Annotated in this window: 75 protein-coding genes (1 of these 75 cut by a window edge); 20 read left to right on the top strand and 55 right to left on the bottom strand. The window is 48.0% G+C overall.

The annotated features are described in order from the left end of the window. The 8 genes from ACFQZT_RS06560 to ACFQZT_RS06595 form a co-directional block, all read right to left on the bottom strand. A protein-coding gene (locus tag ACFQZT_RS06560) for a solute symporter family protein (RefSeq protein WP_379297735.1) crosses the window boundary here: on the bottom strand, positions 1-271 show its 5' portion. 1,256 nt of this gene lie to the left of the window's left edge; 271 of the gene's 1,527 nt are visible here — the first part of the coding sequence; the start codon lies at positions 269-271; the stop codon falls past the left edge of the window. Positions 272-284: 13 nt separating this feature from the next. After that, entirely contained in the window at positions 285-608 is a 324-nt protein-coding gene (locus ACFQZT_RS06565) for a DUF485 domain-containing protein (RefSeq protein ID WP_379297737.1), read from the bottom strand. Positions 609-754: 146 nt separating this feature from the next. Beyond that, positions 755-2,032 carry an MFS transporter gene (locus ACFQZT_RS06570; protein WP_379297739.1) on the bottom strand — a complete coding sequence of 426 codons (1,278 nt, stop codon included), beginning with the start codon at positions 2,030-2,032 and terminating at the stop codon, positions 755-757. Next, positions 2,029-2,478, bottom strand: a complete 450-nt coding sequence (locus tag ACFQZT_RS06575) for a MarR family winged helix-turn-helix transcriptional regulator (RefSeq protein WP_379297741.1) — start codon at positions 2,476-2,478, stop codon at positions 2,029-2,031. Before ACFQZT_RS06575 ends, ACFQZT_RS06570 begins: the two co-directional genes overlap by 4 nt. A gap of 497 nt (positions 2,479-2,975) precedes the next feature. Continuing rightward, positions 2,976-10,526 carry a carbohydrate-binding protein gene (locus ACFQZT_RS06580; RefSeq protein ID WP_379297743.1) on the bottom strand — a complete coding sequence of 2,517 codons (7,551 nt, stop codon included), beginning with the start codon at positions 10,524-10,526 and terminating at the stop codon, positions 2,976-2,978. 36 nt (positions 10,527-10,562) lie between these two features. Further along, the gene (locus ACFQZT_RS06585; protein ID WP_379297745.1) at positions 10,563-11,393 is read right to left on the bottom strand and encodes a carbohydrate ABC transporter permease; all 831 of its coding nucleotides are present in this window, start codon (positions 11,391-11,393) and stop codon (positions 10,563-10,565) included. A 1-nt stretch (position 11,394) separates the two neighbouring features. Further along, positions 11,395-12,279, bottom strand: coding sequence for a carbohydrate ABC transporter permease (locus ACFQZT_RS06590; RefSeq protein ID WP_379297747.1), 885 nt, complete (start codon positions 12,277-12,279; stop codon positions 11,395-11,397). An 81-nt stretch (positions 12,280-12,360) separates the two neighbouring features. Further along, positions 12,361-13,758: an ABC transporter substrate-binding protein gene (locus ACFQZT_RS06595; protein WP_379297749.1), complete on the bottom strand. Its 1,398-nt coding sequence runs from the start codon at positions 13,756-13,758 to the stop codon at positions 12,361-12,363. 297 nt (positions 13,759-14,055) lie between these two features. Between ACFQZT_RS06595 and ACFQZT_RS06600 the strand changes: the two genes are divergently transcribed. The 5 genes from ACFQZT_RS06600 to ACFQZT_RS06620 all read left to right on the top strand — a co-directional run bounded on the left by ACFQZT_RS06600 (position 14,056) and on the right by ACFQZT_RS06620 (position 19,055). After that, complete coding sequence (locus ACFQZT_RS06600) at positions 14,056-15,870, top strand: sensor histidine kinase (protein WP_379297751.1); 1,815 nt, start codon at positions 14,056-14,058, stop codon at positions 15,868-15,870. 5 nt (positions 15,871-15,875) lie between these two features. Next, a complete protein-coding gene (locus tag ACFQZT_RS06605; RefSeq protein WP_379297753.1) occupies positions 15,876-17,522 on the top strand; it encodes a response regulator in 1,647 nt (548 codons plus the stop codon). Positions 17,523-17,530: 8 nt separating this feature from the next. After that, the gene (locus ACFQZT_RS06610) at positions 17,531-17,776 is read left to right on the top strand and encodes a hypothetical protein (protein ID WP_379297755.1); all 246 of its coding nucleotides are present in this window, start codon (positions 17,531-17,533) and stop codon (positions 17,774-17,776) included. Between the two features lie 108 nt (positions 17,777-17,884). Then, complete coding sequence (locus tag ACFQZT_RS06615) at positions 17,885-18,058, top strand: hypothetical protein (protein ID WP_379297757.1); 174 nt, start codon at positions 17,885-17,887, stop codon at positions 18,056-18,058. Positions 18,059-18,071: 13 nt separating this feature from the next. Further along, positions 18,072-19,055, top strand: a complete 984-nt coding sequence (locus ACFQZT_RS06620) for an aldo/keto reductase (RefSeq protein ID WP_379297759.1) — start codon at positions 18,072-18,074, stop codon at positions 19,053-19,055. 546 nt (positions 19,056-19,601) lie between these two features. On the opposite strand, the gene ACFQZT_RS06625 is transcribed toward ACFQZT_RS06620, so the two are convergent. The 10 genes from ACFQZT_RS06625 to ACFQZT_RS06670 form a co-directional block, all read right to left on the bottom strand. Beyond that, a complete protein-coding gene (locus ACFQZT_RS06625) occupies positions 19,602-20,681 on the bottom strand; it encodes a lactonase family protein (RefSeq protein ID WP_379297761.1) in 1,080 nt (359 codons plus the stop codon). A gap of 94 nt (positions 20,682-20,775) precedes the next feature. Next, on the bottom strand, positions 20,776-21,423 hold the full coding sequence (locus ACFQZT_RS06630) for a DUF2238 domain-containing protein (protein ID WP_379297763.1): 648 nt from the start codon (positions 21,421-21,423) through the stop codon (positions 20,776-20,778). A gap of 83 nt (positions 21,424-21,506) precedes the next feature. After that, positions 21,507-22,631 carry a Ger(x)C family spore germination protein gene (locus tag ACFQZT_RS06635; protein WP_379297765.1) on the bottom strand — a complete coding sequence of 375 codons (1,125 nt, stop codon included), beginning with the start codon at positions 22,629-22,631 and terminating at the stop codon, positions 21,507-21,509. Then, positions 22,628-23,728: a GerAB/ArcD/ProY family transporter gene (locus ACFQZT_RS06640; protein WP_379297767.1), complete on the bottom strand. Its 1,101-nt coding sequence runs from the start codon at positions 23,726-23,728 to the stop codon at positions 22,628-22,630. Before ACFQZT_RS06640 ends, ACFQZT_RS06635 begins: the two co-directional genes overlap by 4 nt. Before the next feature lie 21 nt (positions 23,729-23,749). Further along, on the bottom strand, positions 23,750-24,871 hold the full coding sequence (locus ACFQZT_RS06645; protein ID WP_379297769.1) for a Ger(x)C family spore germination protein: 1,122 nt from the start codon (positions 24,869-24,871) through the stop codon (positions 23,750-23,752). Continuing rightward, positions 24,868-25,968 carry a GerAB/ArcD/ProY family transporter gene (locus ACFQZT_RS06650; RefSeq protein WP_379297771.1) on the bottom strand — a complete coding sequence of 367 codons (1,101 nt, stop codon included), beginning with the start codon at positions 25,966-25,968 and terminating at the stop codon, positions 24,868-24,870. Before ACFQZT_RS06650 ends, ACFQZT_RS06645 begins: the two co-directional genes overlap by 4 nt. Continuing rightward, positions 25,965-27,503, bottom strand: a complete 1,539-nt coding sequence (locus ACFQZT_RS06655; RefSeq protein ID WP_379297773.1) for a spore germination protein — start codon at positions 27,501-27,503, stop codon at positions 25,965-25,967. Before ACFQZT_RS06655 ends, ACFQZT_RS06650 begins: the two co-directional genes overlap by 4 nt. Positions 27,504-27,615: 112 nt before the next feature. Continuing rightward, positions 27,616-28,428 (bottom strand): VanW family protein, encoded by an 813-nt coding sequence (locus ACFQZT_RS06660; RefSeq protein WP_379297775.1) that lies wholly within the window; start codon positions 28,426-28,428, stop codon positions 27,616-27,618. Positions 28,429-28,923: 495 nt separating this feature from the next. Further along, positions 28,924-29,787: an alpha/beta hydrolase family protein gene (locus tag ACFQZT_RS06665; protein WP_379297777.1), complete on the bottom strand. Its 864-nt coding sequence runs from the start codon at positions 29,785-29,787 to the stop codon at positions 28,924-28,926. Positions 29,788-29,818: 31 nt separating this feature from the next. Then, positions 29,819-32,209 (bottom strand): HAD family hydrolase, encoded by a 2,391-nt coding sequence (locus ACFQZT_RS06670; protein WP_379297779.1) that lies wholly within the window; start codon positions 32,207-32,209, stop codon positions 29,819-29,821. 84 nt (positions 32,210-32,293) lie between these two features. Here ACFQZT_RS06670 and ACFQZT_RS06675 point away from each other — a divergent pair, with 84 nt between their 5' ends. Then, positions 32,294-33,106 (top strand): glycosyltransferase family 2 protein, encoded by an 813-nt coding sequence (locus ACFQZT_RS06675; protein ID WP_379297781.1) that lies wholly within the window; start codon positions 32,294-32,296, stop codon positions 33,104-33,106. Here the strand turns inward: ACFQZT_RS06675 and ACFQZT_RS06680 are convergent. Continuing rightward, entirely contained in the window at positions 33,094-33,942 is an 849-nt protein-coding gene (locus tag ACFQZT_RS06680; protein WP_379297783.1) for an AraC family transcriptional regulator, read from the bottom strand. The two genes, ACFQZT_RS06675 and ACFQZT_RS06680, sit on opposite strands and share 13 nt — an antisense overlap. Positions 33,943-34,076: 134 nt before the next feature. On the opposite strand from ACFQZT_RS06680, the gene ACFQZT_RS06685 reads away from it, so the two are divergent. The 4 genes from ACFQZT_RS06685 to ACFQZT_RS06700 all read left to right on the top strand — a co-directional run bounded on the left by ACFQZT_RS06685 (position 34,077) and on the right by ACFQZT_RS06700 (position 38,563). Beyond that, positions 34,077-35,078 (top strand): Gfo/Idh/MocA family protein, encoded by a 1,002-nt coding sequence (locus ACFQZT_RS06685; protein ID WP_379297785.1) that lies wholly within the window; start codon positions 34,077-34,079, stop codon positions 35,076-35,078. A gap of 22 nt (positions 35,079-35,100) precedes the next feature. Continuing rightward, entirely contained in the window at positions 35,101-36,039 is a 939-nt protein-coding gene (locus ACFQZT_RS06690) for an aldo/keto reductase (protein ID WP_379297993.1), read from the top strand. Positions 36,040-36,437: 398 nt separating this feature from the next. Beyond that, positions 36,438-37,193 (top strand): DeoR/GlpR family DNA-binding transcription regulator, encoded by a 756-nt coding sequence (locus ACFQZT_RS06695; RefSeq protein ID WP_379297787.1) that lies wholly within the window; start codon positions 36,438-36,440, stop codon positions 37,191-37,193. Positions 37,194-37,333: 140 nt separating this feature from the next. After that, on the top strand, positions 37,334-38,563 hold the full coding sequence (locus ACFQZT_RS06700) for a DUF4309 domain-containing protein (RefSeq protein ID WP_379297789.1): 1,230 nt from the start codon (positions 37,334-37,336) through the stop codon (positions 38,561-38,563). Positions 38,564-39,088: 525 nt separating this feature from the next. On the opposite strand, the gene ACFQZT_RS06705 is transcribed toward ACFQZT_RS06700, so the two are convergent. The 26 genes from ACFQZT_RS06705 to ACFQZT_RS06830 form a co-directional block, all read right to left on the bottom strand. Then, positions 39,089-41,335 (bottom strand): glycoside hydrolase family 88/105 protein, encoded by a 2,247-nt coding sequence (locus ACFQZT_RS06705; protein ID WP_379297791.1) that lies wholly within the window; start codon positions 41,333-41,335, stop codon positions 39,089-39,091. A gap of 18 nt (positions 41,336-41,353) precedes the next feature. Continuing rightward, positions 41,354-43,081: a hypothetical protein gene (locus ACFQZT_RS06710; protein ID WP_379297793.1), complete on the bottom strand. Its 1,728-nt coding sequence runs from the start codon at positions 43,079-43,081 to the stop codon at positions 41,354-41,356. 20 nt (positions 43,082-43,101) lie between these two features. Next, positions 43,102-43,773: a hypothetical protein gene (locus ACFQZT_RS06715; RefSeq protein ID WP_379297795.1), complete on the bottom strand. Its 672-nt coding sequence runs from the start codon at positions 43,771-43,773 to the stop codon at positions 43,102-43,104. Continuing rightward, the gene (locus ACFQZT_RS06720; protein WP_379297797.1) at positions 43,766-44,719 is read right to left on the bottom strand and encodes a sugar phosphate isomerase/epimerase family protein; all 954 of its coding nucleotides are present in this window, start codon (positions 44,717-44,719) and stop codon (positions 43,766-43,768) included. Before ACFQZT_RS06720 ends, ACFQZT_RS06715 begins: the two co-directional genes overlap by 8 nt. Positions 44,720-44,729: 10 nt before the next feature. Beyond that, positions 44,730-45,602, bottom strand: coding sequence for a carbohydrate ABC transporter permease (locus ACFQZT_RS06725; protein ID WP_379297799.1), 873 nt, complete (start codon positions 45,600-45,602; stop codon positions 44,730-44,732). A 27-nt stretch (positions 45,603-45,629) separates the two neighbouring features. After that, positions 45,630-46,535 carry an ABC transporter permease gene (locus tag ACFQZT_RS06730; RefSeq protein ID WP_379297801.1) on the bottom strand — a complete coding sequence of 302 codons (906 nt, stop codon included), beginning with the start codon at positions 46,533-46,535 and terminating at the stop codon, positions 45,630-45,632. A 97-nt stretch (positions 46,536-46,632) separates the two neighbouring features. Further along, positions 46,633-48,249: an extracellular solute-binding protein gene (locus ACFQZT_RS06735; RefSeq protein ID WP_379297803.1), complete on the bottom strand. Its 1,617-nt coding sequence runs from the start codon at positions 48,247-48,249 to the stop codon at positions 46,633-46,635. Positions 48,250-48,517: 268 nt separating this feature from the next. Continuing rightward, entirely contained in the window at positions 48,518-50,755 is a 2,238-nt protein-coding gene (locus ACFQZT_RS06740) for an AraC family transcriptional regulator (RefSeq protein ID WP_379297806.1), read from the bottom strand. A 310-nt stretch (positions 50,756-51,065) separates the two neighbouring features. Further along, a complete protein-coding gene (locus ACFQZT_RS06745; RefSeq protein ID WP_379297808.1) occupies positions 51,066-52,307 on the bottom strand; it encodes an MFS transporter in 1,242 nt (413 codons plus the stop codon). Positions 52,308-52,505: 198 nt separating this feature from the next. Further along, complete coding sequence (gene nagZ, locus ACFQZT_RS06750; protein ID WP_379297810.1) at positions 52,506-54,128, bottom strand: beta-N-acetylhexosaminidase; 1,623 nt, start codon at positions 54,126-54,128, stop codon at positions 52,506-52,508. A 25-nt stretch (positions 54,129-54,153) separates the two neighbouring features. Further along, on the bottom strand, positions 54,154-54,984 hold the full coding sequence (locus ACFQZT_RS06755) for a carbohydrate ABC transporter permease (protein ID WP_379297812.1): 831 nt from the start codon (positions 54,982-54,984) through the stop codon (positions 54,154-54,156). Then, entirely contained in the window at positions 54,981-55,862 is an 882-nt protein-coding gene (locus ACFQZT_RS06760) for a carbohydrate ABC transporter permease (protein ID WP_379297814.1), read from the bottom strand. Before ACFQZT_RS06760 ends, ACFQZT_RS06755 begins: the two co-directional genes overlap by 4 nt. A 3-nt stretch (positions 55,863-55,865) precedes the next feature. Further along, complete coding sequence (locus ACFQZT_RS06765) at positions 55,866-57,224, bottom strand: extracellular solute-binding protein (RefSeq protein ID WP_379297816.1); 1,359 nt, start codon at positions 57,222-57,224, stop codon at positions 55,866-55,868. A 102-nt stretch (positions 57,225-57,326) separates the two neighbouring features. Continuing rightward, the gene (locus ACFQZT_RS06770) at positions 57,327-58,922 is read right to left on the bottom strand and encodes a response regulator (RefSeq protein ID WP_379297818.1); all 1,596 of its coding nucleotides are present in this window, start codon (positions 58,920-58,922) and stop codon (positions 57,327-57,329) included. Next, positions 58,894-60,732, bottom strand: a complete 1,839-nt coding sequence (locus tag ACFQZT_RS06775; protein WP_379297820.1) for a sensor histidine kinase — start codon at positions 60,730-60,732, stop codon at positions 58,894-58,896. Before ACFQZT_RS06775 ends, ACFQZT_RS06770 begins: the two co-directional genes overlap by 29 nt. Positions 60,733-61,691: 959 nt before the next feature. Then, positions 61,692-63,053 (bottom strand): ABC transporter substrate-binding protein, encoded by a 1,362-nt coding sequence (locus tag ACFQZT_RS06780; protein WP_379297822.1) that lies wholly within the window; start codon positions 63,051-63,053, stop codon positions 61,692-61,694. Positions 63,054-63,129: 76 nt separating this feature from the next. Further along, complete coding sequence (locus tag ACFQZT_RS06785) at positions 63,130-63,972, bottom strand: carbohydrate ABC transporter permease (protein ID WP_379297824.1); 843 nt, start codon at positions 63,970-63,972, stop codon at positions 63,130-63,132. Continuing rightward, on the bottom strand, positions 63,969-64,859 hold the full coding sequence (locus ACFQZT_RS06790; RefSeq protein WP_379297826.1) for a carbohydrate ABC transporter permease: 891 nt from the start codon (positions 64,857-64,859) through the stop codon (positions 63,969-63,971). The genes ACFQZT_RS06785 and ACFQZT_RS06790 overlap by 4 nt, the downstream gene beginning before the upstream one ends. 34 nt (positions 64,860-64,893) lie before the next feature. Continuing rightward, entirely contained in the window at positions 64,894-66,033 is a 1,140-nt protein-coding gene (locus tag ACFQZT_RS06795) for a Gfo/Idh/MocA family protein (RefSeq protein ID WP_379297828.1), read from the bottom strand. A gap of 40 nt (positions 66,034-66,073) precedes the next feature. Beyond that, complete coding sequence (locus ACFQZT_RS06800; protein WP_379297830.1) at positions 66,074-67,024, bottom strand: sugar phosphate isomerase family; 951 nt, start codon at positions 67,022-67,024, stop codon at positions 66,074-66,076. Between the two features lie 34 nt (positions 67,025-67,058). Beyond that, positions 67,059-67,793, bottom strand: a complete 735-nt coding sequence (locus ACFQZT_RS06805; RefSeq protein ID WP_379297832.1) for a PIG-L deacetylase family protein — start codon at positions 67,791-67,793, stop codon at positions 67,059-67,061. Positions 67,794-67,796: 3 nt separating this feature from the next. After that, the gene (locus ACFQZT_RS06810; RefSeq protein WP_379297834.1) at positions 67,797-68,804 is read right to left on the bottom strand and encodes a Gfo/Idh/MocA family protein; all 1,008 of its coding nucleotides are present in this window, start codon (positions 68,802-68,804) and stop codon (positions 67,797-67,799) included. A 4-nt stretch (positions 68,805-68,808) separates the two neighbouring features. After that, complete coding sequence (locus tag ACFQZT_RS06815; protein WP_379297995.1) at positions 68,809-69,642, bottom strand: sugar phosphate isomerase/epimerase family protein; 834 nt, start codon at positions 69,640-69,642, stop codon at positions 68,809-68,811. A 143-nt stretch (positions 69,643-69,785) separates the two neighbouring features. After that, a complete protein-coding gene (locus ACFQZT_RS06820) occupies positions 69,786-71,027 on the bottom strand; it encodes an ROK family transcriptional regulator (protein ID WP_379297836.1) in 1,242 nt (413 codons plus the stop codon). Positions 71,028-71,188: 161 nt separating this feature from the next. Continuing rightward, positions 71,189-74,488: an endo alpha-1,4 polygalactosaminidase gene (locus ACFQZT_RS06825; protein WP_379297838.1), complete on the bottom strand. Its 3,300-nt coding sequence runs from the start codon at positions 74,486-74,488 to the stop codon at positions 71,189-71,191. Positions 74,489-74,714: 226 nt separating this feature from the next. Then, entirely contained in the window at positions 74,715-76,493 is a 1,779-nt protein-coding gene (locus tag ACFQZT_RS06830; RefSeq protein ID WP_379297840.1) for a methyl-accepting chemotaxis protein, read from the bottom strand. 251 nt (positions 76,494-76,744) lie between these two features. On the opposite strand from ACFQZT_RS06830, the gene ACFQZT_RS06835 reads away from it, so the two are divergent. Then, positions 76,745-77,695, top strand: coding sequence for a diacylglycerol/lipid kinase family protein (locus tag ACFQZT_RS06835; RefSeq protein ID WP_379297842.1), 951 nt, complete (start codon positions 76,745-76,747; stop codon positions 77,693-77,695). Positions 77,696-78,039: 344 nt separating this feature from the next. Here ACFQZT_RS06835 and ACFQZT_RS06840 read toward each other — a convergent pair whose 3' ends face one another. Further along, a complete protein-coding gene (locus ACFQZT_RS06840; protein ID WP_379297844.1) occupies positions 78,040-78,768 on the bottom strand; it encodes a glycerophosphodiester phosphodiesterase in 729 nt (242 codons plus the stop codon). Between the two features lie 314 nt (positions 78,769-79,082). Between ACFQZT_RS06840 and ACFQZT_RS06845 the strand changes: the two genes are divergently transcribed. The 3 genes from ACFQZT_RS06845 to ACFQZT_RS06855 all read left to right on the top strand — a co-directional run bounded on the left by ACFQZT_RS06845 (position 79,083) and on the right by ACFQZT_RS06855 (position 82,235). After that, on the top strand, positions 79,083-79,934 hold the full coding sequence (locus ACFQZT_RS06845) for a carbohydrate ABC transporter permease (RefSeq protein WP_379297997.1): 852 nt from the start codon (positions 79,083-79,085) through the stop codon (positions 79,932-79,934). Next, positions 79,931-80,752: a carbohydrate ABC transporter permease gene (locus ACFQZT_RS06850; protein ID WP_379297846.1), complete on the top strand. Its 822-nt coding sequence runs from the start codon at positions 79,931-79,933 to the stop codon at positions 80,750-80,752. The genes ACFQZT_RS06845 and ACFQZT_RS06850 overlap by 4 nt, the downstream gene beginning before the upstream one ends. Positions 80,753-80,843: 91 nt before the next feature. Beyond that, positions 80,844-82,235, top strand: a complete 1,392-nt coding sequence (locus tag ACFQZT_RS06855; protein WP_379297849.1) for an ABC transporter substrate-binding protein — start codon at positions 80,844-80,846, stop codon at positions 82,233-82,235. Positions 82,236-82,375: 140 nt separating this feature from the next. Here the strand turns inward: ACFQZT_RS06855 and ACFQZT_RS06860 are convergent, their stop codons facing one another. The 5 genes from ACFQZT_RS06860 to ACFQZT_RS06880 form a co-directional block, all read right to left on the bottom strand. Then, positions 82,376-83,944 (bottom strand): response regulator, encoded by a 1,569-nt coding sequence (locus ACFQZT_RS06860; RefSeq protein ID WP_379297851.1) that lies wholly within the window; start codon positions 83,942-83,944, stop codon positions 82,376-82,378. 29 nt (positions 83,945-83,973) lie between these two features. Continuing rightward, on the bottom strand, positions 83,974-85,674 hold the full coding sequence (locus ACFQZT_RS06865; RefSeq protein WP_379297853.1) for a sensor histidine kinase: 1,701 nt from the start codon (positions 85,672-85,674) through the stop codon (positions 83,974-83,976). 111 nt (positions 85,675-85,785) lie between these two features. After that, positions 85,786-87,156: an ABC transporter substrate-binding protein gene (locus ACFQZT_RS06870; RefSeq protein WP_379297855.1), complete on the bottom strand. Its 1,371-nt coding sequence runs from the start codon at positions 87,154-87,156 to the stop codon at positions 85,786-85,788. 101 nt (positions 87,157-87,257) lie between these two features. Beyond that, positions 87,258-88,088, bottom strand: coding sequence for a carbohydrate ABC transporter permease (locus tag ACFQZT_RS06875; RefSeq protein WP_379297857.1), 831 nt, complete (start codon positions 88,086-88,088; stop codon positions 87,258-87,260). Between the two features lie 23 nt (positions 88,089-88,111). Next, positions 88,112-89,050, bottom strand: a complete 939-nt coding sequence (locus ACFQZT_RS06880) for a carbohydrate ABC transporter permease (protein ID WP_379297859.1) — start codon at positions 89,048-89,050, stop codon at positions 88,112-88,114. A 191-nt stretch (positions 89,051-89,241) separates the two neighbouring features. Between ACFQZT_RS06880 and ACFQZT_RS06885 the strand changes: the two genes are divergently transcribed. From ACFQZT_RS06885 to ACFQZT_RS06905, 5 genes are all read left to right on the top strand, one after another. After that, positions 89,242-89,412: a hypothetical protein gene (locus tag ACFQZT_RS06885; protein ID WP_379297861.1), complete on the top strand. Its 171-nt coding sequence runs from the start codon at positions 89,242-89,244 to the stop codon at positions 89,410-89,412. A 48-nt stretch (positions 89,413-89,460) separates the two neighbouring features. Next, entirely contained in the window at positions 89,461-90,549 is a 1,089-nt protein-coding gene (serC, locus tag ACFQZT_RS06890; protein WP_379297863.1) for a 3-phosphoserine/phosphohydroxythreonine transaminase, read from the top strand. A gap of 129 nt (positions 90,550-90,678) precedes the next feature. Further along, positions 90,679-91,596 carry an ArsR/SmtB family transcription factor gene (locus ACFQZT_RS06895; RefSeq protein WP_379297865.1) on the top strand — a complete coding sequence of 306 codons (918 nt, stop codon included), beginning with the start codon at positions 90,679-90,681 and terminating at the stop codon, positions 91,594-91,596. After that, on the top strand, positions 91,593-92,831 hold the full coding sequence (locus ACFQZT_RS06900) for an MFS transporter (protein ID WP_379297867.1): 1,239 nt from the start codon (positions 91,593-91,595) through the stop codon (positions 92,829-92,831). Before ACFQZT_RS06895 ends, ACFQZT_RS06900 begins: the two co-directional genes overlap by 4 nt. Positions 92,832-92,918: 87 nt before the next feature. Further along, entirely contained in the window at positions 92,919-93,593 is a 675-nt protein-coding gene (locus ACFQZT_RS06905) for a YdeI/OmpD-associated family protein (protein WP_379297869.1), read from the top strand. A gap of 335 nt (positions 93,594-93,928) precedes the next feature. On the opposite strand, the gene lpdA is transcribed toward ACFQZT_RS06905, so the two are convergent. Genes lpdA through pdhA form a run of 4 tightly spaced genes read right to left on the bottom strand, consistent with a single transcriptional unit; the run spans position 93,929 to position 98,812 of the window. Further along, on the bottom strand, positions 93,929-95,344 hold the full coding sequence (gene lpdA / locus ACFQZT_RS06910) for a dihydrolipoyl dehydrogenase (RefSeq protein WP_379297871.1): 1,416 nt from the start codon (positions 95,342-95,344) through the stop codon (positions 93,929-93,931). A 4-nt stretch (positions 95,345-95,348) separates the two neighbouring features. Next, positions 95,349-96,668: a dihydrolipoamide acetyltransferase family protein gene (locus tag ACFQZT_RS06915; protein WP_379297873.1), complete on the bottom strand. Its 1,320-nt coding sequence runs from the start codon at positions 96,666-96,668 to the stop codon at positions 95,349-95,351. A 25-nt stretch (positions 96,669-96,693) separates the two neighbouring features. Then, complete coding sequence (locus ACFQZT_RS06920; RefSeq protein ID WP_188175560.1) at positions 96,694-97,674, bottom strand: alpha-ketoacid dehydrogenase subunit beta; 981 nt, start codon at positions 97,672-97,674, stop codon at positions 96,694-96,696. 55 nt (positions 97,675-97,729) lie between these two features. Next, positions 97,730-98,812: a pyruvate dehydrogenase (acetyl-transferring) E1 component subunit alpha gene (gene pdhA / locus ACFQZT_RS06925; protein ID WP_379297876.1), complete on the bottom strand. Its 1,083-nt coding sequence runs from the start codon at positions 98,810-98,812 to the stop codon at positions 97,730-97,732. Between the two features lie 219 nt (positions 98,813-99,031). Here pdhA and ACFQZT_RS06930 point away from each other — a divergent pair, with 219 nt between their 5' ends. Continuing rightward, complete coding sequence (locus ACFQZT_RS06930; RefSeq protein WP_379297878.1) at positions 99,032-99,760, top strand: alpha/beta hydrolase; 729 nt, start codon at positions 99,032-99,034, stop codon at positions 99,758-99,760. The last annotated feature ends 364 nt before the right edge of the window (positions 99,761-100,124 follow it).

Below are 100,124 nucleotides of genomic sequence, written 5' to 3' on the forward strand. Positions count from 1 at the left end.
CCAGATAAAGAACGACAAGATAAGCTACAAGGAAACCGATGCTGTAGAAAAATCCATCAAAACCCGAAAGCGCAATCGTTCCGGCGATACCGAGAAAAGACGCCGCGGACATGTAGTCGCCTGCGATAGCAAGTCCATTTTGCCAGCCGGTCAATCCACCGCCAGCGGTGTAGAATTCATTCGTCGAATTCGTTTTCTTGGCCGCATAATACGTAATGATTAACGTAATCGCGACAATCCCCACGAATAGCCAAAAAGCGGTAGCATGCATAAATACTTCCCCCTCACAGTTTCATATTTTTGCGGATCGATGCTACGAGCTCATCGAACTTTTTCGCTTTCTTTTGATACAACGTACAGAGCACCCATGTCATAATGAACTGGGCAAAAGCAAAAACCCACGCCCACGAAACAGGTCCAATGGCAGCATGATTGAGAAATTTTGTGTACGAAGTCAAGATCGGCAACAAAAAGTAGAAGGCTAGAAAAAATACGGTCCACGGCACGATAAACTGCCGCTTTTTCTTCAAGAGCGTCTGAAACTGAGCAGACTTCACGATGTCTGAATAACTCTGGGATTTAGCTTTTTTGGCAAATCGAGGGTCCATGTGTTTCGCCTCCTGCGTGTTTGGTAGAAGCCTGCTTCGAAAACAAAACCTTTAAGGAAAACGCTTGCAATAATGAATTGTCATGCAAAGCATTACTAATACATATACAAAAAAAACCAAGCTTTATGCTTGATTTTTCTTCATTTCTATGAGGAGACGATCTCAATTTCATCCGTCGCTTGTTCCTTACCGCCAGAAGCCTTCCTATATTTCCAAATAATGAGCAAGCACAAAATAACCGTCAATACACCGCAGCTGACAAAAGCACCGTTCGCCCCAAACCTGTCAGCGACATAGCCTGCAAACAGGTTACCAATCGGCGTCGATCCGGCGAATACGAGCGAATACACGCTCATGACACGTGCCCTGTACTCCTCTTTGGCATTCATTTGAAGATTCGAATTACTGTTGGTTGCAAACATGATGTTAAAAAATCCGGTAAACGCCAGAATCAAGCCACATAGCCAAACGGAGCTGCTTAATCCATTAAAAATAAGACATATCGCAACAAGCAGGCTGGCTATGATACTAATCTGAATCCGTGGCCCTTGCTTGCTGCGGAAAGACATCGTTAAAGCGCCTGCAAAAGAACCGACGCCCAAGCATGACATGAGTGTGCCGTAGGTGGTCTCTCCCATATGCAGCACATTTTTAGTGAAGACAGGGATTAAAACATTAAAATTGAAAGCCAACGTGCCGATGACAGTCACAAGCAGTACAGTTTGCGCGAGCAGAGGATCACGGGCAATATAGATGATGCCATCCTTTATTTCTTTCATTACGCCTTCGCTGGAGCGCTGCTTCCGCACATAAGGCGCTGCTTGAATATGCAGCAACCCATAGAGAACGGCGATAAAGCTGATTCCATTCAAAAGAAAGCACCAACCGGCGCCCAGCATCGCCATCATGACAGCACCGATCGAAGGGCCAACGATTCTCGCCATGTTAAATGTGGTCGAATTCAAGGCGATCGCATTCATCAAGTCTTCTTTGCCTACGATCTCAATATTAAAAGCCTGCCGTGTCGGCATATCCAGCGTATTATTAAGCCCGAGCAGCAGCGCAAGGACCAGGATGTAGCTGTATTTCACCGTACCTGTGAGGACTAGCGCAGCCAAAGTAAAGGCGAGAATCATCGCTACCGTTTGGGTGACCAGCAGGATGTTTTTCTTGGGAAACTTATCGACAATGATGCCCGCGAATAAAGAAAAACAGAGAATCGGCAAAAACTGAAATGCACCGACCAATCCAAGCTTGAACGGTGATCCCGTAATTTGCAGCACGAGCCAGGATTGCCCGATATTTTGCATCCAGGTGCCGATCAGCGAAACGCACTGCCCTAACCATAAATAACGGTAATTGCGATGGGTTAATGCATGAAAATGCCGATCAATAAATGTCGATCCCGTATGTCGTATGTTCATGAGTCCCTCTGCTCCTCTGCGAATCGAGCCGCATTATTGCCCATTTTTTCCAAAATGGAATGCGCCAATCGTTTCTCTTCTTCCGTGAGTCCGAATGTCAATCGTTCCCGCCAATCCGTCAAGACCTTGCGCACATCTTCCTTGATGGTCAGCGCTTTTGCGGTTAGATGAACTTCGTTGCATCTTTTATCTTTCATACTTACTCGTCGCGTTATGTAGCCTTGCGCCTCCAGCTTTTTCAGTGCTTTGGCCGTGGTGCCTTTATCGATTTTCAAATAGTCGCTCAATTCTTCTTGCGTGAGGCCGTCTTCCTTATAGAGCGCGTTCAGGAAAATATGTTGGCCTCTGCCGATATCGAGCGATTGCAAGCGCTCGCCGATATACATCTGGCCATAACGATAGAGCAGAGACACCCAGCGTGGAATTGAATTCTTGGCATCTATCATGTACTTCCCCCCGTTTTGACATGTACAATCCGTTAGTTGCATCGTACCACTATCCCATCATACGCCCATTCAGTTGCAAGTGCAACTGTTTTCAAGGCGGGGTTCGAGGTCTATCTTACAGGCATGTCATCCTCTCTTGCCAGTCTTGGAGACTTGCAATCTGGAGTCTTGGCGAAGATCTACTTCTCCTGAAAGAGCCTTTTTGGGCGTTACAAGTGCTGGCAGGCGCAAATTCTCGTCTGTAACGCCCGAAAAGGGCCTTAGAGCGGCCGCGACTCGCTCCACGGCGGAAAAAGCGAGCTGTTGCGCCCGTTTTGGGCGTTACAGACGCTGCCAAGCGCAAGTTCCCACCGGTAACGGCCAAAAAGGGCGTTACCGGTGCTCTTACTGGCTTCAGCGACGGTCTACTTCACCTGTAACGCTGCGTCTGACCGATGAAAAGAAAAAAACTGTCCCCAGCACACACCAATAGCTGCGCTAGGGACAGTTTCATTCAACTACTTTTTGTAAATGCGGTACATCATGACCGCTGTTTCCGCTCTAGTTGCCGTACTCAGCGGGTGGATCTGACTGCCATCACCCGTAATGATGCCATTTTTGGTGAGTGTGGCCGCACTGTCGACCGCGTAACCCGCGATCTCCGCCCGGTCTGCATATTTATCCAGATCCGATGCAGAGCCTTTTTGCAGTGTTTTCCCTGCAATTTGCATGGCTCTTGCGGTTAATGTCATCATATCTTGGCGGGTGACCGGAGCATTCGGCTCAAATCGGTTACCATCCGCTCCTTCAGTTACGCCCAATTTCTTAGCGATACCTACAGCACCGTAATAATAATCCGTAGAAGATACGTCTGCGAAAGATTCATTTGATTTTACCTCTGCTTTTAAGCCTAAAGCTTTGACCAGCAGGAGAACATAGTCCGCTCTCTTCACAGGCGCTCCGGGGGTGTACGTGCTTTCGCCCGTGCCTTCGATAATGCCTTCCGCAGCCAGTGCATCGATCGCCTCTTTGGCCCAATCATAGCTGCCAATATCCTTGAAAGTCTTGCCGGCATAAGCAACGGCATACCGGCTAAAGTGGTTCGTTGTGAAGGTCACATACCCCGTTGCAGCATCATACTTGCTGCCTGAAACAGGTGTGATATGCCCTTGATCGTCAATGTACCACACGGTGATTCTTTCCGGATGAGCCAATTCCTCGGCGGTTGGCGTGTACGGTATGGATACCTGAACTGGCGCGTCCGCGTGATTCCAAGGAACGGCTGCCCCGTTAACTCGCAGTTGTAAATCTATGACCGGCTTATTGCCGATTTGCGTTTGCAGCGCCGCACTGATACCTGTTTTATCCGCAGAGCTGATTCTAAGCTCGACTTGATCTGAGGTTGTATCCGTTCCTTGCAGCATATTGCTTGGAATCAATATTTTTCCCAGCTCCGTAACAATCTCCATCTTCTTAGTGCCGTCTTGCTGCATCAGTTGGCTGGATGGGAGGGTAATGCCATATCCTTGTTGACCGTCCAGCTTCGGAACTTCGATGCGGATTGTTTTCACGCCGGCGGAATTCGCTGATGCTTTGGAAAATGCTTCGGTTAGTGATGCCGCTTCAATCGTTGTGATTGCTGCTCCGCTTGCGTCAACGCTAGGTTGCGGTGCTTTAATCGTAGGTATGGAGTCCTCTTGTACAGGAGGCGTTACAGGAGAAGTACTATCTCCGCTTCCGCCATTACCGCCAGAGTCACCGCCACCTTGACTGCTTTCTTGAATCAAGTAAGTATAAGGCGCTACAAAACTTTCTTTCAGGCCATCTCCAACGGCTATCGCTCGAATAACAGCTTGATCTGTAACTTTAATTGCATCCGTGTACAGTGTGCTTGCCGAAGTCGGCATTGATCCGTCGATAGTGTAGTAAATCTTAGCTCCTGGTGTTGCCGTTGTTAGTGTAACCACTTGAGCTGAAGAATAAGTTCCCGCCTTCAATGAGGCTCTCGGAAGCAGGGTTCGCTCCTGCGGCACCGCCACAACGTCAGTCGGCTCCAGCGCGAACCAATCCAGATTGAAACCATCGCCTAAATCTAACAACTTCAAAGTTTGCTCGCCCTGAGGCATGACAACTACATCGCTAACCGTGGAGTAGCTTCCCCAGCCGCCTGTTCCCGGCATTTTCGTCGTCGCCAGTTTAACGGCGCCTGAGCTTACCTCTACGGATACGCCGCTTTGCGGTGTAGCGTAGCGATAAGTGATTTTATAGGTGCCAGCTTGCTTAATATTTACCGAATAATTCAAGAATTTATTGGCGGCCAGGTAACCGACATTTTGGAAAGCCGGTGTGCCGCTATTATCCTGAATGATTCCCTGATCGTCCGCCACATAGCTCTCTGCTTCCACTTTCAGCTCGCCGCTATCGGACGTCGGCTGTGCGGTCAGCTTATCCAGTTGGATCCAGTTGAGCTCGAAGCCGCCTGCCCCCGCAAATACCCGCAGCTTTTGCGAACCTGCGTGAAGCTGTACCGTTCCACGAATCGTGAACCAGTTGGTGTTACCGACACTTGGAATGTTAAAATCAGTCAGCTTAGTTCCATCTTCCGCTTTCAGCACAATGCCTTTGGCGGCTCCGCTGCTGAAGTTAATTCGAAGGGTGGCGACATAAGCCCCATCTTCCGGTACTTGTATCGGGTAGTCGATCCAATCGCCAGCATCAAAACCGGTCACCTTCTTGCTGTTGTTCGGACCGCCAGCGAGACTAACACCCTGCATTTTATAGAACTTTTCTGCGGAAATAGTGCCCGGCACATTCACAGGCGCCACCGGATTCGCAGTACCCAAACAAATGATATCTGCCGTTAAAGCTAATCCGCCCGTAGAATCCGTATAAGCGGTAACCGGCACATTGAACGTGAGCTTCAAATCCCCGTAATAAGGCGTATTGTTCCAACCTAATTGGACATTTACTTGTGTAGGACTCACATAAGTAACGCTCGTCACACTAATGTGACCATCAACAGCTCCAGTTCCGGATACGGTAATGTTCTGCACTTGATCCTGGACGAATTGTCCGCCATTCAAAGTAAGCGGAATCACAACATTATTGACCCCATAAGGAAGCGGTGTCTGCGGCGCAGATAAGCTTTCGCTATCATTTATCTCAGTAAACCTGATGCTTCCACTTACTGGAAGTGTAGGTCCATAAACGCTTCCGATTACGGTTTCCGTAGAAGCCGCCTCGAGAACTGCCGTCTGATCTGTGTCATAATCCACGCTGCTATTACCGCTGAGCTCGAGCAAGGCATGCTGATCGTCGATTTTATTCATACTGCCGACTTTTACGCCAGGCAAACCATTCAACTTCCAGTTGGCTGAATGGAGCGGTCCGCTCCAAGTATCGTTCAGCAGTTGAACGGCAATCTGAGCGCCGGATTCCGAGCCCTCTGCTATGGAATGGTTTTGCTTAGCCAGCAATGTCGGGCCGAATGCCACCCAATCCAGGTTGAAGCCTGCGTTATGGACATTCAACTTAAGCGTATGGCTTCCTGCCGTTAAATCCAATGCCCCGGTTACCGTCACCCAATCGATCCAGCCGGTAGAACCGGATAAATAGGTGGAGCCGATTACGGTGTTATTTTCGCTCCAGTCCGCATGAGGAATCGTGCCGGCCGGTGCTGCATAACGGTAAGTTAAATTGTAAGTACCTGCTACCGGAACTTCGACGTTATAGGTCATCCAGTCGTTGACGTCGGCATATCCGACAGCCGCTCCGTCTGCCGTATCCTGTACGAGCACACCGGATGCCGCTGCGAAGTTTTCCGCTTCAAGCAAGCCTGGCAGCTTGATGGCTGCTGCTGCTTTCGTAAAGCTGAGCTTAGACAGATTAAAGTCTTTACCCTGCGTGGTAAGTGTCAATTTGTGAACGCCTGCACTTAGCGTCACCCGGGTGCGAATGGAGCTGAAATTGTCCCATCCATACGTCTTTTGCGGCAGGGCGATGTTCGCCAGCGTTATTCCATCTTGCTTTAACGTAACCGAAGCATTCTCTTGATTTCCCGCATAGCTAAGATCGAAATCATAAGCGCCGCTCTCTTTGACATTGACCATATAATCAAATGAAGCCTGTTCTGTTGCACTGGCCGCACCTTGATTCAGGTGTCCGATATACGTGCCGGATTCAATTTGGAAGCTGCCTCGCGAGCTGTCCATATCCTTGGCGTTGAGCGACCCGGGTACCGATCTGGTTGCCTGCAAACGATCCCAACGGTAAGTTGCCACCGATTTAGCAGGAACGGTCGCCAGGATTTGCGTGCCGTCCACTAACAGTTTGACAGCCTGATCTTTGGACGTCTGATTGATCACGACCGTGACTATTTTTTTCCCGTCCGGACTTTTAAATGAGACGTTCGTAACGGTATCGGCCGAACCGTAATTGCTATCGATTCTCACATAACCGGGCTCTACGAACTTGGAGAATTGCCCCATCAAATAGAATTCTGGTGCTGCCCAGTAATTGTCGACATTGCCGGAATCGAGAATCAAAGGCGTCGGATCAGGCGTCCCCACCCATTGATGGGTATGGATATCGCTATCGAGCATAGCCACCCATGAATTATAGCTGCGCGCCCAGTTGCGGAAATATTTCGCCATCGTATCGGCGCCTTTCGTGCCCCATACAGCGCGTTCCGTCAAATAAACGTTTTTCTCTGGATACATATCATGGAGCTTGGACATGAGACCCAGATCGCCGCCATAGTCATGGAAGGCGGTTCCGTCAACAGCATCATAGGCCCCCTCCACATTATCCTTCAGGATTTGTGCCGGATACGCCATCGTATCCCCGGGATTATGGTCGAAGGTCCAAATTTTCACGTCTTGCAAACCATTCGCATCGAGCTCTGCCCGAAGCAGCTTGGCGAGTCGCGCTTCCTGCTCCCAAGGCATGCTGGTGCTTGGATAATCGATCTCTAAGAGCGGTTCGTTTTGCATCGTCATTGCTGAAATCGGAATGCCTTCAGCCTTATAGGCTTGAATGTACTTCACATAGTATTTGGCGAGCACAGGCAAGTACTCATCCTTCACTTGACCGCGAATCATGCTATCCGTCGTTTTCATCCAGCCCGGAGGACTCCACGGTGAAGCGAAAAATTTCATATCCGGATTGAGCTGCTTGATTTGCTTTAATGTGTCAATGATGTGGTAATCCCTATCTTTCTGGATGGAGAAATGGTCCAGCCCCACATCTGTCTGTCCAGCCGGCATATCGTCGTAGGTGTAAAAGGTTTGCGCCGTGAAGTCCGGCGTACCGATGGTCACCCGCGTCATGCTCATGCCGATGCCGTCTGTACGGCTGACCATGCTTTTCAGCACTTCGGTCCTTTTTGCCGGGGACATTTTCCACAGATTGTACACCGTCGACTCTTCCATCGACGTACCCATACCGATCATCGACTGGTACGTTTTATCCGGATCGATGTGAATTTCCGTTCCCGCATTGGCATCCGGCATCGCGATATCCAGCTTCGGCTGGGCCTCCAGCTTTTTATCTCCCGCTTGATATCGTGGCGCATAATACCAGAGCGTATTAGAAGGGTCTCTCTCGTTTGTGATCCAAGATTCAACCGCACTTGGCTGAATAACCGTTTGCGGCGTCTGCGGAATCGTTCCACCGCCGCCATTGTCACCATTGTTACCATTTCCTTCGTCTATAGGCGGTACGTCACCGACGCGTTTAAACTCGATCCAGTTCAAGTTGATAGAGCCGCCTGTATAAACAAGGCGAATCTTCTGGGTGCCCGCTTGGCGCAGAACCACGTTATTGACCGTCTTCGTTTGCCAATTTTGCCAACCGCCCGTGCTTCCCACGGAAAGGGTGCCCAGCGTATTGCCGGCGGCACTCGTAATTTTCATACCTGTGGCACCGTCCAAATTTGCTGCGTAACGGAAGTCGACCGCATAGGTACCGGGACTGCTTACGTTGATTTTGTACTCCAGCCAATCGTTCGGGTCAGACCAGCCGACGTCTTTGGTGCCTTCACTGGAATCCTCCAGCTGTAGTCCGCTCTGTGCGGTGAAGCTCTCTGCTTCGATCTTCCCGGGAACCGCTTGCGCTGGGATACTAGGATCATCATCCGGCTTCGCAGGTTTTGGTGGAAGCGCTGGTGTCACGGTATTCTTGGTTAAGCCATAACCATAATCGAACAAGACATAAGGATTCGGCGAAGTACGATCCCACATCGGGTACGATTCCACATAAAAAGGCCAACGGATCGGCAGTTTGCCGGTAAAATCGTAGTTACCGAATAATACATCGGCAACGCCTTGACCTTCTGTACCAGGCAGCCAAGCTGCAATAAGCCCTGCCCAGTCGCTCATTTGATCGCTAATCGTGAGCGGTCTTCCGGAAACAAGAACAACCACAATTGGAATGTTCGGATTCGTAGAACGAATATTTTGCAACGTCGCCAAATCTTCCTGATCCAAGTTCAGATTATTCGTATCGCCGCTAGTTTCCGCGTAAGGCTTCTCGCCCACAACAGCTATCGCCACATCGTAGCCCTCTGAACCACGCCCATGCAGGTTGTATTTGACTGTTTTCGTCGTTCCGACCGCATCTTGAATTCCTTTCAGAATCGAGGTTCCTTTGGTAATGGCTCCGGATTTCCCCTGCCAAGTAATCGACCAGCCACCGGCTTGGTTGCCGATATCGTCCGCATTCTTTCCGGCAACGAAAATTTTGCTCATCGATTTCAGCTTCGAGAGAATCGGTTGTCCGCCGACTTGATCGTTCTTGAGCAGCACCAGCGATTCTCGCACCGCTTGGCGTGCAATTTCCCGATGTGCCGCAGAACCGAACAAGCCCGCCAGATCCGGATCCGTCTTCGGATGTTCGAATAAACCGGCCTCGAATTTCACTTTGAGGATGCGGGAGGCTGCATCATCAATTCGAGCCGAAGTGATAGAACCTTCATCGACCAACGCTTTAATATCCGTAATGCAAGCTTTCCAATTCGCCGGCTCCATGAACATATCTACGCCTGCATCTATGGCTACGCGCAGCTGATCCTTCAAACCGCTTACCGCTTTGCCGTCCCAGTCTTTTGAGATTTGCTCGATGCCGTTCCAGTCGGAAACGACAAAGCCGTCAAAACCAAGCTGCCCCTTCAATACATCTGTCAGCAGCCGCTTGTTCGCATGCATCTTGATGCCTTGAATGCTGCTGTAGGACGCCATCACAACCTTCGCCCCGGCTTTTATCGCTTCCTGGTAAGCGAGCAAATCTTTATCAATCATTTGCTGCTCCGTAAAGTCAGCGACATCCCCTTGATTAGTGCCATTCTTCGTGTAGCCTTCGCCAAAAAAGTGCTTGGCCGTGGCGACCACTTTCGTCGGTAGCTTAAGCTGACTGGCCGTATCCCCTTGCAGCCCCTGAATGTAAGCGGCTCCCATTTGCGCGACAAGGCGAACATCATCGCCAAAGCCCTCGTAAGTCCGTCCCCACCGCGGATTTTGCGGGTCCGCGATCGTTGGAGCGAACGTCCAGTTCGTTCCGGCCGATTTGATCTCCTCCGCAGCAGCAGTGCCAATTTGCTTGACCAAAGCAGGGTTGCGTGTCGCTCCCAAACCGATGTTATGAGGAAACAGCGTCGCATCGATTACGTTATTATGACCATGCAGCGCATCGACCCCGTATAACAACGGAATGCCTAATCTAGTGGATAACGCCCCATCCTGAAATTGATCCACCATTTCGGACCATTTTTCACGCGTGCTTGCGCTTTGTTTGCCATCCGGGAAAGAACCGCCTCCACTCAGGACAGAACCAAGAAAATTGTCCTTCACCTCTTCAGGCGTAACGGAAGCGCGCTCGGCTTGTATCATTTGGCCAATCTTCTCATCGAGCGTCATTCTTCCCAGCAAATCGCTGACTCTGGCCGCCGCGGGCTGAGTAGGATCCAGGTATGGCGGCAAACTTCCGGTTGAACCGGCAGCCTGCGCCGGGACTACTCCTGCCAAATACGAACAGAGGAGAACTCCCACCGAAAATAAAGAAATTTTCTTTTTCAAAGCTGATTACCTCCTATGAATAAAGTTCACCTCAGGCTATCCTTTAACTGCTCCAGCTGTAATGCCTCTTGTAATTTGATCCGTAAAAATCAAGTAAATCAGGATAGAAGGAATCGCGATGATCGCAAGCACTGCAAATTGCGCGCCGTAATTGGATGAATACTGACCCATAAAATAGACGACGGCAAAAGGTAGCGTTCGCAGCGTGTCCTTATCAATGTAAGTCACCGCCATAATGAATTCATTCCAACAGCTCAAAAAGGCAAGCACCGCAACGGTTGCAATCGCCGGCTTCAGGATCGGCAAAATAATCCGGTAAATCAACCCCGGGACGTTCAATCCATCCAAGATGGCCGCTTCCTCCAGCGCCCGGGGAATTGTCTCCAGAAATCCGGTAATGATGAACATACTGACCGGAATCGAGAAAGTGACATACGGTAAAATCAAAGCCAAATACGAGTTCAAAATCCCCGCCTGCTGAAACAAAATAAAATTGGGGAGGAGCGTCGAGTAAATTGGAATGATCATACCGATCATGATGAGTCCGAAGACGGCATTTTTCAGCTTCCATTGCATCCTTGTGAGCGCATAGCCCATCGTGATGGAGAAAAACACAATGACCCCAATGGAAATCGTTGAAACAAGCAGACTATTCAGAAACAGGGTCGTGATATGCGCACCATTGAACGCATCTTTATAGTTTTTCCACATCGGCGGGTCCGGCCATTTCAATAAACTGGAGCCAAAGAAATCACCGCTTTTCAAAAGCGAATAATCAAACAGCCACACTAGCGGGAACAACTCGGCCAGAACAAGCAGCGCCATGAATACGACTAATAACTGCTTAGGAAGACCCGTAAGTTTCATCTTAATATTCACCTACGTCTTTCTTCATCGCCCGGTTGAGAATAACGGTAACAACGAGACATATCACAACAAATAGGATCGAGATCGCATTGCCGTAGCCATACAAACCTTCACGAAACGCTTTGGAATACAAGTAGGTCGACAAGAACTGTGTGCTGTTCGCCGGACCGCCCCCCGTCATCAGATATACCGTCTCCATCTGTTTAAATGCAGCAACCACGGCCAAAATGATGTTGACCCGGAGTACTGGGGCAAGCAGCGGAAAAATGATACGCCTATTCAGCTGATACTGGGACGCCCCATCCAGCATTGCTGCTTCATACAGGTCTTTCGGAACGCCTTTAATTCCGGCGTAATACAGAAGAAATGCGTAGCCGAAGCCTTGCCACATGCACACAAAAATAATACAGCCGATTGCTAGCGCCCCATCCCCCAACCAATCCTGCTTCCAAGCTTCGAGCCCTAATCCTTCCAGCATTCGGTTCAACAAGCCGAATTGCGTGTTGAAAACGCTTACCCATAGCTGTGTCGTAACGAAGGTGGAGATGATCGACGGGATGAATATACATACACGCAGCAGCTTTTCGAAGCGGCCGCAATACTGTACAAGCATGGCAATCAGGATCGCAAGCGGATGCTGCAGCAGCACTAGCCCTAAACCAAGCAGCACGCTGTTGAGCAGCGATTTCCAAAACACCTCATCCCTCATTACGATCTCGATGAAGTTCTTCGGCCCGATGAACCGGTAAGCGGCAACCCCGTCCCAATCCGTCAAACTGTAGTAAACACTTACCAGGATGGGAATAAAAATCATGGCCATAAACAAAAGCATGCCCGGCGCTACAAGCCAAAAAACCGTTTTTTTGTTGCTTATGATTGTATGCACGCTCATCACCTATCCGTTAGCACCGGGGCAAAGTCTACGAAAGATGCCCGCAAGTTCGCCCCATGCTTGATTGGACATTATCTATTTAGAAGCCTTTGCCGATTTATCGGCCGCTTCGTCAATCACCTTGGAGAATTCCTCCGGGGTCATTTTGTTGCTTTCCAGCTTTTGAAGCGAATCGTAGTACGTTTTTTGCGTATCCGGTGTGAACTTATCTTGCGAGGCGGTACCGCTGAACGTCTTCGAGCCGTTGAAAATCCTGGTCAAATCCTTCTGCACCTCAGTCTCTTTGCCCGTCATGAATTGGTCGTACTTCTGCGCAGGGAATGTAATTCCGTTCTGCCATACGCCTTTGGCCCAACCATCCGGACGGAACATCCATTTCAGGAACTCGATCGCTTCCTTTTTGTGTTTCGAATTGTTCGATACGGCGTATCCGCCGCCGAACCACGCGGTCAGATCCTCTATGCTGCCTTTGCCTTCTTCCATGCCGGGAATAGGGAACGCACCGATATTGTTGCGCACTTCCTCAGAGAAATTCGTGTCTGCAGCCATCCCCATTTCCCACTCGCCCATCATGAACATAGCCGCTTTGCCTTGTCCGAACATATTGCGCGCTGCGCCGTAATCCTGGTTCAGGAAACCGTCGCCGAATGCGCCGGCTTTGATCCATTTCTGCATGGCGCCAGCCGCCTGGGCCACGGCAGGATCTGCAAATGTGCCGCTGCGGTCCATCCCTTTTTTCGAAGTATCCCATGTACCGGAAGCTCTTTGCAGCAGCGTGTCGAACCAAAGCCCGGACGTCCAGGCTTCTCTGCCGTCCATCGCAATCGGCACAATTTTCTTCGCCTTGAGTTTCGTGACCACGTCAAGCAATTCGGCTTCTGTTTTCGGAACTTGCAGACCGTTGTCCGCAAACATTTTCTTGTTGTAGTAGAGGACCCAGAAGTCGGAATTTCTTGGGAGACCATATAATTTGCCATCAAAGCTGAACCCGTCCAGCGACGCCGGAATAAAGCCCATATCTTTCAGTTCGTCTTTGTTGATCTCAGCTAACGCGTTATTGTTCACAAGAGGCTTCAAATAGTTCGTATTTCCCCAAGCGCTTATAATATCCGGAAGCTGATTCGATGCATTATAGACTTTGATTTTATCCTGGAACTGAGGATCCGGAGACAGCGTCTCGACTTTGATCTGGATGTTCGGATTTTTTTGCATATACTCGTCGATCAACTGCTGCTCTAATTTGCCTTGTCCAACAGTCCGATCGGAGTTATTCGTAAAAAAGGTTAGCGAGATTTTCTCGGCTTTCGGCGCTTCGGTTGCTTTCGCAACTGCACTGGATGATGCCGCCGACGGGGCTGGCGTACTGCTGGTGCTGCCCGTGTCGCTCGTACCGCTTCCGCAACCGGCTAATCCGATCATGGAAGCTAGAACCGCCATACAGATACTTGTAGGTTTGAGGCGCAACGTTTTCATGGAACCCACCTTCTTGGGATTATTGGATGACTCCTGAGATTGACTTCATTGTAAAACAGTCGTTCAAGCATTGTTAGGCCGCATTTTTCAGGAATGGTTGTAAATTTTTTAAGTTCTTGCTTCATTTCTCACTGTTTAACCGGTAACGGTTCGCTCTAAGATCTATAAAATTTGTTCATTTTTACGTTTCTCTTGTACGTTTTTTAGGTTCTGGGCACCAAAGCCATTTTTTTGTTGCCAAGCTGCCCGACTCTTTTTATTATTAAATTGATCTCCGGCACAAAAAGGGGGACCGCGATGTTACGAAATCCGTTAGCCAAATGGTACCTGGATCTGCCGATTCAAAGAAAACTGCTGCTTTGGTTCGTTCCCTTAATTCTGGTCACAATCGCTATCACCGGCGTATATTCTTATAAAGTCGCCGAAAATGAAATCGTTTCCAAAATGAGTTCCGAGCAAGCAGGGACAGCAAGGCAAGCTATCGATCATCTGGATTATATCGCTCAGGATGCGCTCGATATTTCCGATTATTTATACCTATCTCCGGAAATTCAGTCCTTGCTGGCTACCGATTCTAATAAAAATGACGAAATCACAAACCAATTCATTTTCGATTCCATCAACCGGTTGATGGTGACCCGGCTCTATTTTCAATTTTTGACGATCTATTCACCCCATTTCCCGGCCATCCAATTCAATAACAAAGGCCTGTCCTCAGCCATTCCTTTCGAGGAATTTAAGGAAAAATTCGATTACGAAGGGCTGATCCGGCGTAAACTCATTGAATCCTGGAGCGTAGAGGTGCCCAACCGCAACAAGAGCATCTTCTACGGCGATAACAAAAACAAACTGCTGCTTACCAAGGTGTTAAAAAACGAGCTGACGCTGAAGCCCGAAGGGATCGTGATCCTGGGCATCGACGAAAACGATATTCGGCGTTCCTACTCCACCCCTGAAAATCGCACCAAAGTCATCGTCATTGGCGCAGACGGTAATGTGCTTTCGGATACCGATGGGAATTGGGTTGGCCGTCCGATCGGAGAGCTTCCCTTCTTCACAAGCCGCATCGAGCGGCCGGAGGAGATCGATGCGGCGATCGGTCGGAACGACTGGGTTTATTCCCACGCACAATCCGGCTTAACCGGTTGGCACGTGCTCGTCTTGCAGCCGCGAGCCGATTTATTGGCCCAACTAAACCGGATCAAAGGCATTACGCTGCTCATTTTATGCGTCACATTTATTATCAGCCTGATAGTCTCTTGGGCTGTGGCTAATGTCATCACCAAACCTATGAAACAGATTCTTGCCTCCATGAAAAAGTTTCAAAAAGGCGATTTTGCCCAACAAGTGCACATAACCAGCAAGGATGAAATCGGACAGCTTGGCAGTGGTTACAATGTCATGGTCCACCGAATTAAAAAATTGATTGATGATGTGTATGCGTTTGACAGCAAACAACGGCAGGCCGAGCTAAAGGTGCTGCAATCGCAGATTAATCCGCACTTTCTGTACAACACGCTGAATACCATTGCTTGGACCGCGCAAAAAAACGGCGAGCATCACGTGGCGGAGATGATCTACTCGCTCTCCGGCATTTTCCAAATCAGCCTGAGCGAGGGACGCGATACGATCCTACTAAAAGAAGAAATGAAGTTGGCCGAGCACTATTTATTCCTGCAAAAAATGCGCAATCCGGGCAAGCTCTCGTATGAATTGAGCGTAGAAGACGGGCTGGATGCTTTCAAAATTCCGAAACTGCTCATCCAACCGCTCGTCGAAAATGCGATCGTTCACGGCATTGAGCCGCTTTCCGAGGAGTCTGGCTGTATTCAAGTCAGCGCAGGCGCCAGCGAGGAGCGGATTGGTTTTATCGACATTGAGGTTACGGATAACGGAGTCGGAATACCTGCAGCCAGATTATCGGAAATCTGCCGGCTGATCCAAGCCGATGCGTCCGATCAAATACCGGTTGTGGCTGGAGAAAGCTTTGCTCTGCTGAATATTATGAATCGCATTCGCTTATTTTATGGGAACGACGCTTGTATGCATATTAGCAGCGTTGAAGGCTCCGGCACACGGATTCTCCTGCAGCTGCCTAATCCGAAGAGGTGATCACGATGCTGAATCTGCTCATTGTTGAAGATGAATGGACAACACGGGAAGGGCTTTTGACCATGGTAGATTGGAGTTCTCTCGGCATTCGCGTATGCGGACAAGCGAGCAATGGACTCGAAGCTTTGCCGATTCTGGAATCAGGGAACGTGGATCTCTTATTGTCGGACATCCGGATGCCGATGATGGATGGTTTGCAATTGATAACCGAAATGAAAAATAAACAGTACGATATCCCTTGTGTGCTGTTGACCGGTTACAGCGATTTTGATTATGCGCAAAAAGCGCTCCGCCTGGGGGCTGTAGATTATATGATTAAGCCCTGCCCGCCTAGGGAGATCGCTGCCGTGTTCCAGCAAGTCGTAAGCCGAATCATCGAGCAGCGTAAGCGTGACCGCGATTTAAGCGGTTTGCAGGATCAGCTTCGGGAAAATTTGCCGATCGTCAAATCCCAAATACTGCTGGAATGGCTTCGCACTCCTAAGCGGGCCAATGAAAACCGGATCGAACAACTGAGCAGGCTGAGCACTCAAATTTCTCCTCGGCACGTCATTGTCATCACGCTTCAGCCCGACGGCAAACCTTTGGAAGAGTTAAATTACAACCGTATGGATCTGCAACTCATCCAGTTTGCAACAACGAACATCGTGCAGGAAACACTTGAGCACAGCATTCGCCAGCCTGTTGAGGTCGTCAAAGATCAGGAACGAATCGTAGCTGTCAGCAACGGCACTTATGAACTGCTGATGGAAAAGCTGGGCTCCGGGCTGCGGCAGCTGCAGATGAACCTTGAGAAATATTTAAAAATAACCGTCACTATCGGCATCAGCCAAAGCAAAGCGAGCATTGACGATTTGGCTGATGCTTATCACGAAGCTGCGGAAGCTTTGCAAATGAGGTTTTACCGGGGACTTGGCGGTATTTATTTCTATCGTGATACAGCCGCTTCTTCCGGTTTTTTGGCTGACACAGCTCATGCTCATCCGGAGCCTGAACAAGCTCGGTTAGAATTACTCATTGTTGATCATCTACGTACAGGACTTTATGCCGAAACTCTGAATCTGACGGAGAAATGGCTGGACTATTTTCACGCTGAATACATGCATTCCCGCACGGAAATCAATCTCCAGACGCTCTCCCTGCTGGCCCGGTTGATGCAGCTCGGTAAGGAACAAGAAGTGCCGGACTCCGCTTGGTCGGATCATCTGGTCTCTATGGTTGATCAGGTCCATCGGGTTGAAACGCTCGAAGAGCTTTCAGGGCTCGTATACAAATCGATTCAGCAGCTGGTGGAACTGCTCAATCCGCACAAAACCCCTCGCCGCAAAGTGCAGCAGGCCGTCGATCTCATTGCCCGTGATTACAATGCTCCAGGTCTTTCACTGGCCGGCGTAGCCAAAGAATTGTTCGTCTCGAGCACCTATTTATCGACGTTGTTCAAGCAGGAGCTCGGCATCAACTTCCTTGATTATGTACATCAATACCGCATTGAACGGGCCAAAGCCATGCTGCAAAGCGGCATCCATAAGATCCAGACCATCGCCAAACATGTCGGCTACTTTGACGAAGCCCATTTCACCAAAACATTCAAAAAATGGACCGGCCTCTCTCCTTCTCAATACAAGAAGGAACTGCTGGAAAGCAAAAGTTAAGGCTACCCATGAGGGCAGCCTTTGCTGAAGCCGCCGTGCAGCAACGCGCATCGGGGTGTGGGGGTGGCGGAGGGACTGTGGCGGCGGCTGGTTGGGGGCAGCGTGGTGGAGGGACTGTGGGGATGATTGTTGGGGGCGGCTGTAACGGAGGGACTGTGGGGATGGGTGTTGGGGGCGGCTGTGGCGAAGGGACTTGGGGATGGGTGGTTGATGGCGGCTGTTGGGCTGGCGTGATTGGATTTTCTCCAATGTAGGAGCCTGATCTGGACTTTTAAGAGCATTTCATTGGAAATTCTCCAATGGACCTTCATCAAATGGAGGGTTAGTCCTCATCTTTAGTTGAAAAGGTTGGAGATTATCCAATGGCAGCACATCTATTCAGCGAAATTTCTACATTCTGCTGGATGGAATCCAATAAACGGCACTCTCAGGTTCGAACGGTTCTCCAGAAATCCGTAGAATGCTCAATATTGACGCATGAGGAAGAGAAGATTATGATCAGTATTAGCTATGGACGCGCGTTCACAACAACCTAAAGGAGGAGAAATAATGAAATACAGGCCGCTCGGCAGCACCGGACTTCACGTAAGTGAAATTAGCTTTGGTACATGGGCCATTGGGGGATCATGGGGCAATGTCAACGACTCAGATTCTCTGCAAGGGCTTCATCGCGCTATGGAGGAAGGCGTTAATTTCTTTGATACGGCCGATGTGTACGGCAACGGGCACAGCGAGGAATTGCTGGCGAAAGCAACCGCCGGGCGGGAGGACGAGATTCATATCGCCACCAAATTCTGTCGCAGCGCCGATATCCATGATCCTGCAACGTATTCGGAACAGGCCGTTCGCAAATTCTGCGAAGGGAGCTTGAAACGGCTGCAGCGCGAAGCGATCGATTTGTACCAGATCCACTGTCCGCCGCTGGAGATTTTGAAGCAGGGGGTTGTATTTGAAGTGCTCGACAAGCTGCAAGCCGAGGGCAAAATCCGCCACTACGGCGTCAGCGTGGAAACCGTGGAGGAAGGATTATTCTGCTTGGAGCAGCCGAATGTACGGGCGCTGCAAGTGATCTTGAATCTGTTCCGGCAAAAGCCGCTCGAAGCGCTCCTGCCTGCCGCCCACGCCCAAGGCGTCGGCATTCTGGCGCGGCTGCCGCTGGCGAGCGGGCTGCTCACCGGCAAGTTCAAGGAGCAGACGCAGTTCGAAGCCGACGACCATCGCCGCTTCAACGAGAACGGCGAGCACTTCAACGTCGGCGAAACGTTCGCCGGTCTCGGCTTCGCCAAAGGCCTCGAACTCAGCCGCCAGCTGGCGTGGATCGCCGAAGGCCGCGAAAGCATGACGCGCGCCTCGCTCCGCTGGCTGCTCGATCAAGAAGCCGTAAGCTGCGTCATCCCTGGCTTCAAGAACACCGCGCAGGTGCTGGACAACCTACAGGCGGCAAGCGTAGCATCATTTAGCGAAGATGAGCTTCGCAAGCTGCGCGGATGGTACCAAAGCGATGTACATGCACACATCCGCGGCGCATACTGAGCAAATGGGATAGTGGTCTGATAAAGTGGAGTCGTGTTGGGAGCAGTCATATGAGGATGTGCCAGTGCCACGTCAGTGAATTGGGATCATCTGCTTGAATAGCGTGCTGAGGTAACATCGAACCAAAATAGCATGCATGAAAGGTAATGGACTTGGACGCTAATCCACGTGTTCGAGAGTTATTGCTCGAAAGACGCGATTAAGCATGTTTTTCATCTTTAATCCCGATCTTCTTGAACAAGAGGCAACTTTAACGCTGAAAAACAGCGCTAACCACCCGATTTCCAGAGCTATAGCTCGAAAAATGCAACATTAAGCATGTTTTTCATCTTTAATCCCGATCTTCTTGAGCAGGAGGCAACTTTAACGCTGAAAAACAGCGCTAAGCCGCTTATACGCGAGCTACATCTCGTGAACGCAAGAATAAGCAAATTTATCAGCGTTAGTTAATAGAAACAACCGACGCATAGGCGCATCTTTAGCCAAAAATACTGCACGCCAGAGAGCCTAAGCTCCTCTGGCGTGCAGTATTTTTTCTGGCTGCGCCTACAGAAACTGGATGCAAACCGGCATCGACACCGCCGCCGTTTGCTCAGTCACTTCCAGCCTCCCGGTTTCGCGATCAACGCGAAACACCGTGATGCTGTTCGACGCCTGATTCGCAGCCAGCAGGTAATCTCCCTGCGGCGTCAAGGCAAAATTGCGCGGCGTCCGCCCGAGCGTCGCCTGCAGCTGAACCAGGGACAGCGTGCCGCGCTGTCCGTCCACGGCATAAACCGCGATGCTGTCGTGCCCGCGGTTCGATACATACACATAGCGGCCATCCCGAGAGAGATGGATGTCCGCGCATGTGTTCTCGCCGCTGAACCCTTCGGGCAGCGTCGAAATGCGCTGGAACGCGGTCAACGTTCCCGCGTCCGCATCATACTGCATCGCTGTCACGGTGCAGTCCAGCTCACCGACCGCGTACACGTACAGGCTGTCCGCGCTGTAAACAAAATGCCGCGGGCCTGCTCCCGGCTCCACTGCCGCTTCTCCGTGCGGCACAAGGTCGCCGTTCGCCGCGACCGTGTAAATGATCAGCCGATCGAGCCCCAGATCGGCGGAAACCGCAAACCGATTGTCCGGTGACGGGACAATCGAATGGGCATGCGGAGCCTCTTGGCGATCCGCATTCGGTCCTAACGAGCCCTCGTGTTTCAGCAACTGAGAGTGCTCACCAAGCTTTCCGTCAGCTTCAACCGGGAACACCGTAACGCTGCCGCTGGAATAATTCGCCACATACGCGCGGCGGCTTGTCTGCTCCAAGCTGACATAGCATGGCGCCGAGCCGTGCGTAGGCTGTTGGTTTAACTTCGTCAGCCTTCCTGTAACCGCCTCAATCGCGTATGCTGCCGCCGAGCCCCCCGCCAAACCATTGTACGTCTCAGTTTCACTAACCGCATAGAGATTCGTCCGCTCCGGATTAACAGCCAGGAAGGAAGCATTAGGAAGATCCGTGTACGCCTCCACCAGCTTAATCTCCCCATTGCTCCGGTTAAACGTATACAGCCCGATCCCCTGCTGATGGTCCACACTTGTATACGACCCGACATACATACGCAGAACATTTTGTTCTTCTGGCATCGATCTCACCAACCTCCATTTAGCACTTTCAGATTTTCATCCTCACTCTGCCCTTTATTTTACCACATGTTGGATGCACACAATATGAAATCAGTCACTCTTGGTACGTCTCCGAATGCGCTCCGGTTCCGGACTTTAACTTTTTAACCAATGCGGTAACAAGCATCGCAAGGATAGCCCCATACAGCGCAACCTCCATATCGTGCTGGGAATCCCAAGGATCACCTTGCGTCCCCAGGAACAACGTTCCGATTTCGGGAGCGACAATCATCGCCACCCACATTTCAATCAACTCATAGAACGCGCCCAGCGCTAGAACAACCGTACATGTAATGACATACAACCATCTGCTGCCCAGCCGCGTCCACGCGCCCAATGCTTCCCGAATCGGATAAGCGAGCAGCAAACCAAAGCTAAAATGAACCAACCGGTCATAATTATCACGCTCAGAGTGAAGAATCTGCTTCAGCCAGATGTCCACCACATTTTCATTATAAGAATAATGCGCCCCCACCGTATGCAGCACAAGAAACAAGGCGATAAGCGCATAAGACAAATTAGAAAAAGCAAATCGAAAATACATGCAGACTAACCCAATCAAAGCGGCCCAAATCAACAGATTTTCCAAGACCCAATCGAATCTGCTGTATGGAGATATGGCCATCCATATCCAAATACCTGTGTACGCAACAATCATGAATTGCAGCGGCCGATTCTTTTTCAAAGGCACTCTATGATTCATCTCTGGTCCCCCTTTTTTTCTCACAAGTTTAGATTAACTTGCTGTAGAGTTTTCCAGAAGTACTAACTTTTCATAGTACTAACTCACTTCATCGGCCCCATACTTCTAATCGTTACCTGAACGGACAGTTGAATATCGGCTTTTGACAGTGCTTCGCCCCATTGATCCTCCACTTTTTTGTATGCCTGGTATTCGTGCGCCCGTGCGTAGAGTCCTAGTCCGATCGGATCGATTTGATGTTCCTGAATAGTCTTGATAAGACTCGCGAATTTCTTTTGCAATTGTTCGGAAATCTTTTTCTCAAGCTCTTTTCCGTGCTTTCGCACATCGAAAGGGAATAAGCGCTCAGTTAGGCTTGCCGGTATATGGATATGAATATCGAATTTGAATTTGTTCTGGCTGTACGACGTCTTGACTTTCGTCTTCATTCCTTGAACCGTTATGCTTAAATGGTCAGTATGAAAGAGAGAGTTCTTCTTTTCACCGGGAATCGGAATGGTTAGGTTAACAGGTTTTTTGGCGTTTCCATTCAATATTTGAAGTAAAATGGTATCCTCCGCCTGAAGCGAAACGGTATATTTCCCTGTATGATCCAGCAGTGCTACACCCTTCAGCTTAACCTTTTTCGCCTTGTCCAACTTAATTTCAGGGATAAAGGGTGTCACCCCCTTCTCATAGATTTGCCAATGAAGCTTCTGCAGTGTGGTCTTCGTCGTTTCCGATCTTTCACTTTTCGTATCGACCATCCCACGTAGCATTAGAGGGAGCATCGGCTGGTCTTTCGGGTTTAGGTATATGATATCGGAGATAGGTCCATCAACAGCGATGACTCTAGGGGTTAATGGATTTTTCATATCTCGAAAGAAGACATCCATAACCTGAAACCAACCTTCATGTTCAAGGATACGTTTGCCGATAAGCACAATTTGAACTTTTCGCCCGGTAATTACGCCTGGTGTATATTCGTCCAATTTTGCTCTCGCGTCACGAACCGTTTTTGCCTTGACTTCAATCTCAGACGTGTGTTTTTTTATATTCATGCCGTACACCGGATTTTTCATGTAGAAGATCATGTTATTTTCTGGATCTAGATCCAGACCGATGGCGAGGTTATTCGTGGAATCTTCAAGATCCAACCTGTCCGTGCATCCCGGAAGGATACCTATGCACATGATGATGTACATTACATAGGGTAGCCTCTTGTTCATATTCGCTTCCTCCATCCGAAACGATCATGCATCCACAAATAGAGGAGCAAGCAAACAGGCATTGCATATTCAATGAAAAAGCCGATCTGCCCCAGTAAAGTATTCATTTTCTCGCTTTGAAAAAAGGTTGGCATGAAAAAAAACGTGGCGACAGCAAGGAACAACCAAAGCAGCCGCAAATGACCGCGGTGATCCTGTTTTCCGAATAGCCAGGTTGTGCAAAATAGGCTCATGTATATGGTGGGTATCCAAGACATTGAAAAGATTAGTAAATAAAAGGCGATAAATATGACTTCGACCCGTGCTATAAATTTAAACTCGATCGCTTGCAATACGTTGATCGTCGGTTCATTGAATTCCGTAATCTCATCCGGACTGAAATAAACGAAACAGATGAAGGTAATGAACAAGTACATCAGCATCGTCATCGTATATGAAATCATAATTCCATAAGGTGCCAATTTTTTATTTTTGATAAATGGGTACAAAATAAACGTCGTTGAAAAACCGACATGATAAAATATAGTGCTTGGTATCGCTGTGAATACAGGTTGCCACCCGTCCTTAAGCACAGGAAACAAACGCAGCAGATGAGCATCTTTAAGCGGAAGCAAATAAACAAATGGAATCCATATGGAAAGGAAAACAACGATTTCCCCATATCTGCCCAAGACGCGGAGTCCGTTCCTCACAATCACATAGGTGGGAATAAGCAGCAAAATCATAATGACAGCAGGCGAAGTTTGCTGCAAGAGATATTGTTTTATAATCAAAACCGTATAAACGAGTCCAATATATCCGTAATAAAAGAAATAAAGAGCAAAAAGAACCGCCCCGACCTTGCCCGCCCATTTCCCCAAATATACCGTCAACAGATCAAGCACGGTGCCGTCAGGAAACTTTTTCATTACCTGTATGATGACCAAACTGGCCGCAACGGTAATCATCCAAACGATGATGAGAGGGATCCAGCCGGCCGTGCCCGCTTGTTCGGCAAGGACTCGCGGCAGCGATAAGAAACCGAAGCTCAATACCATACCAAAGTTAAGACAGATATACTGCATGATGGTGATCTCATTCAATGCATATTTTTTCATAGGCTCCCCCTCAGCTTCGTTCTACTTCACTGTTCCCATGGCTCCAATGATCGTCTTCAAGGAAACATGAATATCTGCTTTAGCCAGTGCATCACCCCAATGATCTTCCACTTTCTTGAAATGGCTATATTCATGCGCACGCGCGTAGAGTCCAAGCCCCATCGGATCAATTCTTTCTGCTTGTAGTTTCTTTATGAGGTTTTCCAGCTGTTTTTGCACTTGGTCGGCGATCAAATGCTCCAGTTCTTTACTATGACTTCGCACGTCGTAAGGGAACATAAGCTCCGATAATCCGACATGCATGCTGAAATTCATATCGAACTGAAACTTATCTTGAAGGTAGGAAGTTCTTACTTTCATCTTAATTTTATCGACATTCAAAGATAACTTATCCGTATGGAAGGGACCGTTCTTCATTTCTCCGGGAATGGGAAGTGTTAAGCTGATCGCTTTTCTCGTGTCGTTTTGCAAGATATGCAATAATACGCTTTCCCCGATGCTCAGCGAATCGGCAAACTTCCCATTATGATCGAGTAATGTTGTGCCAGTAATCGAAATTTGCTCATCTCTCACCCGCACTTCGGAGATATAAGGAGTCACGGCCTTCTCACGCATTTGATTATGAAGATCCTGCAGCGTCGTTTTTACCGTTTCCGATCTCATGGATTTGGTATCCACCATCTCGCGGAGTAATAAGGGCAGCATCGGCTGGTCTTTGGGATTCAAATATATGATTTCGGACAAAGGTCCGTCGTAAGCAATGATCCTTGGTGTTAACGGATTTTTCGGATCGCGAAACCAGACATCCGTAAGCTGGAACCAATCCTTTTGCTGCAGTACGCGTTTGGAAACAAGAATGATCTGAATACTCCTGCCTTGAAAAACTCCCGATGTATAGCTGCCTTGATTTTCTGCTGATTGACGAGTCGTTTTGGGGTTCACCCTGATTTCATTCGTTTTCTTTTTGGCGCTTTTATTTAATACAGGTGATGAACTGTAGATCGTTAATTTGTTTTTTTTATCAAGATCAAGGCCCACAAGAAGGGGGAAAGCGGCATTTTCCATATCCAATCGATCACTGCACCCCGCAAAGATAACGACAATCAGAGCAATGAACAACACATGCGGCAGCCGCTTATTCATAAGTGCTTCCTCCACTGAAAATGATCATGCATCCATAAATAGATGAGCAAGCAGCAAGGAAATACGTATTCCAATCCAAAACCAATCCGGCTAAGTAATTCGTTCATGAAGTCGCTTTGATTAAAAGTCGGCATAAATACAAATGCCCCTGCTGCAATGAATAGCCATAATAACCGAAAATGACCGAGGTGGTCCTGCTTTCCGAGCAGCCAGCTTGTACAAAAAACACTAAAATAAATAGCAGGTATCCAAGCTAATGAAAAAGTCAGCAAGAAAGACGCGATAAACAACACTTCCATCCGTTCTATAAACCTGAACTCGATGGACTCCAATATATTGACCACGGGTTCGTTGTACTTTTGAATTTCATCCGGGCTGTAATAGACAAAACAAATGAGCGTTATGAACAAATACCCGAGCATCGTCAAGGAGTTAGAGATGATGATCGCGCTGGAAGCCTGCCCTTTGTTCTGCAAGAATGGATACAAAATAAACGTGGTCGCAAATCCTATATAAGAAAAGAATGTGGTTGGCACCGCTGAAAATATGGGTTTCCATCCTTCCTTTAAAATCGGAAACATATTTAGCCAATGAGCGTCCTTAAGCAGAAACAAATAGATGACTGGTATCCAACAAGAGAGATAAAAAACAAGCTCCGCATATCTCCCCAATATACGAATTCCGTTTCGAGTTATGACGTAGGTCGGAATCAGCAGCAACAGCGTAACGATCGATGGCCGAGTTTGAGGCAATAACCATGCTTTCGTAATCAGAACGGCCTCAACCAGCCCCGTGTATGCATAAAAAAAGAAATAAAGGGAAAAAAAGACGGCTGCTACCCTGCCTGTCCATTTGCCTAAATAGTGAGTTAATAGATCCAACAGGGTTCCTTCGGGGTATTTTTTCATTACTTGAATCACACTTAAACTTGCTATGACGGTGATCGCCCAGCCGATGATAAGTGCGATCCAGCCGTCCGTACTTGCATTTTCGGCTAATTTACGCGGTATCGCCAAAAAAAACACACTCACTTGAATACCGGAATTCAGAAAAATGTACTGCATGGAGGTGATCTCGTTGTAGGCATATTTCTTCATTTTCCATCACCTTTTGGACGATTTGATCCTTGTCTCTTCAATTGAACCGCTCTTGCGCTTAAAGGCCTTTTGACCATTTTCCATAGTGGTAAACGGAGAAAAGAGTCTTTCCAGTCGGCAAACCGGACCGGTGCGAATGGGGTTCCGTAAGGCGTGCCAAGCGATTCGAGAGCGATCAGATGACCAATCATGGTCATAAAACCAATGACGATGCCTACGATCCCGAACATGGATGCCGCAATCATCATAGCGAATCGGATGAGCCTGACGGCGGCAACCATATCATAATTGGGCAGGATGAAAGAAGAAATGGCTGTAAAGGCGACAACAATCACCATAACATTGCTGATAAGTCCCGCTTGTACGATAGCTTGTCCGATAACAATGCCCCCGACAATGCCAACGGTCTGTCCGACCGGGGCAGGAAGACGTACCCCTGCTTCCCGCATCATTTCTAGTGTTACTTCCATGAAGATGGCTTCGACGAAAGGTGGAAAGGGTACTCGTCCTCTGACTTCACCTATCGTTAGCAGCAATTTAACGGGAATGATTTCAAAATTGAAGGAAATGACGGCAATGTAGAAAGCCGGCAGAAAAACTGCGATAAAAAATGCAAAAATCCGCAGCAATCTGATAAAGGAAGCAATCGACCAACGCGTGCTGTAGTCGTCAACGTTCTGGAAAAAAGACATGAATCCCACTGGAGCAATCAGTACGCTCGGAGAACGGTCTACGACGACAACAAACCTGCCTTGTAATATTTGGGAGGCCGCTGCATCCGGTCTTTCCGTTGTAATAAATTGCGGAAAGGGAGAAAACGGATTATCTTCGATTAACTCCGCTAGTTCACCCGTGTTGATAATGACATCAACATCTAGTTTTTGAATGCGATCTTCCAGTTCAGTTAGTACCTCGGGGTGCGCGACATCCTCTAGATAGAGAATAGATAGTACGGTGTTTCCTCTACGTCCGACGATCATTTCTTTAATTTTCAGTTCGCGGTTCTGAATGTAACGACGAATCAAGGCGACATTTTGACCGCCCGATTCAGCAAAGCCTTGATGCGCTCCTTTTAAGGAAGCTTCCAGCTGCGGATCTTCCAGCGCCCGCTGCGGCCACCCTTGCGTACCTAAGGCAATGACTTCCGTCTGTCCTTGCACGAACAGTACGCTGTGGCCCTGCAAAATCGCGATTTCGATATGCGGCCATGTGTACAGTGTTTGAATTTGACCTACGTTTACGGTAATGTCGCCAATCGCATTACCGCTCCCCGCCTCAAACTGCAGCGGGCGAAGCACATTATTATTAATTGCGCTTTTATCAACCAACCCGTTCAAGTAGACTAATGCCGCTTGATTTCCGGATTGTTTAATAATAAAATGCCGCACAACAAGATCTGGGGTCTTACTGAACTGGCCGTTTAAATACGTTATATTTTGCGCCAATACGGCACTTATGGTGTCGCTAGACTGCTGATTACCTTTCTCTGGAACCGAATGGTACTTCTTCCTTCCGAACCAGCTTGAAAATAGCACCGATCGTCACCACACTCATCCATATACTTGCCTTTATTATCCATGGTTTTATGGAAATTTATGCATGACAAAGACCTTACCCGCCGGTTTGGTCTTAGGGTAAGGTCTCTAATTAATTCGTACGAAACAGGTCATATTTTACTTCCGAGAAATTATGGATCATCCGTTCCTCCGCAGCCGTTTGGCCGGTTCGCTTATCGATCACCCTCCGCCAGATTTCATTTTCCCGGTAAGAACGGCCATCCTTTTCGAGAAAGCGGTGATTCCTTTCTTCAATATGGTAGGCATGCGGCAGCAGCTCATCACAGTGAACGGAACCTTTCAGATGCTCATCCGTCAGCCACAAACGGAATTGAAACAGGTGCGTTGTCGGATTGTAAATTCGCAAGTCAATGTAATTATAGAAGACGCTTGCGCCGCTCCCAAAAGGAAGTACCCGATGATCGTCCGGGAACGGATCGAAGCTGTGATGGTGCCGTTCAACCACTTGAAGGGGCGTGTGCAAGGCCATCCAAAAGAGCAGATTGCCCAGCTGACAGATCCCTCCTCCAACTCCGCTTTTCACGCCTCCTTGTGAAAGCAGCATGCCCTCGATATACCCTTTCGCCGAAGTCGTCTTCCCGACTAACTTCCAAAAAGAGAACGTCTCGCCGGGTCTAATGATAATGCCATCCATTTGCCCCACACTGATGCGCAAGTTCGTTATTTTATTTTCTTGTAGTATGGGATCCGTTGAGCCCAGCTTTCTTCTTAGGAGTGACTGATGCTTTTTACAAGTGTACGGAAGTGAAGTGTCAGCCCTGTGGCGTGCGTAGCGGATGCTTGGATTGAGGTTAGCCACATGCCGCTGCAATCTTAATTGCGCAATGCGCAGTCGGTAAAGCGAGGGAAATAAGCTTAATAATTGTTGCTTCAATACACACATCCCCCTATTTTTCCAAATCATGGTTTATTCATTCAATGAAGATGACGTTTCATCCATCGATTCAGTTGCATTCACCGGAATGTATGAAGGGAGTATCTACCTGCGTTTTGTGCATGTTATTTCGCCCGGAATATTTGTATCCATCATTCCGATGGATATCCAAACCTAAATAGGCAAACTTCTTGCCGCTATCTCAACAGAGGGAGAGAGGAGAGAACATGAGGCGCTATTAGTGCACTAGTTTGACGCAAAATGAATGAAAAATGGTCAAAAACAGGCTCTATAGAACAAAAGTCTATAATTAAAGAACCATGTTCGTTAAACATGGAATTTTGTTCACTATGCGATATTTGCTGGTTGAATCACATATTTAGAGTCACTTGAGTGTCTTAATAAAGAACAAAGGGCTTTAGAATAGAGAGGAGAGTTAGTGGGCTTGAGACAGAAAACCGTCCCGACAAGAGGACTATATCTCTCAGTAAGGACGGTTATTTCTTATGTTCTGAAAAACTCAAGCGTAGCCCCGAAAGCAGCTTCCAAATAAGGCGTCGTACCTGCAAAAGGGTGCACCGCGCCGAATGTATGATTCCCGCCTTCGATCGTTATGAACCTATGCCGCGGGGCGGCTTCACGCAGCTTGGCGAAGCCTTCTTTCAGCCTCGGTGAATCCTGATCTCCTTGCACCAAAAGCGCTGGAACCGTAAGTGAAGCAAGGTGTTGAGCAATGTCAAATCGCTCTCCGTTCTGTTCCAAATCCTGGTAGAACGTCGCGTGAAGCGGCATCAATTGTCCGGTTCGCGCATTCGGAATGTAGGCAACGCCTTGCTCTGCGATCTGCGCTTTGAATGCTGCATCGAACAAATCCGGATTCGCGATTCCATTCCAGGTCGCGATTGAACGAATTTGCGGGTGCTCGCTTGCAAAAATAACACTGCTCCCTCCTCCACGGCTGTGCCCCAGCAAATGAATGCGATCCGTATCTGCGGACTCGGCAAGAGGGAGCTTTCCGGTGATCAGGCCTTGATAAATAAGCTCCAGATCAGCTTGCTCCCGGGAATAGGTATTGACCGCAAATTTATGCAGCTCATCAAAGTCTGTTTCATTCACACCGTTGCACGAGAAGTTAAACGTGATAACGTAGAAACCTTCTTCTGCAAACCTTGAGGCGACATAGGGAAAGAGACCCCAATCTTTGAATCCTTTAAAACCATGACTGATGATGATAACGGGTGCCGGAATCTCCGGTTCCTTCGCCTGAAAGCGAACTTCTCCGCGGATATAGAGCGGTTCGCCGGTTTCTAAATACCCTGCCTCCAAAATAAAATGCTCTTGGGTGACGGTAGTTGATTGTTCAGCCATTCTGAATCCCTCCTCCGATCATAAATAGAGTTTACAACTCGTACAAAGACGGCGTTATCTCGGTGTCCCGGTATGCAGATTCAATCTTGTTTCTGTACGATTCCATGTCAGAAAGCGTAGCAAGAAGATAAGCATGACTTCCAGCTTGCTTCACCGCCTGTTCCAGGGATGAATGCTCAAACTTGCCCCATGGTGACGCATCGGCAACCCCCTGCGGGTCGATCCAATATGCCGTTTCAAGCCCGTGAAACCAGACCGTTTTCATGACATGCTCAGCAAAGGATCCTGTTCCATAGATATTCACCGACCGTATGCTATCCTGCTTCAGGTGTTGAATCATTTCAAATAGCATAGACCCGCTGCCAAAGCCATCCCGCTGGCGCAAATAATATGTATATAAATAATACGGCATTTGGCGTGTCACCATGCCTTGCGGCCAATTTGCGTTCAGGATCGACGGTCCGTAGTTGCATATGTCGATGAAAGCATCTCCTCCTTGTGCGAACCAAGCGTCATCCACCTTCTCGCAGATTGGCGATATATATACCGTGCAAAAATTATCCTGATGCGTCAAATCGCCCAGCATACGGGCTTCCTCCGGCATCGGCATCTCGATGACCCGGTGAATCGGCTTGCTCCAAGCCTCAGGCTCCTCGGATGCACGCTTCAATCCACCCTTTTTTGCCGAAAGCAAGTAAGCATAATAGGTCTGGAAGGCCAGCGCGCCTTCCTGGCATGCCCTTTTGAACGCAAATTCCTCCACGGCATGCAGGAGTCCGGCCATAATCGGCCGCACCCGCCCTGTCACATCCCGTTCAAATCGAAGCGTAGAGCCGAATTCTCCCATCATCAGCTCTTCCACGAATGCGGGACTTCTCGCGATTCGTCGTCCAAGTTCGCTGCCCTCGCCCCCTGAACGCAGCAGACAGCGGATATCCATTCCGTTTAAGCTCAGTTCATTCAATTTATCGCTGCCTACTGCGAGCAAATGGGTCATTTGCGGCATATACCCCGCTAAGCGGACGATCGTTTCAAGCGCATGTTGGATCGTACCGTTAAACCCGATATCAACGGTAATCAGCTTTTCCGGAGAGCCGAATTCCTGCTTCAAATAGGCGATGAATAGCTGCCTGTTCCGTTCAATTGCTTCCAACACCTTAACACGAATGCGTTCGTCCAATAGAAAAACTCGCAGCCTTTCTGCAAGTTCTCCATCGATTCTTTTCTCTAGCTCGGCTGCAAAAGAACCCGCTTCGTCAGAGATGTCGAGAAGCTCAAAAATCTCACCAACCTTGACGCCTCGTATCCCCAAAAGTTTATCCAATTCCGTCGCGCCAAAGGTTTGAAGACTAGCCAGATACGTACCCTGTCTGGATACATAGACCGGCTTCACTTGCAGCTCTACGCCTCGCATCCGGGCTGTCGCTTCGAGCATGGGTGCAAGCAAATAGGCTTCCCTCATCAATGGATGAACTTCGTGCGCCCCCAGTTCCACACACGTATCGACAACCCAATCACAGAGCGATTGCAGGTAAGGTCCGAGCACACTGGCTCCAAATCGGTAGAACGGCTTTTCCCTTTCACCCAAACCCGCAATCGAATCTGTTGCTTCAACTAGCTTCCGTAACGATTTCCATGCAGGCAGAACATCGCCGTGCCGCACGTACTCCCAATGGTAGCGGCTCTCGAAATTTTCCGGAATCACGTTGTAGTGGATTGAAGGGATCCCTTCTCTAGCTGCTCCTTCTACATCTGCAGACACATTGTCGCCAATGTGAAGAATTGCACCGCTTGCTATGCCGGGATACGACTCTTTCAATCGCGCAAACAGACGACCCGAAGACTTGCCATCATGCTCCTCGGAAGAGACGAGCAATACATCAATGTTTGCCAGATCAAGTCCCGCTGACTGCAGCAAGTACCTGATTTGATCAGAGGATAAATACATATCCGAAAGCAGCGCCACTGGAACTTGCCTTTCTTTGCATGCATGCAGGAGAGAAGCAACATGGGGATTGAGGTAACACGTTTCCGCTTCGGCTTCCACTTCGATCTGTGCCAGCTTGATCGGATCACCGAGCAACGGCGGTAATTCAGCGTATATTTGCTGCAACATCACTTCGCCGAAACCATGCAGCGCGCGCTGCCGTTCGCGCGACTTGCGTTCAGCGAGAATCCGAATCTCTTTGAACGAGCTGGGTGTGATTGAAGATTGTAAGCACTTTGCGCGCAGCGCCTTTTCGGCAGCTTTCATAAAAACGTCTGACGGGCTAGCGCATGCCCGGAATAATAAGGTATCGAAAATATCCAGACTAAGCAGCTCAATCGAGTCCCATATTGCAGTTATTGGCGCTAAATAGCGATCCTTTTTCCATAAATGAGGGTCACTGGCGCTTACGCCTGATGTCGTCGCTTGCAGCATGTTGAACCTCCTTCGTCTTGAGGTATTTTTTGAAAATCCGTATGCTTGAACTATAATAGATTTCATGAGGAGGCGCTACCATTTATGTCCAATCCGCCATTGGTTTCTGTCATTATCCCTACGTATAATCGTCCGCTGGAACTGGCCGAGCTTGTAGAATCCTTATCCCGTCAAACGCACAAAAACTTGCAGATCATTATCGTCAATGACTTCGGGCCGTCTGTCGATTTCATTCAATCTTTATACCCGGAGCTGAACATTCGGATCGTGAACATGCCGCAAAATTTAAAGCACGTCCACGCCCGAAATCGCGGTCTGCAGGAGGTCGAAGGCGATTTTATCATGCTCTGCGACGACGACGATATGCTCCTGCCGATTCATGTCGAACGCATGCTTCAAGAGATTGAAGGCTATGATCTCGTCTATGCGGACGTTGAGATTTTCGATTACGTCATTGAACACGGCATGCGCAAACCTACCGACAGATTCGTCTTTGCTTATGAATTCGACGTTCCGGCGATGCGCAAGTTTTCCACTTTCCACGCATCCGGGTGCTTATTCCGTCCGGAGCTGCTTGACCGCTTAGGTCCATTTGATACTGAAGTGTTCCATTACTGGGACTGGGATTTTTTCCTGAGAGCGGCCGAGCAGTTTAAGGTCAAAAGAGCCGCCGTCGCGAGTGTACTCTACGCATTTTCACAAGGAGGCGGCAATATGTCCGGGCAATTGAACGATATGCGCCCCTATTTGGACAAGCTTTCGGCCAAACACCAGCTTGGCGAGCTGCCGACTAAGAACTTCTTCCTTTTGCTAGAGGAACCGGAGGTCAAAGGCCGCAGAGCGGCTACGGAATTAGTGTGGGACGGAGAGCCGATCCGTTCACGCTACTCCCAATAACCCTTCGACGCGTACAAGCTGCGAAACTCGCTAGGTGTCATCCCTTCATGCTCCTGAAAGCGCTGGTTGAAATAGCTGGCGCTTTCATACCCTGCTTCCTTGGCAATATCTTTCACATGCCAGTTCTCTTTTTCGATTAACCGCTGTTTGGCGAACTGCATACGGCAAAGCGTAACAAAGGAGAGCGGCGTCATCGACATCGCTTTGCGGAACAATTTGCAAAAGTAGTGCGGACTCACGCCCGCCAGCTCGGCCCACGCCTCCAGCACGAACGGCTCGCAAGCCTTTTGCTGCATGGAGGGGAGCAGGGCGAGAATCCGATCGACCGATTCCATCCCCCGGTTTCCCGTAAGCGGAGCCGCATAACTCATAAATTCACTCAAAATCATGTACGTCAGCGTCGTTAACTTCGTCGTACGGATAATATTATTCTCTTCGGCTTCCAGTAACAGTTCGTGATAAGCCGTCTCCAGCTCATTCCAACGCTTCAGCGTCCACAGATTGCGCAGGAACCCTTTTTCCAACAAAAACTCCTTTAATTGATCCCCATAAAAATGCACCCAACGTATATTCCAAGGATCTTCCTTACTGCTGTAATATTTCTGTTTCTGATATGGAAAATACAAGAAAGCATCGCCCTTTTGCAGTAAGTGCTGCGTGTCGTCGAGCTCGACGTATCCTTTGCCCGAGATGATAAAATGCAAACTAAAGGTCGTCCATAGCCCTTCCGCCCGATCTACGAAATGATTCGAGGCGTTGTTGTACCAGCCCACAGACTCAGGAAAAATAAAGTATGAATTTTGCTGCAGCGTAGGCAGCATCACATGTCTTTGCATGAAGCCCTCCCTCAACCTCTAATGACAATATTCCGATATCGGGTGCAATATATTATCATATTCATTTTAATAAATGAGTTTTATAATGACAATAAAGCGTTATAATTTCATTCGAAACAGGAGTGTTGATCGCTATGACAAAGCTTCGCTGGGGAATTCTAGGTTGTGCGGGAATTGCGATTCGGGCTTGTATCCCGGGTATTCAAAACTCTGAAACAGGCGTTGTGGCGGCCATCGCCAGCCGGGATTTGCAGAAATCGCAGGAAACCGCCGCAAAGCTGAATATTCCAACCGCTTACGGCAGCTACGAAGAGCTGATTGCCGATCCGAATATTGATGCCATTTATATCCCTCTGCCCAATCATCTACATAAAGAATGGACAATACGCGCCGCTCAGGCCGGCAAGCATGTGCTTTGCGAAAAACCCGCTGCACTTAACACCGCTGAAGTCGAAGAAATGGTTGCTGCTTGCGAGGCGGCCGGTGTGCTGTTCGCCGAAGCATTCATGTATCGCCACCACCCGCGTTATGAACGCATAAAAGAAATTATGGCGTCAGGGGAAATCGGCGACATTCGCGGTATTCACGGCACCTTTACATTTAATAATCCGGGTGATTCCAAAAATGTCCGCTTCGTCAAAGCATGGGGCGGCGGCTCCTTGTACGATGTCGGCTGTTATCCGCTCAGTGCAGCCCGCCTGCTGCTAGGCCGTGAACCTGAGGCCGTAACGACCCACGCCTTCTTCTCTCCGGAGCACGATGACGTCGACATGATGATGTCCGGTCTGGTTGAATTCAGCGGCAGCGTCTCGCTGACGTTCGACTGCGGCATGTGGGCAGATTTCCGCAATACGATTGAAGTTCTGGGGACACTTGGGCGGATTGAAGTTCCATCCGCATTTATTACGCCAACGGAAGAAAGCGGACATTTCATTGTCTCCACATCCGCGGGACGTCGCGAAGAAAAGGTTCCTTATTTGAATCAGTACTCCCTTCAAGCAGATGACATGGCTTACGCCGCATGGGGAGAGAAGCCGCTGCGCTTTGCCCCGAGCGATGCCGTCAACAATATGAAAGTCATTGATGCTTGCCTGCAATCGGCAAGAGAACACGCCAGAATCGTCATTAAATACTAATTAACGAAGGGCTGGGATGAATATGAAGCACATTCAAATCAAAGGATTAGATAAGCCTGTTTCCCAATTGATAATGGGTTCCGATTTCTTCAGATTGGATAACCCTGTGGAAGTCAGCGATATTCTAGGCCATTATTTATCGATTGGCGGGAATACGATCGATACGGCATTCATTTATTGCGGCGGCGAAAGCGAGCAAGCCATCGGCATCTGGCTGGATCAGCAGGGCAACCGGGAAACAATGAACATCTTTACCAAAGGCGCGCATCATGATCAGAACGGTCCGCGCGTCAACCGGGACGCGATTCACAGCGACCTGCTCACAAGTCTGGAGCGGCTGCGGACCGATTATGTCGATCTCTATGCTCTGCACCGCGATGATCCGTCCGTTCCAGTCGGTGCCATTGTGGAAGCGCTCAACGAGCAGGTGGAAGCCGGAAGAATCCGCACATTCGGCGCTTCCAACTGGACGCACCAGCGCCTTCAGGAAGCCGCCGACTATGCGAAGCAGCACGGGTTGATCGGTTTCAGCTTCAGCAGCCCCAACCTCAGCCTGGCCAAAGCGAACGAACCTTTCTGGCCTGGATGTGTTTCCGCTGACAGCGAAGCGCTTGAATGGTACGCAGCTTCCCAGCTTCCGCTGCTTTCCTGGTCCGCTCAAGCGAGAGGATTTTTCAGCGGCCGGTTCACGCCGGAGAATCGGGATAACGTGGATCTCGTCCGCGTCTTCTACAGCGACGCCAACTGGACGCGACTTCGCCGCGCCGAACAGCTGGCGCAAGAGAAAGGCGTCAGCACCATCCAGATTGCGCTGGCGTATGTTCTGAATCAGCCGTTTCCGACCGGCGCGCTAATCGGCCCCCGCAGCGAGGCTGAGATGAAGTCGTGCTATGAAGGCGCTCAGCTGAAGCTGACCCCGCAAGAGCTGGCATGGCTCGATTTGGCCGAAGCAGCAGTATAAATTTTAACGTCCCGGCGTTGCCGGGGCGTTTTTTCATGTTCGTTTGGTTCCTTCGCTTTAAATTTTCCCGCTAGTTCGGTTCCTCTACTTTACATGGAAATCCTCCCGCTAATTTGGCTTCAACACCGCTTGGATTACAAATAGCTGGAATAGCTCCAGCTAAATTATCCATTAATGGAACAAATGACCGGTCAATATCGAATTATCGGGAGGTTTTCCCGTTATTCGGACAGAAAACAAGCAATCTGTTAAATTAACATGACTTTTTCCAGTTAATTGCAATCCTGCGATTTCGTGATCCGATTTTTGGTCACGCCTCGCAGATAGACGATATCTCCATGGACATGATAAGATATAAGTAAGCGGTTATCCAAGCATTGGTAATCTTAGGAGGATCCATGGGAAAGACAGATGTGCGCAGAGATGCGATTATGCAGGTCATTAAAGATAAGGGCTCTATTGCCTTAACCGATATCGTACAGCAATTCGCTGTATCGGAAGCAACGGCTAGACGGGACTTGGAGATTCTCGAGCAGGAAAAGCGCTGTATCCGCACATTCGGCGGTGCCGTGCTGGAAAGCTTGAAGGTCGAGGTCCCCTTTTTCAACAAAATGGATCTCTACACGGACGAAAAGAAAGAAATTGCCGATAAGGCGCTGCACTACATTGAGGATGGCGACATTATCGGCTTAACCGGTGGCACGACGACAACATTCATCGCCAAGAAGCTGAACCAATTCAAAAACTTGACGGTCATTACGAATGCAGTCAACATTGCCTACGAATTGATCGGCACACCCGGACTACAGCTCATCGTGACTGGCGGGGTTATCCGTACCCAAACCTTCGAACTTTCGGGGCCGCTCGCCAACGCGACGCTTGAAAATCTGAGTATCCGCAAAACATTCATGGGTGTCGATGGCGTCTCCCTGTCACGCGGTATGATGATTTACAACGAGCTTGAAGCGGAAACGAACCGCTGCATGATGAAACGATCCATGGAAACGTACCTCGTGGCGGATCATTCGAAATTTAGCCGCAGCTCCCTGTTCGTCATTGGCGATGTGCAGGAAACGGCCGGAATCATCAGCGATTCATCGATTACGCCGGAAATGACGCTTGCTTTTAAAGAAGCTGGCGTGCCTTTCTTATAAGCTGAACCATAGACTCGATCTGAACAGGCGATTGCCGGTAGGATCGGGTTTTTATTTTTCAAATCATCCAATTCCTTAGAAACTTACTAAATGCACCTACGTCTAATGGATAATAATGGAATAACGGGAGTGGTGCTTTAATGAAAAGATTTATCCTTGGTCTCATTTGTGGAATCGTTCTGACTGCAACATCGGCTGTTTACGCATCGGATACGATTCAGGCCTATCTATTTCAGGCTACATACACGTTTAATGGTAAAAGCAAAGCACTGGACGATGAATATAAAACATTGAATGTGGACGGCCACGCCTATGTTCCCATCAGATGGTTAGCTGAAAGTTTGGGGAAAATTGTAAAATACGATGATGAGACACAAACGGTGGCCATTAACGATACAAACTTGAGTAACAAATTGATCATTGATAAAGATTTTCTTTCATTCGTATCCAAAGGAAAAATAAAAGATATTGATTTTGGGATCGGCGCCAGCAAAAAAGAGGTTCTTCAGAAGTGGGGAGAGCCTCAAAAAACAGGCACTTGGCAAACGGCTTATATGGCATGGTTCGATTATTATTATTTCTTCTCGAATCCGGATGAGAGTGTGGGTGCAATTCGTGTTGGCGGGAACACGCTCGCATATACGGTGGATGAAATCAAGAAAGCAATCGGTCAGCCGAAGGATGAGGGGATTAACGATGTTGAAAATGGCTGGTATCTCTATTATGAAGCCGGGGGTTATCAATTATTTTTTAATGCAGACAGTGAAACGGGCAAAGTCCGTTCGTTAACATTAAAGAAACGGGACTACGTCGATATCAGAAAATTGTATGCGGTCCCTGATCAGATAAAAGATCGCGTTGAAGCCCAGTTGAACGTCCAGGGAAGTGTGGAAACGTATTTTCATGACAATGGCAAAACGTACGTTTTACTGAAAAGCCCATTAGGAAAAAACGACATTACCGTGGTTGCGGTCAATCATGAAGGCCGGCAAATTACTCTCCAATACTACATCGGAAGCTCCAAAAAACTAGAGAACGAGCGCGTTCAATATTCGCTTTACGAGTTGAATCAAGAAGTCAACGTCGCTTTCAAATCCAAAGATTTTACACAACAAGCCGCTTCCCAGACCTATCTAAGTCAAAATCAAGCGTTTGAAATTGCCAAGCAATTTGAAAACAATCCGGCAGCCGAATGGAACGCGCGATTCGCTCCGAATATGGAATTTAATATAAATAACTTAAAAGAAATTTACAGTGTTTGGATCGTTGAAGCCGTCTATCCCGCTGGGAATAAAATGGCTGTATATCTAGATGCGGTGACCGGGTGGCAGATCATGATGTCGGAGCAGGAGGGGCCGGGTGGCTATTGAAGGGCAAAAGACCCACTCGTTTTCTCAAATGAGAACGAGTACCTTCGGGTCACCCGCTTGATAAAGAACAAAGGTCGTTAATAGCGAACAAGCTTGACGCTAAATTTCGGAGAAATAGCCATTTCGGGGGCTCGAAAGAACAAAAGTCCATAAACAACGAACAGTCTTCGCTAATTATGGAATTTTATTCGTTCGAAGCCCGATTGGCGGTCATTCACCCACCAAATGCGTCAAAATGTTCTCTATTTAGCGCCCTTGGTTCTTTCCGTTACGGGTAAGAGGAAATGTTGACATATAGACTGTTTAGGCATTTCACTCTTCTCTACTCGAGCTTTTGTGGTCATTCCGGATAAATAGCTTGATGATATTTATCCACAAATTGGAATCTTGCACAGTTTCCTTTGTTACCTATCCAATTACAACCCCCTCTATAGGGGAGGTAAGTCATTTTCTCCTATTATTTCATTTCATCTCCCTCACTGTCTACATAATCCGGTTCCATCATGAGCGCTCTGGTGACATGAATCAGGATAGATATGCGCCTTCACCCTGCCAGCGCTTAAGCTTCAGCACTTCAGTACCGGCTAGCATCATGATGCCGATACCATGATTATCGTTGAGGACCGTGAGCAGGTCCTCTTTGTAGTATTCGGCGGTGAACGAATAGCGCGAGCCGCTGCATACGCCGTGCACGTTGCCATGACGGTCGATCGCGTTCCGGGTGAGACCCTCCCAAGCCTTCAAAGCGGCATCCGCATAAAGCGATGGTTCGTTTAGCCAGCCGAAGCGGACGCCTCTGGCGAAGGCGAACGCAAACATGGCCGTGCACGAAGCCTCCTGATAAGCATCGGGATCGTTCAGCACTTGGTGCCACAAGCCGTTATCGCCCTGCAGCTTGATATAGCCTTCGCACAATGCATTGAAAAATGCAAGCAGTTCAGGGCGGTCAGGATGCTCCTCAGGGAGTACCTCCAGCACTTCCGATAAGGAAAAAATCGTCCATCCGTTCCCGCGTCCCCAAGGAATTCCCGTCGCTCTCTCATATTTAAAGTCAAAAACATGGGACATGATTTTCTGCTCAGGCATGAACAGGTATTTCTTAAAGAGCAGGAATTGCTTGGCCGCTTCGTCCAGAGCTCTTCTGCTTCCTGTACTATCGGCAAATCTGCGCAGAAACGGCGTACTCATGTAGAGATCATCCGCCCACATCGTATTCTCCGAATAGTCGCCTCGGCATTCTCTGAAGAATACGCCGTCCTTCTTTCTCTCCAGGCGGTTGATGATGAAATCCGCGATCTTACCAGCGATCGCCAGGAAGTTCGGATCCTCGCACTCCGCATAAGCTTCCAGCATGGCTGAGCCGAACGAGCCGCAATTATCCAGCATTTTCATCAGCACCAACTGCTGGTTCACTGCCGGGAACCCGTACTCTTTGCGGTCCCAAAGCGAATATTCATACATATCCGTACAAGCGCGAATATGAGCAATCGCGTACTTGATCAGATCCGGGCGTTCCAGCAATCTGCCGCTTTGCAGAAGTCCGTACATGGTGACGCCTAACGGATAATCCCAGCGGCCGAAATTCGTGACGCCGCTCGTGGTCCATTTGTTGCTGAGCATCGCATTCTCGTAGTACGGACGGACTCGTGCCGCTGGCGCATCGAGCTGCCAGTACACTTTGCCGGACATGCCCGGCCCGCCCATGGCGTCATCAAACAAATGCGACATGGACATGATCGCGGATGGATTCGTTTCATCCTTCGCATCAACGGGTCCGGCATAAAGCCACGGCTCCGCATAACCTTGGATCGGGTAGGGCTGCGCCAACGCGCACGGCACGTCACCTGCTAGGATACCGATCCGGAAGCCCCAGCGGTTTGCGCCGCAAATGCTTTTAACCAAAACATCGTGTTTGCCGGCAGGCAGCTCCACAGTCGTCGCAAATTCCCCGGCTTGCTTGCAATCCACTACCGGCTCGCCTTTGATCCATACGGTCAGCGGTCCTTCCGCACTTCCTTCCAGCTTGCAAACCTGTTTGCGTGTTCCTGATACGATTACCTTGGACCAAGCGTAAGCGGCGAGGCCCGGATGCATGCCGAATATCCGTTCGCACGGCAGCATGCCGCTTTCTTCAGGACTCCATTCTGTTACGGGAAGCCAGCTCAAACCGCTGTCTTTTTCCGATGCCAACAAGTCAGGGAATGCCCCGCCGGCATAGATATCTTCATTTGTTGGTTCTGAGAATACCCAACCGGCTTGGCCTTTGCGCTCCTGGAATGGCGAAAGCACATTCAGGATACGAACCTTAGCCTCTTCCGCACCAAAAAGACAGCCAAATCCTGCCGGCGTTTTGCGCATTTGAATGGCCAAGTAATTCCAGCCTTTACGGAAATCCACATTCAGCTTCACTTTGGCATCCGGCTTGATTTCGTCGATCACATTGGACCGGTAGGCCAATTGTCCGTTGAAATAAAAACGCAGCGGACCGAGGCAGCTGAGGCCGAGCTCCAGATTCCGCTCGCTTTCGCTCCAAACTAATGCGCACGCATACGCATACTGGCCGACCCGCGCGTGAGGAAGCTTTTCGGCTAAATTAATGTTAAACAATCCCTCCGCCGTCTGCATAATACCGGACTTATGAAAAGCCCGATAAGTGAATGGCGCAGCCGGGTTCGCCCCCATGTAACGATCGGCCAGCAGGGTCAGAATGCCATGATCGTCATCTCCGAAACGGTAGTAGGAGCTATCTAATTCTTCAATATACGTCGTCAATTTGAACATCCTCTCCGCTTAAAGCAATCGAATCCTGAAGGTCTGATCGAAAGGCGTCAACAAATTCACATGCACATACTTGCATCCGCCGGGGTGCTGATCTTCTCGGATCATCGGCAGCCGGTGATCATAAGCGCCGCCTTCGATCTGAATGACATCGGTCCCCATTTTATAGGTAAACGATCCGCCTTTATGGAAATAGCGGTCACCTCCCGCCTCAAGCAAGCTGTCTCCCTCAACAGTTCCTTCTTCTCCAAGAACGAAGGTAAGCTGCGCAAACACATCCTCCCGCTCATCCGATTTGACATGGATCATCCACTCGTTTGCATGCTGGGACAGCTCAACTTGAAGTCTATGCTCCTGCACGTGCGTAGCGGGACGGTGCTGATGCGGGAGCAAATACCAAGGACTCACCGATTCACGGGTCAGGCTTCCGGGCAGCAATTGGCGAGGAATAGGTCCGTTATACCCTTTTTCCTGGGTTCTGGCCAGCTTGTACACACCGCCCACCATGTGAAATTCATTGAAATCGACGACGCCCGGTAAAAACGAAGTTGCCAGCTTTACACCCAGCAATCTGGCTTTACCGTGTCTTAGCGAAAAGAAAGAAGGCGTTCTGGTCATCAGCGTCACACTGTCCTCTTTGTCGCGAATACGCACAATCGGACTGCCGAAAGCGAAATGCATGCCGCTGTGCTGAATTTTGGAATGATGGCCTACTGCATGTACCCGATTTAAGTGTTCGGCGATAGGATGCTCGCCATTAATAATTTTGTTGTATTGCTCCGGCAGCGGCGCTCTTTCCAAATCCGTCAGACGGATCTCCGGAAACAGCAGATAGCCTAACATAGCGTTATGATGGACCGTATTTTCGCTAATGCAACCTCCAGCATAGTCGGACATCGCCGCAAATAACGGATCGCCGTCGCGCGCCGCCATCAAGCTGTAGCTGAGAAAGTAGTACGCCATGTCCGATTTTTGTCCGAAATCTTGACGACCGGAATACTCGGTGACGACTTCCCCGGAAGGATGAATCAAATACACCATCATGCGTAAATTTTGCCGAACAAATTCGAAAAGCTCCGGACGGTTCAAAAGCCTTGCCGTATGAATCAGGGCAATATCGCTTACCGCATTATAAATGCCGTTGCTTCGCTCCGTCCATTCGCCGTCCGCCGTCATGTCCATGCCTTCCGAAAGCCATTCGTCAGCTCTGTCTGCAAGCTCGGGCAGCGCAAATATTTCATACAGAAAGGCAAGCGCCGCCGTGATCACCCAACGGTGATTGGGCGTATGACAGCCGCCGGTCAACATCGCCGGAATGGATCTTTCAAGAAACAGCTTCAGCTTCTCGGCGACCGGCTGCGCCGGTTCCCAGTCAGCCTTCTTCAGAAGCTGGTATACCGGAGCCATAATGCCGATAACGAATGCCGTATCCGGCGGCGAATTGTAGTTGGTATAACCGGGGGATATCGTTCCATCCGGGTGCTGGCGGTTCAGCATGAAGGCTGCGACTCGATCCGTTGCCGTGAGTAGCTCGCTGTTCCTGTAATAAGCGGAGTCCGGATTGAGCAGCGCAGGAACCCACTGAGGCAGCACCGCTGCAGAGCATACATGACTTGCCATGGCAACCCCGCTAATCGGATCCGCAATGCCTCCATAAGACCTGCTGTTCGTGTCAGCAACCTGCTGGCGCAGCGTATCTTCCGTCCATTTATCATTGATTTTCACTAATCGCTCGTACATAAACTTTCACCTCTCCACCATCATGTCTGTTGCTCATACCATTTCCTAAGCTCCGCAAGTTTCGCCTGAATCCGCTGGGGAATTTCGTTCAGGAGCTGGGGCCACGGCACGAAATGAGACTCGTCGAAACGGTATTCCTTATAGTCCAAAGCCGGCGTAAACGCACAAGTGCGCAAATAAGCTTCAACCAGCTTATTCGTATCCTCATTCGTCGCAAGTGTTTCCTCCAAAAAATACGGAACCGTTAGACCATCCGCTCCCGCATCTTCCTTCACTGCGGTCCAAAAATGCGGCACCAGCTCCAAAAATTCAGCAACCGGACAAAACGCATGCTTCCCAGGCTGAGAATAGAGCCGTACATGCGTCCCGTCCGCCAAATTGCTGCGGTCTTTGAGCAGTCCCTTCAAATACTTGCCGTGAAAGCTCGCCTCGCAATCGATAACTTCTCCCTCATGTCCGATGTATACCCACACATGCTCCAATTCATATAAATGCTGAATATCATAATCCCAGTAAATCGCATATTCAATAATCTTCTTCAGCCGGGGGTCGCGAAAAGAAAACGATCTTCGAAACGAAGGAGATGCCCCCTCCTGCTCGAAAATCGTTACCCCGACCCGAACCGGGAAGAAGGGTTCATGCTTGTCAAAATATAGATATGGCGCATAAGCCTCAATGAGCTGTCTATCCATGCTTTTTCAGCGAAGCGATTTTGCTTGCGATGAGTCCGTGGCTTTCATGGATTTCTTCCGGCTGGCAAACCGCTTTCAATTCATAAACCTTAAGCGGAGCCCTGTCGATAACTTCCAGGAAATGATCGAAGTATTCTTCCTTGCTATGCACATACGGGCACCAATGATCCGACAGCTCCAGCGTTTCGTGGATATGCACGCCATACACATAGGACTTCACTTGCTGCAATTCTTCGAGATTGTTGTAAAGACCCATGCGGTCCATCATCATGACATGGCCGATATCGTACCATAGATATACCGGGCTGCCCTTCAAATTGTCGCAAATCGTCTTTGCTTCCAAAAGTGAAGGCATTTGATAGCAGCGGGAGCGCGTTTCAATGCCAATCACGACGTTGTAGCCTTTTTTCGCGGAATACTCGCACACTTCCTCAAGGCTGTCTTGAATTCGTTTCGTATAAATTGGACTGCCTTGTTCACGCTTCTGAAGCATTTCCCGCCACAGCTTCTGATAAGCATCGGACTCCCTGCCGTGTTCGCGGTATAACTGTTTCAATTCATGATCGATATTGTAGTCGAAAGGAACCTCGCCCGGATGCACAACCACCGCTTTAGCGCCGTAACGGTCCGCATATTCGATCGACCGGATCAGCAGTTCCACGGAACGTTTCCGTTTGGCTTCATCATCAAAGCCGAGCATCACCGAATCCGTGTCATAGTCTTTATCCGCGATGTATGGGAACACATTATGAACGCTGGAAATCCCAATCTCACCCTTTTCGATCATCGGTTCAATCGTTTCCAGATGCTCTGCCTTTATATTGTAATTCAGTTCCACATAGCGGAAACCGAGTTCTTTGATTTCCTCGATCAGCTCGCGACCGTTTGCCGGATGCTTTTTGATGTTCCAGCAGGTTGAAAATGAATATTCGCCTTTATCCCACATGGAAGCGACCCTAGCCTTTCACCGAACCGAGCATGATGCCCGATACGAAATATTTTTGCAGCCATGGGTAGACGATCAGAATCGGCACGGTTGCAAACATAATGCTAGCCGCTTTAATACTCTCCGGTAACACTTGCACAATTTGCGTGCCTTCGATTTGCAATTGATCGGTAATCTGACTATTTACAATAAGCTGGTACAGTTTGAGCTGCAGTGGATATAACTTAGGATCTGTGATGTAAAATAGTGTATCTATAAAACCGTTCCAACGATTTACCGCATAAAACAGGCTTAACGTTGCGATGATCGGCATCGACAAAGGAAGAATGATCCGGATTAATGTGCCGAAATGGCTGCTGCCGTCAAGCTCTGCGGACTCCTCCAAGCTTTTGGGAATGGAATTGAAAAACGAGATCAAAATAATTAAGTAAAAAGGATTGACCATCAAAGGTAGAATCATCGACCAGGTCGAATTGACCAGATGCAGCTGTTTGACAAGAATATACTCCGGAATGATCCCTCCGCTAAAAAACATCGTAAACACAATCAGGTACATAAAAAACTTTCTGCCTTTAAGTTCCGTTTTCGTAAGCGGATAAGCTGCGGCTATCGTCATTGCCATACAAACGATTGTAAAGATAACTGTCAGATAGACCGTATACACCAACGATTTCAACATCATCGGGTCCATTAGCACGCGGGAATAAGCTTCAAAGTTAAGTTCCATCGGAAAAATCGTAACTTTCCCGGTCATAATCGGCGCATTCGAACTGAGCGAAATTGCAATAATGTGAAAAAAGGGTGCAAGGCTCAGAAATAAAAACAAAATTAGAAAAGCAATGTTAATGGTGTCAAACGTCCGGCTTGCTGCTTTTGCGTTCATGACCCCGCTCCTTTCTGATTAAGGCTTCTAAATGATGCCCTGATCTGTCGTTTTCTTGGAAATGTAATTGGAAGTAAGAATGAAGACGAGTCCTACCACCGCTTGGAAGAAGCCTACCGCTGTTGCTATGGAGTACTGCGCGGACTGCAGACCGATTTTATAAACAAAAGTACTTAACACTTCCGAAAATTCAAGAACCTGTACATTGCCGATCACAAAAGGCCGGTCAAAGCCGATTTGCACCATCTCGCCCAATTTCAGAACCAGCAGAACGATAATCGTGGATTTAATGCCCGGGAGCGTAATATGCCAAATCCGCTTCAAACGCCCTGCCCCGTCAACCTCGGCGGCTTCATACTGTTCTTTACTGATGCCTGTCATCGCCGCCAAATAAATGATCGTGCCCCAACCTGCGCTTTGCCATACGCCTGTTCCTAAATAAGTAAGCAGCCAATAATATTTATCAGATAAAAACGGAATTGGACCGATGCTTAAATAACTCAGCATATGATTGAAAATTCCCGTGTTCGTGCTGAATACTTGTTTGACAATTCCGCCGATAATGATCCAAGATATGAAATGAGGCAAATACAATATCGTTTGAGAAATTTTCTTAAACTTTATAATTCTTAACTCATTGAGCATGATTGCCAGGATAATTGGCGCTGGAAAGGAAACGATCAAATCCAGAAAATTGAGCATAAACGTGTTTCTTAACGCTGCATAAAAATCCTTCATTTTAAATATTTCCCGAAACGAATCCAGTCCGATCCACGGACTTTTTGCAATGCCTTGAAACAGGTTATAATCTTTAAAAGCTATCAACACCCCGTACATCGGGCCGTATTTGAAAATGATGAAATAAACGATAGGAAGCGCAAGCAAGGCATACAGCTGCCAATATCTGATTAAGTAAACATTGAAACGTTTCAACCGATCCACCTTCCTTCACTTTCACGAAAAGTCTTTAATGAAAGATTCATGCATGAAAGCCGGTCTGCCTTCATGCATGAAACCTTGCTGCCGGGGATTATTTCTTCATGCTTTTGTAGGCTTCTGTACGTTCTTTTAGAATTGCATCTCCGCCGTTAGTCATGTAATCTTTCAGCATGTCGTCATACGTTTTGTCAAAATCGGCAGGTTTAGCCAGCATCGATTTTACAATCAGCTGTTCGTATTTATCTTGAAGCGCTTTGCCGTATTTCGCCTCAGCTTCAATCGGACGCTGGAATCTAACTGGAGACAGTCCGTCCTGCAAACCATTTTTCAAAGCTTGCGTCGCTGCGCTGCGGTTAGCTTCAACGTAATCCAGTGATAAAGCTTGGGCGTTTTTGTCCGGGCTGCCAAAATCGGTTCCGTTCGAAACAAGCGCCGTATAGTCGCCATAGTTGTAGAAGTTTTGTTTCGTTTCATCATTATCAAGTCTTACAGGCAAGCCATCTACGGTCGAGTGATTTTTGCCTTCCACACCGTAGGTCATAGCAATAAGCACATCTTTCTGCGCGATCCAATCCAGATACTGAATAGCTTCGGCCGCTACTTTGCTTGTTTTTGGAATAATTACGTTCATTCCAGCCGGTATATATGCAGGTTTCGCGTGCTTACCTTCCTCATTCGTGTATGGATCAATAGGAGTCAGCTTGGCTCCGGATACCGTTTTTTGCAGAACCGTATACGTATCAGGCGGTAGAATTTGGTAAGTCCCGCCCGCATCTTCTGCATACATACCGACTTTACCTGTCGCAATATCCTGGTACAATTTCTTTTTATCTTTGTCCAAAGCAAAGTCAGGGCTGATCATGCCTTCGTTATAAAGCTTGTTCAGGAAGCGGACCCCATCCTTATGTCCATCCTGTAAAAGCATATATTCGCTGGAGCCGAGCTGCTGCGTTTTGGTATAACGGTCTTCGTCGCTCATTTTTTTGATGAAAGACCAAATAATCGGTTCATATGAAGCGTTCACCAGCGAGAAGCCAAGCGGAATCGTTTGGTCGCCGCCAAGTTTCTTTTCCTTAAACGCTTTCAACGTTTGGTAGACCTCATCCGTCGTTTTAGGAGCCGGGAGACCAAGCTTATCTAGCCAATCCTGACGAATTTCGGAAGAATATTTCCCTAAATATACACGCTTTGCTGGGATCGCATATTGTTTGCCGTCATAAGTTCCGAATGCAAGCGTATCTTTGCCAAGATACGATTTCAGGTTGGAACCGTATTGATCCAGCAGCGCCCCAACATCGGTCAATCCGCCCTGCTGCACATATTTGTACACAACATTCGAATCATAAGTGAACACGATATCCGGAGCGTCGCCGCTCGCCATCAATACGTTCAGCTTCTCCACTTCTTGAGCCCTCGGCACCGGGACATATTCGACTTTAATGTTCGTCTTCTTCGTGAAATTATCTTCTACGTACTTCGTGATGTAGTTGTTTGTTACGGACTTTCCTGCCGGAGAGTTGCCGCGGTCGAACACTTCAACTTTGATCGTTACCGGACTTTTCGATGCTGCCGTTGTTGCTTTGGCGCTATCTGTCTCTTTGGCCGTTTGACCCTCTTTGTTGCTTGTACATCCGCTCAGAACGCTAACTACCAGTGTAGCAGCCAAGACTGTAAATACCGTCCCTTTAAAAGCTTTCTTTTGTACCATTGCAACTCCTCCTCATAATAGGGATCTTTGAGCGTAGCTCATATTAAGATCGTGTGCACCCGTGGCACCAGGTTGATGATTGCTTGATACGACCGCCGCGGATGTATCTTAGTTATAAAGGCCGGAGCGTTAAAGGGTCAATCAACATGATTCAGACCTGCTAACAAAATTCAGTATGCTCAGTTTTGCCGGCAATCTACATTTTTCAGTCAATAAACCTTTTCGCTATATTTGCCTCTCAGGCCTTGCTGCTAAAGGCTTTCGACCGCTACATATACTTCCGGTAATCACCGGGCGTTACGCCAACCACCTTCTTAAAAGTTCTTCCGAAAGAAATCGCATGAATATAGCCAACTTTAACTGCAATGTCATTGATGGAATCGTCGGTTTGCAAAAGCAGGGTTTTTGCATGATCCATCCGTAGGTTCACTAAAAAATCGACGAATTTCATGCCGAATTCTTCCTTGAACAGTTGGCTGGCATACTTCCCGTTTACACCGAACATCTCGCTGATATGATTCAAAGACAGGTCCGGGTTGGCATAATTATCTTCAATATATTTGCGGATCTTGCTGATCAAGCTGTGATGCGTATTCGCTTCGCGTATAGCTGCGTAATGTTCATATAATAATTGGAGCAAATAGACCGTTTGCGGGCATATTTGTTCGAGCGTCTCCGATTCCTCAAGCAGTTGCATCAAGGAAGGGTATACCTTGTCGGACCATATCAGCGACGCTTCCATCGGCAAATCTTCCATCTCTTGATTAAATAGGCGAATCAAATAATGAAGGACGTAACGCACCTCGGCATCTCCGAGAATCGCTTCTTCCATTTCATCGAACAACCGCTCAAGCGTTGCTTCCCAAGTTCGATTCATGAGGCGAAAATCAGGAACAATGCCATTGACGATCTGCACATATTTATGCGTATCGTTCGAAGCCGTCTCTTGCAATTCGGAAAAGCTTAACACCCGGTTCAGACCTGCCGACATTTTATATTGCAGCGCTGCGATCGACGATTTAAATATTTGATGAATGTGGCTTACGTCATTCGTGGCTCCGCCGAGACCGACCGTCACCGATTGTTTCAAATTGACCATGATCCACGTCCTAAATTTATCCAGCAGCGTATAGCAGCTCTCCAGATGTGCGTCTGTCCCATTGAATATGAAAAGAACGGCTAATCGCTGCCCCGAAATCCACTCGCACCAAATACCGGCACCTTCCATGGCGGCAAATTCCTGAAGCACATTCGTCATGCCGAATTTTAACAAGTTTTGATCGCTGTGACTGTATTTCTTTTTGAATTCCGAGTATTGATCAATTTCAACAACCGCGAAGGCCAAATGCTGAAACTCATCCGGCAAATTAAGCTGGCTCATATGCGCCTTCCAATCCCTGGAAGAGATTGTTGAGTTCCCTTCGATCAGCTCCAAAAAGAACTGCTTACGCCGTACCAGAAGATCCTCTTGATACTGCTTCTCGTACACCTCGGTTTGATCGATCAGACTGTCGAGCACTTTTCCGATGAAAGCAAACTCGTCGCTCCCGCTTCCTTTGGCATCGCCCCGATTCTGGTAAGCATGAATTTGCTGCATGATCGTTTTAATCGGTTTATAGTTCCGTCGTGTTACGTAAATCATGTACAGCACACTAAGAAGAATCGTCGCAATGCCGATACCCAGCCACATCCGGGAAATAAAGGACACCAAACCGTAGATTTTGCTCACTTTCAAGCCGCTCACGAAATTCCAACCGATATAATCCGAGTAAATTTGCGTCGTTATTTTTCCTTGAGCCTGTAATTGACCGTTCTGGCTCTTCTCTACAGGTGCAATGAAGGGATAGATGTGATCATGCGAACCGCTCCAAATATCCATGAATGTAATTTTGCTGTTTATCATCTGATCCACAATTCTAAGCAGCGCATCAACCCTCACATTCACGACGACAATACCTTGATCTCCGAATGGGAGAAGAGCCCTTTTGCTTAACGTGATGACCTTTTGATTAGGATCTGTTGCCAGCTCCTTGTAATCTCTGACCGAGGACCAATGTAGGGACGTTGGCTCTTTATAAACGCTTTGAACAAACGCTTTATCGCCAAAATTATCCAAACGTTCAATCAAATTTCTGGAGAGAACGGTTTGATCCGCATTTCGATACAAGTAAATGGAATAGATCAAGGAATTATCGCTTACCATTTTGCCCAGCTCACGGGAAACCTCATAATTTTCAAGCCTTTGATCCGTGCTGCCGTTGGATTCAAAAAAATTTTTCAGCTTATCGTTATTGCCAATCTCCTCTAAAACCATCCGCTCAATCCCGCGCAAAGAAGTTTCCATCGAATCCATCACATATTTGGTAAAAATTTGGTTCGCTTTCTCCGTTTCCTGGACAGAAATTTCATTAATCAGCGAAACGGCAATAAACGTAAGAATAGTAATGGTAATGAACAAAATGGGAACATAAGATAGCAACAACCGGTTATACCATGATTTTCTCATAAACATCACACTGTCCTTATTCGAATTTTGCAGCCAGATGTCCACCCACGAAAGTAAGCGCTTAACCTTTAATGAAAAATAAATGGATCCTATCCAGATTGATAAATCCACTATGCAGAAACGTAAAAAAATAGATTAATTTATATTAATTTATCGAGTATACTCCCAACCTTAAACGCTTTCAATAATTTTTTTGCAGTTGGAACTATTTGCCGAACGAAACCCGAAAATGAAAAACACCCTGCACTTCGAAATTTCGAAGTTGCAGGGCATCGAGAAGAATGTCAAATATTTAGCATCAATGGGTCGATTAACCTTCTTTTTGCAGCTGAGGTTTATATTTCAATGAAGGCAGCATGATGAACACGCCAATCACGAACAAGGCAGCTGACGTCAAATAAATCGCTTCAAGCGGGAATGCATCTTTCAGTTTGCCGGCCAAACTCATCGTAATGACCATGGCTCCCATAAATAAAGGGTTCAGAATTCCGTTCACCCTGCCTACGAAGGCTTCTTCGGTATTGCCGAGGATCATGGTATTGATCCCGATTTGAATAGCCGGCATCACGAGACCTGATATGAATTGGGCGACGAGCGCTAACCACAACAGGTGTGTAATACCCATTACGGCAATCGTTACGATGCTGACCGCCATCCCCATCGTGAGCATCGCTTGCGGCGACATTTTTTTGGAGAATCCCATCGCTAAACCGCCGCCAACGATCATTGCAACACCGTTCGCTGCCATAAACCATTGCAGATTTTCCTTCGGCAAGCCTAAGTTTTCCGTTACGATAAAGAGTCCAAGCGGACTAATCAAGCCTAGCGCAAGACCGGCCACTGCAAAACAAGCGCCTAACGTGACCAGCATTTTATTGTTCAGCACGTACCGAAAACCTTGACCCATTTCGGCAAAAATGTGCGTGGTACGTTCTTTCGCTTCTTCTCTTTTATCTCCAGGAAGAAACATTAAGACAACAGCGGATAATAAAAAGCATACACCCATAATAGCAACGGCAACTTTAATCCCATAGTGAAAATAAACAAACGTACCCATGAGCGGGCCGATAATCATAAAGATCGCCATCATGGACTGATACATGGACATGCCTAGCTGCATTTGCGATTCAGGTACGTGAACCTTGAACAGCTTCATCCCGGATGGCTGCGAGAATTGCGAAAGAATAGCCGATACCAAGGTGGCGAAAAAGATCGCTTTCCAGGAACCATAATACAGTGTGAGCATAACCGCAAAGACGGAAACGGCGCTAAGGATATCGCACCATACCATCGTTAGTTTCGGTCTCCAGCGGTCAGCAAACGCTCCGCCTATGAAAGAAAACAAAAAGATCGGGCCAAATTCGGCTACGGAAATTAATGAAACCGAGATCGGATCGTTATTCGTCATATCCGTTACGTAGAGCAGTACCGCGAAGTTACGTATCCAGATTCCGACTTGAAGGAATAAACCGGATAACAGAATGGCTTGCACGAACCGATTCGCAAAAAATGAGCGCATGTTCGGCTTGGCCGTTGTTGCAGATTGTGACATCGTAAGAAACACCCCTTTACATTACATTTCGATCAACAGGCTCAACCTAGTTCCTGACGAATCAAGGACGAAAAAGTTGCAGCCTATTATATAGGGAGCCTTTGAGCGAGCCAAAGTCTCTCCTTTGATACTGTAACGAAAGGGTGCTCTATCGTCTAGTGAAATTGGTCATATGACCGGTCATATGAATTTCAATCACTAGTATTCGTGCCTCCAACCGATCGGATATTGCTCGGACAATGTCACCGGCAAGCGGCCGACCGCTTTCTCTTTTCCCAGAAGCACATGAGCCAGAGAATACATCGCAAGCGGGCGGTTTTCATAGCAAGCATAGTAAGTCTTCACTTCCGGAAACTCCAGTAAGTCGTAAGGATTCCGACCGGCAGCTACAATGAAGTGTAGGTCGGCCTGTCCTGCGAGACGATGAACGAGCTCAGTTTGTCCCTTAGAGAATGTCGCATTGTAAGTGACCATAACGACTTGCTTTTTGCCTTCGCTTTCTTGAAGTACTTTCGCAATATCCGCTTCGGAAGGATACAAGCCGACGTACACTTCATCAACTTCCTTACCTGTGACTTCCTTAAGCACGGAACCCAGCGTTCCTTCCCGTTCCACTACTTCGTCAATCTCCGTGCCCGCTTGCACCTCAGCCCAAATGACAAGAGTCGGCTCGTTTACATCCAGTGCCTTACCCACGTCATCCTTCACTAAGGTAATGCTCTTGCGGCTAAGCTCTTTAGCCAATTGCTGATGTTCCGACGACGAAATCGCCTCGGACGATATCGGAGTCAGCTTTTCAAATTGGATGTCTCTCTTGAATTTATACTTCATAATGTGTATCACCGATTCATCGATTCGCGACTCGGGAAGGCGCCCGCTCTCTACGGCCTCGATAACGGCTTCCAATGCCGTGATTTGCCGCCCCAGCAAATGACTCACCAAAATCAAATCCGAGCCCGCTTCGATCGCTCGAATTGCGCCTTCGGCCACACCGATGCCTTCGGAGATGGCCTTCATTTCCAAACAATCCGTTACAATTAAGCCTTCAAAACCAAGCTTCTGTCGAAGCAGCCCCGTCAAAATCCGATGAGATAACGTCGAAGGAAGACCGTCTTCTGCAAGAGCCGCGAACACAACATGAGCCGTCATAATGGCATCAACTCCGGCCTCGATGGCCTTTACGAAAGGAGCAAGCTCCAGTTCCATCAGGCGTTCCATGCTATGGGGGACAACAGGAAGATCATGATGAGAATCCTCCGACGTATCCCCATGTCCCGGAAAATGCTTGACCGTCGCGATGACGCCCATTTCCTGAAGTCCTTTTACCGCATGCGTCCCCATGTCGCTGACAAGCTCGGCCGTTTCCCCGTAAGAACGAACGCCGATAACCGGATTCAGGCGATTGTTATTAATGTCAAGGCAAGGCGCAAAGTTCATATTGATGCCCATTTGGCGCAGCTCTTTGCCCATCACTTTTGCGCTCGCATATACGCCTGCCGGCGCGAATGTTGCCCCCAAAGCCATATTGCCCGGCAGCAGCGTCGCTCCATTCTCGATACGGGATACCATCCCGCCCTCTTGATCAACCGCGATGAATAGCGGCAAACCATTATTCTGGCGGCTCATTTTTTGCAAATCCGCAGACAACCGTGCCAACTGATTAACATCCTTAACATTTCTGCGGAAGTAAATGACGCCGCCTAATCCATACTCCATAATTAATTTTGTTATTTCCGCATTCGGCTGCAGTGATTCAAAACCGCAAACAAACATCTGTCCGACCTTTTGTCTCAGCGTTAATGGTTGATTGCTCGATAACATGATGGACACGCTCCTCGAAATTGGGTTATCCTTTGACGCTTCCCGTTGTTAATCCTTCTATCATTCGGTTTTGCAAAATCATATAAATCAGCACCACCGGAATCACGCTAAACATAATAGCCGCACACAATGAGCCGTAGTTCATATTGAGCTGATCATAAAAAGCGACCATCGCAACAGGCAGCGTCCGCAGCTTCTCTTTGGCCAAAAACAGATTCGCCATCATATACTCATTCCAATTGCTCAAGAAATTGAGCATAAATACCGTGGCAAGGGTTGGCATCGTGATCGGCACGATGATACGCCCCAAGAGACCGTAGGCGGAAAGCCCGTCCACGATCCCCGCTTCCTCCAGCTCCGTCGGTACGGACTTCAGAAAAGCCGATACGATAAAGACTGTCAGCGGCAATCCAAATGTGACATAGGGCAGCACAAGCGCCCATGGCGTATTGTAAATATATAAATCTCTCAGCAATATGTATAAGGGAACGAGCAGCGATCCTGCAGGAATCAGCAACGCGAGCATTAAACCGCCTGCCACAAGCTTACTGAGCTTTGGGAACTTCATTCGCGTAATCGCGTAAGCCGTTGCCGTACCAAGGAGCAGGGTAGCCACTGCCGAGAACGCTGATATATAGAGAGAGTTCACAAAATAATGACTGACGTTGGCCCCAGTCCATGCATTAAGGTAATTCGCTAACGTTACATTATGAGGAAAAGACCACGGCGATGCAATAATCTCCCGGTTCTGCTTGAACGACGAGTTAAATACCCAAACGAGCGGGTAGAGGATTACGAACAAGTACGTCATGAGCACAATATGCGGGAAGACGTTGAAGTATGGTTTTCCCTTCAATAAAGTCTCTCCTTTTCTCTTGCAAACATGCGAAACATAGAAGTCAGAACGACGGTAAAAGCAAAAATAAGCAGGGCTATCGCATTGGCATACCCGTAGTCGCCCAGGCGGTAAGCTTTTTTGTACATATAAGTAGCCATCACTTCGGTGATGCCGTACGGATTGCCGCCAGTCATGACGAAAACGATATCCAATGCCTTCATCGCACCCGTGATGGAGAGCAGCACGATCAGTATAATAACAGGTCGTAGAAGCGGAATCGTTATTACCCACGCCCGTCGCCAATTGACAGCACCGTCGATCTCTGCCGCCTCCATGATTTCCTTGGGTATAGCATATATGGCCGATAATACGAGTACGACATAGAAGCCTATCCATTGCCATGCATTCGTCACAAGCACGGACAGCATAGCAGTCGATTCATCTGCGAGCCAAACATGTTTCCATCCATTCAGGCCCAGCGCTTGCAGCAGCTGGTTGAGCAGTCCGGCTTGCGGATGATAAACAAATGCCCACAGCACACCGACCACCGAAGTCGATAGAATCGTGGGAAGAAAGATTGTCGTTCTATAAAAAGCGGTCAACCGACTCACGCGGCTTATAAGCAGTGCCAGAACGAGGATCAAAGGGATCTGTAAAAAGACGGAAAAACCAATAAAATACAGGTTATTACGGACTGCAATCCAGAAATATTTATCCTCAAACGCCATTATGAAATTATTCAATCCAATGAATTGGGGAGGAGTGATCCCATTCCAATGGGTGAATCCATACCTTAACGAAGTCAAGAGCGGATACAGAAAAAAAACGATAAAGAGCAGCGAAGTCGGCAGGATAAAAAGCGCGTAGGCGAAAGGATTTCTTAGTGTCTTATTCATCCTTTATTTCGTATGAGCCTCTTCCTTATTCGAAGCATCCTGCTGTTTCTGAATGTCCGCCATAAGCGTTGCCGGATCGGTTCGCCCGCCAATTAGCTCCTGCATGCCGCGCTCCAGCTTCTCTCTGACCTTCGTCTGAATGCGGGAATCGAATGCAGGGAATGTGCCTTTCGCATTGGCAAATACGTTCAAAATTTCAGAAATCAGCGGATTCACATTACTTACATCCTGAAGTTTCATAGCCGGCGGCATCCCTTCTTCCATCAGCTGTCTTTTTTGCATCGGTTCATTGTACATTTGCCGAATGAATTCTTTTATAGCGACGAGCTGAGCGGCGCTCACTTTTTTAGAGAATCCGTAAGCGTTCGACCAGCCGCCATTGATATAACCGTCGCCGGGTCCGCCCATCGACGGAAAATTCATGAATCCGACATCGTTCACGATCGTGGATTTTTCCGGATCGAGCAGCGGCGTATTCGCCCAACTGCCATCAAACATGAAGGCCGCTTCACCGCTGCTAAATTTGTTCTGCTGCTCCGCATAAGCAAGCGCCAAGCTGCCTTCCTGGAAATAGCCCTTTTTCACCAAGATATGATATTTGGAGAAAGCGTCCACGACGTCCGGATCGGTCCAGTGCTTGCTGCCACTCAGGAATCCCTCGATCGAATCGGCACCCGCGGTCCGCACCCACATCGTATTGATCATCATGTTGATCACCCAAGAATCTTTGGCCGCAAGCGCGAAGGGAGTAATATGCTTCGCTTTGAGCGCATCCGCTGCGGCAAGCAGCTCCTCCCATGTTTGTGGAGGCTTCAGCCCATTCGAAGCCAAAATCTTTTTATTGTAATACAAGCCCTCCACATAGCCCGCCATCGGGATTCCATAAATGTTACCGTTCACGGTGAACTCATCGAAGCTATAAAACTTGTCGATCAGCCCGAGCTCCTTCAACACCGGAGTCAAATCGAGCAGACGATCTGCTTTTACGTAGTCTCTGGTGTCCGTTCCTCCGAACAAATCAAAAATTTCCGGCGGGTTGCCCGCAGCCATTTCCGCTCGCAGCTTCTCGAACCGGTTCACTTTGTCTTCTACACCGTCCAAGGTTATTGTTAAGCCAGGTACTTTGTCCTCCGTTGCTTTGACGACATCCTGCAGCATGATCAGACGCTTCTTTTGCGTATCTTTCACTTGCGTATGGCGAATCGTTAACGAGATCGGCTCCGCCTTCGCTCCTGAATTGCCCGCGGCGTTAGGCGGACTCGTGTGATTCCCCTCTCCTGCTGTACCCGAAGGTCCGCAAGCAGATAACAGGAACATGGAGGCAAGCAGGCCTGCCGCGGAAATCAACGCTCTTTTTCCCATAAATGATGAGCTCCTTAGCCGTGCAAAGTAATTATAAAATGGAGGAACTCCCTCCTAAAGGCCTACAAATTCCTAATTTAGGGGGAAATTCCTCTACCTCTACTACCCTTCTCGTCTTTTATCGCGGTATTCCGAAGGAATCTCGCCGGTAAACTTCTGGAAAACTTTTGTAAAATACCGCCGCTCCATGTAGCCAACCGATTTTCCAATATCGGTGATACTTTTATCGCTCAGCAGCAGCATGGATTTGGCCAGTTCCATCCGGTGCTTCGTCACATACTCAACAAATGTTTCTCCGAAGTGCTGCTTAAAGAGCAGGCTGAAATAGGAACTGCTGATACCGAGAGCAGCGGCGATATCTTCGATGCCAAAATCCGTTGAATAATGGGTACGAATGTATTCCTTTGCCGATGCCATGAGGAGTTCGCTGTTTTTCTTCTTATTCGTTCCCTCCAGGCCCAGCTTTGCGAGATGAACCATAATTTGCAGCAGGTGCTGGATAGAATCGCTATTTTCGAGCTTTCGCCATACATCTTCTTCCTCATTTAATTCAATGCTGTTCATTTCACGCAATTCGCGAACCACGTGAAGAATGAGAAAGTGCAGCATTTGGAAAGCCCGGGCAAAAGAATTGTTCGACAATCCTTCCAGAAGCGACTTTAATCGTCCCAGCGCATCCTCCGTTTTGGTGCGGTTGAGCTGCTTCAAACTGGTGACAATCTCTTCCACCAAGTACCACAATGAAATATTCGCGTCCGCCGAATCTTTGGACTCTTTATAAATGATCACGGATTGCTGTTTCTCTAGACTAAGCTGCATCAATCGCTGCAACTTCTTATAAACACCCGATAGTTGACGAATCCCAACCATTTCCGGGTACAAGCCCACACTTAAGCCGAATTTCACTGTTTGCAAAACATCGCGCTGCAATAGCTCGGATATCCGCTGCAAGGAAGTTAGCGTAATTAGTTCACCCGGAGACTCGCACTGGATCAACAGGCACCATTCCCCTTCTCGCATTTGGAGTACGCTGCTTTTCAACTTCTCATTCGCCATTGAATCCTGCAGCACGTTTCTCACAGCGAAATTCCACAGCTTGCGATCGGCTTCCGTCCATTGCAGCGATTTTTGGGAATAATCATCCACGTCGATCAAGGCAACCGCATATGTAAAGCGGTCAAAATCCATATCATCCATAGGCAGCATGATGCTGAGTGTAATTTCCGTACAGTTCATGAGGACGTCGTACAATATTTTTTCATATGCCAGCGTTTTTACTTTGCCCCATTTTTGATCTTCTTCTAGCTTCATCTGCTTCTTGGCTCGAATCTGCTCGGCAAGATTTCGAATCCTGTTTTCTAATTCCTCGTAATTGATAGGCTTCAACATATAGTCACTAACGCCAAATTTCATAAGCGACCGCGCGTATTCAAAGTCCTGATACCCCGTAACCATAAGCACAACACAGCTTTCATTGATTTCACGAAGCTTTTCAACGAACGTGATTCCGTCCATTTGCGGCATGCGAATGTCGCTCATGACGAGATCCGGGGTTTGCTGGCCGGCAAGCCCGAGTGCTTCGATGCCGTTCTTTGCGGTGCCTACAATGTCGATTTGCAGTTCGTCCCAGGGGATGACCAGCTGTAAATTGCGTAAAATATTCGGCTCATCATCCGCCAATATCGCCTTCAACCTCATTGACCTGCCCCCTCGTTTTTGGAATCACGATTTTCATTGTCGTGCCTTGACCTTCCTGGCTGCATATAAACATGCCATATGGAGTCCCGTATTGAATCCGGATGCGATCTGCCACATTACTGACGCCAAGTCCGCGTCGTTCCTCATTTACGTCCATAATTTCATGAATAGACGTTTTCAATTCGGTCTTGTAACGGAATTTGGCCAGCTTCTCCTCACTGATGCCGGTTCCGTTATCGGTCACATAGATGCCGATCCGGTTCTCCTCATCTACAACACGAATCGATATAAACCCCTTATAATCAATCGGCTCAAAACCATGTTGAAGGCTGTTTTCAACTAGGGGCTGAAGCGTCAGCTTGAGGATATGGAAGTCAAGCAGCTCGGACGGCGCCTCTATCTCGTAGTGAAACTGGTCTTCAAATCGAAATTCCTGAATTTCCAAATAGCTTTTCAAATGTTCAAGCTCTTGCTTGAGCGTAATCTCTTCCTTGTTTTCCATGCCGATCCGCAGCAAATTGCCCAGACGGTATACCATTTGGCTCACTTTCCTGCCCTGATTCTGAATCGCGAGCACATTGATCGATTCCAGCGTATTGAATAAAAAATGCGGCTTGATTTGGGCTTGCAGCAGCATGAGCTCGGCCTTATTTTTTCGGTCCTGCTGACGTTTTACCTCTTCCAGCAAATCTTCCACACGTACAACCAGACTGTTGAATCCACGGGCAAGAGCCTGCGTCTCATCTTTGCCGCTGACTTCGATTCTCGTGGATAAATCGCCCCTCTCCACCCTTTTCATCGACGAGACGATACGTAAAATAAATAGAATGATTCTTCGGACGAACACCAAATTATAAACGAGGGCAAAGAACAAACAAATAAACGTGATACCGGCGACCCATTTCATAATCGTCTCAATTTCCCCGGCCACATACATCCACGAGGTGATGGATACGACGCTCCAATCTTGAACGCCCATTTCGTTCAGATCAAGGTGATACAAGGAAACCAGGCTTTTCTCACCTTGAAAAGAGGCTTGAAAGCTCCGATTAGGGTTCGTTAAATCAAGCTTGCCCGGCAATAGCTGGAGAATGTTAGCCCCTTCCAGGTTTTGTTTGTTATCAAAGAAAATAAAACCGCTTTTATTGACGATCAAGTAACGCTTTGAGCTTTCCTCCGTGGTATTGAAGGAGCGAAAAATTTGATCCAGTTCATTAAACCGAAACCGGAGCAGCATATAGCCGCGATTATCCATCGTCCAAAAGTCTTTGACCATACGCGCTTGATAGAACTCCCGGTGTCCCGTAGGAAATTCCTTATATTCCCCCGGCCCGATCCACAATGGGCTTCCGTTTAAGCTCTGGATCTGTTTGAAGGCTGAGCTGTCAAGCAGTGAAGTCCATGGCGTGGAGATACCGCTCGTCCGGCCGGCGCTGAAAGATTTGCCATGATTGTTATAAATGACAACGGATTGAACGGGTGAATACGTGAGAATCGAGCTGCGCAGCAGTGTGTCAAAGGTATTGAGATCATAGGAAGAAAGCGTATCCTCGTTCGGCTTGACCTCATCCATGGACCTATAAATCCCTTGAATCCCTTCCTTGACCATCCAGAAATCAGAGAAATAATTGGCTTCCTTAAACATGTAATAAATATTGCGTGAAATCGCCTGCAGCGTTACCTCTGTCAGATCACCATATTTTTTTTCAATTAATTGTTGTGAGACGGTGTACACTACGGATCCCAGTACGAATAAGGGAATTATGATGAAAGTCAGAAACCCGATATACACTTTCTTGTTTAAATTCATTGACGGTTTCAGGCTCCCTTCTAACAGAACGATCTCGCTTTTCTATTTCTTCTTATTATAATTGACGTTCATTTCAGGCACCTAGGGATACGTTTCTATAGTGAGGGATAATATCCTCTTTATTCTAATTCAATAGACTTGGCAATACCACAGGATGTGGATGAGGCCCGTTTACTCTTCTCCTGTCCCCTTCCGGGCACGGTTTCATGTTATGACTTGAGGCGAGTTTCGTAACAAAGAACATGAGGCGCTAATAGTGTACTAGTTTGACGCAAATTGAATGAAAGATGGTCAAAACCGAGCTCGATAGAACAGAAGTCTATAATTAAAGAACCAAATTCGTTATATATGGAATCTTGTTCTCTATGCTAACTTTGGCGGTAGAATCACAAACATTTAGAGTCACTTGAGTATCTTATTAGAGAACGACGAGTCCTTAAAAGGCGGAGTTAGGGAGCGTGGTAAACAAAAGGCCGCCTTTATCCAATCGGATAAAAACAGCCTTCTTATCATTGATCTCTATGAATTGCGTTTATACTGTGCTGCTATCAAAACAACGAAAGCCCTGCCTCTCTTCCATCCTTGCGGCTCCATGACCGCGCCAGTGAGAATTGCTAAACAAACACTTGCTGCCGAAACACTAAACGCTGCCTCGGGTTTACCATGAATGAGCTTACTGCACATTGGGAAAAACAAACAAGGAAAGGGGGTTACTTTCGTCTCGCTAATCGTTCGTGTGGGGTAAATGAGGTTTGGTTTGAAGTGTTTATATGTTTCATTTCAATCAACTCAACCATCATACAATAAACTTCTCCATTTTGTCAAATAAGCATCTTCCCAACCAGAGATCAATATGATATAATTTCGACCTTTTCATGAATAATGAAAATGAACCAAAGACTCCGCATATCCTCAGATCCTTTGGTTCATAACAATATAGAAGCAGCTTACCTAACTATTTACTTGTTGTTCATTAAGCCTGTAATTTCTTTAATCGCAGCGTCCACATTGCCTTTACCTTGAAGCGGTAACTGCAATTTTTGTGGGATATATTCCCACAACAGCCGGTCCTTGCCTTCATACCAAGGCGCAGGAATCGCTTTGGATTGTGCCTCCAGGAAAATTTTCTTATCGAAGCCTTGATCGAATTTCAAATAAGTGTCTCCAGCTTTCTTATTTGCCGGGATGGCATTGCCCAATTTGGCCATTTCGATCTGCCCTTCAGGACCTGTCAGCCAGCTTAAAAGCGTCCAAGCCGCTTTCTCTTTCTTCGAGTTCGGGCTTAAAGCGTATCCGGCCGGCTGTACGACTGTTTTGACTTCCTTGAACTTCGGCGGCAAGAACGAATCGAATTTGACATTTGCCGCTTTTATATCAACTGCGCTCCAGCTTCCGGCAAAAGCCATTGCAATCTTACCAGTTCCGAAGGCCAGGATCTGATTGCCGCCCATTCCCGCTACGACACTAGCCGGCGGATTCACGTGCTGTTTCGTCGTTAAGTCCTGGAAAAATTGCAGCACTTGCTTCGCTTCAGGCGTTTCCAAAGCCAGCTTGTTGGAATCATCAACCATCCGCGCTCCGTTGGACCAGAGCTGCGGCTCTAACACGGCGTCGGCCATGCCGGCTGGGTCCGCCAAGATCCCCCATTGCTTCACGTGTCCGGAATCAAAGGCAGCGTCGGCTGCCGTATTGCCCTTCTCATCGACCGTTAGCTTTTTAGCCAATTCCACGACTTGATCCCAAGTCATTTCTTTATCCGGATATTTCAGCTTCGCTTTGTCGAAAATGTCTTTGTTATAATACATCACAACGGTGTTCGCATCCCGCGGTAGCGAGACTTGCTTGCCGCCGCTTTTGTGCATATCGAGCAGCGGCTGTTCAAAATCGCCGAGGTTGAAATTCGTAGATTTGATGAGATCATCCAAAGGCTTCATCGCCCCCAGCTTGGCGTACTTATCCACATATGCGAAACTCATTTTGTATACGTCCGGTAAGTCCTTGGAAGCCGCCTGCGTCGTAATCCATGTCCAGTAACTGCCCCAATCTTTGTAAACCAAATTGACCTTGATATTCGGATTTTTTTGCATGAATACATTCAGGATCGTTTGTGTATCTTTGACCTGATCAGCGGTTCCCCACTCAGCCATTGTTAATTCCACTTTTTCTTCTTTAGCTGGCGCAGTCGATGCTGCTGCTGTCGCGCTGGTGCTACTCTCTTTTGGACTTTCGGTTGTCGCTGTCTTAGCCGAACATCCGGCCAGCAGCATGAGGCTCATCGAGGTCAAAGCGATTAGGTTACCTACTTGTTTTCCTTTTTTCATGCGATACCCTCCCATTTTCTTTTCCCCTTAAGTTGCCAAGCTTTCGAACAAAAACGCCTTATGAACTAATTGCGAATTAACCTTTGCCGCCGGTCAGGACCACCCCCTCTTTAAAATACCTTTGGGCGAAGAAATATAAAGCAGCAATCGGCAGTAAGCTGAGAAACGAACCCGCTGCCAAAGCCGGTATATCTTGCGATTGTGTACCGATTAGCAACTGCAAGCCAACGCTGACCGTATATTTTTCGGGCGTCTGCAGAAAAATGAAGGGCGAGAAGAAATCGACCCAAGAAAAGACGAACGAGAATATGGCGCCTGTCATTAATACGGGTACCGATAACGGCATAATGATCCGGGTGTAAACGACCCACGCATTGCCTCCGTCCATATGTGTCGCCTCGTCCAGTTCCCATGGGATCGTGAGAAAAAACTGGCGGAACAAAAAGATAAAGAAAGCGTTTCCCAAAAAAGAAGGGACGATTAATGGCAGCCACGTATCGTACCATCCGATATTTTTATAGATCAAATACAAAGGAAGCAGCGTAATTTGATAAGGAATCATTAGCGTAATCATGACCACGATGAATAAGAAATTTTTAGACCGTGCTCTCGTCCGTACGAATCCAAATGCCACAAGCGAGCTCGACAGTACCGTACCGACAGCCACGCTGATCGAGATAACAAAGGAATTGACGAACCAGTGGGAGATTAGCGGGAGATTCGTAAACAGCCGGGTAAAGGCTTCAAATGTAACCGGACTTGGCACCCATTCTGGCGGATAGGCCATCGATTGCCCCCTAGTCTTCAGCATCGTGGAGACCAGCCACAGGAGAGGCCCGATGAATACGGCCAATCCGATAAGAAGCAGCACGTATTCAATGAATAGCTTGCCATAATTTCGCTTCAACGCTGTGTTCATCTCCGCTCCTCCCCTTCATAGTAGACCCAACGTCTTGAAGTTCCCATAATGACCAGCGTGATGATCAGAATGAACAAGAACAAAATCCAAGATTTTGCCATGGCGAGGCCGAAATGAAAATCCCGAAATGCGGTATTGTACGTATTGAGCATAAAGGTAGTGGAAGCGTAATCCGGTCCTCCCTGATTTAACAAGAAGGCTTCGGTAAACATTTGAAAGCTTGAAATCATCTGCATCACCAGCGAAAAAAGAATAGCGGGCGAAATCATCGGCAGTGTGATCACGAAAAAAGTGCGGATCATCCCGGCTCCGTCGACCTTAATCGCATCGTATAGATGCTGCGGCACGCCTTTGAGAGCGGCCAAGAACACAATAACGCCGCTGCCGGAGGCCCACATGCCCATCGTTACGATCATCGGCTTGATCAGCGACGGCTCTTCCAGCCAAGCGATCTTTTCCACGCCGAACCAACTCAGTACGGCATTGACGATTCCGGTGTCGGTGGCGAAAATTAACCGCCAGATGACGACGGTGGCAATAACGGGAACGAGGTAAGGCAAGTAATAGAACGTGCGGAAAAAGGCGATTCCCTTGACATTTAGATTCAATAGATTTGCGACGGCTATTTGGAAAATCACATTGACCGGAACTCCCACGAATACGAAAAACAAAGTGTTCGTCAAGCTCTTCGTAAAGATAGGATCGTGAAACATCGTATTGAAATTTTGCAAACCAACCCAATTCGGCGCTTGTATAGCGTTATAATCCGTAAAACTATAGATGAGAGCGGCCGTTGCGGGAATGATGAAGAAGGAAAGAAATCCAATGATCCAAGGCAATATGAATAAGTAAAATTTGACTTCCTCTCTAAACCTGGATGAAATCACTGCTTACAACTCCTTTGTAATACGCTTCAGCTTTTCACCACGCAATCTCTTGAAAGGTGGCGGTTTCAGCGGATTCCGTGGCTTTCAGACACATCAATGCGCTGAGCAATCCCGATGCTAACGTAGAATGCGATTTCGCTTTTCCCAGCACAATGTCGACAAAATTGCGGGCAAGCACTTCATCGCCTCCGCCATGGGAATCGTCTTCCGTTTTTATTTCATAGGTCTCCACCCGGGGCGTATGGTGCATATGTACCTTCAAACTGCCGGTATACCAATCAAATTCCAGCGTGCCTTTGTAGCCGAGCAATCTGGCTCCTCGCAATCCCGCCCCTCTGCGGGCATAGAAATTCTGCGAGTAAGCAGCGTGCATCCCCGTATCGTAGCGGATCAGTGCACTGCCTGAATCTTCGTTTCCGGTATCCACGGCGAAGCAGCAGTAGGGACCTGTTACCGATTCGGACAAGTCCGTTCCGAGCCTGACGGTACTGTCCGGACAAGTTTGATTTTCACTGCAATCCGCACATTTTAGCCCAGCTGGTTTATTTCCTTTGAACACTTGCTTCGATTTCATCGCGCTGACCGCGACCGGTTGATATCCGAGCAAATAGTTCAAGTAATCAAAATCGTGCGTCGCCTTTTGAAGAAACAACCCGCCCGTCTCCTTCTCATCCCGATACCAGTTGTGGTAGTAAACCCCGCCATAAGGCACGTTGTTGTAAGCCTGAACATGTTCAACGGTGCCCAGTTTACCGGAATCGATAATTTCTTTGGCTAGCTGGATCAAAGGCGAGTAGCGCAGCGGAAAGGAAACGACGACTTCCGATTGGGCACGTTCATAAGCTTCCTTCAACCGGTAGAGATCCCGCATGTTGGTGGCAACCGGCTTCTCCAGAAATAGCGGGAGACCGGCTGCCATCACTTTTATCGCCATCTCCGTATGCAGCGAGCATCTGGTGCCTACCATCACGCCGTCCAGCTGTTCCTGATTCAGCATAGCCTCCGGCGTGTCGTAAAAATGAATGGCGCTCGACGTTTCATCGCCAAGCTCATTTTTAATTTCATTCACCCGCAAATCCGTTATCGCCGCTATCCGGCAGTCCGGATAAACCCGCTTCACTTGTTCAACCATATGCCTGATCCGAACGCCGAAGCCGATGATTCCTATTTTCATCGTTTAACCCCCTAACGTTTTCAGGTTAACAGCAGCCATATTAGTTGCACTCCGCTTCAAGTGGCCCTGCCAGTTCTTGCAAATAGAACAGCTTTCCGGCCATCGTGGGCATGAATGTGGACGGCAGCCACATATCCGGTCCATGGCGAAGCGTGGTCCATAATGGCATGCCCTGCCACTGCATCCCTCTGTCAAAGGCCCCGTCGCATCCGCCGATGATACGGTCCGATTGGAGGAATAGCGCGGGACCGATCGTATTGGCTCTGCACGGCACGAGCATCGTTCTGCTCTTGAAACTAGTGATCGCGTTCTGTTCGATGGTAAGCGGATGTAGTTTGGCGCCGATCCGGTAGGCCTGCTGTTTCCAATCCTCAATCCCCTCAAACTCCTCGGCGAAATGCGGCTCCCAGAAGGCAATATGAAGCATTCTGCCGATACCGAATACGGTAATCAGCTCGGCGCCATCCGCCTTCAGGGCATTGATTTTTTCGACATACGTGGGTAGATTATGCTTGGTAGCAAAATTTCTCTGCTCCACAGGCACCGTTAACGCGCCTAAAGGACCGTAGAAACTTTGTTCCATCGCATATTGGAAGGATCCCTTGTTTGTAGGCTCCAGCGTATTCCCTTCCGCATCGCTCCATTCATCCATGTTGAATCCGCTTACATGGGCGCAATCGATACCCCACGCTTGCAGGAAATAGACCGTCCATTTATACATGCCCATCGGTCCAACCGGCAAAATGACGGCCAACTTTTTACCTTCTTCTTTCGTTCTTCGTATTTCCAAAGCGATTTCATGTCCAAGCATCATATCGAAGTCATGCACATTCGCACAAGCAACCGGCTGGAAGTCATCGTGCCAGAACGGTTGTCTTTCCCCGATCGCCTCCGGAGGCAAAGCGCAGCATTGATCGATCTTGGCTAAATCCCAACCTTTCGGATAAAAACCTTCCAACAAAGATCCTCGTACCGTATCCAAGAAATCCATTCTCTTCTCATTCCTTTCTAAATATCGCCTTCACTTATGGAAGCAACCGGCTCGTCGTTACTCTCGGCCAAATCAGGCACTGCGTAAAGCCTTCCGCGTACGCTTTACCGCACTGCAATCCACGAAATTTGGACACGGTGCGTACAAAATCGATAAAATCAATGCCGTCATGCTCAAACAACCAATTGATCTGACTCTGATGACACTCATTCATTTTCAGCTTCGTTTCAATGAACTCGGAAACATCTACATACTCGGTCGGTACAAAGCCAACCCCAGCAAGTGTATCCATATAATAAAGAGGCGCTACTAAGGAATGAGCCTCATGATTGCCTGACGTTCGGTAGTAGGGAACGGTAGCAGCGAAGCTGGCGTCAAAGACCGCTTTGGACACCTCCATATGATCCTTCATGTAGTCTTCCGGCGCATGGGTGATGATATAATCCGGCTTCGTTTCCCGAATCACGTCGACCAGTTTGCCTATCAATTCATCGTTATCCGCTTTTACCGATAAATCAGGGACATCCAAACTGACTACCTGCGCTCCGATTAATGCGCCTGCGGATTGCGCTTCTTGCGCACGGATTAATCTCAATTCATCTGACGAAATAACGACATGCCCTTTATCTCCGTTAGCCACATGAACCATGGTTACATGGTGTCCTTGTGAGGCTAACTTGGCAAGCGTTCCCCCGCAGCCAATTTCCAGATCATCCGGATGGCAGCCTATAGCGAGTACGTTCATTTTGCGCTCTGCAACCATGTCCATTCGTTATTCCTCCGCAGCTGCAATTGCCCGCAGTGTCAGCATCAGCGATTGGCAGCCATCTTCAAGCGTTGCCTGCTCAATTTCGCGATCTCCGCTTAAGCAGCTTAAGAAATAGCTCAACTCATTGTAATACCCGCCAAGACTGGAAATATTACCGCTGCTTTCCGATCCGATTTCCCCCAAATCCGAATCTAATACGACTTCGATGATCTTGCCGCTGTCCTCAAAAATCCGTAAGGAAGGAACCGCATTGGAGTTGAACTCGGCGACCGCTTGCTCGAATTTCACCCGGTACGTCATTTCAAAGGGGAACTGGGTCGGATAATCCCATCCGCCTTCCAACGAAATAACGGCATCGCCATAATTATACAGGCTGAAAATGTGCATGTTGGCGCTATGTTTATTGACGACTTCGCTTTTGATATGATCCGGCTCCCCGAACAAATGTCTAACAAAGTCTACGTCATGGATATGCAGATCCAGTGCTGCAGAGCCGCTTCTCCCCTCATCGTCCAACCACTGATCCCAGGCCCAGGTCGGTTTCGGGCTGATTCTCCGGAACACGCCGGATATCACCCGGCCATATGTCTGTTCCTTCACCAGCTTCTCGAGCTCTTGATATTCCGGCCAAAAGCGAATGCAGTGACCGACCATCACCTTCGTTTTCGTCGTTCTCTGCTTTTCAAGCAGCTGCTCCGCTTCCGCCTTCGTCAAGCTAACCGGCTTTTCGATGAAAACGTGATGTCCTTTTTCCATCGCTTGCAGCGCAATTTCCGTATGCAAAAAAGTGGGCAAACAGATATCCACCACATTCACATCGCCCTGTTCGATCAACTCCGAAGCTGACGAGTATACTTTGGCCCCGAACTTCTTGGCGATTTCTCCGGCTTTTTCCTCATTCATATCCGCGACCGCCGTCACTTGGAAATCAACTTTCCCTGCTAATGCCTCATAACAGAGACTGTGCATGTTTCCCATAAATCCGGTTCCAATTAAACCTATTTTCAACATGAGTTCACTTCCCTCCGGTCGTTCTGCCCAAGATCGCATCCATCGATCTCGATGCATTGAATAGGATTTGTTCCGTATAATGCGTATAAGGCGGGATCATTTCAGCGATCACATAACCGTTGTACCCGATCTCGGTTAGAGCTCCAGTCACAGCAGGATAATCTACATCACCAGCCAGCAGGTCGACGAATCCCGCCAATCCGGCTGCTTCTCTGCGGTAATCCTTCAAATGGACTTTCTTGATTCGTTTGTTCAAGATTTTGATCCATTGCTCCGGATAACCGGTCAGCAGGACATTTCCAACATCAAAGTAAGCCCCGACATAGCTGGAATTGATTTTGTCCAGAAAATCTTTCATCTCCAGCGGCGACAATAAAAACTTGTTCCAAACGTTCTCGACGCCAATGGCGACCTTATAGCTTGCGGCAGTTTTGGACAACTTCGCCAAAGCTTCCATGGCGTTATCGTAAGCTTGATCGTAAGTCACCTCAGCATTTACAACGCCAGGCACAACCAATATTGTATCCGCTTCCAATTGCGCAGCGACATCCAGTTGTCTTGTAATGATCTCGATCGCCTGATTTCGATTTTGAACGTTGCTGCTTGTTAATTGATACTCCCAACCGAGTCCTGAGGCCAGACTTGCAATCTCCATACCTGTATGGGTTAAAACTTGTTTAATTTGTTTGATTTCCTGTTCGGTGCTCCCCAAACTTAAATCGCCTGTCTTCGATAGCGCCAACTCAATGCCTTCATATCCCGCTTCTTTGGCTAGCGCGATGCATTCCGCTACGGTTCTCCCCTGAGGGAATGACCAATGATTAATCCCTTTTTTCAAATTCATCTTCCTCTCATTAAGCTTACGTAAGTTAATTAATGTATTTTACTAACTAACCTCATACTAACCGAATTGTCAGAATAAATCAATGATTATTTAGAAACAAAAATAGATGACCCACTTGTGCGGCCATCCAATTTGAACTACATATTTGAGCTTCTACGAAACAATTCGTCTGGAGATTCGAAAAGTTCTTTCACACACAATGCGCCAGCGCCTATAACATGCGCATGATCCCCCAATTTGGAGAAATCAATCCTTACCCGCTTCGCAGGCGCGGGTAAGGCCTTTTGACGAACCCTGATCTTAACTTCCTCAAGAAGAGGCTGGCCCAACATTTTCATCTCGCCATGAATATTGATACTGTTCGGGTTGAATATATTCACCAAATTGACGATGCCAATTGCCAAAAATTCCCCCAGCTCTTTGATCGCAATTTGCGAAGCCCAGTCATCACCTGCTTGGATCGCTTCGGCAATCAGTTCCATTTGAACCTCTTTATGGGCCCCTGCTTTACATAGATAATCGGACTGCTCTCTCGTACTTTCCAAGCGCTTGATGACCGCTTCCGTAGAAGCAAATAGCTCCCAGCACCCATGGTTGCCGCAATCACACTCAGGACCATGCATATCGATGACGGTATGACCTACTTCGCCAAAGCTGTTATCGGCACCGCGAATTAATTGGTGATCAATGATGATCCCCGCACCAATCCCCGCTTCCGTCAACAAATTGATTGCCGTTTCATGATCACCGCCGTCGCCAAACCATTTTTCAGCCAAGGCTAAATTGTTACATTCGTTGTCGATCCAGATGGGACAATCAAATTTTTGCCGAATCAAAGTCCCAAGCTGAACATTTTCCAGAACATGGATCTTATAGGATTTTAAGATCGTACCCGTGGCAAATTCAACCAGACCGGGACAACCGATCCCGATGCCTAACGTTCGCAGGCCAATCTGCTCGGATTTCTCCATGAGCATCTCAATGTGTTTCTCAATCGCTTCTACGATCTTATCCGATGTATCCTTGCTTTTAATCTTCTCGGAACGATGGAAGAGCACTTCACCCTCCAGGTTCAGCAAACCGGCTTCAATCGTTTGAACGCCAACATGCAGCGCGACTATACTGCCGCCCATCGGGTTAAAAGCAAACAATTTCGGACGTTTCCCCCCTTGATCGGTAGATGTCCCCGTGCCGGTTATCTTCACGTAGTTGATTTCGACCAGCTCGTCGACCAGCTTGGAAACCGTAGGCGCGCTGTAACCTAGCTGCTTGGCGATCTCCGGCTTTGTCGATTCTTTATGCTGACGGATATATTGAAGGACATTCATTTTGTTGGATTGTTTAATATCAAGTGTTCTAAGGGACGAATGCAGCTGCATTCCCGGACAACTCCTATCGGTTTATATGTCTCTTTTGCAGAGTCGGTATCTTTTTTAGACTAACACACCTTTTCAAATATATAAAGGAGCCCCCGCAGCAAAAGAGCCGACATCGCTTGGGCTAAAAAAGCGCGACGATGCCGGCAGTTGAGCTTATCAAATTATAATACTTTCAAATTGCTTAGCCATAGAGCTCCATCTACGTAAGGCGTAGTGTTCGTATTGGTGAGTACGACAATTTGGATTGATTTGATCTGGCTAATCTGGAAGGTGCCGGATAGATTATAAACCGTTCCGCCCACTAAAGGGTTGATATTGATCGTATTCAAGCTTGCGCCTAATTGTGATGTGATATCCCAAGCTGTATAATTGCCGTTCGTATCTATTATTTGCAATTGAACGGATTTGTTGGTTCCTGCAATAGCCGGAGATACCGCAGCATCCAGATAAAGATGACTCGCGGAGAAATCGATTGGGCTCGACCAATCTGCAGATTTCAGTATAGCAGCATCCGCCCAAGCCGTCGTTCCTGCAATATGCATCGTGAGTTTTCCTGTTGTTTTTCCGGCAAAAGTCGTGCTGTCTGCTGCCAAGACCGCGGTATTGCTGGGGGATCCCAATATTGAGGGAGTCCAGAAGATCGCACCATGCGAGAAATCGTCGATGATACCTGTCGTCGCATCGGGGTAAGGCATAGAGACAGGCGCCATCACATTGGTAAACCACAGTGTACCTGTATAGCTAGTCGAATTGCTTACATTGTTCTTGAACATAATCCGCATGGATTTGACGGCGTTTATTTGGAAGTTTCCTGTCGTTGTGGCCGCCGGATCATACATGTTAAGGGTTACCGTACTCAAACTGGTTGTAGACAATTTGGTCGTAATGTCCCATGACTTTGTATTCCCGCCCGAATCAACCAATTGCACCAGGACGGATTTGTTCGTACCCGTCAATGGAATTGAAATTTTGGCATCCAGCTTCAGTACGCGTTTGGTGAAATCTACGGCCGTATACCAATTTACCGACTTGAGCGTAACGGCATCCGTCGTAGCGGTATTCCCGACCACAGTCACTGCGACACGTCCCGCTTTAAGTCCGGCGAACGATGTACTGTCTATGCTGAACCGGCAGCCATTGGAAGTCGAGCCTGTCTTGGAGCACTTCCAATTCTTGCTGCTTTTCGTGAAGTCATCAATCAAACCTGTTGCACTGTCAGGCTGCGGCAGTACCTGCGGCGCCTTCAGATTAGTTAACCAGATGGATCCGGTGTAAGTGCCGCCGCCGCCCACCGTGTTCACACCAATCCATTTGAGTGACTTGATCTTACCCAGCTGAAAAGTGCTTCCATTCTGGTTATAAATGCTTCCTCCGACAAGCGGGTCAATATTCAGCGTTGTCAAACTTGCTGAGTTTAACAGTGCGGTTATATCCCATGCTTTCGTGTTATTATTCACGTCCGTCAATTGGAATTGAACGGATTTATTGGTTCCTGTTAAAGCCGGGGAAACGGCTGCATCAAAATAAATACTGCGGTTCGTAAAATCTACAGGATCAAACCAGTCCGTGGATTTCAAAGTAACGCCATCTGTCCACGCTGTCGTTCCAACGATGGACACGGCAAGCTTTCCAGTCGTTTTTCCAGGAAAAGTGGTTGTATCGGCAGTCAGCACAGCTGTGTTGCTGGCGGAACCTGTCTTCGCGGTTGTCCATTTTGCCACGCTGAAATTATCGATGAAACCACCCGCCGTATCATCCGGGTAAGGCATAGAATCTTCATTCGATTGCAGGTTGGAAATATACAGGCTTCCCGTGTATGCGCTGGCGCCATCCAAATTGTTTACCACCTGGAAGAGAATGTTTTTAACAGATTCGGGATGAAAGCCGTCATCTAATCCATCCCAGCCCGGATAATATGCGCCGTCATTGTTTAAATCCAAGCGTATCGTTGTCCATCCCGTTGTAATCAGATTAGTGATATCGAAAACTTTATAATCTTTATAAGAATCTTGAATTTGGATTTGAACTCTTTTGTTGTTATCAATTGCTGTAGAAAGCTTGGCTTGAAAAGTGAGATAGCCCTCGGATAAATCAGCCGGCGTAAACCAATCCACCGATTGGAGTGACGCATAGTTTTGCCATGCTTTGGTCCCTTGAACCGTCATCGAAAGCTTGGCGCTGTTCACACCGCCGGTCGTATCTTGGCTGACAGTTGCTGTATCACCGGGCACACCAGGCTGACTTGAACCGGCAATAGCTTGCCATTTGGATACGCCCGTTGCGAAATTATCAATGATGCCCTGCGCATTCGGATTTACAACCGGCATACTCGGTATGTCCAGGTTTGAAGCCCAGTTTGTACCGGATGGCAAAGCAACTTGAGTCGGCCAATCATAATAAGGTGGGTTGTTAAGGTCTGGCCGACCGGCAGAAGGGATGACGCCAAGCGGCCATTCATAATTCACATTCGCTTGCATAAGCGTCGTCGGAGGACTTAGGGACAAGTCTGCCGGGTTGTACACATAATCCAATGCAAACACATGGAAAAACGTATTTGACTTCAACGGGGCGTTACTGCCATCCTTTTTTACCGTTCCATCTGCGTTATACTGATAGCGGATTTGATTAAATTTGTTAATCGCATTTCGCGAATAAATCTTTTGCTGGCTTCCGGCAGGGTATTCATGATAATTCGTGTTGTAGGTACCGTCAGGATTCGGGTAATCGCTTGCCCAAGTGCTGTTTACGCTCTCCATCATATCGCCGTCAACAAAAGGACTTACATCATATCTCACGCCGAAAGCAATGCCGCCAAAAAGGTTATAGCCCCGGTTAACAATGACTTTCTTACCGGTATTGTACGATTTGATTTTCTGAATCAAGGCATACATACCTGGCTCGGAGCCTCTAAAATCAATGCCTCTAGCCGCATCTACATAATAAGCGTCATCCACCGTATCTAAAAATACGCCGTCAAAGCCTTTGCTATAAATTTGCGGAAGCATCGTATTCACGACGTAATCCTGCCACGAAGCCGAGCCCGGATCCGTATAGTAACCGCCCCACACCGCATTTTGAATCGGATTTCCGTTTGCATCCAGATGGTAATAAGATTTAATGACTTGACCGTTTGCATCCTTCAAGAGCGTTTTCGTCTCACCAATCGATAAATAAGCGATTTCGAAAAGACTCGGTTTGCTCGTCTTCAAACTCGTCAACGTCGCAGCGGACGTTTCTTGAGCTAAAATATCCATATCCGTGCTTGTAAACTTCGAAATATTGCTCAAAATCTGACTATCTATAGCATAATTGCATAGATAAGTTCTTATGTTGGCCCAATTTCCCGTAGAAGCCGGTGCGGGTGTATCCGCCGCCACAGCCATTGCAGGAATCAACGTCATCAGCAAAACAGATATCAACCACGAGCCCATCCATTTCTTATTTGACCGCTTAAAATTCATACATCTACCTCCTTGATATTTGTAGAAACCGTCTTAGACTGACCACTCCGGCGAAAGCGATTACAAACATAAAAGATTTAAACGCTAATAAATCATTACGCCTCCATTTCTTTGTTTGTTAATTAACTTTATTTACTATCTTATAGTACCCATATCCTTCCATCTCGTCAATACATTAAATAAACGAGCCGCAGGCTTCAATTCGCCGGCGGCTCGTTTTATTCGTTTAAACTTTAAACTTCTGCAGCGAGAGCTGCAATTCTTCCGCTAATCCGGCCAATGCCTGTGCGGAGTTCTCTATCTCTTCGGTCGTCGCCAATTGTTCTTGGCTGGCAGCCGACGCTTCTTGACTGACGCTAATGCCCGTCTCAGATACTGCGCTTACTACGCTCATCACTTCTTCGATACGAACATTCGCCTGAGCGAGATGGTGGATCGCTTGATTCACATCATCCACTTTCGCATTCACTTTATCTACAGATGCTTCAATATGTACGAACGATTCCTGGGCTTGCTCGGAGATCGTCAATCCCTCTTCTACTTTGCTTGCTCCTATTTGCATCGATACGACAGCATGATTAATTTGTCTCTGAATCGTGGCGACCAGATTCGTAATGTCCCGCCCGGACGAGGAAGATTGCTCGGCTAACTTACGAACCTCGCCGGCAACAACCGCGAAGCCGCGCCCGGCTTCTCCCGCTCGCGCAGCTTCAATCGCCGCATTCAGAGAGAGCAGATTGGTTTGAGTGGCAATTTCGTTGATGACGCCCACGATTTTGCCAATTTCATGCGCATTCTTGCCAAGAGCTTCGACAACCCCACTGACCTCTTGCGATGCTTCAGAAATTTCCCGCATTTGCTCTGCTATCGAAACAACGGATTGCTTCCCGTTCTGTGCAGCCGCAGACGCTTGCTCGGCTAGCACGGCTACCTCTTGCGAAGACGCATCGATCCGCTTCGTGCTGTCCAGCATTTGATGTACAGCCTCATTAGCTTGGTTGACACCCGCAAATTGCTTTTCAAAATCTTGCGCCAACTGTTGACTGGATACAGCAACCTGCTTGGCCGCAGTCGAGCTTTGCTCGGAGCTCGCGAGAAGTTCTTCCGAACTCGCCGAAAGTGTCAGCGCGTTATCGGCGATCTGCGCGACCAGATTCCGGAGACTTTCCGTCATCATATTGAAAGAGGTCGTTAACTTACCCACCTCATCGTCGTAGGGGTAATTGCCTTTTACCGATAAATCGCCGCCAGCCGCCTTCTCCATGTATTCCTGCAATTTGCGGATTGGCGTTGTGATAATCATATTCAAAGCCAGCGCGTTCGTTGTAAGAACAATGATCGCCAGAACGATCGTCAGAATGATGACCCAATGAGATACGGCCGAATCTCTTGAACTTGTCTTCTGGAATTGTTCAGCAGCCGATTCTTTTAAATTAACTAATTGGGTCAAAGCTTCTATCGTTTGTTTTCCCTGAGGAGACACTTGCATATTATATACTTGATAGGCGACTTGATTGTTTTGTGTCGCGTGTTCAACCGCAGCGGTGCTCACCTCGCGATACTTGGCATTCAAAGCCTCGAACTGTTGGTACGCCGCCTTTTCTTCCGCATTCATCGGAATTTGTCCCAATTTCGTAACCAAATCATTGTTTGTCTTTATGCCTTCATCCAGCTGCGTCTTCAGCTTACTCTTGTATTTCACGTCAGTGGTTAGCATCATTTCCAGTAAATTGGACTGAGATTCATTGAAGTTGGATTTTAATTGATTTATCCATTTGACAGATAGCAGGCTTTCCTCGTACATTCTAGTAGAATTGCCCGCCATTTTATCCATGTAATGATAGCCGACGACCCCGACGATCAACAGAAAAGCAATAGCAATTGCATTCATGAGAAGCAGTTTATAACGAAGTTTAAGATTGCGAAGCATGGTCATGTTTACTTTCACGTTCTTCAAATACTTGGCGTACTTCGAGTTCCAATTCAATTTCACCTTGAATTTCAAAGCGATAGTTCCCCCTTCAAGAAGTATAATCATGTGTCTGTCTAGCCCTGTACGAAAGTAAACCAGCTCTCCCAGTAAATTTGGTGACATAATATCTAACATCACATTCCAATAATTTACCTATGGTTTATTTTACAAAAACGTGACTTTCCTGTAAAGACAAATATCGACAAATGCCAATCCCTTAAAGGAAATGCCAACCGTTAAATTATTCCAATTAATAGAAAATACGAACAGCTGAGGAGATAAAAATGATCGGTATCATCGTGAACCCGCGTTCGGGTGATGGAAGAGGATCTGACATATGGAGAGAAGTACGCGATAGCCTGCAGAGACGCTCCATTCCGCATATCGCTGTGATGACTTCAAAAGCCGGAGAGGCGGACGAATTGACAGCTCGACAGGTCAGTGAGAACAGCCTTAGGAAGCTTATCGTCATCGGCGGAGACGGTACGATACATGAAGCCGCGAATGGATTATGGCGAGCAACTCGCAGAAGCGGTACTATATGCAAGCTTGCCGTCATTCCGGCTGGAACCGGAAACGACTTTGCCAAAGCTTACGGAATTCCTACTGATCCCATGCAAGCGCTGGAAACTGCGCTTTCCGACGATAATTGCGTGCTAATCGATCTGCTGCATACTGCGGACGGGATGATTGCTGTGAACAGCATCGGCGCGGGGTTTGATGGAATGGTAGCGAAACTTACTAACGAAGCCTTATATAAGAAGCTTTTGAACCGGATTGGACTCGGGAAACTCGCTTATTTCATCACAATTCTTCGGGTATTTCTTCAGTATAAGCCTGGCATGGCATGGTTAGAGGTAGATGGCGCCGTTCATGAGCTGCCTGATATGTGGCTTGCTGCGGTAATGAATATTCCTTTTTATGGCGGGTCCATTCAAATCTGTCCCACCGCATCTCCGCACGATGGGCAGGCTGACGTCGTCGTCATTCAAAGCCGCAGCCGTTTCCGGTTGCTGCCGATTCTTTTCACAGTATATCAAGGGAAGCATGCGCGTCATCCTGCGGTTTCTTTTTACAAAGGGACCTCGATTCGACTTCGAACCGGGCATCCTTTGCTGATTCAAGCAGATGGAGAATTTGCGGGCTCGACGCCGCTGCACATTGAAGTTGTGCCCGCCGCGCTAACTGTAGTGAGAGGTCCGCAGAAACTTGGAGATGATAAGTTGCCGAAATAACTGGAAAACCTCCGGTTATTTGAACCTGATATGGTGGATATCTAAGAATAACTGGAAAATATCCCGCTAATCGGCCATTGTGCCAGAATAAACTCCCCTATGTTGGAAATTAGCGGGAGGATTTCCCGTTATACGTCGGAAAAAAATGGATCCGGAGAAATTAACGTGACATTTTCCATCTATTTGAATGTTTCAAAAAAATCGTCAGGAGCAGACCGTTTAAAGCCATCTTACAGGCTAAAAACGGTCCTTTTGCGTGTAAATCCATCCATTAAAAACAGCCTTCAATTCCACTTTTCAGTGGCGTTGAAGGCTGTTTTTAAAATAAATCTCACGATCGGCTCTTATTTCAACAATTCCCTTAACCGTCCCGGAAAATCCGTAATAATCCCCGTCACTCCAAACGCGATCATCTGGCGGTAATCTTCCTCCTGATTCACTGTGTAAGGGTACACGGCAAGCCCGCCTGCAGCAGCTCCATCCACATCGCCTTTGTCGATGGAATGAAAGTGCGGGTGCAGCGAGAACACATCGACGCCGGTCTGCTGCGCATAAGCAGCATGATCGACCAGGTTTGCCGCATACAGCAGGCCCACTTTGGCTGCCGGTTCCGCCTGTTTCATGCGGCGAATGCACTTGTGGTCGAACGAAGAGATGACCACGTCATCCAATCTGCCGCTTTCGCGCAGAAAAGCCAGCAGTGCTTGCTCCATGCGGCCTTCATAAGCATGCTTAACCTCAACGTTGATCAAGATCCCCGCAGGCACCAAATCAAACACTTCGCGCAGCAGCGGTACCCGCTCCCCGCGGAATGCTTCAGCGAACCAAGCTCCTGCATCCAAGCGCCTGATCTCTTCCCATGTTTGTTCGCATATAAGACCAGAGCCGCTTGTTGTCCGATCGAGTGTATAGTCATGGCAAACGACAATTTCGCCGTCTTTCGTAATATGTACATCCAGCTCTATACCTTGAGCGCCTTGCTCCAGAGCAAGAGCAAAAGAAGCCAAAGTGTTCTCAGGCGCTTCGCCCGCTGCACCCCGGTGTCCGATAATGATTGGCTTATTTCCGTTCATCGACAACTCTCCTAACTTGTTTTCCTATGGATATATCAAATTATAAAGGAAGCCTTTCTTTTTTGCCCAGTTCATTTTGATAAAAAATATGTAAAGAACAATGAAAAATCAACAATTAATCCACATTAATTTAACACTGGTCAAATGAAACATCGCTATGCTAGAGCGGTAAGACTAGTCAAATACCGTTTGTGGAGGATTTTCCAATGAATACGCTGGACAAAGATTTACCGTTATCTGTTTCTGTCAAACCAACCCTTAAGCTTAAACGTAAGTCCAGATCGCTGTCCGCTCAAACATGGACAGAAACGCTAATGGGCTACTTTTTTCTTGCTCCATCTCTTGTGCTCTTCATCATCTTTCTGTTTTACCCTCTGTTTCAATCCGTTTATCTTAGCGTCCACGAGACCGATCCGCGCGGTCGGGTCGCCGGATACGTAGGCATCGACAATTTCGCTGCCATCTTCACTTCAGAACGATTCTACAAAAGCCTTGAGGTTACCGGCGTGTTCACGCTGCTAACCGTCCCTACCGGCATCGCACTTGCCCTGCTGCTCGCAGCGCTAACGCATAATCGGTTAAAGGGCATGCGCATCTTTCAATTCGTTTTCTCATTGCCGGTCGTCTTGTCCGTAGGCACTTCAGCGGTTATCTGGATGATGTTGTTCCATCCCAGCGTCGGCATGCTGAACTATTTACTCAGCCTGCTCGGCTTAGAACCGGTTGCTTGGCTGACCGACCCAAGATGGGCCCTGCTCTCCGTTTCGATGATGACGGTTTGGATGAATCTCGGCTTCAATTATATCGTCCTGCTCAGCGGCCTGCAGAGCATCCCGGATGAAATCTACGACAGCGCCAAGATCGATGGCTCCGGGCCTTTTCGCACGTTCGTACAAATTGTCATGCCGCTGTTATCGCCGACCGTTTTCTTCGTGACCATCGTTTCCATCATTGGCGCCTTTCAGTCCTTCGGCCAAATTCATATTTTGACCAAAGGCGGACCGGTGGACTCAACGGATGTGCTCGTTTATTCCTTGTATCAGGACGCTTTTATCAACTTCCGATTCGGGACGGGTAGCGCGCAGGCGCTTGTGCTTTTCGCGATCATCCTCCTGCTTACCATCGTACAATTCAAAGCTTTCGAAAGGAATGTGCATTATCAATGACCAATCGGCTGCAAAACACGCTTGTATATGTCCTTTTGACAATTTTGGCCGCACTTATTCTATATCCCATCTTCTACACGTTCACAGCTACTTTCATGACACCCGACGAAGCATCGGCCTATCCGCCACGTTTCTGGCCAGGGAGTTTCTATCTAGGCAGTATTCTTGCTGTCTTTAAGCTGGTGCCCATCACCACATTTATGACGAATAGCCTGATCGTTTCCATCATCATCATGGTTGGACAACTGATCACCTCCAGTATGGCTGCCTATGCATTTGCCAATATCCGTTTCAAAGGCAAGGCCATTGTCTTCGCCCTGTTCATGGCGACCATGATGATTCCATGGGAAGTCACGATTATTCCTAACTATTTGACCGTGAAAAAATGGGGCTGGCTCGACAGCATGCAGGGCTTGACGGTTCCTTTTCTGGCGACTGCTTTCGGCACGTTTTTGCTTCGCCAATTTTTCCTCCAGCTGCCTCGCGAGCTGTTCGAAGCGGCCAGAATCGACGGCTGCGGGCACATTCGCTGCTTCCTGCGTATCGTGCTGCCGCTCTCACGCCCTGCGCTTGCAACATTAGCCGTGTATGCGTTCCTTAGCTCATGGAACATGTATCTGTGGCCGCTGCTTATCACAAACAGCGAAAAGATGAGAACGGTGCAGATCGGCATCGCCATGCTCCAGTTCGAAGAATTAACGGTGTGGAACCTGGTGTTGGCAGGTGTGACCATTGTGCTGCTGCCATCGCTGCTGCTACTCGTTCTTGGATTAAAGCAGCTTGTACGCGGCCTAACGGCCGGCGCTGTGAAAGGTTAAATTTCAACTGCACGATGGCATTACCGCTCCGGGACTCCACTGGAGCCGGTTACCATAGATTAAACAAATGAAAAGGGAGAGAAACCAAAAAATGAAATCGTTAAAAATGAAAAGCTCCGCGATCGCGATGACAGCGCTCGTTATGCTGCTGACCAGCGCATGCGGTACTGCTGACAAAACGACATCAAGTTCCGCATTCACCTCTGCCAACCCTACTGCTGAAGCAAAGGCAGATACAAAGAAATCTGCTGAACCTGTCAAAGTCATCTGGTGGCACTCGATGAGCGGCGAGCTCGGCAAAGCCGTGGATAAGCTTGTTACGGATTTCAACGCTTCTCATAAAGACGTTCAAGTCGAAGCCGTATTCCAAGGTACATACGACGAAAGCTTAAACAAAATGAAAGCTTCCATGGATACGAAAAGCGGCCCATCTCTCATTCAAGTATACGAAATCGGCAGCCGTTTCATGATCGACTCCAAGGCGATTACACCGATGCAAACATTCATTGATGCTGACAAATTCGACCTGTCTCAGCTTGAAGACAACATTTTGAACTATTATAAAGTTGATAACAAACTCTATTCCATGCCTTTCAACACCTCGAACCCGATTCTTTACTATAACAAGGATATGTTTAAAGCCGCAGGTCTTGATCCTGAAAAACCGCCGACCACGTATGAAGACGTAGCCAAAGCCGCTCAGGCGCTTAGCAAAGACGGTAAATCCGGTTCTTCCTTTGCCATTTACGGCTGGTTTATGGAGCAATTCTTCGCCAATCAAGGCGCTGAATACCTCAACAACGGAAACGGTCGTACAGCCGCTGCCACAGAATCACAAGTAAACAGCGATGCCGGCGTAAAAACGTTGACATGGTGGAAAGAAATGGTCGACAACAAAACTTCTGTAAACCTTGGACGCAAGACAGACGATACGAAGAAAGCTTTCTTAGCCGGTCAAGTTGCGATGACACTGGATTCCACAGCTTCCCTGCGCGGTATCGTGTCTGGTGCGGATGGCAAATTCCAAGTAGGGACCGCGTTTCTGCCGAAACCGGCTGATGCCAAGGACGGCGGCGTTGTCGTAGGCGGAGCGAGCTTGTATATCTTAAACAATAAGTCCGAAGCCGAGCAAAAAGGCGCTTGGGAGTTCATCAAATTTTTGACGACTCCGCAAACGCAAGCTTACTGGCATGTAAACACAGGATACTTCCCAATCACGAAAAAAGCGTATGACGAGCAGCTTGTCAAAGATAACCTGGCCAAGTATCCGCAATTCCAAACTGCGGTTGACCAGCTTCATGCTACGAAACCGAACAAAGCGACGCAAGGCGCTGTGATGGGCGTGTTCCCGGAAGCCCGCCAAATCGTGGAAGGCGCCATTGAAGAAGCGCTGACTGGTAAAAAAGCGCCAAAAGATGCGCTGGACGGAGCTGCAAAGAGCATCACGGAAAAAATCGCCGCTTATAACAAAACGGTGAAGTAACACGAAAAAGTGGTTGAGGCGGGAGAATTCTCCCTGCTCAACCACTTTTTTTGTTCGCGCTCCCGCCCATGCGGGCTCGGCGCCAGCTGTAGCGCCCTTTTTGGGTCTTACAGCGCCGGAAACTCCGCGCTCACGAAGTCTCACCGATAATCCTTCGGGCTTACGCCGATGTATTTCTTAAACACTTTGGAGAAATATGTCCGCTCCATATAACCCAGCTTCAGCGCAATGATTTCGGTACTATGCTGCTTTTCTTTTAGCAGCTTGCAGGCGATTTTCATTTTGTAACGGTGCATGTAATCCGTGAAATTGAGGCCTGACTCCTGTTTGAAGTAACGGGAGAAGTAACTCGGATTCAGAAATAAGTAGTTCGCGATATCGACTAAAGAAATGTTCTCTGACAAGTGGTCCGAGATGTATTGATCGATGAGCTGAAGCTTCGGCTTCTTCTCGATCCACGCAACCGTACCGCTGCCTAGCAGCGTATGAACTTTATGTTCGAGAAGTTCCTTCGCCTCCGTCCACCGGCTGCAATTCAATAGGCAGCGATGGAAGGCATCGTCGCTTGTCTGGTTAAATTGAAGCTCGATATGGCGTATCCATTGCGAACTTTTGCTCAGTAGCTCGTCTGGGTCTAATCTGTAAGTTTCCGCTTTAGCCTCAAGCGACTCCAGACTTTCCATAACGAGGCTGTCGTCCCCATTCTTCGTCGCTTCCTCGAGCCGCTGCCACTCCCCACCGAGAATGCCCATCACATCCGGGTTCCAAACACTGTTCTCATCCGGTAATCTCGGGACATCAGAAACTTCTTCATAGAACATCAAACGTTCCCTCTGCATCAGTAAGCGGTACTGGCTTTGAATGTTCTCAATGCCTTTGAAAGTGGCACCGAAATTGAAAACCACATCAATATTCAAATATTCGGCAATTTTGTTTTTCAGCTTAGACAGGTGCTTGTCCAAATCTTCAACCGCATTTCGGCTGAGATCGTTCTGGAAATTGGCTATGGCAATCAGACGAGTTTCCTTATCGATGAGCGTCGTTATCGTGAACCCTTCCAGTGGCAATTCTTCGGAAATGTTGGAAATGGCATATAACAGTAGCGATATATCCGAATAACAATACTTCTTTGGAAAAGATCTGTACTGCAGATTGCCCACAGCCACAACGAAATGGGGCAGTTTCCACTCTATCCCTAGCCGGGCACCCTGGTTATGGATGATCTCATTAGAGGCACCTGCCAGCAATTGCGTCCAAAATTGTGCTTTCCAGGTCTCCCTATGTTTTAAAATATCCTGCTTATACGTAAGCTCCTCTAAACGTTCTTTATCAGCCAAAAGTGTCTGTAACGTTTTTTTCAAGGCTGTTTCTAATTGCTGCGCCGTCAATTCATCTTTTATCAAATAATCTTCGGCTGACAGCTGCAGTGCCTTGCGCGCATAATGAAACTCTTCATGACAAGTCAGAAACATGATCTTGACGTCAGGTTTCAGCTTTTGCAGCTCAACCGCCAATTCCATCCCATCCATTTGTGGCATACCGATGTCGGTGATGACCAGGTCAGGCTGATGTTCGCGAAACAAAGCCAGAGCTTTGACGCCGGATTGGGCAGAACCGACCAGCGATAATCGAAGCGCATCCCAATCGATCAATTTGGTCACATATTTCATCATGGGCACATCATCGTCGACGAGCATAACCTTGAACATATCCTTCCTCCAATCCGCATGAACAAACTTTATAACGGAATTCGCAGACATACAGCCGTTCCTTCTCCCGTTCTATTTTCCAATCGCATCGTCGTGGAGGGACCGTAAGTAAGACGCAGCCTTTGCAGCACATTGATCAGCCCGATTCTTTTGTAAGAAGCTTGATGCGCTCCCTCTCCTTGTTCCAGGAGTTCATTTAGTTGTTGAAGCTTATTCTGCGGGATGCCCTTGCCGTTATCCGCTATACGAATCTCCAGCATCCCGTTCGTCTCAAAAGCCGTAAGCATAATTCGCAGGTCCGAGTCCATATCGGCAAAGCCGTGTACGATGGCATTCTCCACGATCGGCTGCAGCAGAAGCTTCGGCACTTCCTTGTCAGTCACTTCATCAGCGAGCGTGATCTGCAGCTCCACATCCAAATCACTGCGCATTTTCATAATATCCACATAGTGAACAAGCAGCTTGGACTCACTCTCTAATGTGGCCGGTTCATTAATTCGCATGTAGGCTCGGAGCATGCTCATGAGCGCATCGATCTGCCCGCTATGCAAGGCATCCCCTTCCAGTGAAAGATTGCATTTGATCGAATTCAGCGTATTCAGCAGAAAATGCGGCCGGATCTGGGCGAACAATGCCTGCAGCTCCATAACCCGCTTCTGCTCTTGCTCCTGCTCGATGTTGATGATGAGGGCATTGATCTGATCGAGCATTTCATTCAGCGTCCGGCCAAGTTCCGCCATCTCGTCTTTACCCTCCGCTTGAAAGCGGACCGAACGGTTGCCTTCGCCAAACTGCCGGGCACCACGCTGTAAAAGTCGGACTGGCCGATACAGCCGCCGGGCAATGAAAAACGAGATTAGCCAGAATAAAATGAAAAAGGGCAAAATGATAAGCAGCGATATATAAAACGTCCGCGAAATTTGGCCAGTTACCTGCGAGCTAGGAGTCTCATATACGAGCTTCCAGCCCGCTTTGTCAATCATAATCTCGTTTCGAATATTGCTCTGATCCGCCGCCTTGCGCTCAAAAGGGATATTCGCGTTTCCTGCGATAAGATTCCCATTTGCATCAAAAAGACTCAGCTCACCGGAAGGTGCTTGTCCAAAAAACTTAGTGAAATAAGATTCCGGTATACCTATAAGCAGTGTGGCTAGAAGCTCATTATCATCAGGATCGCGCAGAACGCGGGACATATAGTAAATTCGCCCTTGCTGATCCTTGCTATCCACCAGACCCAGCCATTGAATGAATTTGGGTTCATCAAAATCAACACGCGGTTTAACTTGATTCCAGTCATAAATAATCCCATCCGGTTCGTAACTATCTACAGACTGCGTAATGAAATCCGACCGATTCGCCAAAAACATGATGATTTCCCGGTTCATCGTTTTAGCGGTAACGAAGCTGAAAAAATCTTTGATTTGCTGATAACTTTTCAGATTCGCGTAACTGTCAATCGCCTTCACATCAGCAAAACTGCGCAATTGCAGTCTCACATTCGAGTCCTGTACAAAAAAGTTCGAAGCATACGTCAAATCATCGATCATTTTATTGAGATCCTTGCCCATCACGGCAAGCACCGATTCATTGCTGAGCGTAATCTTTTCTTTCACATCGCGGTTCGTCGTCGTGTAATTGAAGAAAGCAACAAGAGCTGTCGGCAGCAATATCAGCAGGAGAAAGGATATCTGGATGCGCCGGTAAAAGGAAGACCGAAACTTTGGAATCATGCATATCCCCTCCTATCCCCCAAACGAAATGTGTCTTTCTATTATAAAAGGAGCGGCTGCACATTGACAAAGGGATAAGGCCATTTAGCCCTACCCCTTCTTATTCATCGTTTATTTCGCTGCTGTTTTAATCACTTTATCCGCTTCATCTTGCATCCATTTCTGCGTATCTGCAATGGATACGTTATCCAAAATAAATTTGGAGAACCCGTTCTCCATCACTTTCTTCAATTGAGCCCCGTATGTAATGGCAATGTCAGAGGAGAAAGATGTTTTCACTTGCTTGTCATTTAATGTTGAAGTCAATGACGGAATGTCAACCAGATCTTTTTTCGCGCCATATAGACGTTCAATAACAGCTGTGGAGTCCGCTTTTCTCCAACCGGATAATTCGATTCGCGCCTCTTGTTCTGTCGACATATAACGGATGAACTGGTACGCTTGCTCTTTGTTTTTGGAATTTGCCGCAACCGCCATATAGTTGCCGCCGATATTCGTCAGACCGTTCGGCGCATCTTTGGAAGAACGCGGCAGCGGAGCGAACACCGTTTTGAACGTATGCGGATATTTCTCCGTATTCAAGACGTTGGGGATATTGAATGTAGCCGTCATCATCATAGCTGCTTTACCGGTACCAAACTCATTTGCGTAATTCAACTTCGCTCCGATCACATCAGCCAGCGATTTAACGGATTTGTCATCCTTTTCCATCGTGCGGCGGAGATTGAAGTAATAGTTGAAGCTAGGATCATCAAATTGCGGCTTCAAGTCATCTTTCAGATATGGATTTTTCTTATCCGTGTATACGATCGGGTTCACGTATTCGCCCCAACTATGGAAGTAAGCTCCGTAGCGCTTATCATTGCCTTCGCCTTTGGTCAGCTTTTTCGCATATTCGCGGAAATCGTCCCAGGTCCAACCGAACGTAGGTACAGGCAAATTGGCCTCTTTCAGGGCGTCGGCATTCAGCATGACGAACCAGTCGCTGGCATTGATCATCGTCGCATAGTACTTGCCTTTGAACTTAGGATTAATGAAATACTCCTCTTCCGGCTTCACGTTATCTTTCGCGTATAAATCATCCAGCGGAGCGAGCACGTTTTGCCCGGCTCTTGCCAGTACTTCCTCTATGCTAGGCATGGCCACAACGTCGACTTGTTCGCCGGAGGATAACGCAACATCCAGCTTTTTCAAGCTTTCGACGGAGTTCCCTGGTACCAACGCAATCGACTCGACTTTAATGTTCGGATTTTTCGCCTGAAAATTTTCGATAATTTTTTTCGTTGCCGCTGCTTGTGAGTCGCTATCCCAATTATAATATTTAATCGTTACATTTTGCGCAGGCTTGTCCGATGCTGCCGCAGTCGCTCCTGCCGATGCTGCAGGACTGCTAGTATTTGTGCCGGATGACGATCCGCATGCGCTCAAGATCGACATACTCATGATTACGCTTCCAAGAAGTACGTTCTGTATCTTATTCATTTGACTACCCCCATAAGGTGAATTGGTTACATTTGCATCATACAATGGATGTGAATACGGAACCGTGCACAATTTTGAGTAGTTTGTGCAATTTTTTGACCTTATCCTTTGACACCGCCGATGGCAATTCCCTTAATAACTTGCTTCTGCATCACGATGAAAACAATGACCAGCGGTATGATTGCAGCGAGGGCTGCCATCATCAGCACCGCATAATTGTCGGCAAAATCGTTTTTAAACAGCTGCATGCCGAGCGGAATCGGAAACAGCTTTTGTTTGATCAGGAAAATAAGCGGCCCCTGGTAGTCGTTCCATGTCCAAATAAACTTGATGATCGCCACCGTCGCCAGAATCGGTTTAGTCAGAGGCAGCATGATCCGGGCATAAATGCGCAAGTACCCCGCACCGTCGATTTTCGCCGCTTCGATGTATTCATTATGAATGCCCAGCATGAATTGCCGGAGAAGGAAAGTGAAGTAAATCGAGAACATGCCCATAAAAAGAAGACCTGCATGCGTATTATACAAGTGCAGCCATTTCAATAAAAGATAACGCGGGACAAGCGTCGCCTCATTCGGAATAATCATGCAGGACAGTAGCAGAAGAAAGGCTGCGTTACGACCTCGGAATTGCATCTTGGTAAACGCATACGCCGCCATGGATGAAAAAACAAGCGTACACAGTGTCATTATCGCCGAAAGCTTGAACGAATTCCAATAAAAGAGCGAAAACGGCACACGGCCAAACCAGACTTCTTTAAAATTGGCTATGACGTTAATGCGTGCTGGAATCCACTCTATCGGGTACGTCATTACATCCGCTTCATATTTGAAAGCTGCCGAAACCATCCAAAGGAGCGGAATTAAAAATACGACGGAAAATAAAGCCATTATAACTGTGGTAACAAGTTTCGAAACATCAATTGATTTCATAAGCGCAACACCTTCTTTCCCTGTTAAACAGAGCTGCTTTTGTTTTGAAATTTCCATGTAAAGGCTGTAATGATCCCGACAATCAGAAACAGCACCCAGGAAATCGCCGATGCATAGCCCATGCGGAAATTTAAAAATCCTTCCTCATAGATGCGGTATACGAGCACGGTTGAAGAATCGTTAGGTCCTCCGCCCGTCAGGAAGGAGATCAGGTCAAATACCTTGAACGACGACATCAGCGTCGTAATCAACAAGAATGATGTTGTCGGGCCCAGCAGCGGCAGCGTAATGCGGAAAAATTGCTGAGCCGATGTCGCGCCATCCATGCTTGCCGCCTCGTACAGATCGTCCGGAATGTTAGATAGCCCGGCGATAAAAATAATGATTTGATAACCGATCGCAGCCCAGATCGCAATAATGATGATGGCATAAAGCGAGTAATGCGTGTCCGCGAGCCATTTGGGAGGTTCCGTGATGCCGATGTTCACCAGAAAGCGATTGATCGGTCCTTGGGAAGGATGGTACAACGCGCTCCAAACCGCGCCCAGCGCAATGATCGACGAAATGTAAGGAATGAAGAACGCGATTTTGAAATAACTTTGCCCGTATACCCTCGAATGAATCAACACCGACAAAATTAAAGCAAGAAACAGCCCAACAGGTACAACGATGAGGGTATAAGTAAAATTGTTTTTGAGCGCTATTAAGAACTTGTCGTCCTCAAAGAGCATTTTGAAATTATCGAGCCCCGTGAATTTTATCGTTGACAGGCCGCCCACCAAATTCCAATCGCTAAAGCTTAAATACAGCGAGAACAAAATTGGAAAAATGCCGAAAAGCAGCGTGCCGATGAACTCAGGCGCGAGAAACATCCAGCCGAAGAAAGCTTCCTTTCTCCGATGGTTCCAAAATCGCCCCCTAGTCCGAACGGTCGGCTGCGCCTTTTCCAATACGCTTGACATGATGGCTCCCCCCATTTATTTGATATAACATTACTATAGCGCCCAAGAACTGCGTTTCACGCTGACGATTTTTACGGAAGTGTGCACTATTTTTACTTCTGGCCAATAGAAAAAGATCAGGCTGTCCAGGACTTGACCTTTTTCCAAAATGCGCATATACTTCTACTCAACATCCATACTCGATTATGCCTATGATGAGCATCCAACTCGGAGGCGTTTTCGCCAAGGAAGGCCTGAAATCGGTCATTTCTAAGTTAACCGGCACCGCCCGTTACCGCGGAACCAAGTGGAGGAACATTCATCCGAATGTTGCTCAAATTGGATGGCACCGCGAGCAAACGCTCCTCGTCCCAATCGGATGAGGGCGTTTTTTGTTGTTTTCACAACATAACTTTGGGAGGTAACTTGAAATGACGAAACGACTGTACAATTTTAACCCCGGACCTGCTGCTTTGCCGATGGAAGTACTGGAGCAGGCGCAAGAACAATTCGTAGACTATCAAGGGAAGGGCATTTCGCTTATGGAAATGTCTCACCGGAGCCAGGTCGTTGAAGAACTGAATCAAGAGACTCAGCAGTTGTTGCTGGGACTGTTAGGTATTTCTGACGGGTACGAAGTGTTATTCATGGGGGGTGGAGCCAGCACGCAATTCGCCCTTCTGCCGTTGAACTTTTTACCCGCGAATCAGGCCGCGAACTATGTCTTGACGGGAAGCTTCGCCGAAAAAGCCTATAAGGAAGCCACCTTTGTGGGGAACACCTTGGTGGCCGCAAGCTCTAAGGAGCAGCACTGGAGAAACATTCCCGAGTTTACGGAAGCTGATCTCGCACCCGATTCCGCCTACGTGCATATGACGCTGAACAACACAATTGAAGGCTCACGATACAAGGACATCCCCCATGTGGGAAGGACGCCGCTTGTGGCGGATATGACTAGCGATATGCTGAGCAGGAAGCTTGATATAGGTCGATTTGCTATGATTTACGCCGGAGCTCAAAAAAATCTTGGACCCGCCGGCGTCACTGTTGTTATCATCCGTAAAGATTGGCTGGAGCAAGGCTCCAAGCAAATTCCTGAAATTTTACGATACAAGACGTTCGCTCAAAATAAATCACTATATAATACGCCGCCGGTTCATTCGATTTATATGATGAATCTCGTGCTGAAATGGACCGAGAAACATGGCGGTGTAGATCATCTAGAGCAGCAAAACGCCGCTAAAGCCAAGCTGATTTATGATGTGATCGATGCAAGCGAGGGATATTATAGGGGACTTATCGACGTGAAGGATCGTTCGGATATGAATATCACCTGGAGGATGGCGGACGAGGAGACGGAACGAAGATTTGTAAAGGAGTCGGAGCTGGGGGGCTTTGAAGGACTGGCCGGACATCGAAGTGTTGGCGGGCTTCGCGCCTCTGCCTATAATGCGGTACCTGTAGAAGCTTGTCAGGCACTTGCCGAATTTATGAAGGATTTTGCAAGAAAGAACGGTTAAATCAAGGATTTCAATACACATGAATGGCTGCATCCTGGGCAACTTGCTCATGGGCAGCTTTTTTATTTGACATTCTCCTGAGTTCAATTAAAATAGAATTAAAATCAGTTCGATTGGAGACGAACAACTATGAGTTATGAAATTGAGATTGATTACAGTCCTGCCTATGAATTAGTCATCAGTTTGTTTGCCTATGCGAAGAAAAATGCCGTAAAAGGCATCGCCTTAGGTTCAGATTGGAAAAAATCTGTAAAAAGCAGCTTATCCGCCTCTCTGTCTCATGAACTGAACAATGCCCCCATCGAACAATTCACAGGCCTAGATTTATTAATCGGTTCTTGTCCGGACAAAACGACAACGCGTTCATTTCTGGATTGGCTGGAAGCCCTACAACCTCCTGAAATGATGAATTTGCTTGCCAGGCATGTAGAATCTCTGCCTGCAACTATTTTGGATCAAAAAAAACAGGCCGTCCATTTGCTCCGTCAGTGGGATACTGAATATTTCTCCAAACTTGACCCCATCATCTTGGAAAATTTAAAGCAGGATGCCGAAACCAAGCAATCATGGGTATCTGCGATGAGTCCGGAGGCGTTGTTCGAAGAAGCAACGAACGGTATTCACCAACTCCCTGCGCCCGATTTGCAGGTCATTCGTCTGATTCCTCAGTACCATCTGCATCCAACCAACTCATCCAACCATTACAAGCACATGATCGTCTGTTTCTATGCTTGCGACGCTGCGCCAGCCCGTTCGGTACTGCCTCACCCTGCACTTCAGCGATTACTGAACAGCTTGGCTGATCCCAACCGGTTATCGATGCTCAGATTTATGAGCATGCAGGCAAGAAGCTTTACAGAGCTTGTTCAATTCAGCGGCTTGGCCAAAAGCACTGTCCACCATCATCTTGTCGCACTACGAGCATCCGGTCTCATCCGGGTAACAGCAGAAGGAACGAGTCATGTCACCTACTCCCTTAGGGAGGAAACGGTGAACCAAGTGACAGCGAAATTAAATGACTATTTGCAATGGGAGGGGGGACGATGAAAAACAAGGCCTTTTGGAAGTTGTTTGCCGCTCAAACCGTAAGTGCATTCGGCGATTGCTTCGGCCTGTTCGCGCTGCAGTGGTACGTCTTTACAACTACAGGTTCCCTGGTCATTATGGGAACACTGGCGATGACGGCAGGAATTACCGAATTGCTTGTACGCTTTGCCGGAGCACCATTGATAGATCGGTTAAATCGGTTACGATTCATGGCGCAACTAGATTTCGTACGATTTTCAGCGACTGGCGCTACGGTCGTTCTATGTGCCTTGGGCACGGCTCCTCTGTGGATGTTATTCACGATGGCGATTATTAATGCAATTGCCTCCGCCCTTTTTCAACCGGCCAGTATGGCTGTTCTTCCTTCTTATATCCCCAAACAATCGCTTGTCCGCGGCTATTCCCTTATGGACTCCACGCAATATGCGGCCGTCATTCTTGGTCCAGCTTTAGCCGGCGTTGTGATTTCAACTTTAGGCGCTGCTACGGCAATGGCAATCGATGCTTTTAGCTTTGCTTTCTCAGCCATATGCATACTTCTGGTGCCTGCACAAACTTCCACACGCCTAGTTTCCGTTCCGTCGTCGGGAATGTATTACCGGGAGCTTTGGGATGGTCTTGCCTTTTTCAAAAAAGCGCCTGCCCTTCTAGGCATCATGTGCTGTGTCGCGCTTAAAAACATGTGCTCGGTTGCCGTAGGCGGCATGATGATCCCTTTTGCCCTACAGAATCTTCATGCAAACGCTTCACAAATTGGACTTCTGAGTTCAGCCATGGCAGCCGGGCTTTGTCTCGGCTCTATACTCGTTTCTTTCGTCAATCATCTAAAAAGACGCCGTATCCCCATGCTTGGCAGCATCTTTGCTCAAGGGCTTCTTTATATGATGCTTAGCGGCACGCATTCCTTCTCGTTAGCCATTGGATTTATCGTCATGCTTGGGGCCTGCGGACCCTTTTTCGGCACCTTCAGTTCATCGCTTTATGCGCAACTGGTTCCCGATGAATTCCGGGGGCGTGTGATGTCTGCCCGACTCATGGTTGGCGGCGCTTTGCAACCGGCCGGGAGTTATATGGGAGGAGCCTTGGCAAGCGCATATGGATTACCGCTCCTTTTCTCTATAGCAGGCGCAATCCCTCTATTCACCGCAGTGGTGGCTTATTTGGCTCCATTCATGAAAGGAATTGACGGGGAACTGGAACCAATAAATGTCGAACAAAAGGGAATCGGCGCTTAAACTTTCACATTACCTTCTTTTTTGACAAATGGGATTTGCTGCTTTTACAATGAATCATATACAAATGAAGCGAAACGAGGGAATTCAGTGAGTAACGAACTAGTCAAAAAGCTGCGCTTAGCCGGCTGCAAGAAGGCGCTGATTATGAATGCTCCGGAAGGATATTTGGAGAAATTGGATCCGCTGCCTGAGGGCGTTGTGCTTTCTGAACAAAAGGCGGGCACCCATACCTACGACTTCGTACAAGTATTTGTCCACAACATTGCCGAAGTCCAGAGTCTGGCTCCGCTGGCGATTCAAGCTGTCACCCCCGAAGGGCTGCTTTGGATCAATTACCCCAAAGGAACGAGCAAAATCAAAACGGACATTAACCGGGATTCCGGTTGGCAGACAGTAACCGACCTGCAATTTGAGGGCGTATCTCTCGTCTCCATTGATGAAACCTGGTCGGCGATGCGGTTTCGCCCAATCGGGTTAGTGAAATCGCCGCGCAGCGAACGTTTGGCGAAACGAGCGGAAACTGCGGAGAAATCACAAGCGGCTGCTGCTGATAAAACCGTCATCGTACCGGACGATTTAGCCGCGGCATTCAGCGAGAATGCTGAAGCGCATGCTTTTTATGAAACGCTGTCCTATACGAACCGCAAAGAATACGTCCGCTGGATTACAGACGCTAAACGCGAAGAAACCCGCACCGGGCGCGTAGAGAAGACGATAGACAAGCTGTCCAGGGGGATTAAGAACCCGATGATCAAAGAGTAAATAAAAATGGACCTGAGACTATTGACTACGTCTCAGGTCCGTTCACCATTTCAGCCGTTTCTGCGCTCTCAACTCGTCGGCGCTACAACGCGCGCCCAGGATTCGCGCGCTGTAAGAATGAAAAACATCGCAATTGTTGCGACTTCGCATATCCCCCGCGTCTGCAAGGATGGAAAACATCATTGCAGACGCGCTCAGCGCACCATCAACACGCTTTTCTTCTCAAGGGCTCAGGTAACATGATACTTTCTATTAAATTAATAAAGTCCCGATGAGAGGCATGACTGCCAAACTCTCGGGACTTTTTTTCCTAAATAGAACTGCTTCAAATGAGATTATTTGCCGAGCTGATGAATCGGGTGACCCAGCGCGCCTTCGGCAGCATCCATAACCATTTCGGTTAATGTAGGATGTGCGTGAATCGTAAGCGCGATGTCTTCCAAATTAGCCGCCATCTCGATCGCAAGCGCAAGCTCTCCGATCAAGTTGGATGCTTCCGGACCTACGACTTGACCGCCAAGCAGTTGGCCTGTTTCTTTGTCGCCGACCAGCTTCACGAAGCCTTGACCAGCATTCAAAGAGTTCGCGCGCCCGTTAGCCGCGTAAGGGAATTTACCGATCGTTACATTATAACCTTGCGCCTTGGCTTCGGTTTCATTCAAGCCGACGCTGGCGATTTCCGGATCAGAGAACACAACCGCCGGCATTGCTTTATAATCAACTACACTTGGTAGTCCGGCAATCGCTTCTGCAGCCACTTTTGCCTCATAAGAAGCTTTGTGCGCAAGAGCAAGACCAGGAACGATATCACCGATCGCGAAAATATGCGGGATGCTCGTTCTGCCCTGGTTGTCGACCTCGATCAATCCGCGGTCAGTCAGCTTCATGTTGATCAGGTCAAGACCAAGCTCGCCGTCTGTGTTTGGACGACGGCCTACTGTCACCAAAACATACTCGGCTGTTACTTGTTTCTCTTCACCTTTCACCGTGAAGGTTACAGTCACGTCATTCTCGTTCTTCGTGCTGGATTGCGCCAACGCTTCAGTGTGAACCTCTACGCCGATTTTTTCCAGATTGCGTGCCACCAGTTTCGTCATTTCTTTCTCGAATCCTGGCAGTACATGGTCAGATCCCTCAAGCACAGTTACTTTCGTACCGAACTTCGCGAACGTTTGACCTAATTCAATGCCGATATAACCGCCGCCAATTACGACCATGCTTTTCGGAATTTCAGGCAAGTTCAGCGCTTCGGTGGAAGAAATAATTCTTCCGCCATAAGGGAATGCCTTCAGTTCGATCGGACGGGAACCCGTCGCAATGATACAATGCTGGAAGCGGTAGCGAGGCGCTTCTTGATCGTTGAACACACGGGCTTCGTGCTCATTGATGAACATCACTTCGCCTTGGAACGTTTGGATCTTGTTACCTTTAAGAAGCGCGCTAACACCGCCTGTTTGTTTTTTCACGATGCTATTTTTCCACTCTTGCACTTTCGCGAAGTCGACCTTCACGTTCTCTACGGAAATCCCCATGCTGTCCGCATGCTGTGCGTGTTCGTAGGTATGTGCTGCGGAAATCAATGCTTTGGACGGGATACAGCCGCGGTTCAAGCACACGCCGCCCCATTCGGATTTATCGACGATCAAGACGCTTTTACCCAGTTGAGAGGCGCGGATGGCGGCCACATAGCCGCCAGGACCTGCACCGATCACCAGCACGTCAATATCTAAAGAAGCATCTCCTACTACCATGCTGTTACACCTCCAAGACAAGAAGCTCTGGATCAGCCAGAAGCTGCTTAATGTAGTTCAAGAAGCTTTGCGCTGTCGCTCCGTCCACAATGCGGTGGTCAAAGCTCAAGGAAAGTGCCATAACGGAAGCCGCAACGATTTGACCGTTTTTCACGACAGGCTTCTCGGTGATGCGTCCTGCCCCCAGAATCGCAACTTCAGGGAAGTTGATGACCGGAGTAAAGAACATACCGCCTACGGAACCAATGTTAGTAATAGAGATCGTGCCGCCCTTCATTTCGTTAGGGGACAATTTACCTTCGCGACCGCGAACGGCAAGGTCCTTGATGGAGGAAGCGATCGACCATACGTTTTTGCGGTCGGCGTCATGGATAACAGGAACGAGCAAGCCGTTGTCCGTATCTGTCGCGATACCAATGTTATAGTACTTTTTGTAGACGATCTCTTGTTTCTCTTCGTCGATCATCGCGTTCATGACCGGGAATTGACGGCAAGCTGCTACCAATGCTTTTACGATGAACGGCAGGTACGTGAGTTTCACGCCTTTTTTCTCGGCGAGAGGCTTTGTGCGCTCACGTAGAGCGACAAGAGCCGTTACGTCGATTTCGTCCATCAATGTCACGTGCGGAGCTGTGTACACGGATTTGACCATCGCGTTCGCGATCACTTTGCGGATTCCTTTGAACGGAATCCGTTCTTCGACGCGATCGCCCACGACAACCTGCTGCGAAGCCACTGATGACGGTGCCGCCACTCCAGCCGCCTCGGTTGCTGCGGCTGGCGCTGCTGCCGGAGCTGCGCTCGCGCCAGCTCCGTTAAAGCCGAGCACGTCCTCGCGTGTCACGCGGCCGTGCTTGCCTGTCGGCGTCACCTCTGCGAGGTTGACGCCTTGCTCTCTTGCGAGCTTGCGCACGCTAGGCGTCGCAAGCACTTCACGCACTGCGCCGTTGCTAGGCGCAGCCACTGCTACAGCAGCTGCCACAGGCGCTGCTGCCGGAGCCGGTGCTGCCGCTACTGCTGCTGGCGCAGGAGCCGCAGCATGGCTGCCGCTGTCATGGTGAATCGATTCTGCAGGCAGTTCGCCTGTTACTTCTATCGTCATGACCAGCTCGCCAACATTGCAAATCTGGCCTTCCTTGACTTTCACTTCAACGATTTTACCTTCAACCGGACAAGGAACTTCAACGACCGCTTTATCGTTCTGAACTTCCATCAAAATGGATTCATCTGTAACGGTATCGCCCGCTTTGACAAGCAGTTTTACGATCTCGCCTTCATGTATGCCTTCACCAAGCTCTGGGAACTTGTACTGGAACAATGCCACGTTCATAACCTCCTTTTACCGACAATTAAAATTCGAGTACTTGTTTAATGCCTGCAATAACGCTTGCCGGACTTGGCAACCAAGCGTCTTCGATTTGCGCGAACGGATAAACGGTATCCGGCGGAGCAACGCGAAGTACCGGAGCTTCCAGATGCAAAATTGCTTTTTCATTGATTTGCGCAATTACCTCTGCGGCAACGCCGGACGTTTTTTGCGCTTCTTGCACGATGATCGCACGGTTTGTTTTCTTAATGGATGCTACGATCGTGTCGATATCGAGCGGCAGCAGGGTGCGAAGATCGATAACTTCAGCTTTTACGCCTTGTGTTTTCTCGATTTCCTCAGCCGCTTTAACGGAAGTATGCACCATAGCGCCGTAAGTAATAATGGTTACGTCCGAACCTTCGCGAACCACATTCGCTTTACCAAGTTCAATTGTATATTCGCCTTCCGGCACTTCAGCGCGGAAAGCGCGGTATAAATTCAAATGCTCCATGAAAAAGACAGGGTCATTATCGCGAATCGCGGAAATGAGCAAACCTTTTGCATCGTATGGGTTGGAAGGAACAACAACCTTGATGCCCGGGGTTTGCACGAGCAAACCTTCAAGCGCGTCCGTATGCAGCTCAGCCGCTTTCACACCGCCGCCAAATGGCGTACGGAATACGATTGGCGAGTTGTAACGACCGCCGGAACGATAACGCATGCGAGCAGCTTGTACGCAAATTTGATCGAGAGCTTCGTAAATAAAGCCTACGAATTGAATTTCAGCAATCGGACGGAAGCCTTGTACACCAAGACCTACGGCCAATCCGCCAATAGCGGACTCAGCGAGAGGCGTATCGAATACGCGCTCTTCGCCGAATTCTTTTTGCAAACCTTCCGTCGCACGGAAAACGCCGCCCACATGGCCTACGTCCTCCCCGAACAAAATTACGTTAGGATCTCTTTCCAGTTCGACGCGCATCGCGTCTTTTATCGCTTGAATCATCGTCATTTGTGCCATGACAGTCTGTGCCTCCCATAAGTTTTCGCAAGAAAAACTGGATTCGTGAAATAGCTTATTTAAAAGCCTGCTTTTGTTCTTCAAGATGAGCTGGCGTCTTTTCAAACATAGAGTCAATCAAGCCGGCAACTGTCATTTTCTCAGTTTCTTCAGCTTTTTTAATGTGTTCAGCTACAGTCGCTTTCGCTTCTTCCTTCACGCGAGCTTCTTCCTCTTCGCTCCACAGACCTTTTTTGGTCAGGAAAATACGCATGCGCGTAAGCGGATCTTTAGGCTCCCACTCGGCCTCTTCGTCTTTGGTACGATATTTTGTCGTGTCATCCGCCATGGAATGCGGACGGTAACGATAAGTTAAAGCTTCGATCAACGTCGCGCCTTCGCCTCTGCGGCCTCTCTCAGCTGCTTCGGTAACGGCTTGAACAACGGCCAGTACGTCCATACCGTCTACCTGCACACCCTTGATACCGGCAGCAACGGCTTTATGAGCAACGGAAAGCGCTCCTGTTTGTTTGGCGTAAGGCGTTGTAATGGCGTAACCGTTGTTTTGAACAAAGTAAATGACAGGAAGTTTGAAAGATCCTGCAAAGTTCATACCTTCATAGAAATCGCCTTCGGAGCTTCCTCCGTCGCCTGTGTACGTAATCGCCACACGCGGTTGGTTGCGTTTTTTGAACGCCATCGCTACGCCAGTCGCATGAAGAACTTGCGCGCCGATGATGATTTGCGGCATAAGCACGTGAACGTCTTGCGGAATTTGACCGCCATGCTGGTGTCCGCGGGAATACAAAAATGCCTGGTACATCGGAAGTCCATGCCATACGAGCTGCGGCATATCACGATAACCCGGGCAAATAAAATCATCTTTATTTAATGCAAATTCACTACCGATCATAGATGCTTCTTGTCCGGATACTGGAGCGTAGAAGCCAAGACGACCTTGACGGCCCAAATTAACCGCTCTTTCGTCCCAAACGCGTGTGAATACCATTCTTCTCATTAATTCTTTTAATTGATCGTCGCTCAGTTTAGGCATTTTGTCGGGATTGACAATTGTTCCGTCTGGAGCAAGAACCTGTAAAGGCTCAACCTTCTCTGTGGTTACTTCATAATTCGCTTGGCTGACGAGTGGCTTACTCATACCTTTTCACCTCATATATGATTTTAATGCCTGCTAGCTACATTTCTGTTATAGTATTATTATAAACCTGTTTTTGTGAATTGTACACCAGTTTCCTTTAAGACTCTAAGTTTTTTTAACACAAATGAATAGTACAGTTTTCAAAAATATATAATACAGTTAATCAAAAATTAACAAACTGCTATAATACACCTCACCTTTTTAAGGAGGATCCTGTCCTTGGACGACTCTCGTTATTACAAAAGAACCATCGTGAAAGATGAACTTGCTTCGGCTGTTCTCGGTGAAATCCGACCCCTGCGTATCTTTCTTCCGCCAGGATACAATGAACTGCTGTCCTACCCTGTAATTTACTGCCAGGATGGGGAGCAATTTTTTAACTTCGGACGTATCGCAACAACAATGACTCGCTGCATTCTAGACGATGGTTTGGAGCCGGCAATCATTGTGGGCGTTGACGTGGACACAGCCACTCGCACTTCCGAGTATGCACCCGAGGGCGAACGACACGATGCCTATTGCCGTTTTTTTGCAGAGGAGCTCCTTCCTTATGTAGAAAGCCGCTATCCGATCCGGGACGATCGTACCGAACGAATCGTTGCCGGAGATTCCTTGGGAGGAACGGTTTCCCTGCACCTCGCCTTAGATTATCCTAGCCTTTTTTGCCGCGTTATATCCTTGTCCGGCGCATTTTTCGACATCACGCGCGAACGATTGAAAGCGGAGGACGATTTATCGTGGCTGGAGCTGTACATGCTCATCGGTCTTGATGAGACGGATGTAAAGACGGAACGAGGAACGTTTGACTTCGTCAGAGAAAACCGTCTGACCAAGCAATTTCTTGAGGATAAAAATGCCACTCTCCACTATATCGAGAAGCCTGGTAAGCATTTATGGGGATTTTGGCAGGGTGAGCTGGATGCCGCACTGCATTATTTTTTAGGGTAAGAATACTTTTCGGCAATAAGAGGCTGTCCAAGCCTCCTTTAGTTAAACCGATGAGGATCATAAGCAGATCCACCTTAACGGGTAACCCTAGGCCAATTCAATAGGCAGCATGAGTCGACCCACCTTCATGGCACAATTGCTACTCAACAGCATCATCAATAGGTTACTAACATGCGAATATGCAATCAGAAGACGGTTTTTGAAAGAATGTGGAGTAATTAATTGAGGATCATAAACCTTTAGAGAACAAAAGTCGTAAATAAGGTATACTAGAGACTCTAATATTAGCAATACGCTTCATTCCAGATGAAGTAAAATAGTTTGTGTACCAATATTTGGAGTATTCCCTTCAAATAAAAAGGCA

The sequence above is a fragment of the Paenibacillus sp. GCM10027628 genome, assembly GCF_042676385.1.
In the GTDB taxonomy this organism is placed as follows: domain Bacteria; phylum Bacillota; class Bacilli; order Paenibacillales; family NBRC-103111; genus Paenibacillus_E.

What these genes read in the sequence shown, in the direction of transcription:
- ACFQZT_RS06565 (WP_379297737.1), bottom strand. Translation starts at nt 608, where the DNA reads ATGGACCCTCGATTTGCCAAAAAAGCTAAATCCCAGAGTTATTCAGAC.
- ACFQZT_RS06570 (WP_379297739.1), bottom strand. Translation starts at nt 2,032, where the DNA reads ATGAACATACGACATACGGGATCGACATTTATTGATCGGCATTTTCAT.
- ACFQZT_RS06575 (WP_379297741.1), bottom strand. Translation starts at nt 2,478, where the DNA reads ATGATAGATGCCAAGAATTCAATTCCACGCTGGGTGTCTCTGCTCTAT.
- ACFQZT_RS06585 (WP_379297745.1), bottom strand. Translation starts at nt 11,393, where the DNA reads ATGAAACTTACGGGTCTTCCTAAGCAGTTATTAGTCGTATTCATGGCG.
- ACFQZT_RS06595 (WP_379297749.1), bottom strand. Translation starts at nt 13,758, where the DNA reads ATGAAAACGTTGCGCCTCAAACCTACAAGTATCTGTATGGCGGTTCTA.
- ACFQZT_RS06600 (WP_379297751.1), top strand. Translation starts at nt 14,056, where the DNA reads ATGTTACGAAATCCGTTAGCCAAATGGTACCTGGATCTGCCGATTCAA.
- ACFQZT_RS06605 (WP_379297753.1), top strand. Translation starts at nt 15,876, where the DNA reads ATGCTGAATCTGCTCATTGTTGAAGATGAATGGACAACACGGGAAGGG.
- ACFQZT_RS06610 (WP_379297755.1), top strand. Translation starts at nt 17,531, where the DNA reads ATGAGGGCAGCCTTTGCTGAAGCCGCCGTGCAGCAACGCGCATCGGGG.
- ACFQZT_RS06615 (WP_379297757.1), top strand. Translation starts at nt 17,885, where the DNA reads ATGGCAGCACATCTATTCAGCGAAATTTCTACATTCTGCTGGATGGAA.
- ACFQZT_RS06620 (WP_379297759.1), top strand. Translation starts at nt 18,072, where the DNA reads ATGAAATACAGGCCGCTCGGCAGCACCGGACTTCACGTAAGTGAAATT.
- ACFQZT_RS06625 (WP_379297761.1), bottom strand. Translation starts at nt 20,681, where the DNA reads ATGCCAGAAGAACAAAATGTTCTGCGTATGTATGTCGGGTCGTATACA.
- ACFQZT_RS06630 (WP_379297763.1), bottom strand. Translation starts at nt 21,423, where the DNA reads ATGAATCATAGAGTGCCTTTGAAAAAGAATCGGCCGCTGCAATTCATG.
- ACFQZT_RS06635 (WP_379297765.1), bottom strand. Translation starts at nt 22,631, where the DNA reads ATGAACAAGAGGCTACCCTATGTAATGTACATCATCATGTGCATAGGT.
- ACFQZT_RS06640 (WP_379297767.1), bottom strand. Translation starts at nt 23,728, where the DNA reads ATGAAAAAATATGCATTGAATGAGATCACCATCATGCAGTATATCTGT.
- ACFQZT_RS06645 (WP_379297769.1), bottom strand. Translation starts at nt 24,871, where the DNA reads ATGAATAAGCGGCTGCCGCATGTGTTGTTCATTGCTCTGATTGTCGTT.
- ACFQZT_RS06650 (WP_379297771.1), bottom strand. Translation starts at nt 25,968, where the DNA reads ATGAAGAAATATGCCTACAACGAGATCACCTCCATGCAGTACATTTTT.
- ACFQZT_RS06660 (WP_379297775.1), bottom strand. Translation starts at nt 28,428, where the DNA reads ATGTGTGTATTGAAGCAACAATTATTAAGCTTATTTCCCTCGCTTTAC.
- ACFQZT_RS06665 (WP_379297777.1), bottom strand. Translation starts at nt 29,787, where the DNA reads ATGGCTGAACAATCAACTACCGTCACCCAAGAGCATTTTATTTTGGAG.
- ACFQZT_RS06670 (WP_379297779.1), bottom strand. Translation starts at nt 32,209, where the DNA reads ATGCTGCAAGCGACGACATCAGGCGTAAGCGCCAGTGACCCTCATTTA.
- ACFQZT_RS06675 (WP_379297781.1), top strand. Translation starts at nt 32,294, where the DNA reads ATGTCCAATCCGCCATTGGTTTCTGTCATTATCCCTACGTATAATCGT.
- ACFQZT_RS06680 (WP_379297783.1), bottom strand. Translation starts at nt 33,942, where the DNA reads ATGCAAAGACATGTGATGCTGCCTACGCTGCAGCAAAATTCATACTTT.
- ACFQZT_RS06685 (WP_379297785.1), top strand. Translation starts at nt 34,077, where the DNA reads ATGACAAAGCTTCGCTGGGGAATTCTAGGTTGTGCGGGAATTGCGATT.
- ACFQZT_RS06690 (WP_379297993.1), top strand. Translation starts at nt 35,101, where the DNA reads ATGAAGCACATTCAAATCAAAGGATTAGATAAGCCTGTTTCCCAATTG.
- ACFQZT_RS06695 (WP_379297787.1), top strand. Translation starts at nt 36,438, where the DNA reads ATGGGAAAGACAGATGTGCGCAGAGATGCGATTATGCAGGTCATTAAA.
- ACFQZT_RS06700 (WP_379297789.1), top strand. Translation starts at nt 37,334, where the DNA reads ATGAAAAGATTTATCCTTGGTCTCATTTGTGGAATCGTTCTGACTGCA.
- ACFQZT_RS06710 (WP_379297793.1), bottom strand. Translation starts at nt 43,081, where the DNA reads ATGTACGAGCGATTAGTGAAAATCAATGATAAATGGACGGAAGATACG.
- ACFQZT_RS06715 (WP_379297795.1), bottom strand. Translation starts at nt 43,773, where the DNA reads ATGGATAGACAGCTCATTGAGGCTTATGCGCCATATCTATATTTTGAC.
- ACFQZT_RS06720 (WP_379297797.1), bottom strand. Translation starts at nt 44,719, where the DNA reads ATGTGGGATAAAGGCGAATATTCATTTTCAACCTGCTGGAACATCAAA.
- ACFQZT_RS06725 (WP_379297799.1), bottom strand. Translation starts at nt 45,602, where the DNA reads ATGAACGCAAAAGCAGCAAGCCGGACGTTTGACACCATTAACATTGCT.
- ACFQZT_RS06735 (WP_379297803.1), bottom strand. Translation starts at nt 48,249, where the DNA reads ATGGTACAAAAGAAAGCTTTTAAAGGGACGGTATTTACAGTCTTGGCT.
- ACFQZT_RS06740 (WP_379297806.1), bottom strand. Translation starts at nt 50,755, where the DNA reads ATGAGAAAATCATGGTATAACCGGTTGTTGCTATCTTATGTTCCCATT.
- ACFQZT_RS06745 (WP_379297808.1), bottom strand. Translation starts at nt 52,307, where the DNA reads ATGTCACAATCTGCAACAACGGCCAAGCCGAACATGCGCTCATTTTTT.
- nagZ (WP_379297810.1), bottom strand. Translation starts at nt 54,128, where the DNA reads ATGTTATCGAGCAATCAACCATTAACGCTGAGACAAAAGGTCGGACAG.
- ACFQZT_RS06760 (WP_379297814.1), bottom strand. Translation starts at nt 55,862, where the DNA reads ATGAATAAGACACTAAGAAATCCTTTCGCCTACGCGCTTTTTATCCTG.
- ACFQZT_RS06765 (WP_379297816.1), bottom strand. Translation starts at nt 57,224, where the DNA reads ATGGGAAAAAGAGCGTTGATTTCCGCGGCAGGCCTGCTTGCCTCCATG.
- ACFQZT_RS06770 (WP_379297818.1), bottom strand. Translation starts at nt 58,922, where the DNA reads ATGAGGTTGAAGGCGATATTGGCGGATGATGAGCCGAATATTTTACGC.
- ACFQZT_RS06775 (WP_379297820.1), bottom strand. Translation starts at nt 60,732, where the DNA reads ATGAATTTAAACAAGAAAGTGTATATCGGGTTTCTGACTTTCATCATA.
- ACFQZT_RS06780 (WP_379297822.1), bottom strand. Translation starts at nt 63,053, where the DNA reads ATGAAAAAAGGAAAACAAGTAGGTAACCTAATCGCTTTGACCTCGATG.
- ACFQZT_RS06785 (WP_379297824.1), bottom strand. Translation starts at nt 63,972, where the DNA reads ATGAACACAGCGTTGAAGCGAAATTATGGCAAGCTATTCATTGAATAC.
- ACFQZT_RS06795 (WP_379297828.1), bottom strand. Translation starts at nt 66,033, where the DNA reads ATGAAAATAGGAATCATCGGCTTCGGCGTTCGGATCAGGCATATGGTT.
- ACFQZT_RS06800 (WP_379297830.1), bottom strand. Translation starts at nt 67,024, where the DNA reads ATGGATTTCTTGGATACGGTACGAGGATCTTTGTTGGAAGGTTTTTAT.
- ACFQZT_RS06805 (WP_379297832.1), bottom strand. Translation starts at nt 67,793, where the DNA reads ATGGACATGGTTGCAGAGCGCAAAATGAACGTACTCGCTATAGGCTGC.
- ACFQZT_RS06810 (WP_379297834.1), bottom strand. Translation starts at nt 68,804, where the DNA reads ATGTTGAAAATAGGTTTAATTGGAACCGGATTTATGGGAAACATGCAC.
- ACFQZT_RS06820 (WP_379297836.1), bottom strand. Translation starts at nt 71,027, where the DNA reads ATGCAGCTGCATTCGTCCCTTAGAACACTTGATATTAAACAATCCAAC.
- ACFQZT_RS06825 (WP_379297838.1), bottom strand. Translation starts at nt 74,488, where the DNA reads ATGAATTTTAAGCGGTCAAATAAGAAATGGATGGGCTCGTGGTTGATA.
- ACFQZT_RS06835 (WP_379297842.1), top strand. Translation starts at nt 76,745, where the DNA reads ATGATCGGTATCATCGTGAACCCGCGTTCGGGTGATGGAAGAGGATCT.
- ACFQZT_RS06840 (WP_379297844.1), bottom strand. Translation starts at nt 78,768, where the DNA reads ATGAACGGAAATAAGCCAATCATTATCGGACACCGGGGTGCAGCGGGC.
- ACFQZT_RS06845 (WP_379297997.1), top strand. Translation starts at nt 79,083, where the DNA reads ATGGGCTACTTTTTTCTTGCTCCATCTCTTGTGCTCTTCATCATCTTT.
- ACFQZT_RS06850 (WP_379297846.1), top strand. Translation starts at nt 79,931, where the DNA reads ATGACCAATCGGCTGCAAAACACGCTTGTATATGTCCTTTTGACAATT.
- ACFQZT_RS06855 (WP_379297849.1), top strand. Translation starts at nt 80,844, where the DNA reads ATGAAATCGTTAAAAATGAAAAGCTCCGCGATCGCGATGACAGCGCTC.
- ACFQZT_RS06860 (WP_379297851.1), bottom strand. Translation starts at nt 83,944, where the DNA reads ATGTTCAAGGTTATGCTCGTCGACGATGATGTGCCCATGATGAAATAT.
- ACFQZT_RS06865 (WP_379297853.1), bottom strand. Translation starts at nt 85,674, where the DNA reads ATGATTCCAAAGTTTCGGTCTTCCTTTTACCGGCGCATCCAGATATCC.
- ACFQZT_RS06870 (WP_379297855.1), bottom strand. Translation starts at nt 87,156, where the DNA reads ATGAATAAGATACAGAACGTACTTCTTGGAAGCGTAATCATGAGTATG.
- ACFQZT_RS06875 (WP_379297857.1), bottom strand. Translation starts at nt 88,088, where the DNA reads ATGAAATCAATTGATGTTTCGAAACTTGTTACCACAGTTATAATGGCT.
- ACFQZT_RS06880 (WP_379297859.1), bottom strand. Translation starts at nt 89,050, where the DNA reads ATGTCAAGCGTATTGGAAAAGGCGCAGCCGACCGTTCGGACTAGGGGG.
- ACFQZT_RS06885 (WP_379297861.1), top strand. Translation starts at nt 89,242, where the DNA reads ATGATGAGCATCCAACTCGGAGGCGTTTTCGCCAAGGAAGGCCTGAAA.
- serC (WP_379297863.1), top strand. Translation starts at nt 89,461, where the DNA reads ATGACGAAACGACTGTACAATTTTAACCCCGGACCTGCTGCTTTGCCG.
- ACFQZT_RS06895 (WP_379297865.1), top strand. Translation starts at nt 90,679, where the DNA reads ATGAGTTATGAAATTGAGATTGATTACAGTCCTGCCTATGAATTAGTC.
- ACFQZT_RS06900 (WP_379297867.1), top strand. Translation starts at nt 91,593, where the DNA reads ATGAAAAACAAGGCCTTTTGGAAGTTGTTTGCCGCTCAAACCGTAAGT.
- lpdA (WP_379297871.1), bottom strand. Translation starts at nt 95,344, where the DNA reads ATGGTAGTAGGAGATGCTTCTTTAGATATTGACGTGCTGGTGATCGGT.
- ACFQZT_RS06920 (WP_188175560.1), bottom strand. Translation starts at nt 97,674, where the DNA reads ATGGCACAAATGACGATGATTCAAGCGATAAAAGACGCGATGCGCGTC.
- pdhA (WP_379297876.1), bottom strand. Translation starts at nt 98,812, where the DNA reads ATGAGTAAGCCACTCGTCAGCCAAGCGAATTATGAAGTAACCACAGAG.